The sequence below is a fragment of the Lelliottia sp. 489 genome (assembly GCF_050435885.1).
Classification (GTDB): Bacteria; Pseudomonadota; Gammaproteobacteria; order Enterobacterales; family Enterobacteriaceae; genus Enterobacter; species Enterobacter nimipressuralis.
Map to the genome: position 1 here is coordinate 461,372 of NZ_JBNDLC010000002.1, position 115,343 is coordinate 576,714.

106 protein-coding genes, 1 other RNA gene and 1 other annotated feature (2 of these 108 running past the window's edge) are annotated in these 115,343 nt (G+C 55.3%); of the genes, 43 read left to right on the forward strand and 64 right to left on the reverse strand.

Going from position 1 to position 115,343, the window contains the following annotated elements; genetic code table 11:
- From hemH to ABIE11_RS10230, 8 genes are all read right to left on the reverse strand, one after another.
- On the reverse strand, positions 1–56 hold the start of the coding sequence (hemH, locus tag ABIE11_RS10195; RefSeq protein WP_429184438.1) for a ferrochelatase. 907 nt of this gene lie to the left of the window's left edge; the window shows 56 of its 963 coding nt (coding positions 1–56); its start codon is at positions 54–56; its stop codon lies off the left edge, out of view.
- 154 nt (positions 57–210) lie between these two features.
- Positions 211–855 carry an adenylate kinase gene (adk, locus tag ABIE11_RS10200; RefSeq protein WP_100777364.1) on the reverse strand — a complete coding sequence of 215 codons (645 nt, stop codon included), beginning with the start codon at positions 853–855 and terminating at the stop codon, positions 211–213.
- A 193-nt stretch (positions 856–1,048) separates the two neighbouring features.
- Positions 1,049–2,923: a molecular chaperone HtpG gene (htpG, locus tag ABIE11_RS10205; RefSeq protein ID WP_102104268.1), complete on the reverse strand. Its 1,875-nt coding sequence runs from the start codon at positions 2,921–2,923 to the stop codon at positions 1,049–1,051.
- Between the two features lie 110 nt (positions 2,924–3,033).
- Positions 3,034–3,639, reverse strand: coding sequence for a recombination mediator RecR (recR, locus tag ABIE11_RS10210; protein WP_100777366.1), 606 nt, complete (start codon positions 3,637–3,639; stop codon positions 3,034–3,036).
- Positions 3,639–3,971, reverse strand: coding sequence for a YbaB/EbfC family nucleoid-associated protein (locus ABIE11_RS10215; protein WP_052283815.1), 333 nt, complete (start codon positions 3,969–3,971; stop codon positions 3,639–3,641). Before ABIE11_RS10215 ends, recR begins: the two co-directional genes overlap by 1 nt.
- 56 nt (positions 3,972–4,027) lie before the next feature.
- A complete protein-coding gene (dnaX, locus tag ABIE11_RS10220; RefSeq protein ID WP_429184439.1) occupies positions 4,028–5,956 on the reverse strand; it encodes a DNA polymerase III subunit gamma/tau in 1,929 nt (642 codons plus the stop codon).
- Positions 4,634–4,698 (reverse strand) — a sequence feature (DnaX frameshifting element). Its footprint overlaps the gene before it by 65 nt.
- 89 nt (positions 5,957–6,045) lie before the next feature.
- Positions 6,046–6,597 carry an adenine phosphoribosyltransferase gene (gene apt, locus ABIE11_RS10225; protein WP_429184440.1) on the reverse strand — a complete coding sequence of 184 codons (552 nt, stop codon included), beginning with the start codon at positions 6,595–6,597 and terminating at the stop codon, positions 6,046–6,048.
- Positions 6,598–6,751: 154 nt separating this feature from the next.
- Positions 6,752–7,129 (reverse strand): DUF454 family protein, encoded by a 378-nt coding sequence (locus ABIE11_RS10230; RefSeq protein WP_100777368.1) that lies wholly within the window; start codon positions 7,127–7,129, stop codon positions 6,752–6,754.
- Between the two features lie 50 nt (positions 7,130–7,179).
- On the opposite strand from ABIE11_RS10230, the gene priC reads away from it, so the two are divergent.
- Positions 7,180–7,707 carry a primosomal replication protein N'' gene (priC, locus tag ABIE11_RS10235; protein ID WP_429184441.1) on the forward strand — a complete coding sequence of 176 codons (528 nt, stop codon included), beginning with the start codon at positions 7,180–7,182 and terminating at the stop codon, positions 7,705–7,707.
- Positions 7,708–7,719: 12 nt separating this feature from the next.
- Positions 7,720–7,890: a pleiotropic regulatory protein RsmS gene (gene rsmS, locus ABIE11_RS10240; protein WP_429184442.1), complete on the forward strand. Its 171-nt coding sequence runs from the start codon at positions 7,720–7,722 to the stop codon at positions 7,888–7,890.
- Between the two features lie 16 nt (positions 7,891–7,906).
- On the opposite strand, the gene mscK is transcribed toward rsmS, so the two are convergent.
- Both mscK and acrR read right to left on the reverse strand, forming a co-directional pair.
- Entirely contained in the window at positions 7,907–11,260 is a 3,354-nt protein-coding gene (gene mscK, locus ABIE11_RS10245) for a mechanosensitive channel MscK (protein ID WP_181827919.1), read from the reverse strand.
- A gap of 107 nt (positions 11,261–11,367) precedes the next feature.
- Positions 11,368–12,021, reverse strand: a complete 654-nt coding sequence (acrR, locus tag ABIE11_RS10250; RefSeq protein WP_100777371.1) for a multidrug efflux transporter transcriptional repressor AcrR — start codon at positions 12,019–12,021, stop codon at positions 11,368–11,370.
- Between the two features lie 142 nt (positions 12,022–12,163).
- On the opposite strand from acrR, the gene acrA reads away from it, so the two are divergent.
- From acrA to ABIE11_RS10280, 6 genes are all read left to right on the forward strand, one after another.
- Positions 12,164–13,357: a multidrug efflux RND transporter periplasmic adaptor subunit AcrA gene (acrA, locus tag ABIE11_RS10255; protein ID WP_100777372.1), complete on the forward strand. Its 1,194-nt coding sequence runs from the start codon at positions 12,164–12,166 to the stop codon at positions 13,355–13,357.
- Positions 13,358–13,379: 22 nt separating this feature from the next.
- A complete protein-coding gene (gene acrB / locus ABIE11_RS10260; protein ID WP_100777373.1) occupies positions 13,380–16,526 on the forward strand; it encodes a multidrug efflux RND transporter permease subunit AcrB in 3,147 nt (1,048 codons plus the stop codon).
- Positions 16,527–17,037: 511 nt separating this feature from the next.
- On the forward strand, positions 17,038–17,412 hold the full coding sequence (gene tomB, locus ABIE11_RS10265; protein ID WP_100777374.1) for an Hha toxicity modulator TomB: 375 nt from the start codon (positions 17,038–17,040) through the stop codon (positions 17,410–17,412).
- 27 nt (positions 17,413–17,439) lie between these two features.
- On the forward strand, positions 17,440–17,658 hold the full coding sequence (locus ABIE11_RS10270) for an HHA domain-containing protein (RefSeq protein WP_012016344.1): 219 nt from the start codon (positions 17,440–17,442) through the stop codon (positions 17,656–17,658).
- A 171-nt stretch (positions 17,659–17,829) separates the two neighbouring features.
- Positions 17,830–18,381, forward strand: a complete 552-nt coding sequence (gene maa / locus ABIE11_RS10275; protein ID WP_429184443.1) for a maltose O-acetyltransferase — start codon at positions 17,830–17,832, stop codon at positions 18,379–18,381.
- 117 nt (positions 18,382–18,498) lie between these two features.
- Positions 18,499–18,966 (forward strand): YlaC family protein, encoded by a 468-nt coding sequence (locus ABIE11_RS10280; protein WP_100777376.1) that lies wholly within the window; start codon positions 18,499–18,501, stop codon positions 18,964–18,966.
- On the opposite strand, the gene ABIE11_RS10285 is transcribed toward ABIE11_RS10280, so the two are convergent.
- The gene (locus ABIE11_RS10285) at positions 18,938–20,395 is read right to left on the reverse strand and encodes a PLP-dependent aminotransferase family protein (protein ID WP_429184444.1); all 1,458 of its coding nucleotides are present in this window, start codon (positions 20,393–20,395) and stop codon (positions 18,938–18,940) included. The genes ABIE11_RS10280 and ABIE11_RS10285 overlap by 29 nt on opposite strands.
- 100 nt (positions 20,396–20,495) lie before the next feature.
- On the opposite strand from ABIE11_RS10285, the gene ABIE11_RS10290 reads away from it, so the two are divergent.
- A complete protein-coding gene (locus tag ABIE11_RS10290; RefSeq protein ID WP_429184445.1) occupies positions 20,496–21,206 on the forward strand; it encodes a GNAT family N-acetyltransferase in 711 nt (236 codons plus the stop codon).
- Here ABIE11_RS10290 and ykgO read toward each other — a convergent pair.
- From ykgO to ABIE11_RS10305, 3 genes are all read right to left on the reverse strand, one after another.
- Positions 21,203–21,343: a type B 50S ribosomal protein L36 gene (gene ykgO / locus ABIE11_RS10295; RefSeq protein WP_003859006.1), complete on the reverse strand. Its 141-nt coding sequence runs from the start codon at positions 21,341–21,343 to the stop codon at positions 21,203–21,205. The two genes, ABIE11_RS10290 and ykgO, sit on opposite strands and share 4 nt — an antisense overlap.
- A 2-nt stretch (positions 21,344–21,345) precedes the next feature.
- Positions 21,346–21,606, reverse strand: coding sequence for a type B 50S ribosomal protein L31 (locus ABIE11_RS10300; RefSeq protein ID WP_095281030.1), 261 nt, complete (start codon positions 21,604–21,606; stop codon positions 21,346–21,348).
- Positions 21,607–21,696: 90 nt separating this feature from the next.
- The gene (locus ABIE11_RS10305) at positions 21,697–23,073 is read right to left on the reverse strand and encodes a PTS transporter subunit EIIC (protein ID WP_123429360.1); all 1,377 of its coding nucleotides are present in this window, start codon (positions 23,071–23,073) and stop codon (positions 21,697–21,699) included.
- Between the two features lie 278 nt (positions 23,074–23,351).
- Here ABIE11_RS10305 and ABIE11_RS10310 point away from each other — a divergent pair, with 278 nt between their 5' ends.
- Positions 23,352–24,551 (forward strand): enolase C-terminal domain-like protein, encoded by a 1,200-nt coding sequence (locus ABIE11_RS10310; RefSeq protein WP_429184446.1) that lies wholly within the window; start codon positions 23,352–23,354, stop codon positions 24,549–24,551.
- On the opposite strand, the gene ABIE11_RS10315 is transcribed toward ABIE11_RS10310, so the two are convergent.
- Positions 24,539–25,258, reverse strand: coding sequence for a GntR family transcriptional regulator (locus ABIE11_RS10315; RefSeq protein WP_100777381.1), 720 nt, complete (start codon positions 25,256–25,258; stop codon positions 24,539–24,541). The two genes, ABIE11_RS10310 and ABIE11_RS10315, sit on opposite strands and share 13 nt — an antisense overlap.
- A 94-nt stretch (positions 25,259–25,352) precedes the next feature.
- On the opposite strand from ABIE11_RS10315, the gene ABIE11_RS10320 reads away from it, so the two are divergent.
- Complete coding sequence (locus tag ABIE11_RS10320) at positions 25,353–26,912, forward strand: EAL domain-containing protein (RefSeq protein ID WP_129034621.1); 1,560 nt, start codon at positions 25,353–25,355, stop codon at positions 26,910–26,912.
- Between the two features lie 29 nt (positions 26,913–26,941).
- Here ABIE11_RS10320 and ABIE11_RS10325 read toward each other — a convergent pair whose 3' ends face one another.
- The 4 genes from ABIE11_RS10325 to ABIE11_RS10340 form a co-directional block, all read right to left on the reverse strand.
- Positions 26,942–27,295: a DUF1428 domain-containing protein gene (locus tag ABIE11_RS10325; RefSeq protein WP_102104278.1), complete on the reverse strand. Its 354-nt coding sequence runs from the start codon at positions 27,293–27,295 to the stop codon at positions 26,942–26,944.
- A gap of 62 nt (positions 27,296–27,357) precedes the next feature.
- Positions 27,358–30,444 carry a beta-galactosidase gene (locus tag ABIE11_RS10330; protein WP_429184447.1) on the reverse strand — a complete coding sequence of 1,029 codons (3,087 nt, stop codon included), beginning with the start codon at positions 30,442–30,444 and terminating at the stop codon, positions 27,358–27,360.
- A gap of 105 nt (positions 30,445–30,549) precedes the next feature.
- Positions 30,550–31,617 carry a LacI family DNA-binding transcriptional regulator gene (locus ABIE11_RS10335; protein WP_429184448.1) on the reverse strand — a complete coding sequence of 356 codons (1,068 nt, stop codon included), beginning with the start codon at positions 31,615–31,617 and terminating at the stop codon, positions 30,550–30,552.
- A 75-nt stretch (positions 31,618–31,692) separates the two neighbouring features.
- On the reverse strand, positions 31,693–32,304 hold the full coding sequence (locus ABIE11_RS10340) for a YczE/YyaS/YitT family protein (protein ID WP_100777386.1): 612 nt from the start codon (positions 32,302–32,304) through the stop codon (positions 31,693–31,695).
- A gap of 84 nt (positions 32,305–32,388) precedes the next feature.
- On the opposite strand from ABIE11_RS10340, the gene ABIE11_RS10345 reads away from it, so the two are divergent.
- Positions 32,389–33,810 carry a PLP-dependent aminotransferase family protein gene (locus ABIE11_RS10345; RefSeq protein WP_429184449.1) on the forward strand — a complete coding sequence of 474 codons (1,422 nt, stop codon included), beginning with the start codon at positions 32,389–32,391 and terminating at the stop codon, positions 33,808–33,810.
- A gap of 63 nt (positions 33,811–33,873) precedes the next feature.
- Here the strand turns inward: ABIE11_RS10345 and ABIE11_RS10350 are convergent, their stop codons facing one another.
- The 3 genes from ABIE11_RS10350 to ffs all read right to left on the reverse strand — a co-directional run bounded on the left by ABIE11_RS10350 (position 33,874) and on the right by ffs (position 34,680).
- The gene (locus tag ABIE11_RS10350) at positions 33,874–34,089 is read right to left on the reverse strand and encodes a hypothetical protein (RefSeq protein ID WP_014069144.1); all 216 of its coding nucleotides are present in this window, start codon (positions 34,087–34,089) and stop codon (positions 33,874–33,876) included.
- Positions 34,086–34,337: a hypothetical protein gene (locus tag ABIE11_RS10355; RefSeq protein ID WP_100777388.1), complete on the reverse strand. Its 252-nt coding sequence runs from the start codon at positions 34,335–34,337 to the stop codon at positions 34,086–34,088. The genes ABIE11_RS10350 and ABIE11_RS10355 overlap by 4 nt, the downstream gene beginning before the upstream one ends.
- A gap of 246 nt (positions 34,338–34,583) precedes the next feature.
- Positions 34,584–34,680: signal recognition particle sRNA small type (gene ffs / locus ABIE11_RS10360), an RNA gene on the reverse strand.
- 217 nt (positions 34,681–34,897) lie between these two features.
- On the opposite strand from ffs, the gene ABIE11_RS10365 reads away from it, so the two are divergent.
- Positions 34,898–35,233: an MGMT family protein gene (locus ABIE11_RS10365; protein ID WP_429184450.1), complete on the forward strand. Its 336-nt coding sequence runs from the start codon at positions 34,898–34,900 to the stop codon at positions 35,231–35,233.
- A 36-nt stretch (positions 35,234–35,269) separates the two neighbouring features.
- Here the strand turns inward: ABIE11_RS10365 and ABIE11_RS10370 are convergent, their stop codons facing one another.
- The gene (locus ABIE11_RS10370; RefSeq protein WP_100777390.1) at positions 35,270–35,839 is read right to left on the reverse strand and encodes a YbaY family lipoprotein; all 570 of its coding nucleotides are present in this window, start codon (positions 35,837–35,839) and stop codon (positions 35,270–35,272) included.
- Positions 35,840–36,044: 205 nt separating this feature from the next.
- On the opposite strand from ABIE11_RS10370, the gene tesB reads away from it, so the two are divergent.
- The gene (gene tesB, locus ABIE11_RS10375; RefSeq protein ID WP_371974606.1) at positions 36,045–36,905 is read left to right on the forward strand and encodes an acyl-CoA thioesterase II; all 861 of its coding nucleotides are present in this window, start codon (positions 36,045–36,047) and stop codon (positions 36,903–36,905) included.
- A 104-nt stretch (positions 36,906–37,009) separates the two neighbouring features.
- Here the strand turns inward: tesB and amtB are convergent, their stop codons facing one another.
- The 5 genes from amtB to ABIE11_RS10400 all read right to left on the reverse strand — a co-directional run bounded on the left by amtB (position 37,010) and on the right by ABIE11_RS10400 (position 42,937).
- Complete coding sequence (gene amtB, locus ABIE11_RS10380) at positions 37,010–38,296, reverse strand: ammonium transporter AmtB (protein WP_100777392.1); 1,287 nt, start codon at positions 38,294–38,296, stop codon at positions 37,010–37,012.
- 35 nt (positions 38,297–38,331) lie between these two features.
- Complete coding sequence (gene glnK, locus ABIE11_RS10385) at positions 38,332–38,670, reverse strand: P-II family nitrogen regulator (RefSeq protein WP_012016323.1); 339 nt, start codon at positions 38,668–38,670, stop codon at positions 38,332–38,334.
- A gap of 219 nt (positions 38,671–38,889) precedes the next feature.
- Entirely contained in the window at positions 38,890–40,671 is a 1,782-nt protein-coding gene (locus ABIE11_RS10390) for a SmdB family multidrug efflux ABC transporter permease/ATP-binding protein (protein WP_102104283.1), read from the reverse strand.
- Positions 40,664–42,436: a SmdA family multidrug ABC transporter permease/ATP-binding protein gene (locus ABIE11_RS10395; protein WP_420171814.1), complete on the reverse strand. Its 1,773-nt coding sequence runs from the start codon at positions 42,434–42,436 to the stop codon at positions 40,664–40,666. Before ABIE11_RS10395 ends, ABIE11_RS10390 begins: the two co-directional genes overlap by 8 nt.
- A gap of 42 nt (positions 42,437–42,478) precedes the next feature.
- Positions 42,479–42,937 carry an Lrp/AsnC family transcriptional regulator gene (locus ABIE11_RS10400; RefSeq protein WP_429184451.1) on the reverse strand — a complete coding sequence of 153 codons (459 nt, stop codon included), beginning with the start codon at positions 42,935–42,937 and terminating at the stop codon, positions 42,479–42,481.
- A 116-nt stretch (positions 42,938–43,053) separates the two neighbouring features.
- Here ABIE11_RS10400 and ABIE11_RS10405 point away from each other — a divergent pair, with 116 nt between their 5' ends.
- Entirely contained in the window at positions 43,054–44,100 is a 1,047-nt protein-coding gene (locus ABIE11_RS10405; protein ID WP_100777395.1) for a PLP-dependent cysteine synthase family protein, read from the forward strand.
- 50 nt (positions 44,101–44,150) lie between these two features.
- Here ABIE11_RS10405 and cof read toward each other — a convergent pair whose 3' ends face one another.
- The 3 genes from cof to ABIE11_RS10420 all read right to left on the reverse strand — a co-directional run bounded on the left by cof (position 44,151) and on the right by ABIE11_RS10420 (position 47,510).
- Positions 44,151–44,969 (reverse strand): HMP-PP phosphatase, encoded by an 819-nt coding sequence (gene cof / locus ABIE11_RS10410; protein ID WP_102104287.1) that lies wholly within the window; start codon positions 44,967–44,969, stop codon positions 44,151–44,153.
- Between the two features lie 150 nt (positions 44,970–45,119).
- Positions 45,120–46,304: an amidohydrolase gene (locus tag ABIE11_RS10415; protein ID WP_429184452.1), complete on the reverse strand. Its 1,185-nt coding sequence runs from the start codon at positions 46,302–46,304 to the stop codon at positions 45,120–45,122.
- A 15-nt stretch (positions 46,305–46,319) separates the two neighbouring features.
- On the reverse strand, positions 46,320–47,510 hold the full coding sequence (locus ABIE11_RS10420; protein WP_429184453.1) for an MFS transporter: 1,191 nt from the start codon (positions 47,508–47,510) through the stop codon (positions 46,320–46,322).
- Between the two features lie 191 nt (positions 47,511–47,701).
- Between ABIE11_RS10420 and ABIE11_RS10425 the strand changes: the two genes are divergently transcribed.
- The 3 genes from ABIE11_RS10425 (at position 47,702) to queC (ending at position 51,097) form a co-directional block, all read left to right on the forward strand.
- Complete coding sequence (locus ABIE11_RS10425) at positions 47,702–48,613, forward strand: LysR substrate-binding domain-containing protein (RefSeq protein ID WP_429184454.1); 912 nt, start codon at positions 47,702–47,704, stop codon at positions 48,611–48,613.
- A gap of 20 nt (positions 48,614–48,633) precedes the next feature.
- Positions 48,634–50,334, forward strand: coding sequence for an SgrR family transcriptional regulator (locus ABIE11_RS10430; protein ID WP_429184455.1), 1,701 nt, complete (start codon positions 48,634–48,636; stop codon positions 50,332–50,334).
- Between the two features lie 67 nt (positions 50,335–50,401).
- Positions 50,402–51,097 carry a 7-cyano-7-deazaguanine synthase QueC gene (gene queC, locus ABIE11_RS10435; RefSeq protein WP_100777400.1) on the forward strand — a complete coding sequence of 232 codons (696 nt, stop codon included), beginning with the start codon at positions 50,402–50,404 and terminating at the stop codon, positions 51,095–51,097.
- A 43-nt stretch (positions 51,098–51,140) separates the two neighbouring features.
- Here queC and ABIE11_RS10440 read toward each other — a convergent pair whose 3' ends face one another.
- From ABIE11_RS10440 to bolA, 9 genes are all read right to left on the reverse strand, one after another.
- Positions 51,141–51,539, reverse strand: coding sequence for a YbgC/FadM family acyl-CoA thioesterase (locus ABIE11_RS10440; RefSeq protein ID WP_095281007.1), 399 nt, complete (start codon positions 51,537–51,539; stop codon positions 51,141–51,143).
- A 98-nt stretch (positions 51,540–51,637) separates the two neighbouring features.
- A complete protein-coding gene (locus ABIE11_RS10445; RefSeq protein ID WP_429184456.1) occupies positions 51,638–52,024 on the reverse strand; it encodes a helix-hairpin-helix domain-containing protein in 387 nt (128 codons plus the stop codon).
- A 148-nt stretch (positions 52,025–52,172) separates the two neighbouring features.
- A complete protein-coding gene (gene ppiD / locus ABIE11_RS10450; protein ID WP_429184457.1) occupies positions 52,173–54,047 on the reverse strand; it encodes a peptidylprolyl isomerase in 1,875 nt (624 codons plus the stop codon).
- Between the two features lie 211 nt (positions 54,048–54,258).
- Entirely contained in the window at positions 54,259–54,531 is a 273-nt protein-coding gene (hupB, locus tag ABIE11_RS10455) for a nucleoid-associated protein HU-beta (protein ID WP_010428111.1), read from the reverse strand.
- 210 nt (positions 54,532–54,741) lie between these two features.
- Positions 54,742–57,096, reverse strand: a complete 2,355-nt coding sequence (gene lon, locus ABIE11_RS10460) for an endopeptidase La (RefSeq protein WP_100777403.1) — start codon at positions 57,094–57,096, stop codon at positions 54,742–54,744.
- Between the two features lie 181 nt (positions 57,097–57,277).
- Positions 57,278–58,552 carry an ATP-dependent protease ATP-binding subunit ClpX gene (clpX, locus tag ABIE11_RS10465; protein ID WP_095281003.1) on the reverse strand — a complete coding sequence of 425 codons (1,275 nt, stop codon included), beginning with the start codon at positions 58,550–58,552 and terminating at the stop codon, positions 57,278–57,280.
- Between the two features lie 126 nt (positions 58,553–58,678).
- Positions 58,679–59,302, reverse strand: coding sequence for an ATP-dependent Clp endopeptidase proteolytic subunit ClpP (gene clpP, locus ABIE11_RS10470; RefSeq protein WP_003021624.1), 624 nt, complete (start codon positions 59,300–59,302; stop codon positions 58,679–58,681).
- Between the two features lie 260 nt (positions 59,303–59,562).
- Positions 59,563–60,861: a trigger factor gene (gene tig, locus ABIE11_RS10475; protein WP_100777404.1), complete on the reverse strand. Its 1,299-nt coding sequence runs from the start codon at positions 60,859–60,861 to the stop codon at positions 59,563–59,565.
- 333 nt (positions 60,862–61,194) lie between these two features.
- Positions 61,195–61,512, reverse strand: a complete 318-nt coding sequence (gene bolA, locus ABIE11_RS10480; RefSeq protein WP_100777405.1) for a transcriptional regulator BolA — start codon at positions 61,510–61,512, stop codon at positions 61,195–61,197.
- 305 nt (positions 61,513–61,817) lie between these two features.
- Here bolA and ABIE11_RS10485 point away from each other — a divergent pair, with 305 nt between their 5' ends.
- The 8 genes from ABIE11_RS10485 (at position 61,818) to ABIE11_RS10520 (ending at position 70,756) form a co-directional block, all read left to right on the forward strand.
- Positions 61,818–62,396 carry a lipoprotein gene (locus tag ABIE11_RS10485; protein WP_100777406.1) on the forward strand — a complete coding sequence of 193 codons (579 nt, stop codon included), beginning with the start codon at positions 61,818–61,820 and terminating at the stop codon, positions 62,394–62,396.
- Between the two features lie 46 nt (positions 62,397–62,442).
- Positions 62,443–63,918, forward strand: a complete 1,476-nt coding sequence (ampG, locus tag ABIE11_RS10490; RefSeq protein WP_102104295.1) for a muropeptide MFS transporter AmpG — start codon at positions 62,443–62,445, stop codon at positions 63,916–63,918.
- 479 nt (positions 63,919–64,397) lie between these two features.
- Positions 64,398–65,345: a cytochrome o ubiquinol oxidase subunit II gene (cyoA, locus tag ABIE11_RS10495; RefSeq protein WP_100777408.1), complete on the forward strand. Its 948-nt coding sequence runs from the start codon at positions 64,398–64,400 to the stop codon at positions 65,343–65,345.
- 16 nt (positions 65,346–65,361) lie between these two features.
- The gene (cyoB, locus tag ABIE11_RS10500) at positions 65,362–67,353 is read left to right on the forward strand and encodes a cytochrome o ubiquinol oxidase subunit I (protein ID WP_100777409.1); all 1,992 of its coding nucleotides are present in this window, start codon (positions 65,362–65,364) and stop codon (positions 67,351–67,353) included.
- Entirely contained in the window at positions 67,343–67,957 is a 615-nt protein-coding gene (locus tag ABIE11_RS10505) for a cytochrome o ubiquinol oxidase subunit III (RefSeq protein ID WP_095280996.1), read from the forward strand. The genes cyoB and ABIE11_RS10505 overlap by 11 nt, the downstream gene beginning before the upstream one ends.
- Positions 67,957–68,283, forward strand: a complete 327-nt coding sequence (locus ABIE11_RS10510) for a cytochrome o ubiquinol oxidase subunit IV (protein ID WP_100777410.1) — start codon at positions 67,957–67,959, stop codon at positions 68,281–68,283. Before ABIE11_RS10505 ends, ABIE11_RS10510 begins: the two co-directional genes overlap by 1 nt.
- A gap of 11 nt (positions 68,284–68,294) precedes the next feature.
- A complete protein-coding gene (gene cyoE, locus ABIE11_RS10515; protein ID WP_100777411.1) occupies positions 68,295–69,182 on the forward strand; it encodes a heme o synthase in 888 nt (295 codons plus the stop codon).
- Positions 69,183–69,394: 212 nt separating this feature from the next.
- Positions 69,395–70,756, forward strand: a complete 1,362-nt coding sequence (locus tag ABIE11_RS10520; protein WP_429184458.1) for an MFS transporter — start codon at positions 69,395–69,397, stop codon at positions 70,754–70,756.
- A gap of 32 nt (positions 70,757–70,788) precedes the next feature.
- Here ABIE11_RS10520 and ABIE11_RS10525 read toward each other — a convergent pair whose 3' ends face one another.
- Entirely contained in the window at positions 70,789–71,280 is a 492-nt protein-coding gene (locus tag ABIE11_RS10525) for a YajQ family cyclic di-GMP-binding protein (RefSeq protein WP_095280993.1), read from the reverse strand.
- 127 nt (positions 71,281–71,407) lie between these two features.
- Here ABIE11_RS10525 and panE point away from each other — a divergent pair, with 127 nt between their 5' ends.
- From panE to ABIE11_RS10550, 5 genes are all read left to right on the forward strand, one after another.
- On the forward strand, positions 71,408–72,319 hold the full coding sequence (panE, locus tag ABIE11_RS10530; RefSeq protein ID WP_429184459.1) for a 2-dehydropantoate 2-reductase: 912 nt from the start codon (positions 71,408–71,410) through the stop codon (positions 72,317–72,319).
- On the forward strand, positions 72,282–72,875 hold the full coding sequence (gene yajL / locus ABIE11_RS10535; protein WP_107704150.1) for a protein deglycase YajL: 594 nt from the start codon (positions 72,282–72,284) through the stop codon (positions 72,873–72,875). Before panE ends, yajL begins: the two co-directional genes overlap by 38 nt.
- Positions 72,876–73,187: 312 nt before the next feature.
- A complete protein-coding gene (locus tag ABIE11_RS10540) occupies positions 73,188–74,456 on the forward strand; it encodes a PTS sugar transporter subunit IIC (protein ID WP_429184460.1) in 1,269 nt (422 codons plus the stop codon).
- Between the two features lie 12 nt (positions 74,457–74,468).
- Entirely contained in the window at positions 74,469–75,782 is a 1,314-nt protein-coding gene (locus ABIE11_RS10545) for a 6-phospho-beta-glucosidase (protein WP_194512841.1), read from the forward strand.
- Between the two features lie 9 nt (positions 75,783–75,791).
- A complete protein-coding gene (locus ABIE11_RS10550) occupies positions 75,792–76,514 on the forward strand; it encodes a glucosamine-6-phosphate deaminase (protein WP_429184461.1) in 723 nt (240 codons plus the stop codon).
- Positions 76,515–76,541: 27 nt separating this feature from the next.
- On the opposite strand, the gene ABIE11_RS10555 is transcribed toward ABIE11_RS10550, so the two are convergent.
- Positions 76,542–77,267: a GntR family transcriptional regulator gene (locus ABIE11_RS10555; RefSeq protein WP_429184462.1), complete on the reverse strand. Its 726-nt coding sequence runs from the start codon at positions 77,265–77,267 to the stop codon at positions 76,542–76,544.
- Between the two features lie 125 nt (positions 77,268–77,392).
- Positions 77,393–78,841 carry a tRNA uracil 4-sulfurtransferase ThiI gene (gene thiI / locus ABIE11_RS10560; RefSeq protein WP_102104302.1) on the reverse strand — a complete coding sequence of 483 codons (1,449 nt, stop codon included), beginning with the start codon at positions 78,839–78,841 and terminating at the stop codon, positions 77,393–77,395.
- 193 nt (positions 78,842–79,034) lie between these two features.
- Here thiI and xseB point away from each other — a divergent pair, with 193 nt between their 5' ends.
- The 4 genes from xseB to ABIE11_RS10580 all read left to right on the forward strand — a co-directional run bounded on the left by xseB (position 79,035) and on the right by ABIE11_RS10580 (position 83,109).
- Positions 79,035–79,277 carry an exodeoxyribonuclease VII small subunit gene (xseB, locus tag ABIE11_RS10565; protein WP_100777420.1) on the forward strand — a complete coding sequence of 81 codons (243 nt, stop codon included), beginning with the start codon at positions 79,035–79,037 and terminating at the stop codon, positions 79,275–79,277.
- A complete protein-coding gene (ispA, locus tag ABIE11_RS10570) occupies positions 79,278–80,177 on the forward strand; it encodes a (2E,6E)-farnesyl diphosphate synthase (protein ID WP_102104303.1) in 900 nt (299 codons plus the stop codon). It abuts the gene before it with no gap.
- 26 nt (positions 80,178–80,203) lie between these two features.
- The gene (gene dxs, locus ABIE11_RS10575; protein WP_129035473.1) at positions 80,204–82,066 is read left to right on the forward strand and encodes a 1-deoxy-D-xylulose-5-phosphate synthase; all 1,863 of its coding nucleotides are present in this window, start codon (positions 80,204–80,206) and stop codon (positions 82,064–82,066) included.
- A gap of 68 nt (positions 82,067–82,134) precedes the next feature.
- Positions 82,135–83,109 carry an aldo/keto reductase gene (locus tag ABIE11_RS10580; protein ID WP_429184463.1) on the forward strand — a complete coding sequence of 325 codons (975 nt, stop codon included), beginning with the start codon at positions 82,135–82,137 and terminating at the stop codon, positions 83,107–83,109.
- A gap of 97 nt (positions 83,110–83,206) precedes the next feature.
- Here the strand turns inward: ABIE11_RS10580 and thiL are convergent, their stop codons facing one another.
- The 5 genes from thiL to nrdR form a co-directional block, all read right to left on the reverse strand.
- Positions 83,207–84,178: a thiamine-phosphate kinase gene (gene thiL / locus ABIE11_RS10585; protein ID WP_429184464.1), complete on the reverse strand. Its 972-nt coding sequence runs from the start codon at positions 84,176–84,178 to the stop codon at positions 83,207–83,209.
- Positions 84,179–84,256: 78 nt separating this feature from the next.
- Complete coding sequence (gene nusB, locus ABIE11_RS10590; protein ID WP_100777425.1) at positions 84,257–84,676, reverse strand: transcription antitermination factor NusB; 420 nt, start codon at positions 84,674–84,676, stop codon at positions 84,257–84,259.
- A 21-nt stretch (positions 84,677–84,697) separates the two neighbouring features.
- Positions 84,698–85,168: a 6,7-dimethyl-8-ribityllumazine synthase gene (gene ribH / locus ABIE11_RS10595; RefSeq protein WP_100777426.1), complete on the reverse strand. Its 471-nt coding sequence runs from the start codon at positions 85,166–85,168 to the stop codon at positions 84,698–84,700.
- 87 nt (positions 85,169–85,255) lie between these two features.
- Positions 85,256–86,359, reverse strand: coding sequence for a bifunctional diaminohydroxyphosphoribosylaminopyrimidine deaminase/5-amino-6-(5-phosphoribosylamino)uracil reductase RibD (gene ribD / locus ABIE11_RS10600; protein ID WP_429184465.1), 1,104 nt, complete (start codon positions 86,357–86,359; stop codon positions 85,256–85,258).
- A 4-nt stretch (positions 86,360–86,363) separates the two neighbouring features.
- Entirely contained in the window at positions 86,364–86,813 is a 450-nt protein-coding gene (nrdR, locus tag ABIE11_RS10605; RefSeq protein ID WP_064325018.1) for a transcriptional regulator NrdR, read from the reverse strand.
- Positions 86,814–86,965: 152 nt separating this feature from the next.
- Between nrdR and ABIE11_RS10610 the strand changes: the two genes are divergently transcribed.
- Positions 86,966–87,505, forward strand: a complete 540-nt coding sequence (locus ABIE11_RS10610) for a DUF3251 domain-containing protein (protein ID WP_429184466.1) — start codon at positions 86,966–86,968, stop codon at positions 87,503–87,505.
- A gap of 266 nt (positions 87,506–87,771) precedes the next feature.
- Entirely contained in the window at positions 87,772–88,656 is an 885-nt protein-coding gene (locus ABIE11_RS10615; RefSeq protein ID WP_123429442.1) for a nucleoside-specific channel-forming protein Tsx, read from the forward strand.
- A 69-nt stretch (positions 88,657–88,725) separates the two neighbouring features.
- Here the strand turns inward: ABIE11_RS10615 and ABIE11_RS10620 are convergent, their stop codons facing one another.
- The 6 genes from ABIE11_RS10620 to queA form a co-directional block, all read right to left on the reverse strand.
- Positions 88,726–90,111: a M24 family metallopeptidase gene (locus ABIE11_RS10620; protein ID WP_429184467.1), complete on the reverse strand. Its 1,386-nt coding sequence runs from the start codon at positions 90,109–90,111 to the stop codon at positions 88,726–88,728.
- Positions 90,112–90,221: 110 nt separating this feature from the next.
- Positions 90,222–91,193 carry a protein translocase subunit SecF gene (gene secF / locus ABIE11_RS10625; RefSeq protein WP_100777430.1) on the reverse strand — a complete coding sequence of 324 codons (972 nt, stop codon included), beginning with the start codon at positions 91,191–91,193 and terminating at the stop codon, positions 90,222–90,224.
- 10 nt (positions 91,194–91,203) lie between these two features.
- Positions 91,204–93,051, reverse strand: a complete 1,848-nt coding sequence (gene secD, locus ABIE11_RS10630; RefSeq protein WP_100777431.1) for a protein translocase subunit SecD — start codon at positions 93,049–93,051, stop codon at positions 91,204–91,206.
- 26 nt (positions 93,052–93,077) lie between these two features.
- Positions 93,078–93,410, reverse strand: a complete 333-nt coding sequence (gene yajC / locus ABIE11_RS10635) for a preprotein translocase subunit YajC (protein WP_064325012.1) — start codon at positions 93,408–93,410, stop codon at positions 93,078–93,080.
- A gap of 21 nt (positions 93,411–93,431) precedes the next feature.
- Positions 93,432–94,559: a tRNA guanosine(34) transglycosylase Tgt gene (gene tgt, locus ABIE11_RS10640; RefSeq protein ID WP_100777432.1), complete on the reverse strand. Its 1,128-nt coding sequence runs from the start codon at positions 94,557–94,559 to the stop codon at positions 93,432–93,434.
- Between the two features lie 53 nt (positions 94,560–94,612).
- On the reverse strand, positions 94,613–95,683 hold the full coding sequence (gene queA, locus ABIE11_RS10645; RefSeq protein ID WP_123429390.1) for a tRNA preQ1(34) S-adenosylmethionine ribosyltransferase-isomerase QueA: 1,071 nt from the start codon (positions 95,681–95,683) through the stop codon (positions 94,613–94,615).
- A gap of 91 nt (positions 95,684–95,774) precedes the next feature.
- Here queA and acpH point away from each other — a divergent pair, with 91 nt between their 5' ends.
- Complete coding sequence (gene acpH, locus ABIE11_RS10650; protein ID WP_429184468.1) at positions 95,775–96,356, forward strand: ACP phosphodiesterase; 582 nt, start codon at positions 95,775–95,777, stop codon at positions 96,354–96,356.
- Positions 96,357–96,483: 127 nt separating this feature from the next.
- Entirely contained in the window at positions 96,484–97,086 is a 603-nt protein-coding gene (locus ABIE11_RS10655; RefSeq protein WP_100777435.1) for a peroxiredoxin, read from the forward strand.
- Between the two features lie 101 nt (positions 97,087–97,187).
- Here ABIE11_RS10655 and ABIE11_RS10660 read toward each other — a convergent pair whose 3' ends face one another.
- From ABIE11_RS10660 to phoB, 8 genes are all read right to left on the reverse strand, one after another.
- Positions 97,188–99,056: an amidohydrolase gene (locus ABIE11_RS10660; protein ID WP_100777436.1), complete on the reverse strand. Its 1,869-nt coding sequence runs from the start codon at positions 99,054–99,056 to the stop codon at positions 97,188–97,190.
- 21 nt (positions 99,057–99,077) lie between these two features.
- Positions 99,078–99,623: an antibiotic biosynthesis monooxygenase gene (locus ABIE11_RS10665; RefSeq protein ID WP_429184469.1), complete on the reverse strand. Its 546-nt coding sequence runs from the start codon at positions 99,621–99,623 to the stop codon at positions 99,078–99,080.
- A 55-nt stretch (positions 99,624–99,678) separates the two neighbouring features.
- Positions 99,679–100,320 carry a hydrolase gene (locus tag ABIE11_RS10670; protein ID WP_100777438.1) on the reverse strand — a complete coding sequence of 214 codons (642 nt, stop codon included), beginning with the start codon at positions 100,318–100,320 and terminating at the stop codon, positions 99,679–99,681.
- A 200-nt stretch (positions 100,321–100,520) separates the two neighbouring features.
- Positions 100,521–102,338, reverse strand: coding sequence for a maltodextrin glucosidase (gene malZ / locus ABIE11_RS10675; protein WP_429184470.1), 1,818 nt, complete (start codon positions 102,336–102,338; stop codon positions 100,521–100,523).
- 160 nt (positions 102,339–102,498) lie between these two features.
- Positions 102,499–103,872 carry a proline-specific permease ProY gene (gene proY / locus ABIE11_RS10680; protein ID WP_100777440.1) on the reverse strand — a complete coding sequence of 458 codons (1,374 nt, stop codon included), beginning with the start codon at positions 103,870–103,872 and terminating at the stop codon, positions 102,499–102,501.
- A gap of 78 nt (positions 103,873–103,950) precedes the next feature.
- Positions 103,951–105,270 carry a branched-chain amino acid transporter carrier protein BrnQ gene (brnQ, locus tag ABIE11_RS10685; protein ID WP_429184471.1) on the reverse strand — a complete coding sequence of 440 codons (1,320 nt, stop codon included), beginning with the start codon at positions 105,268–105,270 and terminating at the stop codon, positions 103,951–103,953.
- Between the two features lie 409 nt (positions 105,271–105,679).
- The gene (phoR, locus tag ABIE11_RS10690) at positions 105,680–106,975 is read right to left on the reverse strand and encodes a phosphate regulon sensor histidine kinase PhoR (RefSeq protein WP_102104313.1); all 1,296 of its coding nucleotides are present in this window, start codon (positions 106,973–106,975) and stop codon (positions 105,680–105,682) included.
- A gap of 21 nt (positions 106,976–106,996) precedes the next feature.
- Complete coding sequence (gene phoB, locus ABIE11_RS10695) at positions 106,997–107,686, reverse strand: phosphate response regulator transcription factor PhoB (RefSeq protein ID WP_095280962.1); 690 nt, start codon at positions 107,684–107,686, stop codon at positions 106,997–106,999.
- 181 nt (positions 107,687–107,867) lie between these two features.
- Here phoB and sbcD point away from each other — a divergent pair, with 181 nt between their 5' ends.
- From sbcD to ABIE11_RS10710, 3 genes are all read left to right on the forward strand, one after another.
- On the forward strand, positions 107,868–109,073 hold the full coding sequence (gene sbcD / locus ABIE11_RS10700; RefSeq protein ID WP_129035479.1) for an exonuclease subunit SbcD: 1,206 nt from the start codon (positions 107,868–107,870) through the stop codon (positions 109,071–109,073).
- Positions 109,070–112,207, forward strand: coding sequence for an exonuclease subunit SbcC (gene sbcC / locus ABIE11_RS10705; protein ID WP_429184472.1), 3,138 nt, complete (start codon positions 109,070–109,072; stop codon positions 112,205–112,207). The genes sbcD and sbcC overlap by 4 nt, the downstream gene beginning before the upstream one ends.
- Before the next feature lie 180 nt (positions 112,208–112,387).
- Complete coding sequence (locus tag ABIE11_RS10710; protein ID WP_429184473.1) at positions 112,388–112,825, forward strand: hypothetical protein; 438 nt, start codon at positions 112,388–112,390, stop codon at positions 112,823–112,825.
- A 293-nt stretch (positions 112,826–113,118) separates the two neighbouring features.
- Here the strand turns inward: ABIE11_RS10710 and mak are convergent, their stop codons facing one another.
- Positions 113,119–114,024 carry a fructokinase gene (mak, locus tag ABIE11_RS10715; RefSeq protein ID WP_429184474.1) on the reverse strand — a complete coding sequence of 302 codons (906 nt, stop codon included), beginning with the start codon at positions 114,022–114,024 and terminating at the stop codon, positions 113,119–113,121.
- A gap of 123 nt (positions 114,025–114,147) precedes the next feature.
- On the opposite strand from mak, the gene rdgC reads away from it, so the two are divergent.
- Positions 114,148–115,062 (forward strand): recombination-associated protein RdgC, encoded by a 915-nt coding sequence (gene rdgC, locus ABIE11_RS10720; protein ID WP_100777446.1) that lies wholly within the window; start codon positions 114,148–114,150, stop codon positions 115,060–115,062.
- A gap of 54 nt (positions 115,063–115,116) precedes the next feature.
- Here the strand turns inward: rdgC and ppnP are convergent, their stop codons facing one another.
- A protein-coding gene (gene ppnP / locus ABIE11_RS10725) for a pyrimidine/purine nucleoside phosphorylase (RefSeq protein WP_100777447.1) crosses the window boundary here: on the reverse strand, positions 115,117–115,343 show its 3' portion. It continues 61 nt past the right edge of the window; the window shows 227 of its 288 coding nt (coding positions 62–288); its start codon lies off the right edge, out of view; it ends in the stop codon at positions 115,117–115,119.

Consider the following 115,343-nt stretch of genomic DNA (forward strand, 5'->3'; position numbering starts at 1 on the left):
GGTGCTTCTGGAGTGCCCAGATTGGCAAGCAGGATGCCGGTTTTCGCCTGACTCATTCACGCCTCTTAACCATTTGAATAGCTAATGATTGTAACTGAAAAGCGGGGAAACGGAACCCATTGCAGCAATAGGTGGAGCGGGGATTGTCGGAGGATGGCGTAAACGCCTATCCGGCCTACAGAATTCTAAGCAGGCCGGATAAATCGCACATTAGCCGAGGATTTTTTCCAGCTCTGCGCGCACGTCAGCCACGGCTTTGGTGCCGTCAACTTTCGCGTATTTGGTGTTACCGGACTGCGCTTCTTTCGAATAGTAGCCGATCAGTGGCGCGGTCATCTGATGGTATTCCACCAGGCGTTTACGCACGGTCTCTTCCTGATCGTCTTTACGCGTGGTCAGCTCTTCGCCGGTCACGTCGTCTTTGCCTTCCACTTTCGGTGGATTGAATTTGATGTGGTAAACGCGGCCGGAAGCAGCGTGAACGCGACGACCGATGATGCGGTCAACGATCAGTTCGTCAGGCACGTCGAATTCCAGAACGTAATCCACGTTGATGCCCGCTTCTTTCATGGCGTCAGCCTGCGGAATAGTACGCGGGAAGCCGTCCAGCAGGAAACCGTTGCGGCAATCTTCCTGAGTGATGCGTTCTTTTACCAGTGCGATAACCAGTTCATCAGTCACCAGTTTGCCCGCGTCCATAATGTCTTTCGCTTGTTTGCCCAGCTCGGAGCCAGATTTAACAGCGGCACGCAGCATGTCACCCGTAGAGATTTGCGGAATACCGTATTTCTCCATGATGAACTGAGCCTGAGTTCCTTTACCCGCGCCCGGAGCGCCAAGCAGAATAATACGCATTGCGAAAATCCCCTCAAAAGTTGGTTCAATATTTCAAAAAGCGCTAAACAATACCATCAGAACGGGTATCGCTCAAGGAAGGCGGGACGGCTGAAACGGTTAACGGGGGAGATTATTTAGGTTAGTGCGGTTTGGTGCCCTCACCCTGGCCCTTCCCTCGGGGAGAGGGAGAAGACCAGGGGAGGCCGGGTGATTACGCCATCAACAGCGCATTCACACGTTTGATGAACAGGTTTGGATCTTCCAGCGTGCCGCGCTCGGCCAGCAGGGATTGATCCAGCAGCAGCTCAACCCACTCTTTAAACTGCGTTTCGTCCTGGGTATCCGCCGCGCGTTTAACCAGCGGGTGATCCGGGTTCAGTTCAAAGATGTATTTCACTTCCGGGATCGCCTGGCCCGCAGCGGCGAACAGTTTCGCCATCTGGGTGCCCATTTCATCCGCATCGGTGGTCACAATCGCCGGAGTATCGGTCAGACGGTGAGTGAAACGTACCTCTTTCACGCGATCGCCCAGCAGGGTTTTCACACGCTCAACGAATGGCTCCAGCGCCTTTTCCGCCTCTTTCGCCGTTTCGTCCACTTCATCCGCCAGCTTGTCGATAGATTCGTCAGCTTTCGCCACGGACTGGAAGGATTTACCGTCGAACTCGGTCAGGTAGTTCATCATCCACTCATCGATGCGGTCGGAAAGCAGCAGGACTTCGATGCCTTTCTTACGCAGCAGTTCCAGATGCGGGCTGCTCTTCGCGGCGGCATAGCTGTCTGCGGTGATGTAGTAGATCTTCTCCTGCCCTTCTTTCATGCGGGACACATACTCTTCGAGAGAGACCGTCTGCTCGGAAGAGTCAGTGTGCGTAGAGGCGAAACGCAGCAGTTTGGCGATGGCTTCCACGTTCGACGAATCTTCCGCCGGGCCTTCTTTCAGCACCAGGCCGAACTGTTTCCAGAAGGTCTGGTATTTTTCAGCGTCGTCTTTCGCCAGTTTCTCAAGCATCTGCAGGGAGCGTTTGGTCAGAGCGTTACGCAGGTTACGCGTGACGGTGCTGTCCTGCAGGATTTCACGCGAGACGTTCAGCGGCAGATCGTTGGAATCTATCAGACCACGCACAAAGCGCAGGTAGTTCGGCATGAACTGCTCAGCGTCGTCCATGATGAACACGCGCTGCACGTACAGCTTCAGGCCGTGCTTGTGATCGCGGTTCCACATATCCCACGGCGCCTGGGCCGGGATGTACAGCAGGCTGGTGTACTCCTGCTTCCCTTCCACGCGGTTGTGGCTCCAGGTCAGCGGATCGGTAAAGTCGTGGGCGATGTGTTTGTAGAATTCGTTGTATTCGTCGTCTTTAATCTCAGACTTGTTACGCGTCCACAGCGCCTGGGCTTTGTTAATTTTTTCCCATGAAACAACGGTTTCGCCGTCGACTTCTTCGGTTTTTTCGATCTCTACCGGCAGCGCGATGTGGTCGGAGTATTTGCCGATAATAGAGCGCACGCGCCAGTCATTCAGGAAATCGTCTTCGCCTTCGCGCAGATGCAGGGTGATCTCGGTCCCGCGATCGGCTTTGGTGATGTCATCAACGGTGTATTCACCTTCACCGTGAGATTCCCAGAACACGCCGTTTTCGGCGCTATCGCCCGCTGCACGGGTGCGCACGGTCACTTTGTCGGCCACGATAAAGGCGGAGTAGAAGCCCACGCCGAACTGGCCGATCAGCTGGCTGTCTTTCGCCTGATCGGAGCCCATGGACTCAAGGAAGGATTTGGTGCCCGATTTCGCGATGGTCCCGAGATGATCGATCACCTCGTCGCGGTTCATACCAATACCGTTGTCGGCAATGGTCAGGGTGCGGTTTTCTTTGTCAAAAGAGACGCGCACGCGCAGCTCGCCGTCACCTTCATACAGATCCGGGTTGGACAGCGCGCGAAAACGCAGTTTGTCCGCCGCATCTGAGGCGTTCGAGATAAGCTCACGCAGGAAGATTTCTTTATTGGAATACAGGGAATGGATCATCAGGTGCAGAAGCTGTTTTACTTCTGACTGGAAACCACGGGTTTCTTGTCCTTTCATCTAGATCGACCTCAACAATGCCATTTAATGGGGTTTGAACACGTTGAGAGTGAGATGGGGATAGCGGGGAAGAATTTCAAGCGGAGGCCAGGGTTCCAGCCTCCGTTTGGTCAGAAAATAAGCTTGTGACGCCCAGCCAGAGAGTGAGACAGCGTGGTGCCGTCTACCATTTCCAGCTCACCGCCAACCGGCACGCCGTGGGCGATTCGACTGGCCTGCACGCCGTACTGCGCGCACAGTTCACCGATGTAGTTCGCGGTCGCTTCGCCTTCCACCGTCGGGTTGGTGGCGAGGATCACTTCGGTCAACGTCTCGGATTCCAGACGCTGCTCAAGGCGATCGAGACCGATATCGTCCGGACCAATGCCATCCAGTGGAGAGAGATGGCCCATCAGCACGAAATAGCGGCCCGAAAACTGCCCGGTTTGCTCAATGGCGTAGATGTCCGCCGGACTCTCCACCACGCAAATCAGGCCGTTTTCCTGACGACGCGGGTTCGAACAGATATTGCACACATCCTGCTCGGTGAAGGTACGGCAGTCCGCACAGTGACCGATTTCCGACATGGCGCGGGTGAGAGCCTGCGCCAGGCGCATCCCGCCGCTGCGGTCGCGCTGTAAAAGCGTAAACGCCATGCGTTGCGCTGATTTCGGGCCAACGCCCGGCAGGCAGCGCAACGCTTCCATTAACTGCGTGAGCAGCGGACTGGTTTGCATCAGAACGGCATCTTAAAGCCTGGCGGCAGCTGCATCCCGGAGGAGACAGAGGCCATTTTCTCTTTCTGGGTTTCGTCGATACGGCGTGCGGCATCGTTAAATGCGGCAGCGACCAGATCTTCCAGCATATCTTTGTCGTCTTCGAGCAGGCTTGGGTCAATTTCCACGCGACGGCAGTTATGCGCGCCGTTGATGGTCACTTTGACCAGACCTGCACCGGATTCGCCAGTGACTTCCAGCTGTGCGATCTCTTCCTGCATTTTCTGCATTTTGTCTTGCATCTGCTGGGCCTGTTTCATCAGGTTACCCAGACCGCCTTTACCACCAAACATAGGCTTCTCTCTTAAGTAGTCACGTTAAGGACAACGACCGGGAGTCTGACTCACGGTCAAATGGGACGGATACTCTCTTCATCCAGATCGGCGTCGAAGAAACGGCGCAGGGTCTGGATGTTGTTATCCGCAATAATCGACTCGCGCGCCTGCGCGAGCTTCTCTTCATAAATGGCCTGACGCCACTCCAGCGGCGTGCGCATCGCCGGATTATCATCTTCAATGATAGTCAATTCAACCGGCGCGCCCTGTAATGTGGAGAGCGCCTCAGCCAGCACCTGTTGTGCGCTGGCTGAATTAAGGTGACGCTGGCCCGGACGCAGATGCAGACAGATATGATTTCCGTCCTGCTCTTTCCAGGCGTTGAGCGCGACCTGCTCGACCAGTTTCGGCAGTTTTAACTGGCTGACCTCTGCGGCCCAGGCGTCACGCTCAAGGGATTCCGCCGCAAGCTTCGCGGAAAGCTCCGGCGTTTTATCATGCTCCAGCGCTTTCTTCAGCGCTTTTGGCGTGGCGACTTCTACCTTTACCTCTTCGGTGATGGTCGTCGCTTTCCAGCGGTAAGCCTCTTTCTTCGCCGGGGCTTTTTGTTCGAGCGCCGACGGTGACGGGCGCGACTGGACGCGCTCCGTTACCGATGCCAGTCGTTCGAGTGCGGCGTTGTTAACCGGCCGCGCTCTTCCTGGCGCTGCCGGTTCACTCTTTTTTGGTTTGGTTGCTCCCTGAGCACGCTGTAGCTGACTGCGCGCGGCGAGCACCGAACTGGTGGCATCCGGCAGCGGAACGTCCGGCCCAGGCGGTGGCGCTGTGTGCTGCGGCATCGGTGGCGGCGTCATCACCGCAGTCGGTGCGACGGGGGCGTAGGATTGACGCGGCACTTCAGGCTCGGGCAGCGGCATTCGCGGATGGAACGCCAGCGCACGCAGCAGCGTCATTTCGACGCCCATGCGGCGGTCTGGTGCGAACGGCAGCTCTTTGCGGCCAATCAGTAACGTCTGGTAGTAGAGCTGTACGTCAGCCGGTGGAACCGTGCGCGCAAGCTCTCGCATTCGCTGTTCAATCGTCGCCATGTCCGCGCCGATCGCCGACGGGGAAAGTTGCAGCATCGCCACGCGATGCAGCAGCGCCAGCATTTCGACCAGCAGTGCTTCCCACTCCACGCCGCGAGAGGCCGCGACGTTCACCAGAGACATGGCGCGTTCGCCGTTGGCTTCGATGATGGCTTCAATCAGCGACAGGGCCTGATCGTCGTCGAGGGTGCCGAGCATGGTGCTCACCGCCTCGGTCGAGAGCTGGCCATCGCCGCTGGCAATCGCCTGATCGGTCAGGCTTAATGCGTCACGCAGACTGCCATCCGCCGCGCGGGCCAGCAGTTGCAGCGCACGCGGTTCGTGAGTGATCTTCTCTTCATCGAGAATGTGCTCGAGCTGCGCGCGGATCTGATCGACGTCGAGCGCCTTCAGATGGAACTGCAGACAGCGCGACAGGATCGTGACCGGCAGTTTTTGTGGATCGGTCGTCGCCAGCAGGAATTTAACGTGCGATGGCGGCTCTTCCAGCGTTTTCAGCAGGGCGTTAAAACTGTGGCGCGACAGCATGTGGACTTCATCGATCAGATAGACCTTGAAGCGACCACGCGCGGGCGCGTACTGCACGTTATCCAGCAGATCGCGGGTATCTTCGACCTTGGTGCGCGACGCGGCATCGATTTCGATGAGATCGACAAAACGCCCCTGCTCGATCTCCCGGCAGTTATCACACACACCACAAGGTGTGGCGGTGATCCCGGTTTCGCAGTTGAGGCCTTTTGCCAGCAAACGGGCAATAGAGGTTTTACCGACGCCGCGCGTGCCGGAGAAAAGATACGCGTGATGGATGCGTCCTAGCGATAAACCGTTCGCCAGGGCGGTCAGCACATGTTCCTGGCCGACGACGTCAGCGAAGGTTTGGGGTCGCCACTTTCGGGCTAACACCTGATAACTCATGGGCAGGCTCTGCAACGCTGGAAGGTGGATATTCAGGGGGGTAATGCTAACACAACCTCACCCATTGGGCGAGGTTGCGGGATGAGGGATTAATGACCCGGGAAAGGGACCAGGCTGTAGCTGGTGATACCCTGTTTTTCCAGGCGCTGTTCGCCGCCGAGATCGAACAGATTGATGATGAAGGCCGCATCGGTCACTTCGCCACCCAGACGACGGATCAGCTTCACGGTCGCTTCGATCGTGCCGCCAGTGGCCAGCAGATCGTCCACCACCAGCACTTTGTCATCCGGCTTGATCGCATCCACGTGAATTTCCAGCTGATCGGTGCCGTACTCCAGCTCATAGCTCTCGGCAATGGTTTCACGCGGCAGTTTGCGCGGTTTACGAACCGGCACAAAGCCCACGCCCATCGCCAGCGCAACCGGTGCGCCGAACAGGAAGCCACGCGCTTCCGTCCCTACTACTTTGGTGATCCCGGCGTTTTTATAACGCTCAACCAGCAGTTCAATGCTGAGTGCGTACGCTTTCGGGTCTTCCAGCAAGCTGGTGACATCACGGAAAAGAATGCCAGGTTTTGGATAGTCCTGGATGCTTTTGATGCTGTTTTTCAGAAATTCAAGCTGCTGCGCAGTCGCGGTCATAAATGTATGCCTGGTTAAAAACGGTGTTACTCACGGCGCGCATAACATGATGGTCAAAGTAACAAGTGATTAACTTTTGACCAGGCGCACCTGTGCTCGAAAACGGTCGAATTTACTGGCTGCGCGGGATAATTGCAACAGCCATCATTGCACTTCAGTGCTTTTGTTGCTTTTCATCAACGACGGGGATTCGCCACATAAAGAAAAGCAGACAGGAGAGGATCACCAGCAGCAGGATTCGCACCCACATCATCTTCACCAGCCATAATGAAATGGCGAAGGTCACGAGGATCACCGCAATTGCGCGAGGCTTTGCGCCAGGCGGCATCGCCCGGTATTGTTGCCAGTGACGCAGATAGCCGCCAAACCACGAGCGATAGAGCAGCCACTGGTGAAAGCGCGGCGACGAGCGGGCAAAACACCAGGCCGCCAGCAGAATAAAGGGCGTCGTGGGCAGCAGCGGCAAAACCACGCCAAGCGTACCCAGCACTACCGCAAGCCAGCCAATGATGATTAAAATAGTACGCTTCATAATGCGAATCGTTATCAAACTGAACGGCTACTTTACCACTGGAGAGCGTATTGAAAACAGCCTTGCTTTTAGAGACGCTGCAAAATCAGCTGATTGCCCTGCGCGCGCAGGCATCACCGCTGCTGCAGCATGCGACGCTGAAACCACGCTTTGACCGGCAGCTGTTTCGTACACGCAGTACGTTGATACAAGATTATCTCGATGAAGCCCAACATAATCTTGATGAGCTGCGTCACGCCGTGGAGAGTCAGCAACGCGAGCAGGTGGCGTGGCTGGCTGACCATCTGGTGGAACAGATAACTGCCTTGCACCGGGAGATGACCGCGTGGCCGCTTCGCGCGTGGGACACGCCCTCGCCTGGCGCGGCAAAATGGCAGCGCAAGCGGCTGGAGCATCAGGATTTTGAACGTCGTCTCTATGCGATGAAAAACGAACGCGAACAGCAGCTGAAAGGGAGCGAAACCCTTGAAGAGCAGCAGCGTTTGATGCGGGAAATTTCCGCCCTGGAAGGACGACTCACCCGCTGCCGTCAGGCGCTGGATGAGATAGAGCGCGTAATTGCGCGTATGACCCGCTAAATGGAGCTGAACATGTCGCTTGAAAACGCCCCCGACGAAGTCAAACTGGCCGTCGATCTGATTATGCTGCTGGAAAATCATGATCTTTCGGCAGAGACGGTGCTGAAAGCGCTGGAGATTGTGCGGCGCGATTTCGAAGGGAAAGTGAGGGACGACCGCCCTCACCCTGACCCTCTTCCTTGAAAAAGAAGGCGTTCGATCAGGCTGGTGTTGGATCGTCGCCTTTGATCTCGCGCTTCACTTCCGTATGCTCGTCGCCCTTCTCGTTGCGCAGATGCACTTCAAGCTGGTTGAAGGCGATATTAATGTCGTTTTCACGGCACAGACGATCGATGGTGCGGTTCAGTTCGTCCACCGCATAGCTGCGATCGCGCAGCTCTCGCACGTATAAACGCAGCTCGTGATCCAGGGTGCTCGCCCCGAAGGTGGTAAAGAAGACGGACGGCGCGGGATCGTGCATCACTTTCGGATGTTCCGTTGCGGCCCGCAGCAGCACCTCTTTCACTTTATCCAGATCCGATCCGTACGCCACGCCGAGGCGGATCACCACGCGGGTGATGGTATCGGAGAGCGACCAGTTGATCAGACGTTCCGTGACGAAGGCTTTGTTCGGGATGATCACCTCTTTGCGATCGAAGTCGGTAATTGTCGTCGCGCGGATGCGGATCTTGCTGACCGTCCCGGAGAACGTGCCAATGGTGACCGTATCGCCGATACGCACCGGGCGTTCGAACAGAATGATCAGACCGGAGACGAAGTTACCGAAGATCTCCTGCAAACCAAAGCCCAGACCGACCGACAGAGCGGCGGCCAGCCACTGCAGTTTATCCCATGAGACGCCCAGCGAGCCGAAGACGGTCATCGCCCCGACCACCAGAATCACATAGTTGAGAATAGTGGTGATGGCGTAAGACGAACCCTGGCGCATGTTCAGGCGCGACAGCACCAGTACTTCCAGCAGCCCCGGTAAGTTGCGGATTAACGCCCAGGCCACCACCGATGAGACCAGCGCGAACAGCAGGCTGCCCATGGTCACGCTTTTCATCACCGCCGCACCGGCTTCGGTGCCGTTGTATTGCCACAGCGTAATACTGTCGAGATAGGCAAACACGGTGATTAAATCAGACCAGATCGCCCAGAATATGACGCCAAACAGGGCCACCATCACCAGCATGGTGATGCGTAGCGTCTGCTGGTTGACCTGCTCCAGCGCGATAGTCGGCTCTTCCTGTGGCTCCGCTCCTTCTGCGCCCTCCTTCACCATATTCTGACGACGCGCCAGCGCGCGACGATAGGCAATACGGCGCGCCGCGACGCTCAGCCCCCGCAGCACCGTCTGATAGAGCAGGTTCCAGAGGATCACCAGGTAGACGGTTTCAATCCAGCGGCCCGACAGGCGCAGTGTGGTATAGAAGTAGCCCGTTGCGGTGAGCACCATCAGCGCCAGCGGAATAATCGCCAGCACCGTGACGGTGATCAGGCGAATATTATGCGACTCTTTATCGCGCCAGCTGTCGCGGCACATTGGCCACATCAGCACGGCGATCAGCAGCAGGTTGAGGAAAATCGCCAGCTGACCCAGCACGTCATCCATCAGATGCAGCGGGGAAAGTTCAGCCACGACGGACCAGAAGTGCAGCGGCAGCAGCGCCAGACTCACGCGCACAATCTGGCGACGCCAGTGGCTGGTGAGCTGTTCCGGCATTGAGAAGTGACGCACCGCCACCCCGTCTTTTTCCAGCACTTTCCAGCACAGGCCAAACACCAGCCAGAACAGCGCCAGTTTTTTACTGAACGCCCACAGCAGATCGCTGATGTTGAGCTGCATCGTCAGCAGTATCAGCCCCGCCGCCAGAATAAACAGGCACACCGGCAGGGCGCGGATCAGATCGATGAGAATCGCTTTTGGCGTATGGAGCTGGCTGTCGTTGCGCAGTTGCCCGACTTCATGGGCGAGCTTCGCCTGGTATTTTTTGAGCCAGCCCAGACGCCAGCGGATCAGCCCCGCAATCAGCAGCAGCGGCAGCCCGGCCAGGAAGGCAATCATTACCGCAGGCCAGGCTTTCTCCCAGTTCACGGTAATTTTCATGCTCTTGATCTGGGATTTCAGCGCCTCCGGGAAGGACTTCAGCCAGTCCCAGTCCATCGGTTTGTTGCTGTTAACCCAGAAGATTTGCTGGGTGAGGATCTCTTTCAGGCTTTTCGACACGCTCACCAGCTGCTGCTGGTTGATTTGCAGGTTAATCGCCATCATCAGCTGGTTGCCCAACTGTTTGTTGAGCTGGTCGAGTAGCTCGCGGCGCATATCCACCACCTGCAACAGCGCGTCGTGCACTTCGTCGTTCACTTCGCTGGTGTGCCCCTCTTCCACTTTGGCGACAAACGCATCGCTCTGGAAAAGCGCATCACGCTGCTGGTTGATTTCAAACTGCTCCAGACGCAAATCCGCGATGCGGTTGGTCATGTCTTCCAGCTCGTCGGCGGAAGGCAGCGTCTGTTGTTGCTGATACAGAATGCGCGATAACAGCAGGCTGCCCTTGAGCACCGCGATCTGTTCTTTAATATTGCGTTCGGCCTGCAGGGCGCGATCCAGCCAGTTCTTCACTTTGATATTTTGCTGAACCAGCGAGTTACCGCTTTCGGTAGCCTGAATCAGGCGCTGGCTGAGCTGATGGTTCACATCCAGCTCCTGCTTCACCAGCGGGTTGTTCTGGATGCGGGTAGTTTCATCCGGCGAGACGGCTTCCTGCGCGGTTTTTTCGGTTAGCGTCAGGCGCTTACTGTTGACCGCTTCCTGCAGGAGCTGGAGCTGGTGTTCCAGACGATTAATATTGGCGGTGACATAATCCCGTTGCTTTTGCAGCGTATCCTGCAAAATGGTGTTGCCTTCAAGGCTTTTGCGCTGCTGGTCGATCTGCGCATTGAGCAGCGTCTGCTGGGCCAGCAGCAACGTTTGCTGAGTCGGGCGCAGCGCTCCCTCGCCGAGCGTGGTGCCATTCAGGCGGTTGCGGATCTGCTGGAGCTGCTGAGAGGCCGAGTACATGGCATTCTGCACGCGCTCCGGCTGGGTTTGCAGCGAGACCAGTTGGCTGTTGTAAGTGGCGAGATCGCTCTGCCCGGTCTGCAGGTCATCGAGCACCTGAGTCATGCGGGATTCAAGCTGGCGCAACGAGAGCGTGGCCAGGGTTTTGCGGGTTTCGTCGTCGTTATCGACGTCGCTCAGGGCATTCAGCGCGGCGGTCGCCTGCCGCATTTTTTCCGGCGCTTCAGCCACTTTCTGACGCAGCTGGGCGGTTTCGGTTTTAACACGCTCTATTTTATCAAGGGTTTCGAGCGTCTCGGTCAGATCGGCCTGAATCAGTTTTTCCTGCGGGGTCAGCTCTTTTTGTTTGTTCAGCGTATCCAGCTGAGACTGAACATCCGCACGCGTCGGCCCGTCGCTGTTATTCTCAGCGCGAGCGTAAACGGCAGAAGCCGTAGTGAAGAAAAAAAGCACGGCGAAGATCAGGACAAAAACAGGGTTTTGCGAGCGAGTGTAGTGCAGCATAGTGATGAATTTGATGTCAGAAATGACCGGGAATAGTCTGGTGCGAAGGATATCACGGCAGGTGAAAGCAGAATAGCGCGAAGGCAATCCTCCAGGAGAATTCCTGGTGCCGATCAGGCCGGCAGCGCGCCCGGCTCCATCCGCAGCGTCGGGCAGAACTGGCACATCTCCAGCAAAATGGCGACGTAGCTGCGTGCTTCTTTTTTCAGGTCAAAGGACTGCGGGGCAAACAGCCAGTTTTCCATCAGCCCGGAGATATAGCTGCGCATCAGGATGGCGGTGCGGCGGGTCAGTAAATTTTCCGGCAGCATATTCGCCTGAATGCATTGATTCAGAGTATATTCGATGCGATCGTAGCTCTCCAGACACAGGCTTCTCTGCGCCTGTTGCACTACGGCCATTTCACCGACAAACTCACATTTATGGAAGATGATTTCCATCATCAGGCGGCGTCTTTCTTCAATGACTGTCGCCTCAAGGACATGGACCAGAATTTCTCTCAGAACTGAGAGTGGATCGTCAGGGAATTTTGCCCGATACTCAGTCTCAAGATCGGTAATACTGGATTCTGATAACTCCCAAATTTCACTGAATAAATCTGACTTATTTTTGAAATGCCAGTAAATCGCTCCCCGTGTGACGCCAGCGGCCTGAGCAATCTGCGCCAGAGAGGTTGAAGAAACCCCCTGCTGCGAAAACAGACGTAATGCCACATCCAGGATGTGTTGACGTGTCTCAAGCGCTTGTTGTTTGGTTTTTCGTGCCATACGTCAATGAATTTACAGGAGTCAGATTTACATACATTTATGAATGTATGTACCATAGCACGACGATAATATAAACGCAGCAATGGGTTTGCGGACTTTTGATCCATTGATCAATTTGAAATCGGACACTCGAGGTTTACATATGAACAAAAACAGAGGGTTAACGCCTCTGGCGATCGTTCTGATGCTCTCAGGCGGCTTAGCGCTTACAGGATGTGATGAGAAACAGGCTCAACAAGGAGCACAGCAGATGCCAGAAGTAGGTGTCGTTACGCTGAAAACTGAACCTCTTCAAATCACCACAGAATTACCAGGCCGTACAAGCGCTTACCGCGTTGCGGAAGTTCGTCCTCAGGTTAGCGGCATTATCCTGAAACGTAACTTCACCGAGGGTAGTGATATCAAAGCGGGTGTTTCTCTGTATCAGATTGATCCGGCAACCTATCAGGCCTCGTACGACAGTGCGAAAGGTGACCTGGCGAAAGCCGAAGCGGCAGCCAAAATTTCTCAGGTGACCCTGAACCGTTATAAAAAGCTGCTCGGCACGCAGTACATCAGCCAACAGGATTACGACACGGCGCTGGCCGATTCTCAACAGGCTAACGCTGCGGTACTCGCTGCAAAAGCCGCTGTTGAAACGGCACGCATTAACCTGGCGTACACCAAAGTGACCTCCCCTATCAGCGGTCGCATTGGTAAATCAGCTGTCACCGAAGGTGCGCTGGTACAGAACGGTCAGGCCACTGCGTTGGCTACCGTGCAGCAGCTTGATCCGATCTATGTTGATGTTACGCAGTCCAGCAACGATTTCCTGCGTCTGAAACAAGAGCTGGCAAGCGGTGCGCTGAAGCAAGAAAACGGCAAAGCAAAAGTGGAGCTGGTGACCAGCGACGGCATCAAATTCCCACAGGCTGGCGCGCTGGAATTCTCTGACGTGACCGTCGATCAAACCACCGGTTCTATCACCTTACGCGCAATCTTCCCGAACCCTGACCACACGCTGTTGCCAGGTATGTTCGTGCGTGCCCGTCTTGAAGAAGGCACCAACCCAACCGCACTTCTGGTGCCACAGCAGGGCGTAACACGTACGCCACGCGGTGATGCCAGCGCGCTGGTTGTAGGTGCGGATGACAAAGTCGAAACGCGTCAAATCACTGCTACGCAGGCGATTGGCGACAAATGGCTGGTGACGGACGGTTTGAAAGATGGCGATCGCGTGATTGTCACTGGTTTGCAAAAAGTACGTCCTGGCGCGCAGGTGAAAGCGCAGGAAGTCAAATCTGACGATAAACAACAAGCCGCAGCCGGTGGCCAGTCAGAACAAACCAAGTCTTAACTTAAACAGGAGCCGTTAAGACATGCCTAATTTCTTTATCGATCGCCCCATATTTGCGTGGGTGATCGCCATCATCATCATGCTTGCAGGGGGACTGGCGATCCTGAAGCTGCCCGTAGCGCAATATCCAACGATTGCGCCGCCAGCAGTTTCGATCACCGCGACCTATCCTGGGGCTGATGCAAAAACGGTGCAGGACACCGTGACTCAGGTTATCGAACAGAACATGAACGGTATCGATAACCTGATGTACATGTCCTCCAACAGTGACTCAACCGGTACGGTTCAGATCACGCTGACCTTCGAGTCTGGTACAGATGCGGATATCGCGCAGGTTCAGGTGCAGAACAAACTGCAGCTGGCGATGCCGTTACTGCCGCAAGAAGTCCAGCAGCAGGGTGTGAGCGTGGAGAAATCCTCCAGTAGCTTCCTGATGGTTGTCGGCGTTATCAACACCAACGGCACCATGACGCAGGAGGATATTTCCGACTACGTGGGCGCAAACATGAAGGACGCCATCAGCCGTACTTCAGGTGTGGGTGACGTTCAGCTGTTTGGTTCCCAGTACGCGATGCGTATCTGGATGGACCCGAACAAACTGAACAACTTCCAGCTGACCCCTGTCGACGTGATTAGCGCGATTAAAGCGCAGAACGCCCAGGTCGCAGCCGGTCAGTTAGGTGGGACACCGCCGGTGAAAGGGCAGCAGTTGAACGCCTCTATCATCGCGCAGACCCGTCTGACCTCCGCCGATGAGTTCAGCAAAATTCTGCTGAAGGTCAATCAGGATGGTTCTCAGGTTCGCCTGCGCGACGTTGCGAAGGTTGAGCTGGGCGGTGAAAACTATGACATCGTGGCGAAGTTTAACGGCCAGCCGGCTTCCGGTCTGGGGATTAAACTGGCGACCGGTGCGAACGCCCTGGATACCGCGACCGCGATCCGTGCTGAACTGGCGAAAATGGAGCCGTTCTTCCCGTCAGGTTTGAAAATCGTTTACCCGTATGACACCACACCGTTCGTTAAAATCTCGATTCACGAAGTGGTGAAAACGCTGGTCGAAGCGATCATCCTGGTGTTCCTGGTTATGTACCTGTTCCTGCAAAACTTCCGCGCGACGCTGATTCCAACCATCGCCGTTCCGGTCGTACTGTTGGGGACCTTTGCAATACTGGCGATATTCGGCTTCTCGATCAACACCCTGACGATGTTCGGGATGGTGCTCGCCATCGGCTTGCTCGTGGATGACGCCATCGTGGTGGTCGAAAACGTCGAGCGTGTGATGGCCGAAGAGGGGCTGCCGCCGAAGGAAGCGACGCGTAAATCCATGGGCCAGATCCAGGGCGCGTTGGTCGGCATCGCGATGGTTCTGTCTGCGGTATTTATCCCGATGGCCTTCTTCGGTGGGTCAACCGGTGCGATTTACCGTCAGTTCTCCATCACCATTGTTTCGGCAATGGCGCTGTCGGTTCTCGTGGCGTTGATTCTGACCCCTGCCCTCTGTGCCACCATGCTGAAACCTGTTCAGAAAGGCGGCCACGGCGAGCATAAAGGCTTCTTCGGCTGGTTTAACCGCATGTTCGATAAGAGCACGCACCATTACACCGACAGCGTAGGCAACATTCTGCGCAGTACTGGTCGTTATCTGCTGCTCTATATCATTATCGTCGTGGGCATGGCATTCCTGTTCGTTCGTCTGCCAAGCTCCTTCCTGCCAGATGAAGACCAGGGCGTGTTCCTGACGATGGCACAGCTTCCGGCGGGTGCCTCGCAAGAACGTACCCAGAAAGTGCTGGATGAAGTGACCAACTACTACCTCACCAAAGAGAAAGCGAACGTTGAATCCGTGTTTGCGGTTAACGGCTTTGGCTTTGCGGGTCGTGGTCAGAACACCGGTATCGCCTTCGTTTCTCTGAAAGACTGGAGCGAGCGTCCAGGCGATGAGAACAAAGTCGAAGCGATCACCGGGCGTGCGATGGGAACCTTCTCGCAGATTAAAGATGCGATGGTATTCGCCTTTAACCTGCCAGCGATCGTCGAACTGGGTACGGCGACCGGCTTCGACTTCCAGCTGATCGACCAGGGCGGTTTGGGTCACGAGAAACTGACTCAGGCTCGTAACCAGCTGTTTGGCGAAGTGGCGAAACACCCTGATCTGCTGGTCGGCGTGCGTCCTAACGGCCTGGAAGATACCCCGCAGTACAAGATCGATATCGACCAGGAAAAAGCACAGGCGCTGGGCGTGTCTATCAGCGACATCAATACCACACTGGGCGCAGCCTGGGGCGGTAGCTACGTCAACGACTTCATCGACCGCGGTCGAGTGAAGAAAGTGTACGTGATGTCTGAAGCGCAGTACCGTATGTTGCCGAACGATATCAACAACTGGTATGTGCGTGGCAGCGAAGGTCAGATGGTTCCGTTCTCCGCCTTCTCTACTTCACGTTGGGAATACGGTTCACCGCGTCTGGAGCGTTACAACGGCTTACCATCGATGGAAATCCTTGGTCAGGCGGCACCAGGCAGAAGTACCGGTGAAGCGATGAACCTGATGGAAGAACTGGCGGCGAAACTGCCTTCCGGCATCGGCTACGACTGGACGGGGATGTCCTATCAGGAACGTCTGTCCGGCAACCAGGCCCCTGCCCTGTACGCCATCTCTCTGATTGTGGTGTTCTTGTGTCTGGCAGCATTGTACGAGAGCTGGTCGATTCCGTTCTCCGTCATGCTGGTGGTACCACTGGGTGTTATCGGTGCGCTGCTGGCCGCGACATTCCGTGGCCTGACCAACGACGTTTACTTCCAGGTGGGCCTGCTGACAACCATTGGCTTGTCGGCGAAGAACGCGATACTTATCGTCGAATTCGCCAAAGATCTGATGGATAAAGAGGGCAAAGGTCTCGTTGAGGCCACGCTGGAAGCGGTACGTATGCGTCTGCGTCCAATCCTGATGACCTCCCTGGCGTTTATCCTCGGGGTAATGCCGCTGGTTATCAGTACCGGTGCGGGTTCCGGCGCGCAGAACGCCGTGGGTACCGGCGTAATGGGCGGGATGATTACCGCAACCGTACTGGCTATCTTCTTCGTTCCGGTGTTCTTCGTGGTGGTACGCCGCCGCTTTAGCCGCAAGAATGAAGATGTGGAACACAGTCACTCAGTAGATCATCACTGATACCGGTTTCACATGCTAAAAAGGCCGCAAATTGCGGCCTTTTTCTTTATCTGACGAAAATCATAAATTACGCTTATTGTTCGTTTATTTATTTTATGTCACCGCATTGAACTTCTGTTGTTTAAAGTCATCGTTAATCCTTACGGCAATTATTTAATTATTTCGTTTGCCCTAAAGATATTAGGATTATTCCTGGCGGTTTTAGGTAATGAGGAAGATTTGGGATTCCACAATTCACGTGTAAGTTTTAGCTAACATGATGAATCCTAAGGTAGCCGACAAAATTTCAGCTATGATTTAGATAAAATTGGCACCGTGAATGAGGGAGATTCAGAGACGAACGGCAGCTGACGTTTTAATTGTAATTTTTCGTAATAGCGCGGTGAAATCTTGATCAGCATGGCTTATAGTTAAAGACATCAGGAAACAGCACCCGTTAAGGTAAGCTAGTTGTATCCATCCCGACAGCGTTGCTCGGGTGAGTAAAGAATCACTCAAAAGGGGATGCGCTATGGACGAATACTCGCCAAAAAGGCATGATATCGCGCAGTTGAAATTTCTCTGCGAATCCTTGTACCATGACTGCCTTGCCAATCTTGATGAAAGTAACCATGGCTGGGTTAATGATCCGACCTCCGCAATCAATTTGCAGCTAAATGAACTCATAGAGCATATAGCAACCTTCGCACTTAATTATAAAATTAAGTACAATGAAGATAATAAATTGATTGAGCAAATTGATGAATATCTGGACGACACCTTTATGTTGTTCAGCAGTTACGGCATTAACACACAAGATTTGCAAAAATGGCGTAAATCGGGAAACCGCCTATTCCGTTGTTTCATCAACGCGAGCAGAGCTAACCCGGTCAGTCATTCATGTTAAAATTATTACAATTACTAAGGTGAATTTATGTCTGATAAACCATTAACAAAGACAGATTATTTGATGCGCTTGCGACGCTGCCAGTCACTGGACACCCTGGAGCGTGTTATTGAAAAGAATAAATATGAACTTCCCGATCATGAACTGGCTGTATTTTATTCAGCAGCCGACCACCGCCTTGCAGAGTTAACGATGAATAAACTGTATGACAAAATCCCAGTATCTGTGTGGAAATTTGTCCGTTAATACGTAGTGCTTTGTTTTGAGGTTATATCATTACCTTCTTACGCTGAATTCACCTTTCGATATACGATCCCTGCGTGGCAAACAGACCCATCGTTTCAAACGTGCACGTCGGCAACAATGTTGTGATTATCATCACATCAGCTTAATGGGAACGTTCCCGTGAGGTTTCCCATGAGTGAAGAAAAACAGAAAATGATTGCCGGTGAGCTTTACCGCCCCTCTGATGACACATTGCGGGCAGAGCGTCTGCGCGCGCGCCATCTGGTTCATCGTTATAACCATACGGAACCCGATGCTAAAGTTGAGCGTCGGGCAATATTGACGGAGCTTCTCGGCCAGGCAGAAGATACCTATATCGAGCCAAGCTTTCGCTGCGATTACGGCTATAACATTTATCTCGGTAAATCGTTCTACGCCAATTTCGACTGCGTGATGCTGGATGTCTGCCCTATTCATATCGGTGATAACTGTATGCTGGCGCCAGGCGTGCACATCTACACGGCCACCCATCCCCTGGATGCCACAGAACGCAACAGCGGCGCTGAATTAGGCAAACCGGTGACCATCGGTGATAATGTGTGGATCGGTGGCCGCGCGGTAATAAACCCAGGCGTCACGATTGGCGATAACGTGGTGGTGGCTTCCGGTGCGGTGGTCACCAAAAACGTGCCGAATAACGTGGTGGTCGGGGGTAACCCGGCGAAGATCATCAAAACGCTTTAAGTCAGAAATTGGTAACTGTTATGGTTTTTATGCCCATAACTGTTACTTCTTTCCCCCCCACCGCTCCCCTAAAATGGGCAGATCCCCTGTATTTTGCAAAATTCATGAAGGTTATAAATGACAGAGATACAGCGCCTGCTTACTGAAACCATCGACGATCTGAATGCCCGCGAAAAGCGCGATAATCGCCCGCGCTTTAGCATCAGCTTTATCCGTAAACACCCTGGCCTGTTCCTGGCGATGTATGCCGCACTGCTGGCGACGCTGGTCGTTATGCTGCTGTCAGAAACGCTGATCGACTCGGTCTGGCTGCTGGTGGTGCTTTTCGTCGTCTTTAACGGCTTTTTCTTTTTCGACGTTAATCCCCGCTATCGCTATGAAGATATCGATGTACTCGATTTCCGCGTTTGCTATAACGGTGAGTGGTACAACACGCGCTATGTGCCGTCGGAGCTGATCAGCAATATTTTGCATTCACCAAAGGTTGAAGACGAGCAAAAGGCGAAACTGCAGAAAATGATCTCCACCAAAGGTGAACTGTCGTTCTACGACGTCTTTACCCTTTCTCGCCCTGCCACTGCGTAATCAGGGTCTGCAAGCGCCTGATCCCAGGCGCAAACTGCGACGCTGACGTATTCCCGTATCCCAGCACCAGCCCGGTTTGTCCCTGTTTTGTATCAAGGTAGTAACCGCTCAGGGCGGCCGGTGCGAGCTGAAAGGCTCTTGCCTGATGCACAATCGCTTTATCATCCACACCATCAATAGCAACCGTCAGATGCATACCGCCCTCACCGGCCAGCACCCGATGTGGAACGTGCAGTTCAGCGTCCAGCGCCTCGCGTAGCTGTCGGTAGCGCTTGCGATACAGTCTGCGCATCGCTGCAAGATGGCGCGCGTAGTGCCCCTCTTCGATAAACAACGCCAGGGTGCGCTGTTCGGCGCGATGCCCACCGCGCAGCAGCGAGCCGATGGCCGGGTGCGCAGCGCGGGCTAACGCCTTCGGGAGCACCATAAATCCGGTACGCAGCGACGGAAAGAGCGTTTTACTGAACGTCCCGAGATACACCACCGGCGCGTTCTCCTGCATCCCCATCATCGCCGGAACCAGTTCGCCGCTGTAGCGAAACTCGCTGTCGTAATCGTCTTCGATAATCCAGGCATTGTGCTGACGGGCAAAGTTCAGCAGCGCCAGCCGCCGGTTAATACTTAACACGCTCCCGTAGGGAAACTGGTGCGACGGCGAGGTGAATATCAGTTTGGGTGAGTGCGCATGGGTTTCCAGACGCATGCCCTCTTCATCGACGGGCAAACCTATCATCGTCAGGCCCGATTTAGCAAACACGCTTTTCGCCCCGGCGTACCCCGGATCCTCAATCCAGGCGATATCTCCCGTTTCACTCAACAGCTGGGTACAAAGACTGACGCCTTCCAGCGCCCCTTCGGTGATCACAATCTGGCTGGCGTCACACTGGATGCCACGCGAGAGCGCAAGATGACGGGCAATCGCCTCACGAAGTGTAAGCTCACCCGCCGGTGAACCATAGCCCAACAGCGCACTGCCCTCTTCGCGCAGAACCCGATCGTACAGACGCCGCCACAGAGGCAGCGGGAAATAGTTGATCGCAGGCGTACCCGGGGTAAATGCGGGCACCGGGGTACCACGCGGTGTCGGCGCAGGAAGATTCGCCACCCGGCGCGCAAGGGTGATGTCCAGGGCTTGCGATGACTGCCCGGCGTGACAGTGCGCGAGATGCGCCACCCGCGTGCCCTGTCGGTTGCGCAGCAGATAACCTTCCAGCGTCAGCTGTTCCAGTGCGCCGTTCACCGTATTACGCGAAATCGCTAACTGTTGGGCGATCAGACGGGAGCCGGGTAACCGGCTTTCGTGCTGCAATCTGCCGCTCAGGATCGCCTCACGCAATGCCCGATACAGCGTGCGCTGGAGTGTTTCTGCCCCACGGCGTTGCAGCGCGTGGGTGATGAGTGTGTAAAAGTCGTCGCCTGGAATGTTCATCTCGCCCTCCGTGGTACCACCATAACACACTCATGTGGACCTTTTTACAGAGCCACATTTTTCTTACTCTGAGGCTCTCTTTAAGCCAACGGGAATCAAGATGAATCAATTCAACCAGTTTGGTCAGCCAGTGGGCGATGAACTTATCGACTGGCAGCCGCGACCGCATCCAGAGCGCGTGGAGCTAAACGGACGCTATTGCACCTTAACGCCGCTACGCCCGGAACACGCCGCCGCGCTGTTCGCCGCTTATCAGCTGGAGGAAGATACCCGCAGCTGGACCTGGCTGTTGCGTGAACCGGATGCAAACGTAGAGGCGTTTACGGCATGGGTTGAGAGCGTCTGCACACTGTCCGATCCGATTCACTTCACGGTCATCGACAATCAGACTCAGGCTCCCGTCGGCACGCTGGCGCTGATGCGCATCGATCCGAAAAACGGCGTGGTAGAAGTGGGTCATGTCCATTTCTCCCCCCTGCTGAGCCGCACGCCGATGTCCACAGAAGCCCAGTATTTACTGATGCATTACGTGTTTGAGGTGCTGGGCTATCGTCGCGTTGAGTGGAAATGTAACAGCCTCAATGAGCCATCACGGCGCGCGGCGCTGCGCTTAGGATTTCAGTATGAAGGGCGTTTTCGTCAGGCGCTGGTGGCCAAAGGCCACAACCGCGATACGGACTGGTTTTCAATCATAGATAAAGAGTGGGAGACGCGGAATCGCGCCTTTCAGAACTGGCTTGCCGCCGACAATTTCAGCGCCGACGGCAAGCAGATAAAGTCCCTGGAAAATTGGCGAATGCTACAGAACTAACGTCTTTTCTTACGTCCCTGCACCGCTTTAAACCGCGGATTCGATTTGCAGATTACGTACAGGCGGCCTTTGCGTTTAACAATCTGACAGTCCGGATGGCGCTGTTTTGCACTGCGCAGCGAGTTAAGTACCTGCATGATTAACCTCGTTTCGCATTAATGAAACCGCCAAAACGCTGACGGAAACGGGCAGCGCTGCCTTCGGTCGAGAAGGTTTTCTGCTTACCGGTGTAATACGGGTGCGATTTCGATGACACCTCGATGGTGATGTACGGAAACGTCTCGCCGTCGAGTTCGATTTCGCGGTCGGTCTTAATGGTCGAGCCTACTTTAAAATATTCGTTCGCACTGGTGTCGTGGAAAACGACGGTGCGGTAGTACGGATGGATATCAGCTTTCATGGTCATCTCGTCATGTTTTGTTATAACATAACAAAATGGTATCCGAGTCGCGAACAAAAAACAACCCCCGCCGTCAGGCGAGGGTTTAGCTTACTTTTCTTCCGCCTGTTCTTTCCCCACCAGCATGGTCGTCAGGACAAACGACAGCACCAACGCTATCACCACGCCCGAGAGCGCAAAGATAAAGTAAGGCCCGATATAGGCCGGCAGGCTGAAAATGCTCGACAGAATGTAGCCGTAGAGACGAACGCCAAAGAACGCGATAAACGCTGAGGCCAGAGAGCTGGCGACGGTAGCGGCGATAAACGCTTTTTTGTAGCGCGTCAGCACCCCAAACAGCGCCGGTTCCGTAATCCCGAGCAGAGCGGAAATGGCAGCAGACAAGGTCACGGTGCGCTCCTGGCGATCGCGGCTTATACGCCAGATTGCAAAGGTCGCCCCGGCAATCGCCATGTTAGCCATAAACATCATTGGCATCAGCATGTCGTAGCCGCGATCGCTGAAGTTTTGCAGCGCGATAGGCGTCATTGCATGGTGCATGCCGGTGAGGATCGCCACCGGACGAATCGCGCCGACCACCAGCCCGGCGAAACTCGCCGACACGCCAAACAAGCCTTCGATAAACAGCGCCAGTCCTTTACCGAGCCAGATGCCAATCGGCCCGATCACTACCAGCGCGGCCAGTGCGCCGAGGAACAGCGTCAGCGTCGGGGTAAAGACCGTTTTCAGTACGTCGGGCATGATGCTGTCCACCCAGCGGTGGATGTAGCTCAAAGCCAGAATAGAGAAAATCACCGGGATCACGCTGGAGGCATAGTTAAAGACCGACACCGGGATCACATCCAGCAGCCAGATCGCGCTAACCGCCCCCTCCTGATGCGTGGCCAGCGCTTTCGCCGCCTCGATGAGCGACGGATACATCAGACAGGCCGCAACGGCCGCTGCCAGATATTCATTAGTCTTAAAGATTTTCGCCGCCGAAACGGCAAGGAAAAATGGCAGGAAGTAAAAAACGCCGCTGGCGATGAGATCGATCACCATCACCGTGTCGCTTTTCGCCGAAACAACTTTCAGGGCGATAAGCCCGGCCAGCAGACCTTTAATCATCCCTGCCCCGGCAATCGCCGGTACGATCGGGCCAAACACGCCCGACACCGTGTCCATAAACAGCGACACCAAGCTCTTACGCCCTTTTGTCGCCGCAGGCGTCGCGGTGTCGTTATTGCCCAGCACGCTGAGCATTTGCTCGTACCAGCTGTTCACCTTCGGTCCGATAATCACCTGAAACTGATCGCTTTGCAGCTGCGCACCCAGCACGCCTGGCAGTTTTTTAATCTCGTTTTGATCGACTTTATTATCGTCAATCAGATCAAAGCGTAAGCGCGTCATGCAGTGCCAGACTTTATTTATATTCCCCTGGCCGCCGACCAGACGAATAATATTATTGATGGCTTCTTGCGTCCCCATAAAGACTCCTGCCGGATGTTGTTGTCGTTTTAATGTTGCCATGAGGATAATTAAACCCTCACAACAAAACAAACCAATAAAATTTGATTTCGTTCACAATTAGCCACTACAAAAGCCTAAAAACCCTCATCAATCTAAAATTGGTCTGGTTTTTAATTACTTTACCGTTAAATAACTGACCAAAATAAATAGTCAAAAAAACGGTTTACCCGCCAACATTTTTAGGGTGATGATATTCCCCATAACCTATTCCCACAGAGCCCCCAAGGAGTTATTTCGTGACGCCTGTGATGATTAAAAATATCGAATGTTTTATTACCCGCCCGGATCGACATAATCTGGTGACGGTACGTGTCACCACCGACCAGGGGATCACCGGCCACGGCTGCGCCACCTTTCAGCAGCGTCCGCTGGCGGTCAAAACCCTGGTGGATGAGTACCTCAAACCGCTGCTCATTGGTCGCGATGCCAACAATATCGAAGATCTGTGGCAGATGATGAACGTCAACGCCTACTGGCGTAATGGCCCGGTGATGAACAATGCGATATCGGGTGTCGATATGGCGCTGTGGGACATCAAAGGCCAGCTGGCAGGCATGCCGCTCTATCAACTGCTGGGCGGCAAATCCCGCGATGCGATCCCCGCCTACAGCCACGCCAGCGGCGAAACGATGGAAGAACTGTTCGCCTCCGTGGATTCACTGCTGGCGCAGGGTTACCGGCATATTCGCTGTCAGCTTGGCTTTTACGGCGGCACGCCGTCGGCACTTCACGCCCCGGATAATCCAACGCCTGGCGCCTGGTTCGATCAGCAGGAGTACATGGCGAACACCGTCGAGATGTTCCGCGCGCTGCGGGAAAAATATGGCTGGAAGCTGCACATTTTACACGACGTCCACGAGCGACTGTTCCCGCAGCAGGCCGTTCAGCTGGCAAAACTGCTCGAACCGTTCCAGCCCTATTTTATTGAAGATATTTTACCGCCGCAGCAGAGCGCCTGGCTTGAACAGGTGCGCCAGCAAAGCTGCGTACCGCTGGCGATGGGGGAATTGTTCAACAACCCGGCAGAATGGCACGACCTGATCGTCAATCGTCGTATCGACTTCATCCGCTGTCACGTATCACAGATCGGCGGGATCACCCCGGCGATCAAACTGGCGCATCTGTGTCAGGCTTTTGGCGTGCGTTTAGCGTGGCACGGGCCGGGCGACATGACGCCTATCGGCGTAGCGGTGAATACCCATCTGAATATTCATCTGCATAATGCGGCGATTCAGGAGTTCATTCCCCGTTCGCAAACCACGGATGCGGTTTTCCCTGGCGCACCGGTGGCAAAAGAGGGATTTGTCTATCCGCCTGTCAACGCCGGAATCGGCGTGGGCTTCAACGAGGAGCTGGCCCTGGCGCATCCGGTTGTCTACCGCCCGCATGAGTGGACGCAGAGCCGCCTGCCCGATGGGGCGATTCATACACCCTGATTTTGCCGCCAGGTTAAGTTGTCGCGGTTGTAGGGGATGACGTAAGTACAGGTGTAGTTGATGTCGATAATATCGCTCACCTCGAACACGCGTCCTCCGTCGAGAATACCGCGATTATTAATATGCATCGCCGGGCTGCCCTTCTTGCAGCCCAGAATCACCGCCTGTTCGCGGCTGACGCTCACCGCGCGATAGGTGGTCAGCATGTGGGAAATGGTGAAACCTTTGCTCAGCACGTACTGCTGAATCGATCGCTCAATCGCCTGCTGGTTAAGGTCGGGAAAATCCGCCACCGGCATGCTGGAGATCTCCAGCTGTACCGGCGCATCATCGACGTAGCGCAGGCGGCAGAAGTGCCAGATAAAACTCTCCTCGTCTAGCCCAAAAATCTGCTGCGCGGCGCGGTCCGGGCGTGTTTTATGCAGGCTGATCATCCGATAACGGATCTGATCGAAGCGTTTCTCCGTGATCGAGTTATAGACCAGCGGGTTATTGCGCGCCTGCTCGTTGATCCAGATCCCCGAACCCTGCACAATCCGCACCACTCCGATGCTAACCAGCTTTTCCAGCGCCTGGCGAATAGTAAAACGCGACACGCCGTACTCCTCGGCGAGCTGTCTTTCCGGCGACAGCTTACGCGGTCCGGGCGTCGTATCCTGGTAAATTTTGCTCAGCAGATCTTGCGTCACAAACTCTTTTTTTTTCATAAGCCTTACCTGAATGAAATCAAACTCTGCCGCATACTATAAGATTATTATTTAGCGGTAATGTAAATCAGCGGCTCAGAAAGGAAACCCTAGCATGACAACTCGCCAACTGGTCAGTCTGGTGACTGGTGTTCTGATCTTTGCCGTGCTGATCCCCATTTGTCTGAGCGTCTGGATGGCGCACCGCCAGGCAGAAGAGAATTTCGTCGAAGCGCTGGACCGGTACTCCTCACGCGTCTTGCTCCGGGCAGATAAAGTCGTAAGCCAGGGAAAAACCGCCTTAAAACAACTCCAGCCCCTGCAAAGCACGCCCTGTAGTCACGAACATCTCCTCGACATGCGCCGCGTGGCGTTCTCCCTGCGTTACGTCCAGGAAGTGATGTACGTCGTCGACCAAAAGCCGATCTGCTCGTCGCTGGAACAGGTCAGCAACTCCGTACCTTTTCCTGCGCCTGTGCGCACCACCGCCGATGGCTATCGCGCCTGGCTAACGACGCAAAACGATCTGGACGTTAATCGTTTCATGCTGATGCTGGGAAAAGGCCACTACATGGTGGTGATTGACCCGTCATCCCTGATTGACGTTATTCCCTTTGGTTCCTGGCCGATTGATGCCGCGCTGGTCGGCGAGGACAGTAATCGAGTGTTCGCCAGCAGCAACCCGCTGGACCCGCTGATCTGGAAAAAGCTCCATACGCAGAATCTCACGCGCCTGCAGCATGATGGCTTCATGTATGTGGTCAAAGAGGTACCGGAATTACGCTATGCCGTGGTCGCCTGGGCCTCCCTGAAACCGTTAAAAGCGAGCTGGCATCAGCAGCTGCTTTTCTGGTTCCCGTTTGGTGCGCTCATCAGTTTACTGGCCGCCGCGTTTATCCTGCGCGTGTTGCGCCGTTTGCAGTCGCCACGCTATCGCCTGTTGGATGCGATCAACGCCCGCGAACTGGTGGTGCATTATCAGCCCATTGTGGCGCTGGATACGGGTAAGATTACCGGCGCAGAAGCCCTGGTCCGCTGGCCGCAGCCGGACGGCAGTATGCTGTCGCCGAACATCTTTATTCCGCTGGCCGAACAGACCGGATTAACCTCCAGACTTACCCGCCTGGTGTTCGAGAAAGTGTTTGAAGATATGGGCGAATGGCTGCGCCACAATCCGGATCAGCATATTTCGATCAACCTCTCTCCCGCCGATCTGTTTTGCACTGAATTGCCGCCTCTGCTTAGCCGCCTGCTGAACCACTGGCAGATCACACCGCAGCAGATTGCCCTTGAACTGACCGAGCGCGGATTTGCCGATCCGAAGGTGAGCGCGCCCGCGATTGCCAGCTTCCGCCGCTCAGGCCACCCGATTCATATCGACGATTTTGGCACCGGCTACTCCAGCCTCAGCTATCTGCAGGATCTGGACGTGGACATCCTGAAAATTGACAAGTCGTTCGTGGACGCACTGGAGTACAAAAACGTTACGCCGCACATTATCGAAATGGCTAAATCGCTGAAGTTGGCGATGGTGGCCGAAGGGATTGAAACAGAAGGACAGCTTGAGTGGCTGCGCCGCCACGGCGTGCAGTACGGGCAGGGCTGGTTGTACAGCAAGGCCTTGCCAAAAATTGAGTTCATACTGTGGGCAGAGAATAACCTCGATCCAGAGTAATGCCCGGCGAGCCTCGCCGGGCGCACGGATTACTCATCCAGCAGCGGCGCAAATCCGCCGTAGATCATCCTTTTACCGTCAAAGGGCATCGACTCGCCGAACTCTTTCATGCGCGGGTCGGCCATCATCTGCTGGTTAGCTTTATCGCGAACCTCTTTTGACGGATATTCAATCCAGCTAAAGACGACCTCTTCGCCCTCTTCCGCTTTCACCGCCATGCGAAAATCGGTGAGCTTTCCATCGGGAACATCGTCAGCCCAGCACTCCACGATCCGTGTCGCGCCAAATTCTTTAAACAGCGGGGCCGCTTTTGCTGCCATCTCGCGATAAGCCTCCTTATTTTCCGCGGGAACAGCGACCACAAAACCATCAACATACTTCATGAGTCAAACCTCCGAAGTGATCATGCGGCCACCTGGTGTGGCCGCCTCTGACGGATTTAAGTTTAGTCCTGTCGCCAACTAAACGCGTAACGCAGTGACCGTTCTGCGAGGATAAACTCCGGCGAAACGCTTGGGCTCCACGAGTCATCCCCGCCCACGCCCATATGGAATGCGTCGAGAGACAGCCAGCAGCCCGGCTCCTCGATCAGCAGATGATGATGCGTGGTGTCGCGCAGCTGCTGCTGACTGTAGCGGCTGAGCGCAAAGTGGAAATGGCCCTGCAGCTGGTGCGCGCCAAATGTCAGTTCGCGGGTATCGCAGCGCAGGCCGTTTTCCGTCGGGAAGATATAGGGCGTGTGCAGCGCCTCCAGCGGCAGCGTCCAGCGCCCCTGTCGCGCCGCCAGTTTTCGGTCCGGGTAGTTCTCATTCGGTCCGAGCCCCAGCCAGCTTGCGGACGCCGACGCCTCTGCCAGCTGGCAGCTCAGGCCAATGCGCGCCGGCTGTGGAATATCACTTGCCACCTGAATCTGCACATCACCTTGCAGCACACCGTGGATGTCAATGGTCCAGACTTTCCGGCTCATGAACAGCGTTTTGCCGTTAAACTCCCAGGCATGAAGCGTGGTAATCGCCACCTCTTGCGCACGCTGCTCGCCTTCGCACTGCAACACGCGCGGCACGAGGTTATACATTCCCGCCGCTTTCCAGCGTTCCACCCAGGCATTCGGATCGATGCGCGTCGCTTCGCTGACGCCAATATCGTTATCCAGCGGCGCGCGGGTAAAGTTGTCGATGAGCGGCGAGCGCATTGTTTGCGTACCGCGGTTCCACCACTGGACCAGATTTCCGCTGGCGCGATCGAAATGCCAGCGTTGATCCAGGTGGCTCACTTCCAGCACTTCGTCGTTAACCGTCAGCTGCGGTTTTACCTGTCCGGCAACCGGCACTGACACAGACAACGGCGCAGGCAGCGGGAATTGATCCCAGGCGCAGCGATGATTAGCGGGCGACCAGTGGGTTGCTGCCGTCTGGAATACGTCGAGATTCAGCCAGACTTCGCCCGGTGCAGCGGCCAGTTCAGGCAAAGCCATATCAATGCGCTGGGTGCCTTGCGGCGCAACGGACAGCGGCACTTCTCCGCTCGCCACCTCGTCGCCGTCACGCATGATGCACCAGCGCAGGGATTCGTTATCGCTGTGACGGAACAGATAATCGCTGTGCACGTCCACCACCAGCGGCGAAGTGCTCACCAGCGTGAAAGTGAAAAATTGCTGGGCGCGCTGAGCTTCAAACAGCGCCGGATGCGGCGTGCGATCCGGGAATACCAGCCCGTTCAGGCAAAACTGACGATCATTCGGCGTATCGCCAAAATCACCGCCGTAGGCCCAGAACGCCTGGCCATTTTCGTCTTTTTTGGTTAACGCCTGATCCACCCAGTCCCAGACGAACCCGCCCTGCAGGCGCGGATGGGTGCGGAATGCCTGCCAGTATTTGGCAAACCCGCCAAAGCTGTTGCCCATCGCGTGGGCGTACTCGCAGAGGATCAGCGGGCGCGTTTCATCCGGCATCCCGATCCACTTTTTAATCGACCATTTTGGCACCGCCGGGAACGGTTGATCCTGATCGACGCGGGCGTACATCGGGCAGACGATATCCGTCGCGGCGGTATTTGCCCCGCCGCCCTCATACTGGACCGGACGCGTCGGATCGGTGGTTTTGATCCAGCGATAGAGCGCATCGTGATTGGCGCCGTGGCCGGACTCATTGCCCAGCGACCAGAGGATGATCGACGGATGATTGCGGTCGCGCTGCACCATGCGCGTGACGCGCTCGCTCATGGCAGGCAGCCAGCGCGGATCGTCCGCCAGACGGCTCATCGGCACCATGCCGTGGGTTTCAATATTCGCTTCGTCCACCACATACAGGCCGTAGCGGTCGCACAGGCGATACCACAGCGGATGGTTAGGGTAGTGCGAGCAGCGCACGGCGTTAAAGTTATGCTGCTTCATCAGCTCGATATCGCGGCGCATGGTCGCTTCATCCATCACCTGGCCGTTTTCGGGATGGTGCTCGTGGCGGTTCACCCCACGGATCAGCAGCGGCTGACCGTTGACTTTCAGCAGGCCATTGCTGATCTCCACGCGACGGAAACCGACATCGCAGGCCTCCACTTCCAGCAGATTTCCCTGCCCGTCACGCAGAACGAGCGTCAGACGATAAAGCGCGGGCGTTTCGGCACTCCACAGCGCCGGGCGGTCCACCGGCAGAGTGATATGTAAACGCTCGGCCCAGTTGCCGCGCTCATCAACAATCGCAGAGCCAGGACGGGCAGTCGTCGTCGCGACCGGTTCATCATCCTGCCAGAGCGTTAGCACGACTTCGCTGTCGGCCACTGCCTCGCCGCCGAGGGCCACTTCCACCTGCAATTTTGCGCGATCGTAATCCGCATTCAGTTCGGTGACGTAGTGGTAATCGGCAATGTGAGTGGCCGGTTTATGCTGGAGCGACACGTCGCGGAAAATCCCGCTCATCCGCCACATATCCTGGTCTTCCAGATAACTCCCGTCGCACCAGCGCAACACCAGCACCGCCAGGCGATTACTGCCGGGTTTCAGCACAGGTGTAAGATCGAACTCCGCCGGCAGGCGGCTGTCCTGGGAATACCCCACCCACTCGCCGTTGCACCAGAGATAAAACGCCGAGTTCACACCGTCAAAAACGATGCGCGTTTGGCCGCTCTTAAGCCACTCTTCATCCACCTCAAATGTGAGCGAGTAACAACCTGTCGGGTTCTCGGCGGGCACAAACGGGGGATTGACGATGATCGGGTAGGTGACGTTGGTGTAGATCGGCGTATCAACGCCCTGCATCTGCCAGTTTGACGGCACCGGCGTGGTGATAGCCTCAGCACACTCTTCTGTTATCCAGTGTTCAGGAACCTGCTCTGGCGCCGTGAAAAAGTGGAACTGCCAGTCGCCGTTCAGTAACCGCTTGTGCGAAGGTGGCTGCTCATCGCGAGCCTGCATTTCATCGCGCCAGCTGTGAAACGGCGCGTGGGCATCCAGCCGATGCCATTGAGTAACGCCGGGGTTTTCCCAGTCGCGACGAGCTAAAACAGAATGAAGAGAGTGCGGGGATGCGACAGACATAATGACCTCTTTTGCGAAGCGCTCACAATTTTAAGTCACAATGCCCTGGTGAGAGGAGCCGGTAAAGGATCTGACCACGGCAAAGCGAGCCAGATCACAAAAGGATCAGTGCCGCGCCAGCTGCTCAGCCAATAGCGCCAGGGATTTCAGCTGCTGTGCCAGCGCTTCGCGATCGGCCTGATCGGGCGCGTGACGGGCGCTGGAGTGGCGCTCCACCAGCGTGACAGGAAGCTGCGTTTGCCAGAGTTCATCCGTCGAACCAGAAAGAAGCCACTCGACGCTGCGCTCTCCGGCCACGCGAAACGCCTGGCGAATGGTGGTCAGCGGCGGGGAGAACCAGGCGCTGTCAGCGGTATCATCAAATCCCACCACCGACATCTGTCCCGGTACGGCTATCCCTTTTTCAGCACAGGCGCGCATCACGCCGAGGGCCATCTGATCGTTCGCCACCAGAATGGCATCAGGAAGAGCGCTACCCGCCAATAGCTGATGACCTTTTTCATACCCTGACGCCGCGCTCCAGTCGCCATGGGCCATCGCACACGGAACCAGATTGTCCTGCGCCAGCCGCGCCTGCCAGCCCGCGAGACGCGCGCGCGAGGAGACGGAACTCTCTGGCCCGCTGAGCAAGGCAATGCGTCGGTGTCCAAGCGCCAGCAGGTGCTCTGCGCCAAGCTTAGCGCCCTGCTCCGCATCAAAGGCCAGGCGATGAACTTTCGCTTCAGGGGAGACGTCGAAGAATAACACTGGCACCGGTGCGGCAAGCTGGCGAATCTGTTCGGCGAGGGGATCGTCGAGGGGAACGTTGACCAGCAAGCCCTCCACGCGCTGGGCCAGTAACTCCTGGAGTGCCGCCTGGCACCGCTCAGGATGTTCCACCATCGAAATCAGCACGCTTGCGCCGCACTCACCCGCGCGGGATTTTACCGCAGAGGCGATTTGCGAGGGCGCATGCAGCGCCAGGTCGGTGGTAATCAGCCCCAGCGTGCGGGTGCGTTTTCCGGCCAGTTGCTGCGCACCGCGATTGGGGACGTAGTGCAGTTCAGCCATCGCCTGCTGCACCTTTTCACGGGTCCTTGCGGAGACGTGCTCCGCGTCGTTTATTACACGGGAGACCGTCTGATAGGAAACGCCCGCCAGGCGGGCAACGTCATAGAGAGTGATGGCTTTCATGCTTTTCGTATCGCAGCGGGAGATGCCGTTATTCTGGCACAGCGCGGCGGGTAAAGCATGTGAACGCTTCGCAGTTTAAACAATTCGTTCCGGCTCTGGCACCAGCGTCACCTGCGGCTTCTGACGAAACCACGGCAGGCAGATCTGGATCAGCGGGCCGATAGCCAGCGCGTACAGGACCGTGCCCACGCCAAAGGTTCCACCGAGCACGCAACCAATCAGCAACACCGACACTTCTATCGCCGTACGCACGCTGCGCACCGACCAGCCCGTGCGGGCGTTAATACCGGTCATCAGGCCGTCGCGCGGGCCGGAGCCAAACCCTGCGCCGATGTACATTCCGGTCGCCAGCGCATTGACCACCACGGCGGAGATGAGCAGCGCGCTGCGGGCCACCAGCGAACTCATCTCCGGGAGCAGCGACAGGGACGCATCGGCCGCCAGGCCAATCACAATGACGTTACTGATTGTGCCAAGGCCAGGGCGCTGGCGCAGTGGGATCCAGAACAGCAGCACCAGCGCACCGGTCAAAATCATCACCGTGCCGATGTCCATCGCCAGCAGACGGGCGACGCCCAGATGGAACACGTTCCACGGATCGGCACCGAGATCGGCGCGGACAAACATCGCCGTAGAAAGCCCGTAAAATCCCAGTCCGACGTAAAGTTGCAGTAAGCGACGCAGCATGATGGTTCTCCAGAAAGTTATGCTTTCATCCTGGCTGAAAATGGCTCTATGATTAATGTCCAGTTTTCAAATAGTGGACTGCTTATGTCATCTCGTCGCTTCGGTAGCCAGTCTCTGGTGCGCCTCTTAGGCCACTGGCAACAGCCCTCCTCCCGCACGTCTTTATGGCGACAACTGGCGGACGCCCTGCGCCTGTTGATTCTCGATGGCCGACTGGCCCTCGATACGCGCCTGCCCGGTGAACGCGAACTGGCTACGGTGCTCAACGTGAGCCGCACGACGATTGCCAGCGCGCTCGCACACCTGCGCGACGCCGGGTATCTGGAGAGCCGCCACGGCAGCGGCTCCCGCATTATTCTGCCGGACAGCCACGCCGTCCCGACGCGAGCGGCCATCAGCACTGCGCTGGATCTCTCAACCGCCGCGCTCAGCGCCGGGCCGGAAATTCACCAGGCTTATACCCACGCGCTCACCGCCATGACCCAACACCTCTCTCACACGGGTTATGACCAGCTGGGCTTACCGGAGCTGCGCGAAACCATCGCTGCACGTTATTCTTCGCGCGGGCTGCCGACGCGGGCAGACGAAATCATGGTGGTCAACGGTGCGGTCAGCGGTCTGGCGCTGGTGCTGCGCATGTTGACCGGGCCAGGCGATCGGGTGGTGGTGGATCATCCCACTTACCCGCTGGCGATTGCGGCAATCCAGGGCGCGTCCTGTCGTCCTGTTGGCGTGGCGCTGCCGGAATCGGGCTGGGATACGGACGGCTTTGCCGCGACGCTGGCGCAAACCGCACCACGACTGGCGTACCTGATGCCGGATTTCCATAATCCCACCGGGCGCTGCATGGACATCGCCACGCGCCAGACCATCACCGATATCGCTGCACAAACCCGCACCACGCTGGTGGTGGATGAGACCATGGTTGACCTGTGGTTTGATGCGCCTCCCCCGCCGCCGCTGGCGGCGTTTAACCCGCAGGCCAACGTCATTACCCTCGGTTCGGCGGGCAAAAGTTTCTGGGGGGGATTACGCCTGGGCTGGATCCGCGCCTCGTCGCGCACCATTGCCACGCTGGCCCAGACGCGCGATACGCTCGATCTTGGATCGCCGTTGCTGGAACAGCTAGCTACCTTGTGGCTGATTGAGCACGCCGCCACTTTCCTGCCCGCAAGACGGCAGATGCTGACAGAACGCCGCGATCGCTGCAGCACGTTAATGCGTGAGCATTTTCCGGAATGGCGTTTTCACGAGCCAGAGGGCGGGCTGTCGTATTGGGTGGAACTGCCTGGGATGGTCGCCACGCAGCTCGGCGCGCGGGCGGAGACGCTGGGAATTCATCTCGGCACCGGCACACGCTTTGGGCTTTCCGGGGCGTTTGACCGCTATCTGCGTATGCCTTTCTCAATGGATTCGGCGCAGCTGGAAAATGCGCTACTGCGAATTAAACCGTTGTGGAACTCGCTGAACAGAAGTGAAAGTTATTTAAAACGTGGCGTAATATAACCAGCGGGAAATAAAAACTGCTGGCTGCACTAGATGCAGTCAGCAGTTTTCACAGGTTTGTCATCAGTGCTGAGGAGGAATCGGAAAACCTTTCAGAGAAATAACGAAATTTTCTCCTTCTTTCTTTATTTTCGCGCCCGTATCACACCAGTCAGACGCAATGCGAAAGAACTCATCACTTCCTACATTCCAGCCAAGACGTACGTGTTTTACATAGCCTGAACGAAGCAGATCGCAGGCCTCTTTGTAGTCGTTGGCAGTAGACAGTTGTTGTTTCATTTTCTCTTCTTCAGAAGTTTGCGTAGAGCCTTGATTTCTTTAGGAGTAAAAGGAGTCACACTCTCTTCTTCCGTATGCTGATTATCAATATCCTCTTCCGTTACTCCCGCCTCTTCCACTGCCTCAAACGCCAGCAGCAGCAGTTTTTCTGTCGTCACGCTTAAATTCTCGTTATTCGCTTCGGCATAATGACGAAGTCTCTCTTTTAGCGCTTCATCAATTTTTACGTTTAAGACTGCAGTGCCCATGTTTGTCACTTCCCTTCGGAATAAGTTATTTAATTTAATACACGAAGTTACCGGGGCAATCCACTGATATATTTTTTGCTTATGACGGATTAAAAACACCCCGACATTAATTTGCCAGTCTATTATTACAGGTTTATGACAATATTATTTCATTGCAATGAAGGATATATTACATAACCCCTTTATATTCATGGGCAATATTTTTTAAGAGGGAGAAATTTTCAGGGAGGCAGAAATGGGTGGGGGCCCTGCCAGCTACATCCCGGCACACACGTCATCTGCCTTGGCTGCTTCCTTCCGGATCTGACCTGGTAAACAGAGTAGTGTTGCGGGAGAACCAACAGAGCCCCCATTGAGAGCGTTGTTACCCAACGCGCTGGCGCATTATCCCTGCACAGGATCGCAATTGCAAGTTAACCGCGACCGGATGATGGTTTATTGCGCAAACTGTGGAATTTATCCGAGATTATGCCCATCCCCGCATGAAATCTGCGCTGGACTGCGCGATTATGCCTGTCTACATTAGACCCGAACTTCCCGCCCTTTTTCCGGAAGAATCGATGACCTTACCAAAGGAGCGCCCCATGGATGAACATGACTCTTTCCCCCAACGGGTCTGGCAAATTGTGGCCTCGATTCCGGAAGGGTATGTCACCACCTATGGTGATATCGCAAGACTCGCCGGTTCCCCGCGCGCGGCGCGCCAGGTCGGCGGCGTGCTGAAACGTCTGCCGGAAGGCAGTACGCTGCCCTGGTATCGGGTGGTAAATCGACAGGGTGAAATTTCTCTGACCGGCCCGGATTTGCAGCGTCAGCGCCAGGCATTGCTGTCTGAAGGTGTGCAGGTGTCAGGAAAAGGGAAGATTGATATGCAGAAGTATCGCTGGGTGTATTAACTGCCCTCCCCGGGAAGGAGAGGGCAAAGGTCAGACTTAATACTGTGTCGGTGCAGGTACTGCAGAAGATGGGTTAACCTGCGTTGGCGACGTTGACGGAACCGTCGTCGCGGCACCACCACCCTGCTGTAACGGCACGGCAGTCTGCTGAACCGGAACCAGCGTCAGGTCAGCTTTGGTCCCGCCCTGGTTGATCACCGGCTGTACCGTATCGGTAATGAACACCAGTTTGTCGTTCACGGTAATCGCTGCGCTCAGCAGGATACGCGCGTTCGGCTGGATTTCCGCCGGGTTAAACGGCAGCACAAAGCTGAACGGTGACTGTTTCCCTTCGGTACGTACCGCTTTCTGCGACAGCACTTTAGACGGCGCATCGGCCAGAGAAGCATCCGACAGGGTCACCGTTAAGACGGCGTCCGGCGGCAGGGCCACTTTCTGGCGGATCCACACCGTACCGGAAACGTTAGGTTGCTGCATGGTTGGCTGTGTCGTCGCTCCAGCGGCATTTGGGTTTGGCGCTGGCGTCTGGATGTCGGCACTTTTATCCGCACAGGCAGACAGAGCAACCGCTACCGCTAAACCACTAAGCATGTGCACGAGTTTCATTGAGTTCTCCTTATCTTCAATGCACCAGCGGGATCGATCCCGCCAAGAGTCGTTAGCAAATACATAACGTGACTAAGTGTGGCACATATCACTTATATATGCCTGGTTTCAGCCGCTTATTCAGATTATTGCACCCATCGGACCACTCTCCTTTTTACGTTATAATCATCCTATCTTTCGCCACGGCGTTTTATTGAGGATGACTATGAGTCAAGCACTGAACAATCTGCTGACATTACTGAATCTGGAAAAAATTGAAGAAGGACTCTTTCGCGGGCAGAGCGAAGACCTTGGCTTACGCCAGGTTTTCGGCGGCCAGGTGGTGGGACAGGCGCTGTATGCCGCCAAAGAGACCGTGCCTGCAGACCGTCTGGTGCACTCGTTTCACAGCTATTTTTTACGTCCTGGCGACAGCGCAAAACCGATAATCTATGACGTCGAAGTGCTGCGTGACGGCAACAGTTTTAGCGCCCGCCGCGTCGCGGCCATCCAGAACGGCAAACCGATTTTTTATATGACGGCGTCATTCCAGGCACCGGAAAGCGGTTATGAGCATCAAAAAACGATGCCGCCTGCCCCGGCACCGGACGAACTGAAATCGGAAACGGACATTGCCCGGGCGCTGGCGCATCTGTTGCCGCCGCAGGTGAAAGAGAAATTCCTGTGCGATAAACCGCTGGAAATCCGTCCGGTCGAGTTCCACAACCCGATGAAGGGCCATATCGCCGAGCCAAAACGTCAGGTGTGGATCCGCGCCAACGGTGCAATGCCGCAGGATCTTCGCGTTCACCAGTATCTGCTGGGCTATGCGTCTGATTTCAACTTCCTGCCGGTGGCGCTGCAACCGCACGGCGTGGGCTTCCTCGAAAAAGGGATGCAGGTCGCAACCATCGACCACTCCATGTGGTTCCATCGTCCGTTCGATATGAACGAATGGCTGCTGTACAGCGTGGAAAGCACCTCGGCGTCGAGCGCGCGCGGGTTTGTTCGCGGTGAATTTTATACGCAGGATGGCGTCCTGGTTGCCTCTACGGTGCAGGAAGGGGTAATGCGAAACCGGGGATAATCTGTGCCCTCACCTCGCCCCTCTTCTCGTGACTGTCCGTGACTGAGGGAAAAAATAAAGCCTCCCATCGGGAGGCTTTTTGCTACAGGAGAAACTCAATCTGCTCAGGCGTTGTACGCATTCTCGCCATGGCTGTTCACATCCAGCCCTTCGCGCTCTTGCTCTTCCGGTACACGCAGGCCAACGGTCATGTCCGCCAGTTTGTAGCCGATGAAGGCCACAACACCCGACCAGACGATAGTGATGGCGATACTTTCCAGCTGAACCAGCAGCTGATGGCCCATGGTCACGCCTTCTGCGTAGCCTACGCCACCGAGGGAGGTCGCGGCGAAGATACCGGTCATGATGCAGCCAACGATACCGCATACGCCGTGCACACCGAACACATCACAAGGGTCATCGACACGCAGAACGCGTTTCAGCGCCGTTACGCCCCACAGACCCGCCAGACCGGCAACGATACCAATCAGCAGCGCGCCGCCGACACCGACATAACCACACGCCGGGGTGATGCCAACCAGACCGGCAATCGCACCGGAACAGGCGCCCAGCAGTGATGGTTTACCGCGTACCACCCACTCACCAAACACCCAGGAGAGGATTGCGCCTGCAGTTGCTACCACGGTGTTCACAAAGGCCAGCGCAGCGATTTCGTTTGCAGCACTTGCTGAACCGGCGTTGAAACCGAACCAGCCAAAATAGAGGATTGCCGTACCGGTGAAGACCATCGGCAGGTTGTGCGGTTTAAACGCCTCTTTGCCAAAGCCCACACGCTTGCCAATCAGGTATGCCCCGACCAGACCTGCAACCGCAGCGTTAATATGCACCACCGTGCCGCCTGCGAAGTCCAGCGCACCGTGAGACGCCAGCAGACCGCCGCCCCAGACCATGTGCGCAATCGGCACATAAGAGAGTGTCAGCCACACCACCACGAAGATCAGCACGGCGGAGAAACGAATACGTTCTGCCAGCGCGCCGACGATCAGGCCGACGGTGATACAGGCGAATGACCCCTGGAACGCCACGTGGATGTACTGATAGAAGCTCCCCATCAGGGCAGTCAGCTGGATATTTTTCAGCATCGCCCAGTTGAAGTTGCCGAAGAAGGCGTTGCCTTCGCCGAAGGCCAGCGAGTAGCCGTAGACCACCCACAGGACGCAGACCAGCGCGAAGGTCACTGCGACCTGCGTCAGCATGGACAGCACGTTCTTACCGCGGATCAGACCGCCGTAAAACAGCGCGATGCCCGGAATTGTCATGAACAGCACCAGCGCGGTGCAGATCATCATAAAGGCGTTATCCGCCTTGTCGGCTACCGCAGGAGCCGCCATCGCCAGGCCCGGCAGCAGTGCCAGAGACCCCAGAGCTGTTTTGATTGTTGCTTTCTTCATTTTCTCGATCCCTATCACTGTGTGCCAGGAGTTACTTACAGTGCAGCTTCGTCAGCTTCGCCCGTACGGATGCGAATGACGCGCTGCAATTCGGCAACGAAAATTTTGCCGTCGCCAATTTTTCCGGTGTAAGCCGCTTTGCTCACCACATCAATCACCTCATCGAGTTGATCGTCAGCGATAGCCACATCAATCTTCACTTTAGGCAGGAAGTTGACGCTGTATTCGGCTCCGCGATAAAGCTCCGCATGGCCCTTCTGACGACCAAAGCCTTTCACTTCGGTAACCGTCAGTCCCTGAATCCCCATTGAAGACAGTGCTTCACGAACGTCTTCGAGTTTGAATGGTTTGATGACAACCGTAACCAGCTTCATAGTTCCTCTCCAGTCAGAATTCGATAATGGCCGCGTTTTACAACAGAGGTATTGCAAGGGGTGTGCCAGAGTTTGAAAAGGCGAAGAAATCAGGCGGGAAAGGCAGGAAATGGCACTTCTGAAGAAATGGATAAAAAAAACGCACCATGACAGTGCAGGGTGCGTTTCATTTTTGCACCAACAGAAATCCCTGTTAGCGCAGTGCTTAATTTTGGTGCATCAGGCGCTCAGAGACTCCTCTTCGCGCGTGCTGGCGGCCAGCTCTTCTCCGGCCAGCTGCAGCTGGTACATTTGCCAGTAACGTCCTTTCGCTTCCAGCAGCTCGCGATGCGTGCCGCGCTCGACGGCTTGCCCGCGATGCAGCACCAGAATGGTGTCGGCATCAACAATCGTCGACAGACGGTGCGCAATCACCACCAGCGTGGTCTTCTCCCGCACTTCCGCCAGCGCCTGCTGAATGGCCTGCTCGGTGCCAGAATCAATGCTGGCTGTCGCTTCGTCGAGAATGAGCACCTGCGGCGTTTCAATCAAGACTCGCGCCAGCGCCAGCAGCTGCTTCTGCCCCACGGAGAGGTTATTGCCCTGCTCGCCCAGTTTGGTGTAGATCCCATCGCTCATGGTGCGTGCCAGCTCTGCCAGCTGGACTTTTTCCAGCACCGCCCAGACCTGTTCCTCGCTAAACGGACGGCCCAGAGTGACGTTGGCAAAGAAGGAGTCAGCCATCACCACCGGGTCCTGCTGCACCATCGCAATCCCCTTGCGCAGCACGTCGTGGCTCAGGGTGGAGAGCGGACGGCCATCAAGACGGATTTCACCGCTCGTGAGCGGGTAATACCCCATCAGCAGGCTGGCGAGGGTACTCTTACCGCTGCCCGTGTGACCCACCAGCGCGACAAAGCTGCGTGACGGGATATCGAGATGAATGTCCTGCAGCACCAGACGATCTTCGCGATAGGCAAAGGAGGCATGATCGATCTCGATCGTGCCGCTTTTCAGTTCGCGCTCGTCGTCGCCGTAGGTTTGTCGTGGACGATCCATCAGCTCGAAGACGCGTTCACCGGCGACCACCGCCTGCTGCAGAATGGATTGCTGTGTCGTCAGTTCGATCAGCGGCTCGTTCAGACGCCCGAGGTAGCTGATAAACGCGTACAGCACACCCACTTCAATCGTGCCGCCCGCGCCGAAACCAAACAGCATCAGCAGACCGCACAGCACCAGCGCCGAAAACAGGCTCAGCAGCGGACGCAAGAGGAAACCGTCCAGACGCAGGGTTTGCATGCGCGCCATATAGTGCGAGCGGCTCGCCTCACCCATGCGTTCGCCAAAACGTGCCTGCTGGCGGAACTGCTGAATCACGCTCATGCCGTTGATGACTTCGTTAAAACCGTCATTGATATCTGCCAGATAAGCGCGAACCCGGCGCACAATCGGCGTGCTGTAGCGCTGGTAAATCACCATGACGATCAGCACTGCCGGGAAGATGGTGATTGCCACCAGCGCCATACGCCAGTCGAGGCTGAACATTGCCACCAGCATGGCGCCGACGAGCGCGGCGCTACGCAGCACCGTGGCGACCACGGTCACGTACAGGTCGCGGATCACTTCCGTATCGTTGGTGACGCGGGAGATCACCTGGCCGACGGGCTGGGTATCAAACTCGCTCAAGGGCTGGCGCAGGGCCGCATCCATCACGTCGGTGCGCAGCTGTTGCACTACGCCGACCGCCGCCTGGTTAAACAGCAGCGACTGAGCATAGTGCAACGACGCCGCCAGCAGCTGAAGCCCGACGTAAGCCGCGCCCAGCCCGGCAACCAGGCCCAGCGGCAGATAGCTTTTGGCGACCATGTTGTCGATGAAATAGCTGATCAGCAGCGGGCCACTGACTTCGGCAATCGCCGCCACCCACAGCATCACCACCGCGATAGAGAGCGGTTTGCGCCACGGCGAACCGTAGGCCAGCAGGCGTTTCAGGGTCGGCCACAGCTGGGTAAACTTACGCATGGGTGGCCTCCTCGTTCAGATCTGGCGCATCGTCCAGGGCCGCCTCCAGCTGTTGATAGCGGTGCATATCGCGATACCACCCGGGCTGTTCCGCAAGCTGATCATGGTGCCCGCGCTGGGCAATATGCCCGTGCTGCATCACCAGAATTTCGTTCGCTTCCGTCAGGGCCGAGAGCCGGTGGGCGCTGATAATCACCGTCCGCCCTTCGCCCCACTGACGCAGGTTATGCAGGATCTGGTGTTCCGTGCGCCCGTCGACCGCAGAGAGCGCATCGTCGAGGATCAGAATTTCAGCGTTCAGCAGCAGCGCACGCGCAATGGAAATACGCTGTTTCTGCCCGCCCGACAGCATCACGCCGCGCTCGCCCACTTCGGTGGCATAACCCTGCGGCAGGCGCAGAATATCGTCGTGAACGCTGGCCAGGCGCGCTACGTGCTCAATCTCTTCCTGCGTCGCCGTGGGATGGCCCAGCGCAATGTTGTTGGCAACCGTATCCGAGAACAAAAACGGCGTTTGACTGACGACCGCCAGGCGGCTGCGCCAGGCGTCCAGCTGCAGGCGCGTCAAGGGAATATCGTGAAAACGAATGTCCCCCTGGGTGACATCAAAGTGACGCTGAATCAGCGACAGCACGGTGCTTTTCCCGGCACCGGTTGGGCCGCAGATCCCCAGCATCTGTCCTGGGCGCAGCGTAAAGCTGACGTTTTCCAGCGTCGGGCGTTCGGTTTGCGGATACGAAAACGCCGTAATCGCCACCTCCAGCACACCGCGCCCTTCCGGCACGGATTCGCTGCCGTCGTTCACCACCGGTGCTTCCGCCAGCATCGCGCGAATACGGCTGTACGCCGCGCTGCCGCGTTCGACGATATTAAACATCCACGCCAGCGCCAGCATCGGCCAGATCATCAGCCCGAGATACATGGCGAAGCTGGTCAGCTGACCAAGGGTCATGGAGCCGTTAACCACCATCCAGCTCCCGCCGCCGATTGCCAGCAGATTGGCGGTGCCAATGGCGATATAAATTGTCGGGTCAAAGCGCGCATCAATTCGCGCCACGCGCAGGTTTTTCGCGCCGGTGTCTGCGGCATCGGCGGCAAACTGCGCCGACTGGCGATCTTCAAGGCCAAAGGCTTTGATCATGCGGATGCTGGTCATGCTCTCCTGCGTTCTGTCGTTCAGAGAGGAGAACGCCGCCTGGGCCAGCTTGAAGCGCTCGTGCAACTGTTCGCCGAAGCGGTTGATGGCCAGCGCCATGAGGGGCATTGGCAGCAGCGCCAGCAGGGTGAGCTGCCAGCTGATTTGCGTCGACATTACGATCAGCACCGCGCAACCCATCACCAGCGAATCAACCAGGGTTAACACCCCTTCCCCGGCGGCAAACACCACGCGATCCACGTCGTTGGTGGCGCGTGCAATCAGATCGCCCGTACGGTGGCGCAGGTAGAATTCAGGATGCTGGCGGCTGAGCTGACGATAAAAATCTTCGCGCAGCTCCACGGCGAGCTGATACGACGCGCCGAAGAGCAGCACGCGCCAGACGTAGCGCAGCAGGTAGACAATCACCGCAGTCAGGACCAGCGTGCCGATCCACATCATCACCCGTGCGGTGGTGTAATGTTGTTCTGTGACGCCGTCCACCACATATCCCACCACTTTCGGCGGAATGAGCTGGAGAATGGCAATAATAATAAGCAGGGCCACTGCGCCGAGATAGCGTCGCCACTCCCGGCGGAAGTACCAGCTTAACTGAGCAAATAATCGCACGCGGTAAATTCCTGAAGGTATTGTTCCGGCAAGGCCAGGAAGTTATTCAATGGGTAAAGCGGTGGTGTATTTAATCTGTTCCATGGCGAAGCTTGAGGTGACATCCGACAAGCCCGGCACGCTGTTGACCAGCCGTTTGTAGAAGTCGTCATACCGTTTCATGTCCGCCACCTGCACGCGCATCAGATAGTCGTATTCCCCTGCCATGCGCCAGAAACCGAGCACTTCGGGCATCTCGGAGACTTCGGTGACAAACCGGCAGTACCAGTCGCTGCTGTGGTGCGGCGTTTTTATCAGAACAAACGCGGTCAATCCAAGCCCCAGTTTTTCGGGATCGAGCAGCGCCACGCGGCCCAGCAAAACGCCGTCGTCTTCCAGTCTTTTTAGGCGTTTCCAGCAGGGTGTGGTGGTCAGATTAACGGCATCAGCGAGCGCCTGCAAAGAGAGGGTGCAGTCCTTTTGCAGCAGAGAGAGCAGCTTACGGTCAATTTTATCTAACATACCCCGCCTCACAGAGAATAATTTTCTCCTGACATTCTATTTTAAAGGCCAGATAGCAACAATTTTTTCTGTGCTTTTCGCTATCCTAGGCACAAAATGACAAATGGATACACACGATGAATAGCACCTGGGTCAAACACGCAATCAGCGAAATCAATGCCGACTATCAGCGCTCGGCGGACACCCATCTTATCCGCCTCGCCCTGCCGGGGTTTTCCGGAATTCAGCTCTACCTGAAAGATGAAAGCACTCATCCAACCGGCAGCCTGAAGCATCGTCTGGCGCGTTCGCTTTTTCTGTATGGGCTGTGTAACGGCTGGATCAACGAGGGCACCACGATTATTGAGTCGTCGTCGGGTTCGACTGCCGTGTCCGAGGCCTATTTCGCTCGTCTGCTTGGCCTGCCGTTTATCGCCGTGATGCCCTCCTGCACCGCAAAACGCAAAATCGAGCAGATCGCGTTTTACGGCGGACGCTGTCATTTTGTTGAAAGCGCCTGCGAGATCTACGCCGCGTCAGAAATGCTGGCCCGCGAGCTGAACGGCCATTACATGGATCAATTTACCTTCGCCGAACGTGCAACCGACTGGCGCGGGAATAACAACATTGCCGACAGTATTTTCCGCCAGATGAAGAATGAACCGCATCCGGAACCGTCATACATCGTGATGAGCGCGGGCACCGGCGGGACCTCTGCCACCATTGGCCGCTATATTCGCTGCCAGGGTTACGATACAAAACTGATGGTGGTTGACCCGCAAAACTCCGTGTTCCTCGACTACTGGCAAAACCGTGACGCCAGTCTGCGCAGCCCGGTGGGCAGTAAAATCGAAGGTATCGGTCGCCCGCGCGTGGAGCCGTCGTTTATTCCTGATGTGGTCGATGAGATGCTGCGCGTGCCGGATGCGGCAAGCGTCGCCACCGCTCACTGGCTGGAAACGCAGCTGGGCCGTAAAGTGGGGGCTTCCACGGGGACTAACATGTGGGGCGCGCTACAGCTGGCCGTGCGGATGCGCGAAGAGGGCAAGAGCGGTTCTATCGTCACGCTGCTGTGCGACAGCGGAGAACGTTATCTGGACACCTACTACAACGCGGACTGGGTGAAAGCCAATATAGGCGACATCGAGCCGTGGAAAGCGCAAATTGCGCAGATGACAAAATAAAAAAAGCCAGACCGATAAACATCGACGTCTGGCTTGCTGGAAGGGTCTCACTATTCGGGGGAATACGGGAGGTTTGGTTTATCCAGCCAATGAGTCAAAAAATGGGACACCGCTTCGTTACGGCAATGTCCGATAACCGGGAGATGCGACAGCTCAGCAATCAGCTGAGGCATCGCATTTCCCATAATCACACCGCGACCTACGCTGCCCAGCATTTCGCGGTCGTTCATGGCATCGCCAAATGCCATACAATCCTGCATCGTTAAACCCAGGTGGTCGCTCAGGACCGCCAGCGCAGACCCTTTGTTGCATCCCACCGGCAGCACTTCGAGACACTCCACCGCCGAGAAGGTCAGGTGCGCACGGTCGCCTAACGCTTCGTTAAGCTGAATGCGCAGACGGCACAGATCGTCGTGATCGCCGCAGAAACAGATTTTCGTCACCGAGTGCGCAGGGATACGGCGCAGATCCGTCAGCTGGTAGCGAAAACCGCTGTAGACGTGCGCTTTCAGCAGTTCAGGGATCTCTTCGCCCGTCAGCCAGCCGGTGTCGTTAAACACGTGAATACTGGCCTGCGTATCCCAGGTGCTGTGCAGCACCAGATCCGCCACTTCCGGGTCCAGATCCTGACGATGCAACATTTCGCCTTCCACCGAGTGAATGCGCGTACCGTTGCCGGTGATGAGAAAAGCATCCATCGACAGTTTGCCGAGCAGGTGGCGCATCTCCAGAACATGACGGCCCGTGGCAAACGTCAGGGTGATATCACGCTCATGCAGCCGCTTCAGCGTGCTCAGGGTTTTCTCTCCTAAGCGGTGATCCGGCATTAAGAGCGTGCCGTCCATATCAAATGCTGCAAGCCGCGCCATGATGACTCCGAAAATGTGATGGGGTTAATCTGGGTATCAGTATTGCCCTCGATATACGGAAGTAATAGTGAATAGATGATTATTATTGTTCCGGGTTTTTACAGGCGTAAAAAAAACGCTGCGGTTGCAGCGTTTTGCTGGGGGAGAGAATCAGGCGTGATTAAGAAGCAGGTGCTGAATAAATCCAACATGCAGTCTGACGCCCGTCTGCAACGCCGCTTCATCCAGACGGAATCGCGGATTATGTACGCCGTAGGTCGCCCCGATGTGCTCATTGCCGCTGCCGATAAACAGGAAGCAGCCCGGTACTTTTTGCTGATAGGAAGAGAAATCTTCGCCACCGAACAGGGGATGCGCAATCTCCCGCAGCGCCTGATCGCCGAGCGTGGCGCTAATCACTTTGCGGGCAATCGCACAGGCCTCAGGATGGTTATTGCCGCTGGCGTAACCCCGCGTCCAGTTTAGGGTAAACTGCGCGCCGTGCGCGGCGGTAATGCCCGCAATAATTTGCGCCATCTGCTGTGGCACCTGCTGACGCACGCTGTCGTGATGGGTTCGCAACGTCCCCGCCAGTTTGATGCGCTCCGGGATGACGTTATAGCTTTCGCCGCTCTGGAAGGTGGCGATGGTCAGGACCGGTACCTGAAGCGGATCGGTGCGACGTGACACCACATTTTGCAGGGCCGTCACCACTTCCGCGCCAATCACCACCGGATCAATGCACAGATGCGGCATGGAGCCATGCCCGCCCTTGCCCACAATGGTGATATCAAAATTATCCGTTGAGGCGCAGAAGACGCCCTCTTTCAGCCCGACTTCCCCCGTCGGGAAATTCGGCATCACGTGCAGCCCGAAGATTTTTTCCACCCCGTCGAGCACCCCGAGATCAACCAGCTCCTGCGCGCCTCCCGGCGGCACCTCTTCGGCGTGCTGAAAGATAAAGCGCACCGAGCCGTGCAGCATCGACTGGCACTGTGTCAGCACTTTCGCCGCCCCGAGCAGCATGGCGGCATGCGCATCATGGCCGCAGGCATGCATCACGCCCGGCACCGTCGAACAAAAGGGTTCGTCGTTCTCTTCCTGGATGGGCAGCGCGTCAATATCGGCACGCAGCGCGTAGCATGGCCCATCATACGCCCCTTTCAGATCAGCAATAACGCTGTTGGGCGTCAGGCGCGTCAGCGTTAAACCGCCAAAACTGGCCAGCGCATCGGCAATATAGTCCGCCGTTTTATGCTCCTGAAATGAAAGCTCTGGATGAGCATGAATGTGTCTGCGCCAGCGCAAAACGTCCTCTTTCACTTCATCCAGCATCGCTTCAATCGTAAATGCCATCACATGTCTCCTCAGTTAAGCCACATCGCTCAAAGCGGGGCGCGTTTTCAGCGCCAGCGGCAACATGGCAAGCCCGGCAACCACCATTGCCAGCGCCAGAAAAACAAACGTCGAGAGGTAGTCGCGACTAACGGTAATCAAATACCCCATCGCAATCGGGGCGACAAAACCGCCCAGCGTCCCACCGGTGTTGATAATCCCCATCGCCGCGCCCATCACCTCCGGCGGCAATCGTTTCATGGGTAAGGTAAATACGGTCACGAAAGCGGCCATCAGGAAAACATAACCAAAGAACAGCAGCAGCCCGGCGGTGAACGCCGAAGTGGAGGTGTAGACCAGCCAGATGCAGACTGCGCTTAGCAACGCGCAGCAAAAAATCACTTTTGGCTCCCTCCCCTGCATATAGCGCCCCACCAGCCATCCCGTCGCCAGCGACGAGATCCAGATACCCAGCCCTCCAGCGGCCACCACCAGCCCGGAAATATCCAGCGACATTCCGCGCTGCTGCACCAGATATTTCGGCAGCCACGCCATCAGGCCGTAGGACGGAATGTTGATGCAGAAGATCGCGACAAACAGCAGCACCACGATGGGATTTTTCAGCAGCTCACGATAGCCAGTGACTGCGCCGGAGTGCGGTTTGACCGGCGTTGGATTCGGCACCCACAGCATAATGGCAACGGCAATCGCAAAGGCCAGCAGACCGAGGATCGAAAAAGAGCCGCGCCAGCCGAGGGAGTTCAGACTGTAGACCGCAATCAGCGGCCCGGCAGTCATGGCGAAGCCGGCCGAGGAGAGCAAAATCGACTGGGCGAAAGTTCTCTTCTCCAGTGAGAAGTTCGAGACCACCGCTTTGGCGCAGGAGCAGGGATAACCGGAATGGCCGATCCCGGATAAAAAACGAAAAGTGACCAGCAGCCCCAGGCCGAATCCAAGCATCCCAAAGCACAGGGCGAAGCCGCCGAGCAGACAGAGTGAGACACTCAGCACTTTCTTGTAGCCGAAGCGATCGTTCAGCCAGCCTGCGGGGATTTGAAACAGGGAATAGGCGAGAAAGAAGATCCCGGTGATATAACCCAACTGCTCAGGCCGAAGATCAAATTCACGTTCAATGGGCAACAGCGCAAAACCCATCACCGTCTTGTCGAGATACACCACCACATAACCGACAAAGAGCAGGAAGATCATCAGGAAACGATTTTTCATAGCCGATATCCCTTTTGTTATCACCCCGCCAGAGAGTTGTCGACAGGTGAAATTAAAATGCGACACGCATCACATAACAGACTGAACAACAACAGATTATGTGGATTCTTCCTCGACGTTAGCAGCTTTGCCACCCGGCCATAAGATACAATTTTTGTACAGGTGATACTTTTTACTGATAGGGGTACGGGTTGCGCTATCTGCCGAAATTACAGCAACTGAAGGTTTTCCAGCAGGTTATCCGCAGCGGCAGCATTCGCGGTGCGGCCAGGGCTTTAGGGCAATCTCAACCGGCGGTCAGCAGAACGCTGCGCGAACTGGAACAGACTCTGGAGACGCGGCTGATTGTGCGCGGGAATCAGGGGATGACGCTGACGGAAACCGGGCGGGCCTTTTCTCAGCGGATGCAGTTTATTCTGGAGGAGCTGGAGCGGGCGGCCAATGAAATTCGCCAGATCGATCAGTTTTCGCAGGGGGCGGTGGCGATGGGCATCTCCTCACTGCTGGCCCTGACAGTCTTTCCGGCACTAAACGACGCCTTCCGGACACAGCTTCCTCACTCCACGCTGCTGGTGAAAGAGGGGCAGCTTTCGATGCTGTTGCCCGCGCTGCGGGAGGGGCGACTGGATTTCGCTGTCGGGACGGCAGGCCCAGGCTTACCCCTGGACGATCTGGTGCGCGAGCCGCTGTTCAATGCCTCCTTCGGCATTATTGCCCGCAAAGGCCATCCTCTGGCGCAGGCCACCACTTTCGACGCATTACAGAATGCGCGCTGGGTGTTGCCGGAGACCGATATGGGGTATTACCAGCAGCTTCGGCTTTCAGCGAACGATTTTCTGCCACAGCTGGCGGAAACGCCCGTGCGCACGGACTCGATGATCTCAGGGCTGAGTCTGGTGTTACAGTCGGATTATCTGACGATAGTGGCGCGTGCGATGCAGGCTCCGTTCGGTTTACAGGATCAGCTCTGCCTGCTGAATATTGACGGCCTGCCGCAGGCCGAGTATCACGTGCTGTATTCGCAAAAATCGCCGCTGACGTTCGCGGCGCGCCGACTACTGGATCTGCTGCGTCACCATTGTCAGGCGTATGACTGGCACTAACTTTTCAACGGGCACCGAAGATGCGTCAACTCAACAGACTTAATCAGTTTCAACGCCTCTGGCAGCCCTCTGCCGGTGAGCCGCAGCAAATTACCGTCGCGGAGCTGGCGGAACGCTGCTTTTGCAGCGAGCGGCACGTGCGTACGCTTTTGCGCCAGGCGCAGGAGGCTGGCTGGCTAAGCTGGAAGGCACAGTCCGGGCGAGGCAAACGCGGCACATTAACCTTTCACGTCACCCCGGACCGCCTGCGCAATGAGATGATGGAGCAGGCGCTGATGCGCGGACAACAGCACGATGCGCTAGAGCTGGCGCAGCTGGCCGCACCGGAGCTGCGCGCCTTGCTGCACCCTTTCCTCGGCGGCCAGTGGCAAAACGATACGCCCACGTTGCGGATACCCTACTACCGCTCCCTTGATCCGCTCCATTCGGGCTTTTTGCCGGGACGCGCGGAACAGCACCTGGTCGGACAGGTCTTTTCCGGGCTGACGCGCTTTGACGACGACAGCCGCGAACCTGCCGGGGATCTTGCCCATCACTGGGAAGTGTCAGCCGATGGCTTACGCTGGCATTTTTACATCCGTTCGACGTTGCACTGGCACAACGGCGATAAGGTCGAAACCGCACAGCTGCGCGCGAGCCTGCTCGAACTCTTTGCCCTCCCCGCCCTGCGACGGTTGTTTAACAGCGTGCTGAACGTTGAGGTAACGCATCCCCAGTGCCTCACCTTTGAATTGCATCAGCCTGATTACTGGCTGGCGCATCGTCTGGCCAGTTATTGCAGCCGTCTCGCCCATCCGGAACGCCCCCTGACAGGCTGCGGCCCGTTCCGGTTGGCGGTGTTTGAACCCGATCTGGTGCGCCTGGAAAGCCATGAGCAATACCACCTCAGCCACCCGTTAATCAAAGCCATTGAATACTGGATCACTCCGCAACTGTTTGAGCAGGATTTAGGCACCAGCTGTCGTCATCCGGTACAAATCGCGATAGGGCAGCCGGACGAACTGGCTAATCTGCGTCTGGTCAGCAGCAGCACCAGTCTTGGCTTTTGCTATCTCACGCTGAAGCAGAGTGGCCGCCTGAGTAAAAGACAGGCGCAGCGGCTCATCACGATTATCCATCACACGACGCTTCTGCACACCCTGCCACTGGATGAAAACCTGATTACCCCCGCGCACGAATTGCTGCCGGGCTGGACCATTCCCGAATGGCCGCAGTTGCGGGATGTTCCTCTCCCCGACACGCTGACCCTGATTTACCATTTGCCCGTTGAATTGCACACCATGGCTGAACAGCTCAAACAGTATCTGGCAAAGCAGGGTTGTACGCTCAACGTCATTTTCCATGATGCTAAAACCTGGGACGGCTGCGGCAATCTGGCCGAAGCGGATCTGATAATGGGTGACAGACTGATCGGCGAAGCGCCGGGATATACGCTTGAGCAGTGGCTGCGCTGCGATACCCTGTGGCCGCATCTGCTCAGCGCGCCGCAGTATGCTCATCTTCAGGCAACACTGGATGCGGTACAGACGCAGGTCAGCGAGCACACGCGGCACAGCGGTTTGCAGTCGATTTTCACCCATCTGATGGAGAATGCGGTTTTAACGCCTCTCTTTAACTATCAGTATCAAATCAGCGCGCCGCCGGGAGTGAACGGTATTCGCCTTAATACCCGCGGTTGGTTTGATTTTTCACAGGCCTGGCTTCCGGCCCCGAACGCGTGAAGAAGCTGGTCGCCAGGCGTGCCAGACGTTACCATATTGTTTTTACCGATACTGTTGAGATCTATTTATGAAACGTGCCGTCGTCGTGTTCAGCGGAGGACAGGATTCCACTACCTGTCTGGTTCAGGCCCTGCATCAATATGATGAAGTGCATTGTGTGACGTTTGATTATGGTCAGCGCCATCGCGCTGAAATCGACGTGGCCCGCGAACTGGCGCTGAAACTGGGCGCACGTGCGCATAAAGTGCTGGACGTCACGCTGCTAAACGAACTGGCTGTCAGCAGCCTGACGCGCGACAGTATTCCTGTCCCTGACTATGAGCCTGATGCCAGCGGCATTCCCAATACCTTTGTACCGGGCCGCAATATCCTTTTCCTGACGCTCACCGCGATTTATGCCTACCAGGTAAAAGCGGAGGCGATCATCACCGGCGTGTGCGAAACCGATTTTTCCGGCTACCCGGATTGCCGCGACGAGTTCGTGAAAGCGCTTAATCACGCCGTGGATCTGGGTATGGCAAAAGAGATTCGCTTTGAAACGCCGTTGATGTGGCTCGATAAAGCCGAGACCTGGGCGTTAGCCGATTACTGGGGCAAACTGGATCTGGTGCGTAATGAAACGCTGACCTGCTACAACGGCATCAAAGGCGACGGCTGTGGGCAATGTGCCGCCTGTAACCTGCGCGCCAACGGTCTGAATCATTACCTGGCCGATAAGCCAGCAGTGATGGCGCTGATGAAGAAAAAAACCGGGCTGAAATAAGCCCTGGCGCGGCCGGGTGAAGGACATTCACCCGGTCGCAATATTATTCGATTAACAGATCGAGCTTCTCGCGTAACTCCCCTTCTAACGGCAGCGCTTTCTGCGTTTTTAAATCAATGCAGACAAAGGTAATCAGCGCATCAGCCACCACCTGCCCTTCGGGGTCCAGCGTCACGACCTGACTCAACACGCCGCTTTTACCGTTTAACTGCTGCAACTGGCTCGTCACCGTCAGGCGATCGCCCAGCACCGCAGGACGGCGGTAGTTGATATTGATATTGGCAACCACAAAAGCGATGTTGTGCGCCGTGAGCCACTGGAAGCTTTCGCTGTTTTCCAGCCCGTCCCAGCGAGCCTCTTCGAGGAATTCGAGATAACGAGCATTATTCACATGCTGGTAAACATCGAGATGGTAACCGCGTACTTTGATCTGAGTCTGCATAGCGCACTAGCCCTGAAATTGTTATAGGATGAGAGGTCATAACTGGTATGACCTCTTTATCCTGGCAAAATTTTGCCACTGTGCAAGTTATTGTGTGATTACAGTGTCAGGTGCGTGAGGTTGCGCTCAACCAGCGCGTTACCGATCCCCGGTACCTGCTTCAGATCTTCGACGGTTTTAAACGGACCGTATTCGTCACGATAGCCGACAATGGCCTGCGCTTTTTTCAGCCCAACGCCATTCATGACGCGCGCCAGATCCTCTGCCGAGGCAGAGTTGATGCTGACCCGGGTACCATCGTCGTCAGTCGCTTTAGTGCTGGCTGTCGCCTTAGGCTGGGAAGCTGCCGCGTCCGGCGTGGTGGCTTCAGCCGTCGTCGCAACGGTATGTGCCTTCGCCGCCGGTGTCGCCGCCAGTGCGCTAAAACTCATCCCCGTTGTGGCGATCGCAAGCGTCATTAAAAGTGCTTTGATTCCATGTTTCATGCTGTTTTCTCCTTGTTTGTTGACAGCGAAGCCACAATACCCGCCCTCAAAAACAACAACAAACAGCAGATTTCAGAAATGGAAAAGGCCGCGTAAGCGGCCTTTAAATATTGCATTGCGTTGCGAAAATCTGCGAGCAGCGCCGTAATTACTGCTGCTGCGTGATGATATCGCCCAGCTTGATTTTGGCGTCTTTGCGCAGGTTGCTCATCAGTGCTTCGAAAGCGATCTGGGCGTTGTTCTGGGTGATGCCCTGAACCATCGCTTTTTTCTGCTCTTCCGGCATGGTGCCTGCTTTCACTTCGTCAAGCGCCAGCAGAACGATGTTGCCCTGCATGTCAGACGCCGTACCAAAGCTCGGTTTGTCTTTCGCAGGCAGGCTCAGGCCAAACGCCGCCTGGCTCACCGGATCCTGACCTGTACGGCTCAGGGTTTTCGCCTCACCGAAGCTCAGACCCGCCGCTTTCAGCGCCGCATCACCTTTACCTGCTTTCAGCTCAGCCAGCAGTTTTTCTGCATCCAGCTTCGCCTGCTGTTCTGCTTTGTTGTGTTTGACCAGAGTAGCAATCTGATCTTTCACAGCATCCAGCGGTTTGATGGTTTCGGCTTTATGCTCCGCAATACGCAGAACAAACGCACGATCGCCGTCAACGGTGATGATGTCAGAGTTGCTGCCTGGCGTACCGTTCTCACCGACCAGACCACCGTTGAAGATGGCATCGGCAACCGGTTTGAAGTTCAGCTCTTCAGGCAGGTTGTCGTGACCGAACCAGCCCGTTTCTACGGCTTTCACGCCAGCAGCCTGCTCAGCACCCGCCAGAGATTCGTTGTCATTGCTCGCCGCGTCGCTCACTTTCTGCTGCAGCGCGTAGTACGCATCCAGCGCTTTCTCTTGCTTCACTTTCGCGGCGATATCATCGCGAACGTCAGCCAGCGGTTTGGTTTTAGCAGGCTGGACATCATCCAGACGCGCCACCAGGAAACCGACAGAGGATTTGATCACACCGGACAGCTGGCCTTTCTCTTTCAGGCCCGCGTTTTTCAGCTCGTCAGGCGTCGTAGCGTCTTCCAGCCAGCCCATATCACCGCCGTTTTTCGCAGAGATGATGTCGGTGGATTTCGTTTTGGCCAGTGTCGCAAAGTCGGCGCCTTTAGCCAGCTCGTCGACAATCGCCTTAGCATCGGCTTCAGTTTTGGTCTGAATGACGCTGTAACGGTTACGCTGCGCCTGAGTGAACTGATCCTGGTGCTGGTCGTAGTAAGACTGTACTTCGCTGTCAGACGCTGTTTCCGGCATCGCTGCGGCGTCCAGCTTGATGTAGCTCACGCGGAACTGCTCAGGTGCGGTGAAGTTGTTTTTGTTCTGCTCGTAGTAGGCTTTGATCTCGTCGTCGCTGACTGACTGTTTTGCCGCCAGTGCGTTGACATCAATCGTTGCGGTGCGAACGACACGCTGCTGAGCCACCAGGGCTGCCAGCTCGTCGGTTTCGCCCTTAAGCATGAAATCGGTACCGACTACCGCGTTAATCAGTTGCTGTGTGGTCAGCTGATTACGCAGCGCCTGAGCGTATTGATCCGGCGTCATCCCCATCTGATTGACGATGGCGGTGTAGCGGGAGTTATCGAATTTACCGTTAGACTGGAAAGCCTGGGTCGCGAAAATGGCCTTTTTGACCTGCTCATCGCTAATGCCCAGCCCCAGGTGTCGGGAATACTGATCGAGCAGCGCTTCGTCGATAAGACGATTCACGGTCTGCTGACGGAGGGTTTTCATGTAGCCTTCGTTCGCTGCAAGCTCAGAGAACTGTTCGCCGAGCTGTTGCTGCATGCGATTACGTTCCCCGGCAAAGGCATTTTCAAACTGCCCGCGGCTGATTTCCTGGCCATTCACTTTCGCGGCGTAGTTGCTACTACCGCCAATCAGGTATCCACTCACACCGGTCAAAATAAACGACACGATAATGATACCGAAAATAATCTTGAGCACGAGACTGTTAGCAGCCGTGCGTAAGTTGTCCATCATGGTGAAACCACACTCCGCTGTAGGTGACTGGTGACCTCACGCTGGGGAAAATCCTGTCCGCAGCGCGTAAGGTTGTATTGTGACAAGAAACCGGGGTAAATGTCAGCCCACAACGCGCATAAACTCGCATAAAGTCGCGCTGGACAAACAAAAAAGGCACATCAAATGATGCGCCCTTGTACTTTTCAACTTCCCTTGAACGAGAAAGCGATCAGTTTACTGCGTCTTTCAGTGCTTTACCTGCACGGAAACCTGGCACTTTAGCGGCAGCGATGGTGATCTCTTTACCGGTCTGAGGGTTGCGGCCAGTACGGGCAGCACGCTCTTTAACAGCAAAAGTACCAAAACCTACCAGCGCAACGTCATCCCCGGATTGCAGAGATTCAGTTACAGAGGCAATTAATGCATCTAACGCACGTCCAGCCGCAGCTTTAGAGATATCAGCACCCGCAGCAATTTTGTCAATCAGTTGAGATTTATTCACTGTTCTCTTCCTCTCTTTATAATTTATATCGCGCCTGAATCCTTCACGACGCGACCGCGCAGCAGTTATATCAGGCCTGCCATGACCTTACAACACCCGTTGTTGATGGCTAACCCAATCAGCAATCTAAATTAGCTATACAAAAAAAGGCTGGCAAGTGAGAAATCACCTGTCAGCCTTGTTTTTCTTAGCGCTCTTTGCGCGAGGTCACTATTTTGCGGTTACGACCTGCATTCCAGAGGGCTCATTCTGCAGCGCGAGGCTCAGAACTTCCTCAATGCGTTTCACCGGATGGATATCCAGATCGGCGATAACATTGTCAGGAATCTCTTCCAGATCACGTTTGTTCTCATGCGGGATCAATACGGTTTTAATACCACCGCGGTGAGCAGCCAGCAGTTTTTCTTTCAAACCACCGATCGGCAGCACCAGACCACGCAGCGTGATCTCACCCGTCATCGCCACATCAGCACGCACCGGGTTACCCGTCAGACAGGAGACCAGCGCGGTACACATCGCGATACCGGCACTTGGGCCGTCTTTCGGCGTAGCCCCTTCAGGAACGTGGACGTGAATGTCGCGTTTTTCGTAGAAGTCAGGATTAATACCCAGCTTCTCCGCGCGCGCGCGGACCACGGTCAGCGCTGCCTGAATGGACTCCTGCATGACTTCGCCCAGAGAACCGGTGTAAGTCAGCTTGCCTTTACCTGGCACACAGGCGGTTTCGATGGTCAGCAGATCGCCGCCCACTTCCGTCCATGCCAGACCGGTCACCTGGCCCACGCGGTTTTCGTTATCGGCACGGCCATAATCAAAGCGCTGTACGCCCAGATATTCGTGCAGATTGTCGCCGTTGATCTCGATGTGCTTCAGGGATTTATCCAGCAGAAGCTGTTTAACCGCCTTACGGCACAGTTTAGAGATTTCACGCTCAAGGCTACGCACGCCCGCTTCACGAGTGTAGTAACGAATAATGCTGATAATCGCACTGTCGTCGACCGTAATCTCGCTCTCTTTCAGCGCGTTACGCTCAATCTGTTTCGACAACAGATGGCGCTTGGCAATGTTCAGTTTTTCGTCTTCGGTGTAACCGGACAGACGGATCACTTCCATACGATCCAGCAGCGGAGCCGGAATGTTCATGGAGTTGGAGGTCGCTACAAACATCACATCGCTGAGATCGTAGTCCACTTCCAGATAGTGATCGCTGAACGCCACGTTCTGTTCTGGATCTAACACTTCAAGCAGAGCAGACGCCGGATCGCCACGCATGTCCGAAGACATTTTGTCGATCTCATCGAGCAGGAACAGCGGGTTTTTAACGCCCACTTTCGCCATTTTCTGAATCAGTTTACCCGGCATGGAGCCGATGTACGTGCGACGGTGACCGCGAATTTCCGCTTCATCACGCACGCCGCCAAGCGCCATACGGATGTATTTACGTCCGGTAGCTTTGGCGATGGACTGACCCAGAGAGGTTTTACCTACACCAGGAGGCCCTACCAGGCACAGAATCGGGCCTTTCAGCTTGTTCACACGGCTCTGAACCGCAAGATACTCAAGGATACGGTCTTTGACGCGCTCAAGGCCGTAGTGGTCGGTATCGAGGATCTCTTGCGCCTGACGCAGATCTTTTTTGACCTTGCTACGGGCATTCCACGGTACCTGTACCATCCATTCGATATAGCCGCGAACCACGGTCGCTTCGGCCGACATCGGAGACATCATTTTCAGCTTCTGCAGTTCTGCTTCAGCTTTCTCTTTTGCCTCTTTCGGCATTTTCGCCGCGTCGATCTTACGCTTCAGCGCTTCGTTTTCGTCTGGCGCGTCGTCCATCTCGCCGAGCTCTTTCTGAATGGCTTTCATTTGCTCGTTCAGATAGTACTCGCGCTGGGATTTCTCCATCTGCTTTTTGACGCGGTTGCGAATGCGTTTCTCAACCTGCAGCAGGTCGATTTCGGATTCCATCATCGCCATCAGATATTCCAGACGCTCGTTCACGTCGGACATCTCCAGCACGGACTGTTTATCAGCCAGCTTCAGCGGCATGTGTGCAGCGATGGTGTCCGCCAGACGCGCAGGATCGTCGATGCTATTGAGCGACGTCAGCACTTCTGGTGGGATTTTTTTGTTCAGCTTGATATAGCCTTCAAACTGGCTAATCGCCGTGCGCACCAGCACTTCCTGCTCGCGCTCGTCGAGCTGCGGCGACTCAAGGTACTCCGCTTTGGCAGAGAAGTGTTCGCCATCGTCAGAAAGCGTAGTGATACGCGCACGCTGCAAGCCCTCTACCAGCACCTTCACGGTGCCGTCAGGCAGCTTCAGCATTTGCAAAATAGAGGCCACGGTCCCGACGGTGAAAAGATCGTTTACACCCGGCTCATCCGTTGATGCTTCTTTCTGCGCCACCAGCATGATTTTCTTATCATGATCCATGGCGGCTTCAAGGCAACGGATAGATTTTTCCCGCCCTACAAATAAGGGTATGACCATGTGCGGATAAACCACCACATCGCGCAGCGGCAATACGGGGATTTCAATGCGTTCAGAACGCTCAGGATTCATAGAGCTCTCTCTTAGTTTAGTGTCCGCCAGGTAAGCAGGTCATGTCACTGTGTTACACAACCATAAACATGTAACCAGTATATGGGGATGTTTCCCACACATTCAACGCTATGAATAAGGAAAAATAAAAGGGGAGATAAAATCCCCCCTTTTTGATTAACTGCTTGTATGATTTGGCTAATTATTCGCCAGACGCCTGCTGGGCTTCCGGTTTGCCATACATCAGCATTGGTTTAGATTGGCCGCTGATAACGGATTCGTCGATCACCACTTTTTCGACATCTTCCATGGACGGTAAATCGTACATGGTGTCGAGCAGCGCCGCTTCAACGATTGAGCGCAAACCACGCGCACCCGTTTTACGGACCATCGCTTTCTTCGCGATAGCGACCAGCGCTTCGTCACGGAACTCCAGATCCACGCCTTCCAGATTGAACAATGCCTGATACTGCTTGGTCAGCGCATTTTTCGGCTCTTTCAGGATCTGAATCAGCGCATCTTCACTCAGCTCATTCAGCGTTGCCACTACCGGCAGACGACCGATGAATTCAGGAATCAGACCAAACTTGATCAAATCTTCTGGCTCAACCTGCGACAGCAGTTCGCCTTCGTTCGCTTTCTCGGACTTGGCTTTCACCGTCGCGCCAAAACCAATGCCGGAGCCGGTTTCAACACGGTTGGCGATCACTTTATCCAGCCCTGCGAACGCGCCACCGCAGATGAACAGGATCTTAGAGGTATCAACCTGCAAGAACTCCTGCTGCGGATGTTTGCGTCCACCCTGCGGTGGAACGGCGGCAACTGTACCTTCGATAAGCTTGAGCAGAGCCTGCTGCACGCCTTCGCCCGATACGTCACGGGTGATGGACGGGTTATCGGATTTACGAGAGATTTTGTCGATCTCATCGATATATACGATACCGCGCTGGGCTTTCTGCACGTCGTAGTCGCACTTCTGCAGCAGCTTCTGAATGATGTTTTCTACGTCTTCACCCACGTAACCGGCTTCGGTCAGCGTGGTAGCATCAGCCATGGTGAACGGAACATCCAGCAGACGTGCCAGCGTTTCGGCCAGCAGCGTTTTACCGGAACCCGTTGGGCCGATAAGCAAAATGTTACTTTTGCCAAGCTCAACGCCATTGCTGGTATCGCCGTTACGCAGACGTTTGTAGTGGTTGTACACTGCAACTGCCAGCACCTTTTTCGCCGGTTCCTGGCCGATGACGTAATCATCAAGATGATGACGGATCTCGTGCGGAGTCGGCAATGCGCTGCGCTCACGATGAGGCGCTACTTCTTTAATCTCTTCGCGGATAATGTCGTTACATAAATCGACACATTCGTCGCAGATATACACGGACGGCCCGGCAATCAGTTTTCGCACTTCATGCTGGCTTTTGCCGCAAAAAGAGCAGTACAGCAGTTTGCCCGAACCATCTTTGCGTTTATCTGTCATGAGTCCAAACCTCTTTTTAAGTTCTTTGTGCCGCACATGACGACGCAAATGCCATTCTCAGACGCAAGTTACTGTGAAGCAAAATGCCGCCTACCTTAGTATAGCGGCACACTCGCGCCGTGGGCATCAATTACGATGGGTCAAAATGGAGTCGACTAAGCCGTACTCAACTGCCTCTGATGCGGAGAGGAAGCGATCGCGCTCGGTATCACGCTCGATCTGCTCAAGTGATTGACCCGTGTGGTGCGCCATAAGTTCATTCATGCGCCCTTTCACTTTCAGAATTTCACGCGCATGAATTTCAATGTCTGTCGCCTGGCCCTGGTATCCGCCCAGTGGCTGGTGAATCATCACGCGGGAATTTGGCAGACAGAAACGTTTGCCTTTTGCCCCTGCGGTCAGCAGGAACGCACCCATCGATGCCGCCTGCCCCATACAAATGGTGCTGACGTCAGGCTTGATGAACTGCATGGTGTCATAAATGGACATCCCGGCAGTGATCACGCCGCCAGGGGAGTTAATATACAGGTAAATGTCTTTTTCCGGGTTTTCCGCTTCCAGGAACAGCATCTGCGCCACGATCAGGTTCGCCATATGGTCTTCCACCTGGCCGGTCAGAAAGATAACGCGTTCCTTGAGCAGACGGGAATAGATATCAAAAGAACGTTCACCGCGAGAGGTCTGTTCAATAACCATTGGCACCAGAGCCATATGGGGTGCAAAGTTATCTCGTTCGCCACTGTATGACATTTCCGTCTCCTGGATAAAAATTGGAAAATACCTGCTGTACTGATTGTAACCTTATGGACGGATTATCAGCCAGTCTCATTCATCGTGATTACACACTTATGGGGACGGCATCGCCATATTTCAAGCATAACAATCTTTTGTTGTAACGCTAACACTGAAAGGGCGTTTTAGCACTCTTCCTGGGCTATTACTGCGATAAAAAAAACCCGTTACCAAATGGCAACGGGTTTTTGTTCAAACTTTAAACCGTTGGGGCAGAATTACGCCTGCTGGTTCATCAGTTCGTTGAAAGAAGTGGCTTTTTCAGTCACTTTTGCTTTAGCCAGAACCGCTTCAACAGCCTGCTCTTCCAGGGCTACGTTGCGCATGTTGTCCATCAGCTCTTTGTTGCTGCCGTAGAACTCAACCACTTCACGCGGATCTTCGTAAGCAGAAGCCATCTCTTCGATCAGGCCTTTCACGCGATCTTCGTCAGCTTTCAGCTCGTGGGTACGAATCACTTCGCCCAGCAGCAGACCGACTACAACGCGGCGTTTAGCCTGCTCTTCGAACAGTTCGCGAGGCAGTTCCAGCGCTTGCTGCTGGTTGCCACCGAAGCGCTGTGCAGCCTGGCGACGCAGAACGTCGATTTCGCTGTCAATCAGTGCTGCAGGAACGTCGATTTCGTTCGCTTTCACCAGACCTTCGATAGCCTGAGATTTCACACGGTTACGCACGGCGCCGTTCAGCTCGCGCTCCATGTTTTTACGCACTTCTGCGCGCAGACCGGCTACGGAGCCATCTTCCACGCCGAAACGTTTGATGAACTCTTCAGTCAGTTCTGGCAGTTCGCGCTCTTCAACTTTCTTCAGGTTGATAACGAACTTCGCTGCTTTACCTTTCAGGTTTTCAGCGTGGTATTCTTCAGGGAAGGTCACGTCGATGGTGAACTCTTCGCCCGCTTTGTGGCCTTTGATACCGTCTTCGAAGCCTGGGATCATACGACCCTGGCCCATCGCCAGTACGAAGTCAGTCGCTTTGCCGCCTTCGAACTCTTCGCCGTCTACAGAGCCGGAGAAGTCGATGGTGACACGGTCTTCTGCTTCAACAGCGCCGTCTTTGTCTTTCCAGTTCGCCTGCTGCTTACGCAGAGTATCCAGCATGCCGTCAACGTCGGTGTCGGTCACTTCAACGATTGGTTTTTCAACTTCGATGGTGTCCAGACCTTTCAGCTCAACTTCTGGGTAAACTTCGAACTCTACGGAGTAGGTGAAGTCTTCGCCCAGTTTGTATTCGCCCGGAACGTAGTTCGGTGCGCCGGCTGGATTGATTTTTTCTTTGATGATGGCATCAATGAAGTTGCGGCTCATCAGGTCACCCAGCACGTCCTGGCGAACAGAAGCGCCATAACGCTGAGCAACGACATTCATCGGTACTTTACCCTTACGAAAGCCGTCAATACGTACTTTTTTTGCTACGTTGACCAGCTCGCTTTTCACAGCAGTTTCGATGCTGTCAGCAGCGATAGTAATCGTTACACGGCGGCCAAGGCCTTGAGTGGTTTCAACTGAAACTTGCATCTTGTTACCTCAAAAAAATCACAGTGCTCGGTCAACTCTGAATTTGTCTCGCAATACCGGGATGCTCACTATTTAGCAGATTCACATTCCCTGTCGCCAGAATCATCCCGAAGACATTCATTAAGACGCGGCATTATAGCGGCATCACTTGGGTGAGTCGAGAACGGTTGGGGCATCTAGCTGCGGCTTTTTTCACATTTTAAGGCTATTTTTGGCCTAAAATTCGCACCACACGTTCAAAACGCAGACAAAACAAAACGGCCCGCAGGCCGTCTTGACATCATTCTGTATGCAACATACTGGAAAAACTCCAGCGGTTGCAACCCGGATCGATTACGCGATGCTTCCCGCACCCCGACAAGGTGGTGAGGCGAAGATCGTATCCTGCAACCCTTCCCACTCCTTAATGGTGTAGGTATGAAGGGCCAGCGCATGCACTGTGGAGGAGAGTTCTTCCGTCAACGTTCCGTAGATCATACGGTGACGATTAAGGAAGCGTTCCCCTACGAAGCGGTCGCTAACCAGTACAACTTTGAAATGGCTTTCAGAACCGGCCGGCACGTTATGACGGTAGCTCTCATCGACAACTTCGAGGAACACGGGATTAAACGCTGTCCTTAGTTTTTCTTCGATCTGTTCACGTATCATCATGATATTACTCCTCTGACAACGCTGAGATGTCACCCATCCCTTTAAATGTTAGCCGCTTTTACCGCTTCCATTACATCAAGACAACAAATATTTAGCTTTCGTCTGATTTCCTCATTCAAATGGATGAAGTTCACTGTCTCCCTCATACGTTTTGTCCCTGGTGCAGTAAAGAAAATGTCAGTGGTGGTCAGATTTCAGACAAGACGATGAATTTACATGCGTTGACCACTTCCCCTTGCCGTTAGCGATGTTATGATGGCGGCAATTTTTCTCTGTATATGCTAACGATCCGTTGAGAACCTGAAATGTTAAAAAAACTCTTCTTTCCGCTGGTAGCTCTCTTCATGCTGGCTGGTTGCGCCACTCCGCCGACCACCATTGACGTTTCGCCAAAAATTACCCTGCCACAGCAGGACCCGAGCCTGATGGGCGTCACCGTGAGTATCAACGGTGCCGATCAGCGTCAGGATCAAGCGCTAGCGAAAGTGACTCGCGACAACCAGCAGGTAACGCTGACCGCTTCCCGCGACCTGCGCTTCCTGCTGCAGGAAGTGCTCGAAAAACAGATGACCGCTCGCGGTTACATGGTTGGCCCAAGCGGTGCCGTTGATCTGCAGATCATTGTCAACAATCTGTATGCCGACGTTTCTCAGGGCAACGTGCGTTACAATATCTCCACCAAAGCGGATATCGCCATCATCGCCACCGCGAAGAACGGCAACAAGATGAACAAAAACTATCGTGCAAGCTACTCGGTTGAAGGTGCCTTCCAGGCCTCCAACCAGAACATTGCTAACGCAGTGAATAGCGTGCTGACGGATACCATCGCCGATATGGCGCAGGACACCAGCATTCACGAATTCATCAAGCAGAACGCGCGTTAATCCCGCACACTGACCCGGCGCTTCGCCGGGTCAGTCATATAGAAACATGTCCAGTCATTACTTGCGCATTTTCCAGCAGCCAAAATCAGCGATATTGCTGATCCTTGGTTTCGCCTCCGGTTTACCTCTCGCCCTCACCTCCGGCACGCTTCAGGCCTGGATGACGGTCGAGAATATCGATCTCAAGACCATTGGTTTCTTCTCCCTTGTCGGCCAGGCCTATGTCTTTAAGTTTTTATGGTCGCCGGTGATGGACCGCTATACCCCGCCATTCCTCGGCAGACGCCGTGGCTGGCTGGTGATGACTCAGATTCTGCTGTTGCTGGCGATCGCCGCAATGGGGTTCCTGGAGCCATCAACACAATTACGCTGGATGGCCGCCCTGGCGGTGGTTATCGCCTTCTGTTCAGCCTCGCAGGATATCGTTTTTGATGCCTGGAAAACGGATGTACTACCGGCAGAAGAGCGCGGGACCGGCGCGGCGATTAGCGTTCTGGGCTACCGCCTGGGGATGCTGGTTTCCGGCGGGTTAGCCTTGTGGCTGGCCGACCGCTATCTCGGCTGGCAGGGGATGTACTGGCTGATGGCCGCCCTGCTTATCCCGTGCATTATTGCGACCTTTTTTGCCCCTGAACCGAGCGATGTTATCCCTGTTCCCCGTACGCTCGAGCAGGCCGTCGCTGAACCACTGCGGGACTTCTTTGGGCGCAACAATGCCTGGCTGATTTTACTGCTGATTGTCCTTTATAAGCTCGGCGACGCGTTTGCCATGAGCCTGACCACCACGTTCCTGATTCGCGGTGTGGGGTTTGATGCGGGTGAAGTCGGGGTGGTGAATAAAACGCTGGGTCTGTTCGCAACCATTTTAGGCGCGCTGTATGGCGGCGTGTTGATGCAGCGTCTGTCGCTGTTCCGCGCCCTGCTGATTTTCGGCATTTTGCAGGGCGTCTCCAACGCCGGTTACTGGCTGCTCTCTATTACCGATAAACAGATGTTCAGCATGGCTGCCGCCGTGTTCTTTGAAAACCTGTGCGGCGGGATGGGGACAGCGGCATTTGTCGCCCTGTTAATGACGCTCTGCAATAAGTCGTTTTCCGCGACACAGTTTGCGCTGCTCTCTGCCCTATCCGCTGTCGGTCGGGTGTATGTCGGGCCGATTGCAGGCTGGTTTGTCGAAGCGCACGGCTGGCCGACGTTTTATCTGTTCTCCGTTTTTGCCGCGGTTCCAGGAATATTATTGCTGCTGGTTTGCCGACAGACGCTGGAATATACCCAGAAGACGGATCACTTTATGCCTCGCACGGAATATCAGGGCGCTTATCGCTTTGCCCTGCGGCTGTTGCTGGTCGGCTGTGTGATGCTGGCGCTGTGGCTGATCCTGTTGATTATCAACGCCTCCACGGCGCTTGAATTGCCGTTTGAAGCGATCCTGCTGGACGTCGGCGGGTTACTTGCTGTCATCGGGATTGTCACCGGGGGTCTTCTCGATTTCATGGCACTGCGTAAAACGCGGCTGACCTGAAGCTAAAACCGAAAGGTTATTTACCGTGGTAATAACGATATGAAATTATAACGGAGAAATAACCGACCTCGGCTAGAAAAAATATTTGTTGTTTTGTGCTGGATAGGTTCCGGAAATTATTGGAACCTCCCCTGCTTCGCTATTTTTCGTTAAACGATTCAGCTTCTGGCAGATTAAATTTTCGTATTTCAATTGTCTTTTAATTGATACTTTTTTGTTAATTTATTGTTTATTTTTAACAATGGTTATACCAATTGCCCCGTTTGCGGTATCCTTGTAAACCCTTTCGTTATAACTCCCGTACCATCGGGCTTTTGTCTTAAAAATAGACATAATTTGCAACACATGTGACACGTGCGGCAGAACCCGGTAACACCTTCCTGACACAGGGCTAATGATGTTTACAGTAATGTAACCTTCCCGTAAAATGCCCCCACACTTTAAACGCCACCAGGTCCCCGTGGAATTGAGGTCGTTAAATGACACTTAGGAAATACAATAAAAGTTTGGGATGGTTGTCGTTATTTGCAGGCACTGTTTTACTCAGTGGCTGTGATTCTGCGCTTCTCGACCCCAAAGGACAGATTGGACTGGAACAACGTTCACTGATTCTGACGGCCTTCGGCCTGATGATGATTGTCGTTATTCCTGCCATTTTGATGGCAGTTGGTTTCGCCTGGAAGTACCGTGCGAGCAATAAAGATGCGAAGTATAGCCCTAACTGGTCACACTCCAATAAAGTGGAAGCTGTGGTCTGGACGGTGCCTATCCTGATCATCCTGTTCCTTGCCGTGCTGACATGGAAAACCACTCACGCGCTTGAGCCGAGCAAACCGCTGGTTCACGATGAAAAACCGATTACCATTGAAGTGGTCTCCATGGACTGGAAATGGTTCTTCATCTATCCGGAGCAGGGCATTGCTACCGTGAATGAAATCGCCTTCCCGGCGAACACTCCGGTGCAGTTCAAAGTCACTTCTAACTCCGTGATGAACTCCTTCTTTATTCCGCGTCTGGGCAGCCAGATCTACGCGATGGCCGGTATGCAGACAAACCTGCACCTGATCGCGAATGAAGCAGGCACCTACGATGGTATCTCCGCCAGCTATAGTGGCCCGGGCTTCTCAGGTATGAAGTTCAAAGCTATCGCGACGCCGGACCGTGCCGCTTTCGACCAGTGGGTCGCTAAAGCGAAACAGTCTACTAACACCATGTCTGACATGGCGGCATTCGAGAAAGTGGCAACACCTAGCGAATACAACAAGGTGGAGTACTTCTCTAACGTGAAACCTGATTTGTTTAAAGACGTTGTGAACAAATTTATGGACCACGGGAAGAGCATGAACATGACCCAGCCAGAAGGTGAGCACAGCTCGCACGAAGGTATGGAAGGCATGGACATGAGCCACGCGGAAACCTCTCACTAAGGGGCCGAGGAAGAAAATGTTCGGAAAATTGACACTGGATGCAGTGCCGTACCATGAACCGATTATCGTGGTTACGATTGCTGCAATTATCATTGGTGGCGCGGCCTTACTGGGCCTGATCACTTACTTCGGTAAGTGGAGCTACCTGTGGAATGAGTGGCTGACTTCGGTTGACCACAAAAAACTCGGTATCATGTACTGCATCGTCGGTATCGTCATGTTAATTCGTGGCTTTGCCGATGCAATCATGATGCGTAGCCAGCAGGCACTTGCTTCGGCAGGTGAGGCCGGCTTCCTGCCACCGCACCACTACGACCAGATCTTTACCGCGCACGGCGTGATTATGATCTTCTTCGTGGCGATGCCGCTGGTTATCGGTCTGATGAACGTGGTTGTGCCGCTGCAAATCGGCGCGCGCGACGTAGCGTTCCCGTTCCTGAACAACCTGAGCTTCTGGTTCACGGTTGTCGGCGTTATCCTGGTTAACCTGTCACTGGGTGTGGGCGAATTCGCACAGACCGGCTGGCTGGCTTACCCGCCGCTTTCGGGAATTGAATACAGTCCAGGCGTAGGCGTCGATTACTGGATTTGGGCGATTCAGCTCTCCGGTATCGGTACGACCCTGACCGGTATTAACTTCTTCGTGACCATTATCAAGATGCGTGCCCCAGGCATGACCATGTTCAAGATGCCGGTATTTACCTGGGCATCTCTGTGCGCCAACATCCTGATTATTGCCTCCTTCCCAATTCTGACGGTTACCGTCGCGTTGCTGACCCTGGATCGTTATCTGGGCACCCATTTCTTCACGAATGATATGGGCGGCAACATGATGATGTACATCAACCTGATTTGGGCATGGGGTCACCCGGAAGTGTACATCCTGGTTCTGCCGGTCTTCGGTGTGTTCTCCGAAATCGCCGCGACCTTCTCGCGTAAACGCCTGTTTGGTTACACCTCGCTTGTGTGGGCAACCGTGTGTATTACCGTCCTGTCGTTCATCGTTTGGCTGCACCACTTCTTCACCATGGGTGCGGGCGCGAACGTAAACGCCTTCTTCGGTATTACCACCATGATTATCGCCATCCCGACCGGGGTGAAGATCTTCAACTGGCTGTTCACCATGTATCAGGGCCGTATCGTGTTCCACTCAGCAATGCTGTGGACCATCGGCTTCATCGTCACCTTCTCTGTAGGTGGGATGACCGGCGTGCTGTTGGCAGTACCAGGTGCTGACTTCGTTCTGCACAACAGTCTGTTCCTGATTGCGCACTTCCATAACGTTATCATCGGCGGCGTCGTCTTCGGCTGCTTCGCTGGCGTAACCTACTGGTGGCCTAAAGCGTTTGGCTTCACGCTGAACGAAACCTGGGGCAAACGCGCATTCTGGCTCTGGATCGTTGGTTTCTTCGTGGCCTTCATGCCGCTGTACGTGCTCGGCTTCATGGGTATGACCCGTCGCCTGAGCCAGCAGATTGATCCACAGTTCCACCCAATGCTGGTTGTTGCAGCCTGTGGTGCGGTACTGATTGCAATGGGTATCGCATGCCAGCTGATTCAGTTCTACGTCTCTATTCGCGACCGCGAGCAGAACCGTGACCTGACCGGTGACCCATGGGGTGGCCGTACGCTGGAGTGGGCAACCTCTTCCCCGCCTCCGTTCTATAACTTTGCCATTGTGCCGCAGATCCATGAGCGCGACGCATTCTGGGAAATGAAAGAGAAAGGCGAAGCGTACAAGCAACCTGAGCATTACGAAGAGATCCACATGCCGAAAAACAGCGGTGCGGGCATTGTGATTGCCGCCTTCGCAACGGTATTTGGCTTCGCCATGATCTGGCACATCTGGTGGCTGGCGATCGCGAGCTTCGCTGGCGTGATCATTAGCTGGATTGTGAAGAGCTTTGACGAGGACGTGGACTACTACGTACCAGTCCGTGAAGTCGAAAAACTGGAAAACCAGCATTTCGATGAGATTTCTAAAGCGGGGCTGAAAAATGGCAACTGATACTTTGGCGCACCCAACTGCCCATGCGCATGACCACGCGCACCACGATACAGGGCCGATGAAAGTCTTCGGCTTCTGGATCTACCTGATGAGCGACTGTATTCTGTTCTGCTGTCTGTTCGCGACCTATGCCGTTCTGGTGAACGGCACAGCGGGCGGCCCGACTGGCAAGGACATTTTCGAGCTGCCGTTCGTTCTGGTTGAAACCGCTCTGCTGCTGTTCAGCTCCATCACCTACGGCATGGCGGCGATCGCCATGTATAAAAACAACAAAAGCCAGGTTGTCTCCTGGCTGGCGTTGACCTGGTTGTTTGGTGCTGGATTTATCGGGATGGAACTCTATGAATTCCATCACCTGATTGCTGAAGGCATGGGCCCGGATCGCAGTGGCTTCCTGTCAGCGTTCTTCGCGCTGGTAGGGACCCACGGTCTGCACGTAACATCAGGTCTGATCTGGATGGCGGTGCTGATGTTCCAGGTTTATCGTCGCGGCCTGACCAATACTAACCGCACCCGTATCATGTGCCTGAGTCTGTTCTGGCACTTCCTGGACGTGGTGTGGATCTGCGTGTTCTCGGTTGTCTATCTGATGGGGGCGATGTAATGAGTCATACTAACGATCATGGCGCTTCCCACGGTAGCGTGAAAACCTATATGACAGGTTTCATCCTGTCGATCATCCTGACGGCGCTCCCGTTCTGGATGGTGATGAGCGGAACGGCTTCTCACACGGTGATTCTGGGCACTGTCCTGATCTCCGCTGTGGTGCAGATTCTGGTGCATCTGGTTTGCTTCCTGCACATGAACACCAAATCCGATGAGGGCTGGAACATGACGGCCTTCATCTTTACCGTGATTATCATCGCTATCCTGGTAGTCGGTTCCATCTGGATTATGTGGAACCTGAACTACAACATGATGGTTCACTAAGAGCGGCGAGTATGTTTAAGCAATACCTGCAAGTAACGAAACCAGGCATCATCTTTGGCAACCTGATCTCCGTGATCGGAGGGTTCCTGTTGGCCTCTAAGGGCAGCATTGACTACACCCTCTTCGCATCCACGTTGATTGGCGTGTCACTGGTGGTTGCGTCCGGTTGTGTATTTAACAACTACATCGACATGGATATCGACAGGAAGATGGAAAGGACCAAGAATCGGGTGCTTGTCAAAGGCCTGATATCTCCTGCCGTCTCGCTGGTGTACGCCACCTTGCTGGGCTTTGCTGGCTTTATGCTGCTGTGGTTTGGTGCCAACCCTCTGGCCTGCTGGCTGGGGGTGATGGGTTTCGTGGTGTATGTGGGCGTCTACAGCCTGTATATGAAACGTCACTCCGTCTACGGTACGCTGATTGGTTCTCTCTCCGGCGCTGCGCCGCCGGTGATTGGCTACTGCGCCGTCACGAACGAGTTCGACAGCGGTGCGCTGATTCTGCTGGCTATCTTTAGCCTGTGGCAGATGCCGCATTCCTACGCCATTGCGATTTTCCGCTTCAAGGATTATCAGGCAGCGAACATCCCGGTTCTGCCGGTCGTGAAAGGTATTTCAGTCGCCAAGAATCACATCACGCTGTACATCATCGCCTTCGCCGTGGCGACGCTGATGCTCTCTCTCGGAGGCTACGCTGGATACAAATATCTGGTGGTGGCTGCTGCGGTGAGCGTCTGGTGGCTCGGTATGGCGCTGCGCGGGTACAAAGTGGAAGACGATAAAGTGTGGGCACGTAAGCTGTTTGTGTTCTCGATTGTCGCTATCACCTCCCTGTCCGTGATGATGTCCGTCGACTTTATGGTGCCTGATTCACACAATCTGCTGACTTACGTCTGGTAAGCACGCTGATTTGAACAAGCCGGGTGATGATAACCCGGCTTTTTTTTGCCCTGTCGCGCTCCGCTTGCACAGGCCTGCGCAACCGCCAGGCCGGGTAAAATGAAAGCCGCCACCGACAATGTTTAGCCCCCGTAATATCTCTTAAACAAACACCTATTTACCGCACTTAACACCCCGCCTACACTAGTGCCTGCTTTTGAACAGAGGTGGTAATGAACGATTATAAAATGACACCAGGCGAACTGCGCGCAACCTGGGGTTTAGGGACTGTTTTCTCGCTGCGCATGCTTGGCATGTTTATGGTCCTGCCTGTTCTGACTACCTATGGTATGGCACTTCAGGGCGCCAGCGAGGCGTTAATTGGTCTGGCAATTGGCATCTATGGCCTGGCCCAGGCCATATTTCAGATCCCCTTCGGGCTACTCTCCGATCGCGTTGGCCGTAAGCCACTTATTGTCGGCGGCCTGCTGATCTTTGTCCTCGGCAGTATCATTGCCGCGCTGTCACACTCCATTTGGGGCATTATTCTTGGCCGTGCGCTGCAAGGCTCAGGGGCGATTGCCGCCGCCGTAATGGCGCTGCTCTCGGATTTAACCCGCGAACAGAACCGAACCAAAGCGATGGCGTTTATTGGCGTGAGCTTTGGCGTCACCTTTGCTATTGCCATGGTGCTTGGCCCGATCATTACCCATAAGCTGGGCCTGAATGCCCTCTTCTGGATGATTGCCGTACTGGCGACGATTGGCATTGCGCTAACGATTTGGGTGGTGCCGGACAGTAAAAATCACGTTCTGAACCGTGAATCGGGCATGGTGAAAGGCTGCTTCAGCAAAGTCATCGTTGAACCACGTTTGCTGAAGCTCAACTTCGGCATCATGTGTCTGCACATCCTGTTAATGTCCACCTTCGTGGCCCTCCCCGGCCAGCTGGCGGCAGCCGGATTCCCGGCGGCGGAGCACTGGAAGATTTATCTGGTCACGATGCTGATCTCCTTCGTTTCCGTGGTGCCGTTTATCATCTACGCCGAAGTAAAACGCCGCATGAAGCGCGTTTTCCTTGGCTGTGTGGCGCTGCTATTAATCGCAGAAATTGTGCTGTGGGGATCCGGCCCGCACTTCTGGGAGCTGGTGCTGGGCGTGCAGCTGTTCTTCCTCGCCTTTAACCTGATGGAAGCCCTGCTGCCATCGTTAATCAGCAAAGAATCCCCAGCCGGATACAAAGGTACGGCGATGGGCATTTACTCCACCAGCCAGTTTTTGGGCGTCGCCATCGGCGGTTCGTTCGGCGGCTGGGTAGACGGATTATTTGATTCGCAGACCGTATTTCTTGCCGGCGCACTGCTGGCGATGGTCTGGCTGCTGGTTGCCAGCACCATGAAAGAGCCGCGCTACGTAAGCAGCCTGCGGGTGGAAATCCCGGACGGTATGGAGATAAGCGACGCGCTGAAACAGCGGCTGGAAACAACAGAAGGGGTCAGCGAAGTGCTGATCGTCCCAGAAGAGCGTAGCGCTTACGTCAAAATCGACAGTAAAGTCACCAATCGCTTCGAAGTGGAACAGGCTATCAAAGCCTGAAAAAATGCCCGGCTTGCCGGGCATTTTCGTTTTTAATCGCGGAAGTTCTTAAACTGGAACGGCTGTCCCAGGTCGCCGCCGCGCACCAGCGCCATCACGGCCTGCAGATCGTCGCGCGCTTTACCGGTGACACGAATCTCTTCGCCCTGAATTTGCGCCTGCACTTTCAGCTTACTGTCTTTGATGAGCTTAACGATTTTCTTCTGCATCGCGCTCTCAATACCCTGCTTAAGTTTGGCTTCAACAAACCAGGTTTTGCCGCTGTGCACGAACTCTTCCGGCACATCCAGAGACGTCCCTTCAATGCCGCGTTTTAACAGCTTGGCACGCAGAATATCCAGTAACTGATTGACCTGGAAATCGGACTCGCTCAGCACCTTGATGGTCTTATTCGCGTCGTTCAGCTCAAAACTCGCCTCTACACCACGAAAATCGAAACGTGACTCAACTTCACGGCTGGCGTTATCCACACCGTTGCGGACTTCCTGGATATCAACTTCTGAAACAATATCGAAAGATGGCATCTTTTCTTCTCCCTTTACTTTTGTTGCGTTGCATAATACCCGCAACGAGGCATAACTCAACAGAAGCTTAGCTGACGGCGCTATACTTAACCGACACGCCTGGCGCAGTTGCAGGTGAGGAGGAACAATGAAAATTACCGTGCTCGGATGCGGAGCCCTGGGCCAGCTTTGGCTCACCGCATTGTGCAAACATGGACACGAGGTACAAGGCTGGCTACGCGTCCCCCAGCCGTATTGCAGTGTAAACCTGATCGATGAAGATGGAAGTATCTTTAACGAATCGCTCACCGCCAACGATCCTGATTTCCTGGCGCAAAGCGACCTGCTGCTGGTTACCCTTAAGGCATGGCAGGTCTCGGATGCCGTCAGAGCGCTGGCGAACACCCTGCCCCGCACCACGCCCATTCTTCTGGTGCATAACGGCATGGGCACCCTCGAAGAGCTCAACAGCATCCCACAGCCGCTGCTGATGGCGATCACCACCCATGCGGCCCGTCGCGACGGTAATATCATCGTCCACGTGGCAAGCGGCGTCACCCATATGGGACCGGCGCGCGAGCAGGATGGCGATTACAGCTATCTCGCCGACGTGCTGCAACATGTGCTGCCCGACGTGGCCTGGCACAACAACATTCGCCCACAGCTGTGGCGCAAACTGGCGGTGAACTGCGTGATCAACCCGATGACGGCGCTCCTGGACTGCCCGAACGGTGAACTGAAAAACCATCCGCAGGAAGTGGCGGCCCTGTGCGCTGAAGTCGCGGCCGTGATTGAGCGTGAGGGCATCCACACCTCGGAAGACGATATCCGTTATTACGTCGAGCAGATTATCGACAGCACCGCTGAAAATATCTCATCGATGCTGCAGGATGTGCGCGCGCAGCGGCACACAGAAATCGACTACATCACCGGCTATCTGCTCAAACGAGCCCGCGCACATGGCATCAACGTGCCGGAAAATATCCGCCTGTATGACCTGGTTAAACGTAAGGAGAGTGAGTATGAGCGCGTCGGCCCTGGTATGCCTCGCCCCTGGTAGCGAAGAGACAGAAGCAGTCACGACCATTGATTTGCTGGTTCGCGGCGGGATAAACGTCACCACCGCCAGCGTCGCCAGCGATGGCAATCTGACTATCGTCTGCTCGCGCGGCGTGAAGCTGCTGGCCGATGCACCACTGGTTGAAGTGGCGGACGGCGATTTCGATGTGATTGTTCTGCCCGGCGGCCTGAAAGGAGCGGAGTGTTTTCGCGACAGCCCCCTTTTGGTCGAAACCGTGCGCCAGTTTCATCTCTCCGGGCGAATTGTCGCCACCCTCTGCGCTGCGGCAGCCACCGTACTGGTTCCCCATGACCTCTTCCCCATCGGCAACATGACCGGCTTCCCGGCGCTGAAAGACCGCATCCCCGAGGGACAGTGGGTCGATAAACGGGTGGTCTGGGATCCGCGCGTCAACCTGCTGACCAGCCAGGGGCCGGGAACTTCAATTGATTTCGCACTCAAGATTATCGATCTGCTTGTCGGGCGAGAAAAAGCCTATGAGGTCGCGTCCTCGCTGGTGATGGCCGCAGGGATTTATAACTACTACGAAGCGTAAATAGACGCTGTTTTCCCCCTCAGGCTGGCCATCGCGCCGGCCTTTATTTTCTCTGCTGATAATTGCGGCGGGAATCACAATTCTTATCTTTCCTACTGACACTGATTCTCATCACGCCCTTTCACCGTGACTAAAACTGCGTATTTTCATTGAGATACGGATTACTTTTGTCATTTCGCCCCTGTTTGACAGTCACAGGCTTCCGTGAAAAACTCACTTCAACTGGCATATACCAGTTAAACACTTCGCCCACTAAAGCGGTCTGGAAATGAAGAATGGCGAAGAACAGAAATCTCTTCTGGAGTAAGCAATGTGATTACATTTCTTGAGAACAGAGTCATTCCTGTCCTGATTCGCGTCGGTGAAAACAAAATCCTGGTGGCGGTGCGTAACGGCATTGCCCTGACGCTCCCCTTCACCATTACCGGCAGTCTGTTTCTGATCCTCGCGAATTTACCGATTCCAGGCTGGACCGACTGGCTTGGCCCTTACGCCGAGAAGCTCAGCGCACCGGTTGCCGTGACCTTCGGCGCCATCGGGCTGATTTCAGCCATCGGCATCAGCTACAACCTGGCGAAAGAGTACAGCCTCAACGCCCTGACCTGCGCCATCATCACCATGGTGGTCTTTTTACTGGCCCAGCTTAACGATAAGTACCAGCTCAATGTCGATAACCTGGGGGCTGCCGGGCTTTTCTCCGCCATTATTCTCTCGATTCTGACGGTGCAAATTGTCCGTTTCTTTATTCATCATAACGTGGTGATTAAACTCCCCGAGGGCGTTCCCCCTGCGGTCGCCCAATCTTTCGCAAGCCTGATCCCGGCGGCAGTGGCAATTACCTTAATCTGGTTCGTTAGGGTCATTCTTAACTTCGATATTAATAATTTCTTTACGCTTATTCTCAGCCCGCTGGTCACCGGCTTAGGATCGCTTCCCGGCATGCTGGTCTTAATCTTTTTGTTCTCACTGCTCTGGTGTTGCGGTATTCATGGCGACAACGTGCTCTCCGGCATCACCGCGCCGATCTTCCTGAAATACATCGCCGAAAATACCCAGGCCTATTTACACCATCAGCCTATTCCGCACATCACCGCCGACGGGTTTTATATCGTCTTTATGTGTCTCGGCGGCACCGGTGCGACGCTTGGGTTAGTCATGGCGATGATGCGCTCGCGTAGCAAGCTGTATAAATCGGTCGGCAAACTCTCTTTGCCCTCCGCAATATTTTGCATCAATGAGCCGGTGATATTTGGCTGCCCGATTGTCTTTAACCCGTTACTGATGATCCCCTTTACCTTAACCCCGATGATTCTCTGTACGTCGACTTACGCGCTGATGTATTTCGACATTATTGGCCGCCCGGTACTGCAGATCCCCTGGACTATGCCGCCTATTTTCGCGGCCTGGTTTGTCACCGGAGGCAATATTCCGGCCGTGATTTGGTCAGTCTGCACCATTGCCATTTCAGCCCTCGTCTGGCTGCCGTTTTTCAAACTTGCAGAACGTAAACAGTTAGAAACAGAAGCGGCGGAAGAACACTCGCGCCGTGAAGCTGAAAAACTCCCCGATCCCATCTTGTAAAAAGGATTCACGATGAAAAAGCTCAAAATTGTCACGATTGGTGGTGGCTCAAGCTATACGCCGGAATTGATCGATGGATTTATCAAACGCTACGACGAACTGCCGGTCACCGATTTCTACCTGCTGGACATTGAAGAAGGGAGAGAGAAGCTGGAGATCGTCGGCAAGCTCGCCCAGCGCATGGTGGCGCAAGCGGGTATTCCGATGAACATTCACCTGACGCTGGATCGGGAAACGGCTCTGAAAGATGCCGATTTCGTTACTACTCAACTGCGCGTCGGCTTCCTTGATGCGCGCATTAACGATGAGAAAATCCCGCTGAAATACGGCGTGCTCGGCCAGGAAACCACCGGGCCAGGCGGTTTTATGAAAGCCCAGCGCACTATTCCTGTGCTGCTGGATATCTGCAAAGCGATGGAAAAATGGTGTCCGAACGCGTGGCTTATTAACTTCACTAACCCGGCGGGCATTGTGACAGAAGCCATCACTCGTCACTCTGCGATTAAGACCATCGGGATTTGCAGCGGTGCAAACAGCATGATGATGGACATCGCCAAAGCCTACGATGTCCGCAAAGCGGATATCTACGCGCGTATCATCGGCCTCAACCACCTGATCTTTGCCGATAAAATTTACGTGAAAGGCGATGATTGTACCGATGATTTTATCGAAAAACTGGCCGTTGGCAGTGCCAATAACTCGCTGAAAAATATCCCGGATATCGGCTTTACCGCGCGCTTCGCCCGCGCGCTGCACATGTATCCGATCTCCTATCTCAAGTATTACTTCCTGACCCGCGAAATGACGGAAACGGCTATCCGCGATTGCGCAAATAAGGGCACACGCGGTGAGCAAACGCGTGAAATCGAGCGCAAACTGTTTGAGCTGTACCAGGACCCGAACCTGAACCACAAGCCGAAAGAGCTGGAACAGCGCGGCGGCGCGTGGTACTCCGACACGGCCTGCTCGATCATCAGCTCGATTTTCAACGACAAAAAAGAAGTGCACGTGGTCAATACAGTGAATAACGGCGCGACGCCAGACCTGCCGGATCACGTCACCCTGGAAACCAATGCCGTCATTGATAAAAACGGTGCCCATCCGCTGGCCTACGGCAGACTGCCGGTGAAAATTCGCGGGTTAATCCAGAGTGTCAAAGCCTACGAAGAGCTGACCGTCGAGGCCGCCGTCACCGGAGATTATGCCACCGCCCTGCTGGCGCTGAGCATCAACCCCATCGTGCCCTCCGCCGCCATTGCCGAGCAGATCCTCGATGAGTATCTGGAAGTGAACCACGCCTATTTACCGCAATACACGAAACGCTAAGGAACTGCGATGAACGTTGAAATTGTTGAAGATTACCGGGCGCTCAGCGCCACTGTGGCCCAGCGCGTGATCGACACCGTCACCCGCAAACCGGATGCCCTGATCTGCATTGCCGGGGGCGATACGCCGCTGGGGGTGTTTGATGTTCTGGTTCGTGCCAGCGAAGAGGGCAACGTCGATTTTTCCCGCGCGGCGTTTGTCGGCCTGGACGAGTGGCTGGGGCTGGGCAAAGCCGATAAGGGCAGCTGTCGCGAGATGGTCTGGGGGCATTTCTTCAGCCGTCTGACGTTACGTGATGAACAAATCTGCTTCTTTGACGGCTTAACGGCCGACCCTGCGCAGGAGTGCCGCCGCGTGGATCGTTTCATTGCGGGCCACGGGAGCATTGATATTATCGTGCTCGGCATCGGCATGAATGGTCATATCGGCTTTAATGAGCCCGGCGCGGCACAGGATACGGAGTGTCACGTTGTCGATCTGGATGAGGTCACCCAGTCGGTTTCCGTGAAGTATTTCGGCCAGGCGCGCGACGTGGAACAGGGAATTTCTCTGGGGATGAAAACGATTCTGGCGGCGAAGTCAGTGGTTGTGATGGCCAGCGGTGAGAAAAAGGCCGCTATCGTGGCGCAGACTCTGCGCTCAGATATCGACGCCAGTATTCCGGCGACCCTGCTAAAAGCCCATCCGCAGGTGCAAATGCTGGTAGATAAAGGCGCTGCGGCTCAGCTATAAACGCTCCGACAGGCGCGCTCGCGCCTGTCATCTTTCAATGCGTAGATTCTTAACCCGAAACAGATCCGCACGGTTATAGCTAATCGAATAGTTAAAGGCTTTTTTATCACTCAGGCGGGTGACTTCCGTAATTTTCAGCATCGCTTGCCCCGGTGTAATATCCAGAAGCGTAGCCAGCTCGCGGTCGAACAGCGCCGCTTCAATTAGCGAATCCGCATCGCTGATTTTTTTCCCGGTGTACTCTTCGATATAGCTATAAAGCGATCCTTTTTCGAGAACGGACTGTGGGATCACCGCGATGGTTTGCACTGGAATATTGGTGTCTTCGACCAGAACGGGCTGCCCATCCAGAAGACGCACGCGGCGGATAAACCAGACGTCGTCGCCAGGCTTAATCTCAAGGTGTTGTGCCAGCGAGGGATCGGCCTGAATAGTCGTGAAGGTAATTAAGCGGCTGCTGACCTTGACCCGCCCCTGGAATTCGCGTGAAAACCCCAGAATACTGTCGCTCTTTTCATTGTTAAGGATATAAATATTGCTGGCGGTATTTTTCAGCACAAACATGCCTTTACCATGAATGCGCTCGATATACCCTTCCTGAACCAGATTCGCCATCGCTTTTTGCACCGTCACCCGCGTCACGTGATACACGCTGGCGAGATCGCGCTCGGAGGGAATACTTTCTCCGATTCGATATTTCTGATCGAGAATATCCTTTTTTATCTTTTCTTTTATTTCCAGGTATTTATGCATACTACCCTCGCGGCGTCCTGACGGATCGTTACTTTACCATGGGCGCAAAATTTGGAAATAAAAAAGCCGGGTAGCGGCTTCGCCTTACCCGGCCTGTTCGTGCAGCGCGCCCCGAAGGGCATTGCTTACGGGCGATATACCTTCACATTGGTGAAGCCCTGCTCGCGCAGGTAGAGCGCCTGCAGGCGGCTCATCACGCCACGCTCGCACCACAGGAGATAGGTTTTATCCTTCTCCAGATCGCCAAACTTGGTGCTCAGCTTGTAGAACGGCAGAGAGACAACTTCAACGCCCTCCACGCTCAGCGGGCTGGCATCCTGCTCGTCGATAGCGCGGATATCCACGATCACGTCGTTGGCGCTGAATCCGCTTACGGTTTCTACTTCCACCACGTCCTGATCGGTCTGCTGCGCAATTTCACGGATATCAACGTTCGTTGCTTCAGCAACCACTTTTTCGAGGATCTCGAAATCGAAGTTTTGCTCTTCCGCTTCGATCTTCGCCTTCACCGCTTTCACGGTCGGGCTTTTCGAAATCACACCGCAGTATTCCGGCATGGTACGGGCAAAATCTTCCGTACCGATTTTGCGCGCCAGATCGATGATGTGCTCTTTGTCGTGGGAGATCAGCGGACGGAGGATCAGCGTATCCGAGACGTTATCGATCAGACGCAGGTTGGTGAGGGTCTGGCTGGAGACCTGGCCCAGGGCTTCGCCTGTTACCAGCGCCTGCACGCCGTAGCGCTCGGCCACTTTCGACGCCGCACGCATCATCATGCGTTTCAGCACCACACCCATCTGGCCGTCGTCCACTTTTTCAAGGATTTCGCCGACCACAGGCTCAAAGTTGATCGCCACAAAACGCACGCGGTGGGAACTGCCAAAACGGTTCCACAGATAATGCGCGACCTGACGAACGCCGATCTCGTGCGCCGCACCGCCCAGGTTAAAGAAGCAGTAATGCACGCGGCAGCCGCGACGCATCAGCATGTAGCTGGAGACGCCAGAATCGAAACCACCGGAAATCAGGGACAGCACATCTTCTTGCGTCCCAATCGGATACCCGCCAATCCCTTCGTAGCGGCCTTTGACCAGCAGCAGACGATCGTTTTCGATCTCCAGATTGACGGTCACTTCCGGGTTGGTCAGCTTCACACGCGCCGTTTCAACGTGCTGGTTCAGACCGCCGCCAACATAACGTTCGGCTTCGATCGAGCTGAATTCATGTTTACCACGACGCTTTACGCGCACGCAGAAGGTTTTGCCTTCGATCTGATCGCGGTACTGGGCCAGCGACAGTTCAAAAATATTGTGCAGTGAGGTAAAGGGAACGTCCTCAACTTCCAGAATATGGTGAATCCCGGGAATGCGGGTCAGCGCATCGCGAATATCCAGACGCTTGTTTTCGTCCTTGGCGCGCACTTCGACGTGATCCCAGTGACGAACCACGGCAAGGGTTTCGTCATAATTTTTTAAAACGTTACGAATGTTTCCGGTCAGAATTTTAATAAAGCGCAAACGCACAGATTGGCTTTTGATGGTGATTTCCGGGAACAATTTAATGATAAACTTCATGGCGGCAATGTTTCGTTGGCAAGCCCGTAAAGGCTTGTGATGGAAAAGAGTACAGCAGCCCACACCCGTGGCTGCATCCAGGCGCGGAAGTATACCACTATAGCGGTGCTCCTGTGCACATTGCGCGTTATTTGCTTATCCGCCCGAGTCCGCTACCATGACTGGGCTGAAAATATGAGAGTCTACATTCACTATGCCGAAGAAAAATGACGCACCAGCCAGTTTCGAAACTGCGCTGAGTGAGCTGGAGCAAATTGTGACTCGTCTGGAAAGTGGCGACCTGCCGCTGGAAGACGCGCTCAATGAATTCGAACGCGGCGTGCAGCTTGCGCGCCAGGGGCAGGTTAAATTGCAGCAGGCCGAACAGCGTGTGCAAATTCTGCTGTCCGATAGCGAAGACGCCGCCACAACCCCTTTTACACCGGACGCTGAGTAAATGGATTTCGCCAAAGCGCTTCAGGAATGTGTGGAACGTGCCAACGACGCGCTGCGTCGTTTTATTGAACCACAGCCTTTTCAGAACACTCCACTGGTTGAAGCCATGCACTATGGCGCACTCTTAGGTGGAAAGCGTCTGCGCCCGTTCCTCGTCTATGCTACGGGCAATATGTTCGGCATCAGCAATGATACGCTGGATGCACCAGCGGCCGCCGTTGAGTGCATTCATGCCTACTCGCTGATCCACGATGATTTACCGGCGATGGACGACGATGATTTACGTCGCGGCCAGCCGACCTGCCATATCAAGTTTGGCGAAGCCAATGCCATTCTGGCCGGTGATGCTCTGCAGACGCTGGCGTTCTCTATTCTGAGCGATGCGCCGATGGTTGAAGTGGCCGACCGTGACCGTCTGGCGATGGTTTCTGAGCTGGCGATGGCCAGCGGCATCGCTGGTATGTGCGGTGGTCAGGCGCTGGATCTGGAAGCGGAAGGTCGTCAGGTTAATCTGGAACAGCTTGAGCGCATCCACCGTCATAAAACAGGTGCGCTGATCCGTGCAGCCGTTCGTCTGGGCGCGCTGAGCGCGGGTGAACAGGGGCGTAAAGCCCTGCCCGTTCTGGACAGATACGCCGAAAGTATCGGTCTGGCTTTCCAGGTTCAGGATGACATTCTGGATGTGGTGGGCGATACTGCAATATTGGGAAAACGTCAGGGTGCAGACCAGCAGCTTGGCAAAAGTACCTACCCCGCCCTGCTGGGCCTTGAGCAAGCCCAACGTAAAGCCCGGGACCTGATCGATGATGCCCGCCAGTCGCTGAATCTGCTGGCCGCACAATCGCTTGATACCTCGGCACTGGAAGCGCTAGCGGACTATATAATCCAGCGTGATAAATAAACATACTAAATCTCGATGAGCCTTTGATGAGTTTTGATATTGCCAAATACCCGACACTGGCGTTGGTTGACTCCACCCAGGAGTTACGTCTGTTGCCGAAAGAGAGCCTGCCGAAGCTGAGCGACGAACTGCGTCGTTACCTGCTCGACAGCGTGAGTCGTTCCAGCGGACATTTCGCCTCCGGGCTTGGCACGGTGGAGCTGACCGTTGCGCTGCACTACGTCTACAACACCCCGTTTGACCAGCTGATCTGGGATGTCGGTCATCAGGCTTATCCGCACAAAATTCTCACTGGCCGTCGCGATAAAATTGGTACGATCCGCCAGAAAGGCGGGCTGCATCCGTTCCCCTGGCGCGGTGAGAGCGAGTACGACGTCTTAAGCGTCGGTCACTCCTCCACATCAATTTCTGCGGGTATCGGCATTGCCGTGGCGGCGGAAAAAGAGAACAAACAGCGCCGCACCGTCTGCGTGATTGGCGATGGCGCGATCACGGCGGGTATGGCGTTTGAGGCGATGAACCACGCGGGCGATATCATGCCCGATATGCTGGTGATCCTTAACGACAATGAAATGTCGATTTCAGAAAACGTCGGTGCGCTCAACAACCACCTGGCGCAACTGCTCTCCGGCAAACTCTACTCCACCCTGCGTGAAGGCGGTAAAAAAGTCTTCTCCGGCGTGCCACCGATCAAAGAGCTGCTGAAACGCACCGAAGAGCACATCAAAGGCATGGTGGTTCCCGGCACCCTGTTTGAAGAGCTGGGCTTTAACTACATTGGCCCGGTGGACGGACATGACGTGCTGGGTCTGGTCTCTACGCTCAAGAACATGCGCGACCTGAAAGGCCCGCAGTTCCTGCACATCATGACTAAAAAAGGGCGTGGCTACGAGCCCGCGGAAAAAGACCCGATCACCTTCCATGCCGTGCCTAAATTCGATCCGACCAGCGGCTGTCTGCCAAAAAGCAGCGGCGGGATGCCAAGCTATTCGAAAATTTTCGGCGACTGGCTGTGCGAAACAGCGGCCAAAGACAACAAGCTGATGGCCGTGACGCCTGCCATGCGTGAAGGCTCCGGCATGGTGGAGTTCTCCAAAAAATTCCCGGGCCAATATTTTGACGTGGCGATTGCCGAACAGCATGCGGTGACGTTCGCAGCCGGTCTGGCAATTGGCGGTTATAAACCGATTGTGGCTATCTACTCGACTTTCCTGCAGCGCGCCTACGATCAGGTGATCCACGACGTCGCTATTCAGAAGCTGCCGGTGCTGTTTGCTATCGATCGTGCAGGTATCGTCGGCGCCGACGGACAGACGCACCAGGGGGCGTTTGATCTCTCCTTCCTGCGCTGTATCCCGGATATGGTCGTGATGACGCCAAGCGACGAGAACGAATGCCGTCAGATGCTCTTTACCGGCTATCACTATCAGGACGGCCCAAGCGCAGTGCGCTATCCGCGTGGCAACGCCGTGGGCGTCGAGCTGGAACCGCTGGCGAAATTACCTATCGGGAAAGGCATCGTTAAACGTCACGGCGAAAAACTGGCGATCCTCAACTTCGGTACATTGATGCCTGAGGCGGCGAAAGTCGCGGAATCGCTCAATGCGACCCTGGTGGATATGCGCTTTGTCAAACCGCTGGATGAAACGTTAATTCTGGAGATGGCGGCGCGTCACGATTCGCTGGTCACCCTGGAAGAGAACGCCATTATGGGCGGCGCAGGCAGCGGCGTGAACGAAGTGCTGATGGCACATCGCAAGCCAGTTCCGGTGCTGAATCTCGGCCTGCCAGACTACTTTATTCCGCAAGGAACCCAGGACGAAGCCCGCGCGGCGATTGGCCTGGATGCTGCCGGAATTGAAGCTAAAATCCGCAGCTGGCTGGCGTAACATCTCCCCTCTTTTCCCTCCTGCTATGCTTAAAGATAGTATTTTAAGCAATCAGCAGGAGTGGAAGCATGCAATACAACACGTTAGGAAAAACAGATCTTAAGGTTTCCCGTCTTTGTCTGGGCTGTATGACATTTGGCGAACCTCAACGGGGAAACCATGCCTGGACGCTGCCGGAAGAGAGCAGCCGCCTGATCATCAAACACGCCCTCGACGGCGGCATTAACTTCTTCGATACGGCAAACAGCTATTCCGACGGCAGCAGCGAAGAAATTGTGGGCCGCGCGCTGCGGGATTTTACCCGTCGCGACGAAGTGGTGGTTGCCACCAAGGTTTACTATCCCTCAGGCGATTTAACTGAAGGGCTGTCCCGCGCGCAAATCCTGCGTTCGATTGATGCCAGCCTGAAGCGCCTGAACATGGATTATGTCGATCTGCTGCAAATCCACCGTTGGGACTACAATACCCCGATAGAAGAGACCCTTGAAGCGCTGGACGACGTGGTAAAAGCGGGTAAAGCGCGCTACATCGGTGCGTCGTCAATGCACGCCTCGCAGTTTGCCGAAGCGCTGGATCTTCAGAAGCAGCACGGCTGGGCGCGATTCGTCACTATGCAGGATCACTACAATCTGATCTATCGCGAAGAAGAGCGCGACATGCTGCCGCTGTGCTATCAGGAAGGCGTGGCGGTGATCCCCTGGAGTCCGCTGGCACGCGGTCGTTTAACCCGTCCATGGGGAGAAACCACCGCGCGCTCCGTTTCCGATGAAGTGGGTAAAAATCTGTATAACGATACCCAGGCGAGCGATGCGCTGATCGCCGAACGTCTGGCCGGTATCGCCGAGGAGACGGGCGCTACCCGCGCGCAGGTGGCGCTGGCGTGGCTTCTGAGCAAACGCGGAGTGGCGGCACCGATTATCGGCACGTCGCGGGAAGAACAGCTGGATGAGTTGTTAAATGCGGTCGATTTGACGCTGACGCCGGAGCAGATTGCCGAGCTGGAAATACCCTATCAGCAACATCCGATCGTCGGATTTAAATAAAAAAAGCCGGGCGGCGGCTTCGCCTTACCCGGCCTGCAATGCGTGTGATTTTATCAGCCGGGAAGCCCAGCGCGACCCGGCAGCAAACCGCTCGACATCACGCGAAGTGATCGTACCCTTTCCACTCAAGTGTCACAGGGGTGCCGTTTTGCACAAACTGCATCCCCTCGCTCTCAGGCAAAATCTGCCCGATACAGGTAAACGGCGCGCCGAGATTGCCCAGAGCAACATCCAACGTACCGCGGTTCAGCTCCGGGACGGTAAAGCAGAGTTCGTAATCTTCACCACCGGACAGCGCCCAGCGCAGCGCCTGCTCAGGCTCGACGTGTTTACGCATCTGCTCTGACAGCGGGAAGGTATCGAGATCGACTCGCGCCCCGACGCCACTTGCCTTAAGAATGTGTCCGAGATCGGAAATCAAACCGTCAGACAGATCGATCGCCGAGCTGGCACGCTCGCGCAGTGCCTGGCCGTGCAGAATGCGCGGCGTCGGGCGCAGGTGGCGTTTCACCAGATACGCGGCGTCATCGGCGTCGTTCACGGTTAAACGATCCTGCAAAATCGCCAGCCCCGCCGCGCTGTCGCCTGGCGTACCGGTGACATAAATCCAGTCGCCCGGCTTCGCGCCCGAGCGTTTCAGCGCGCGTCCGACTGGCACATAGCCGTGGATCGCCAGCGTCATCGACAGCGGACCGGCCGTGGTATCACCGCCAATCAGCTGCATATCGTAATAATTCAGTTGTTCAAACAGCGCGTCGCTGAAGGCTTCAAGCCAGGCTTCATCGACGCTCGGCAAGGTAAGAGCCAGCGTCAGCCACGCCGGATCGGCGCCCATTGCCGCCAGATCGCTTACGTTCACCGCCAGCGCTTTGTAGGCCAAATCGGCCGGATCGATATCCGTAAGGAAATGGCGCCCACACACTAAGGTGTCGGTGCTGATTGCCAGGGTCTGTTTTTCTGGAATATTGAGAAGTGCGCAGTCGTCGCCAATGCCCGTTTCAACATCAAGACGGGAGCTACGAACGCGGTCAAAATAACGGGCAATCAGGGAGAATTCGCCGCATGCCATACGTTATGCCTCAGCAAATAAAAATAAAAAAACCGGAGCCGCACAGCCAGGCGGCAGTGCGAAACTCCGGTTTGCGGATCACTTTTTGTGGGGACGGATCGCAGGTGCGGCTTTATCCAGCACGCCATTCACAAATTTGTGGCTGTCTTCAGCACCGAAGGTTTTTGCCAGTTCGATAGCTTCATTGATGGCCACTTTGTATGGCACATCCTGACGTTTAGACAGCTCAAACAGCGCAATGCGCAGCACTGCTTTCTCAACCTGGCCCAGCTCTTCAAGCAAACGGGACAGGTACGGCTTCATCAGACCGTCGAGATACGCGCTATTAGTCGCCACTCCCGACAGCAGTTCACGGAAGTACAGGACGTCAACGTCTTTGACGTCTTGTTCCGCCAGGAACTGGTATTCAACATCAGCGATGTCGTTCTGGGACAACTGCCAGGAGTAGAGCGCCTGGACGGCACACTCACGGGCGCGGCGACGAGCAGCAGGTTTCACGGAATTCCCCTTACAAAAAAATCAGGCCTTAATGGCTTTCAATACGTTGATCATTTCAAGCGCGGTCAGTGCAGCTTCTGCACCTTTGTTACCGGCTTTGGTGCCAGCGCGTTCGATGGCTTGTTCAATACTTTCAGTAGTCAGTACGCCGAATGCGACAGGAATTTCAGCATCCTGTGCCACGTGCGCCAGACCATTGCTTGCACCACCCGCAACGTATTCGAAGTGAGCAGTACCGCCACGAATCACCGTACCCAGCGCAATCACCGCGTCGTATTTACCGGTTTTCGCCAAAGCGCCCGCTGCCAACGGCAGTTCGTAGGCACCTGGAACCCAAACAACGGTAATATTGTCATCTTTAACCTGGCCAATACGTTTCAGGGCGTCAATCGCACCGTCCAGCAGGCTTTCGTTGATGAAGTTGTTGAAACGCGCAATAGTGATGGCGACGCGAGCGTCCGGGGTAGCAACAGCAGCTTCAATAATATTCATACTCTTCCTTTACGGGTTCATTTGGCCCCGCAGGGGGGCGGATTTTATCATAATACTTCGCGCACTGCTTCTCTATTTCAGAAAGCCTCACGCAGGGATTAAATGCAGGCACACGTCGGGGCCAACCTGCCGAATTTCGCTGAATTTGAGTTGCGGCGCATCGGCCAGTTTTTCAAGGCCGGGCAGTACAAACAGGCCACGCGCATCGGTACCTAACAGTTTAGGCGCAACGTAGACAATCAGTTCATCCACAAGCCCTGCCTGCAATAACGCACCGGCAAGCGTAGGTCCGGCTTCAACCCAGATGCTGTTCACCTGCTGTTTACCCAGCAGCATCATCAGCACCACTAAATCGATATGACCGTGATGCTCCGGCACCATAATGCTGCGGACCGCGTCCGGCCATTCACGACTGTCTTCTTGCGTACGTGCAATCCAGGTTTCACCCGGCTGCTGCACGATACGGTGTTCGGGCGTCAGGCGATTCTGACGATCCAGCACAATACGCAGAGGCTGGCGCAGATTTTCCTCGGGATAGAGCGCCCGGGTATCGGCATCAAGCTCTTCCCAGCGCACGGTCATCGCCGGATCGTCTGCCAGCACCGTCTCACTGCTGGTGAGAATAGCATGGCTTTGCGCGCGCAGACGTTGCACATCGCGCCTTGCCTGCGGGGAGGTGATCCACTGGCTTTCACCGCTGGCCATCGCCGTGCGACCGTCAAGAGAGGCGCCCAGCTTCAGCTGAATGTAGGGGAAGCCGGTCCGCATCCGCTTGAGAAACCCCTTATTCAGCGCTTCAGCATCGTTCATCATCAGCCCGTGGCTGACGTCGATGCCTTCCTGCTGCAGGCGATAAAGACCGCGCCCCGCCACCTTCGGGTTCGGGTCCTGCATGGAGGTCACCACGCGCGCCACGCCTGCGGCAATTAATGCTTCGCAGCACGGCGGCGTGCGGCCATGATGGCTGCAGGGTTCAAGAGTCACATAGGCCGTTGCGCCACAGGCCTTTTCGCCCGCCATGCGTAACGCATGCACTTCAGCATGCGGCTCACCGGCGCGATAATGAAAACCCTCGCCCACAACAACGCCGTCTTTGACAATCACGCAGCCCACGTTCGGATTGGGATGGGTGGTGAAGCGTCCGCGCTGAGCGAGTTTCATCGCTCGCGCCATGTAAATCTCATCCTGCATGGGTTTAATCCTGTAGGCGGGCGATCTCTTCGCCGAACTCTTTGATGTCTTCGAAGCTGCGATAGACGGAAGCAAAGCGGATGTAAGCCACTTTATCGAGCTTTTTGAGCTGCTCCATCACCAGGTTGCCGATCATCTTGCTCGGCACTTCGCGCTCGCCGGTGCCACGCAGATGCGATTTAATGTGATTAAGCGCCATTTCGACGTCATCTGCGCTGACTGGCCGTTTTTCCAGTGCTTTTAGCATCCCTCTGCGCAGTTTCTCTTCGTTAAATGGCTCACGTACATCGTTACTTTTCACCACGCGCGGCATCACCAGCTCTGCCACTTCGAAGGTGGTGAAACGTTCGTTGCAGACCAGACACTGCCGACGACGACGGACAGAGGAGCCTTCACCTACAAGACGGGAGTCGATTACTTTGGTATCCACAGCGGAACAGAATGGGCAATGCATACGGTGTCCTGGCTATCTGGTTAACTGAACTCTATTTTACCCTGAACTGGGCCGACAACAAAGGAAGAGCGCTTTTGAGACAAAGGATCTATACCTGACGGCGAGTTACTGGCTACCATTAGGACATCCGTTATTTCAAGGAATTAAACGCAATGACAAGACGTTACCTAAGAATTCTCGTGGTGGGAAGTCTCTTCACCCTTAGCGCCTGCGCACAGCAAAGCGAAGTTCGCCAGATGAAACAGAGCGTTAATACGCTCAACACGGCGATGACTAAGCTGAACCAGGAAACGGTTAAAATCACGCAGCAAAATGCCCTGAATGCGAAATCCAGTAGCGGCGTTTATCTGTTGCCGGGCGCCAACACGCCTGCACTGTTGAAAAGTCAAATTGGTACGCTGCGCATGTCGCTGGTCAATGTGGCACCTAACGCCAATGGCACACGCGCCACCCTGCGTATCCAGGGCCAGTCCAACGATCCGCTGCCAGCCTTTAGCGGCACGGTCGAATGGGGCCAGCTACAGGGAACGACCGAAAGCTATCAGGAAGTTAACGTGCAAAACCAGTTAATTACCTCTCCTGCCAGCGTGCTCGCACCGAGCGATGTCGATATCCCACTGCAGTTAAACGGCACCACGCCAGAGCAGTTAGGTTTCATCCGTATCCACGATATTCAGCCTGCCGCCCAGTAACACTCTTTAGCGGAACGTTTACCGCGTTCCGCTCTCTCTTACATTCCGAAACATTGGCAAGATAAATGATTGCCGTTACAATCCCCGCCGTTTAAAGTACGCAAACGTGAACGCAATCGATTACGCGCATGAGAGATATGTGAAACAACACATATTTTTGTGAGCAGGGATTCCTATAATAGGCTCCGCAGAAACACGAAATATTTAGAAACGCAATTCGCGCATCTTTCACATCCCGAAAGGGATTTTCAATCAGTGGCATGATTATGAAAAAAACATTACTAGCAGCCGGTGCAGTTCTGGCACTGTCTTCCGCTTTCGCTGTCAACGCAGCTGAAAATTCAAAACCTGAATATGTTTCCGACTGGTGGCATCAGAGCGTTAACGTGGTTGGTAGCTACCACACCCGCTTCGGACCTCAGATCCGCAACGATACTTATCTGGAGTACGAAGCTTTCGCCAAGAAAGACTGGTTTGATTTCTACGGTTACGCCGATGCACCGGTCTTCTTCGGTGGTAACACCGATGCGAAAGGTATCTGGAACCACGGTTCTCCGCTGTTCATGGAAATCGAACCGCGCTTCTCTATCGACAAGCTGACGGGCGCAGACCTGAGCTTTGGTCCGTTCAAAGAGTGGTATGTCGCGAACAACTACATCTACGACATGGGCCGCAACGCATCGGGCCGTCAGAGCACCTGGTACATGGGTCTGGGTACTGACATCGACACCGGTCTGCCGATGAGCCTGTCCATGAACGTGTATGCCAAATACCAGTGGCAGAACTACGGTGCCGCGAACGAAAACGAGTGGGATGGCTACCGTTTCAAAGTGAAATACTTTGTACCGATCACCCAGCTGTGGGGCGGTAACCTGAGCTATATCGGTTTCACCAACTTTGACTGGGGTTCAGACCTGGGCGACAACGACTTCCGTGACCTGAACGGTAAGAAAGCGCGTACCAACGACTCCATCGCCTCCAGCCACATCCTGGCGCTGAACTACGATCACTGGCACTACTCCGTGGTTGCTCGTTACTGGCACAACGGTGGCCAGTGGAACGACGACGCGAGCCTGAACTTCGGTAACGGTGATTTCAGCGTACGTTCTACCGGTTGGGGTGGTTACCTGGTTGTAGGTTACAACTTCTAATCCTGCCGCAGGCCGGATTAGCGAACCGCCATCCGGCATCAAAAAGCCAGCGCAATGCTGGCTTTTTTGTTATTTACAGACCAGCGCCCGGCCCTGATCCAGCAGCCACGGACGTAAATAGCCGACGGTGTTGGACATCGGCAGCACCTCATCCGGCAGCCTGATTCCGATGTGCTCGGCAATGTATGCCCGACGCGCCACAATGCGCTGCCAGAGCGCGGGGTAGTCACTTGCCAGCGTCTGACGCAGCATGACATTCGCCAGCGCAACGGTATCTTCAATGCTTGCCCCGGCGTATCCCGCTCTCGACGGAATGATGTCGATTTGCAGGAGCATTCCACTTTTCAAGGTCGCGGCCGAACCGGGACCAATGGGCGAACAGAGCCACTCTTCATCCGCCACCAGATGCCCCGGATTCAGGTGCCAGTGATACTCGGCTTTTGGTAATACCCGCTCGATTACGTCATACATCTCGCCGCCTTTCATCCCGATGTGCAGATGTTCAAGCCAGGCGACGACCGCGCAAAAATAGGGTTTCGCCACCACCTCGAGATAGTCTGCGACGTCGGGTGCAAGCTCCGACGAATTTGCCACGACATACGCCGCTCTGCTGGTCAGCCCGCCTTTGTAGCTGGTGGTGAGGGAAAATTTATCACCGCGCTGAATAACTTTGTCACCGGGATAAAGGTTAGCCCAGGCAAAGCGATCGCCCGTCGCAGCGATGGTGACGACATTATTCGGCTGGCCTTCTGCCGCCAGCAGCGATGCGATCTGTTTTTCGGTTTTACCGGGTGCGATGGCATTTAGCGCCGTGAGGATCGCCGTTGAGGCCAGATTCGCACCATATTCGTAGTGCGCCAGTTCGTTGGCGTTGTTGACCGTACGCGCGCCGCCGTCAGGATCGATAAAAATGCCCGTGGCATTGCGCAGCTGCGCCGTCCCCTCTCCCGCCAGGCGAATGGCATCGACAATAAAAGCGGGTAAATCAAACATCTGATGCGCATCGTCGCCCGAGCCGGTAAACAGCTTCCACCCCGCAAGCCCAAGCGTTTTACCTGCCGTTACGCCCGCTTCCTTCAGCAGTGCCGGCAGCGGTTTTTTGTTATCCATCGGCTGATTGGGTAGCGAAAACCAAGGAACATGAATCACCCGGTTTGTGAGCCGTGCATGGGCGGCCAGCTTCAGGTTTTCATTGCCCAGCACCAGCACCGCCTCCCCCGAAGCCTGCAGCACCAGTAGCGCCTCTTCAAAGCGGGGAATAAACCCGGTCAGATATTCGAAGTTACCGCCGTGCTCTTTATCCGCGTAGACAATCAGTGCGTCCAGCCCGTGCTGTTGCATCTTGCTCAGTACATTGGCTTTTCGCTGACGCAGGGTTTCGTCGCTCAACGTTACGGAAGGCACGCCATGCCAGACGGCAGGCTGGGGAATGGAAGAAAGGGTGACCATCGGCATTACTCCATGTCATTGCGATTCACAATGCGAGAGTAACCAAATTTGAGATAGCTGTAATAAAAAAATCCCGGCCTTGCGACCGGGATTCCGTTATCAGATTGCTGTTGCCGTTACGGCAGGATGGACGGCTGATCCGCCCCTTCCTTTTCAACTTTCTGCTGCAGCAGATGCTCACGCTTCATGCCCAGTTTCAACGCCAGCGCGGAGGCGACGTATATAGAAGACGCCGTACCGATGGAGACACCGATCAGCATGGTCAGCGAGAAGCCTTCCAGAATCGGGCCACCAAAGAGGAACAGCATCAGGATAACCATCAAGGTTGTCCCGGATGTGATCAACGTACGGTGCAGCGTTTGGGTCAGAGAAACGTTAAAGATTTCGTACGGCGTACCGCGACGGATCTTACGGAAGTTCTCACGAATACGGTCAGATACCACGATGCTGTCGTTCAGTGAGTAACCGATAACCGACATCAACGAGGCCACGATGGTCAGGTCAACCTCAATATGGAACAGAGACAACACACCCATGGTGATAACCACGTCGTGCGCCAGTGCGATAACCACACCGGCCGCCAGACGCCATTCGAAACGGAAACCAACGTACACCAGAATCGAGATCAGCGCGGCCAGCAGTGCCAGAGCACCATTCTGCGCCAGATCTGCCCCGACGCTTGGGCCGACAAATTCGATACGTTTAACCGTGGCATCCTGGCTGGTCGCTTCGTTAATCACGTTAACGACTTTGCTGCCCAGCTCCTGGCTGCCATTGGCATCGTGAACCGGAGGCATACGCACCATGATGTCGCGGCTGCTGCCGAAGTTCTGCAGCTGCGGCTCTTCGAAGCCCGCTTTCTGCAGCGCCAGACGCATCTGGTCCATATCAGCCGGTTTTTCGAGGGTAATTTCGATCACCGTACCACCGGTGAAATCGAGACCCCAGTTAAAACCACGGACACCGATAATGGCGATAGACACAATCAGGAGAAAACCTGAAATGCCGAAGGCCCAGTAGTCCCAGCGCATAAAGTCCCAGACTTTACGGCCATGGTTCAATTGTTCAACAGTATATTCCTGTGCCACAACGCACTCCTCAGATAGACAGCTTTTTGACGCGCTTGCCGCCATACAGCAGGTTCACGATGGCACGGGTGCCGACAATAGCGGTAAACATTGACGTTGCCACACCGATACCGGTGGTGATAGCAAAGCCTTTGATCGCGCCAGTACCCACTGCATACAGGATCAGAACCTTAATCAGTGTTGTCACGTTCGCATCGAAGATGGAGCTGAATGCGCCTTTATAGCCTTCATCGATCGCTTGTTGTACGGAGCGACCGTTGCTCAGTTCTTCTTTAATACGCTCGTTTATCAATACGTTGGCGTCAACCGCCACCGCAAGGGTTAGAACGATACCCGCAATACCCGGCATGGTCAGCGTCGCCCCTGGCAGCAAGGACATGATACCGATGATCAGCACCAGGTTTGCAATCAGCGCGGTAGTCGCAATCAGGCCAAACTTCTTATAGAAGAAGAGCATGAAGATGATTGAAACCGCCAGACCGGCCAGACAGGCTTCCAGACCCTGAGTGATGTTTTGCATACCCAGCGTTGGACCGATAGTACGCTCTTCAACAATCTGAATCGGCGCAATCAACGCACCGGCACGCAGCAGCAGAGAGAGCTGACGCGCTTCGTTCGGGTTGTTGATGCCCGTAATACGGAAGCTGTTGCCCAGGCGAGACTGGATGTTGGCGATGTTAATCACCTCTTCCTCTTTCACCAGAACCGCACGACCGTTGGCATCTTTCTTACCGCTGTCTTTATACTCCACGAACAGAGTCGCCATCGGTTTACCGATGTTATCTTTCGTGAAGTTGGACATGATGTTACCACCCGCGCTATCAAGCGAGATGTTAACCTGCGGCTGGTTGTATTCATCCTGGTTCGAAGTGGAATCGGTGATGTGATCACCGGTCAGAATCACGCGTTTGTACAGCACAACCGGCTGACCTTCACGTGTCTGTTTCACTTCGGAGTCACCCGGAACACGACCCGATGCCGCAGCGGATTGATCCACGTTGGTGTTCACCAGGCGGAATTCCAGTGTGGCTGTCGCACCCAAAATCTCTTTGGCGCGCGCGGTATCCTGGATACCTGGCAGCTCAACCACGATACGGTCAGCACCCTGACGCTGTACCAGTGGCTCAGCAACACCCAGCTGGTTCACACGGTTACGCAGGATATTGATGTTTTGCTGAACCGCGTATTCGCGCGCTTCGCTCAGACGCGTATCGGTCATGACGGCACGCAGCTGATTGCTACCCTGGCGTGAAATCACCAGATCGCGATGACGTGCAGCCAGATAATCGACCGCCTGATCGCGAGCCGTTGCGTCACGGAAGGTGATGCTCAGACCGTAGTTATCTTCCTTACGCACAGTGGTGTAAGGAATGCTTTTTTCACGCAGATCGCTGCGCAGGCTATCAATGTTCTGTTCCTGCAGCTTGCCGAGCGCGGTATCCATATCCACTTCCATCAGGAAGTGAACGCCGCCACGCAGATCAAGACCGAGTTTCATCGGCTCTGCATTGATGGAGGCTAACCAACGCGGGGTTGCAGGAGCAAGGTTTAACGCCACGACATATTTGTCACCCAGCACGCCCATCAGCGCTTCACGTGCGCGGAGCTGCGTGTCGGTGGTGTCGAAGCGAGCAAGAATTGCGCCCTCTTCCAGTGCCACAGACTTAGCGGTAATTTTTTCTTCTTGTAACGTTTTCTGGACCTGGATCAGCGTTTGCTCACTGGCGGCGACACCGCGCGCGCCAGTGATTTGAACGGCCGGATCCTCACCATACAGGTTGGGAAGTGCGTACAGCAGGCCGACGATAATCACGACGACCAGCATGATGTACTTCCACAAAGGATAACGGTTTAACACGGCAGTTCCCTTTGGGAAAAGTTGGATTACAGCGCCTTCATCGTGCCTTTCGGCAGTACGGCAGCAACGAAGTCACGTTTGATAACCACTTCAGTGGTGTCGTTCAGTGCGATAGAGATGTAGCCAGTTTCAGCCACTTTCGTCACACGACCCACCAGACCGCCATTGGTCAGCACTTCATCGCCTTTTGCGATGGAGTTCATCAGGTTTTTGTGTTCTTTGGTACGTTTCTGCTGTGGGCGCAGGATCATGAAGTAGAAGATCAGACCAAACACCACCAGCATCAGAATCAGAGACATCGGGCTGCCCTGCGACGGAGCGCCTGTTGCTGCTACCGCATCAGAAATAAAAAAGCTCATTCAAATTCCCTCATTATTAAATTAGTCAACGTTCAAAGGTGGAACATCACGACCCTGGCGTTGGTAAAAATCAGTCACGAAGCTCTCTAATTTACCCTCTTCGATAGCCTTACGTAAACCAGCCATTAAGCGCTGATAATAACGAAGGTTATGAATGGTATTGAGACGCGCGCCTAAAATCTCATTGCAACGATCAAGATGATACAAATATGCGCGAGAATAGTGACGACAGGTATAACAATCACACTCAGCATCCAGCGTGCTGGTGTCATTTTTATGCTTCGCGTTACGGATTTTCACCACACCGTCAGTAACAAACAGGTGTCCGTTACGCGCGTTGCGGGTTGGCATGACGCAGTCGAACATATCGATGCCGCGGCGCACACCTTCAACCAGATCTTCTGGTTTACCCACGCCCATCAGGTATCGCGGTTTATCCGCAGGGATTTGCGGGCAAACATGCTCCAGAATACGGTGCATGTCTTCCTTCGGCTCACCCACAGCCAAACCGCCGACAGCGTAGCCATCAAAACCTATCTCTACCAGACCTTTAACAGAGATATCGCGTAAATCTTCGTAAACGCTGCCCTGAATAATCCCGAACAGCGCATTTTTGTTTTCCAGCCCGTCAAAACGGTCACGGCTACGCTTCGCCCAACGCAGAGACATCTCCATTGAACGCTTCGCGTAATCCCAGTCTGCAGGGTATGGCGTGCATTCGTCGAAGATCATCACGATGTCAGAGCCGAGATCGTACTGAATTTCCATGGATTTTTCAGGATCGAGGAAGATCGGATCGCCGTTAATCGGGTTACGGAAGTGTACGCCTTGTTCGGTGATTTTACGGATATCACCCAGGCTGAACACCTGGAAACCGCCGGAGTCGGTCAGGATTGGACCTTTCCACTGCATGAAATCATGCAGATCGCCGTGCAGTTTCATTACTTCCTGGCCTGGGCGCAGCCACAGGTGGAAGGTGTTACCGAGGATAATCTGTGCGCCGGTCGCTTCAACTTCTTCCGGCGTCATCCCTTTTACGGTGCCGTAGGTGCCCACTGGCATAAAGGCTGGCGTTTCAACCACGCCGCGATCAAACACCAGGCGGCCACGGCGCGCGCGTCCGTCGGTGGTATCGAGTTCAAATTTCATTTTTTCTCCAGCGTCAGAAAAACAGTCCGACGTTTTCATACGGTGTCGCGGAATCAGTCCCCGACACGCTCATTCAAAGCCTGCGGATTGTACGTGATAAACATCGCGTCCCCGTAGCTAAAAAAGCGATAATTTTGTTCTACCGCAGCCTTATAGGCGTTCATTGTATGCTGATAACCGGCAAACGCCGACACCAGCATAATCAAAGTCGATTCAGGCAGATGGAAGTTCGTCACCAGCGCATCGATCACTTTGTATTGATAGCCTGGGTAAATAAAGATTTGCGTGTCGCCAAAGAATGGCTCAATCAGGTCGGTTTTGGCCGCCTGCGCCGCGCTTTCCAGCGAACGAACGGAGGTCGTGCCGACCGCAATCACGCGGTTGTTGCGCGCTTTGGCGGCGAGCACAGCGTCGACCACCTCTTGCGGCACTTCCGCGTATTCGGAGTGCATGATGTGGTCTTCGATAGAATCCACGCGCACCGGCTGGAACGTCCCCGCGCCGACGTGCAGCGTGACAAACGCCATCTCGATGCCTTTCTCGCGCAGTTTTTCCAACAGCGGTTCATCAAAATGCAAACCGGCAGTCGGTGCAGCAACGGCGCCGGGTTTTTCGCTGTAGACCGTCTGGTACAGCTCGCGGTCGGCGTCTTCGTCCGGGCGGTCGATGTACGGCGGCAGCGGCATGTGGCCGATGGCGTTCAGAATATCCAGCACCGGGCGTTCGTCGTTAAACTCGACTTCAAACAGCGCGCCGTGACGGGCCGTCATGGTGGCGTTGATGCTTTCGTCATCACCCAGCAGCAGCTCAGCGCCCGGCTTCGGCGCTTTGGAGGCGCGAATATGTGCCAGAATACGTTTGTCATCGAGCATACGTTCGACCAGCACTTCAATCTTGCCGCCGCTGGCTTTGCGGCCAAACAGACGCGCCGGGATCACGCGGGTATTGTTAAAAACCAGCAGATCGCCAGGGTTGAGCTTATCGAGCAGATCGGTGAAAGTACCGTGCGTCAGCGCGCCCGTTGGCCCGTCCAGCGACAGCAAGCGGCAACCACTGCGCTCCGGCTGCGGATAGTGGGCAATCAGGGATTCAGGTAATTCAAAGGAGAAATCGGCGACGCGCATGACTTATACTCGTGACTTAAAAACAGGCGGCTTAGTCTAGTGCTCACACCTCTTTGCTGCAACAACTAGCCGTATCCGGATACCAAAACGCATGAATTTTCTCGCACACCTGCACCTCGCCCACCTCGCCGACAGCTCACTTTCGGGCAATTTGCTGGCCGATTTTGTTCGCGGCAACCCGGCAGACGACTATTCCGAGGAGGTGGTGGAGGGTATTTTCATGCATCGTCGCATCGATGTGTTGACCGATAACCTGCCGGAAGTGACAGAGGCGAAGACGTGGTTTCGCCCAGAAACCCGCCGCGTGGCGCCGATTACGCTGGATGTGATGTGGGATCATTTTCTCTCGCGCCACTGGTCACAACTCTCACCCGAGCTGCCGCTGCCGGAATTTGTACGCTATGCCCATTCGCAGGTGGCGCTAATTCTGCCCGACTCGCCGCCGCGCTTTGTCAATCTGAACGACTATCTGTGGTCCGAACGCTGGCTTGAGCGTTACAGCGAGATGGAATTTATTCAGCGCGTGCTGAACGGTATGGCGAGCCGCCGTCCACGGCTGGATGCCCTGCGCGACTCCTGGCAGGATCTGGATACCCATTACGACGCGCTGGAGACCCGTTTCTGGCAGTTTTATCCGCGCATGATGGCGCAGGCGAAAAACAAACAACTTTAATAGAAGTGTGATTGATAGGTAAAAACTGGCTGAACGATTGTCAGCGCCTCTTTGTCTTAATGCTGAACACTCTCTATACTGGCCCGCGTTGCGTTCCAAATAACCTTAGTTACTACAGGAGAATCACATGGTTCTGGTCACTCGTCCGGCTCCGGATTTTACAGCTGCAGCCGTTCTCGGCAACGGTGAGATCGTTGAAAACTTCAATTTCAAACAGCACACCAACGGTAAACCTACCGTTCTGTTCTTCTGGCCAATGGACTTCACTTTCGTTTGCCCGTCTGAACTGATCGCATTCGACAAACGTTACGAAGAGTTCCAGAAACGTGGCGTTGAAGTTGTGGGTGTTTCCTTCGACTCCGAATTTGTACACAACGCATGGCGTAACACCCCTGTCGACAAAGGCGGCATCGGTGCAGTGAAATACGCAATGGTTGCGGACATCAAACGCGAAATCCAGCAGGCGTACGGTATCGAACATCCGGACGCTGGCGTTGCACTGCGCGGCTCCTTCCTGATCGACGCGAACGGCATCGTGCGTCACCAGGTAGTGAACGATCTGCCACTGGGTCGTAACATCGACGAAATGCTGCGTATGGTTGACGCGCTGCAGTTCCACGAAGAGCACGGCGAAGTGTGCCCGGCTCAGTGGGAAAAAGGTAAAGAAGGCATGAACGCGTCTCCAGACGGCGTGGCTAAATACCTGACTGAAAACGTCTCCAGCCTGTAATCGGCACGGATGATAAAAAAGGCTCGCTTAGGCGAGCCTTTTTGTTTTCTCTGCTACCTGCGCCGGGAGTGACCTTCGCCCTACCCGGCCTCATCATCAGGTTAAAACGCGAAACACGAGCAGCCCAGTACGCCCCAGAAAGCCTGGTCATCCGATACCGGAATACCCGACTGGCGTGCAATACCGTGCTGGTGCCCATGCACTCCGCAGCTGCCGATGCACTGATGCATCTGCACAACGGCTCCGACATTTGAGGCCACTGGCGGCGCTGAGCGGTAATGCCCCGGCACTTTCACCACTGGCGACCACTCCGGCAGAACCGGGATCGGCGGCGGCGACAGCGGACTAAACTGTCCGGCGGCGTACACCACTTTGCCATCCACTACCGTCAGAACCGACTCGATGCCTTTGATCTCCTCTTCCGGCACGCTGAAGTAGTCTTTCGACAGAACCACCAGATCCGCAAGCTGCCCTGCCACGATGCGGCCTTTCTTACCCTGCTCGCTGGAGAACCACGCGCTGCCTGCCGTCCACAATTCCAGTGCGATATCACGCGGCAGTCGGTTACTGTCGTCATACATCGACAGCCCGCCCACGGTGCGACCGGAGACCAGCCAGTACAGCGCCGTCCACGGGTTATAGCTCGCCACACGGGTGGCGTCGGTGCCTAAGCCCACAGGCACGTCCAGCTCCAGCATTTTCGCGACCGGCGGCGTGTGTTTCACCGCCTCTTTGCCGTAACGATCGACAAAATACTCGCCCTGGAACGCCATGCGATGCTGTACCGCAATCCCGCCGCCCAGCGCTTTTACGCGCTCGATGTTACGCTCGGTGATGGTTTCCGCGTGATCGAAGAACCAGTGCAGGCCGTTAAACGGTATGTCGCGGTTCACCTTTTCGAACACGTCCAGCATCCGGCTGATAGATTCGTCGTACGTGGCGTGAAGACGGAAAGGCCAGCGCTGCTCCACCAGATGACGCACCACGCGCTCCAGCTCGTCTTCCATCCCCTCAGGCAGATCCGGGCGCGGCTGCAGGAAATCTTCAAAATCCGCCGCCGAGAAGACCAGCATTTCCCCCGCCCCGTTGGCGCGATAGAAATCGGTGCCTTGTCCCGGTTTGAGCATATCGGTCCAGCGTTCGAAATCTTCCAGCTCCTGCTTTGGCCGCTGGGTAAAGAGGTTATAGGCGATGCGAATCGTCATCTGCTCTTTGGCGTGCAGCTCTTCGATGATTTCGTAATCTTCCGGGTAATTCTGGAAGCCGCCACCCGCATCAATCGCGCTGGTTAACCCTAAGCGGTTAAGCTCACGCATAAACTGGCGCGTCGAATTCACCTGCTGTTCCAGCGGCAGTTTTGGCCCTTTCGCCAGCGTGGAATAGAGGATCATCGCGTTCGGTTTGGCGATCAGCATCCCGGTGGGGTTGCCGTTATTATCACGGACGATTTCACCGCCCGGCGGGTTTGGCGTCTCTTTGGTGTAGCCGACCGCTTTAAGCGCTGCGCGGTTCAGCAGCGCGCGATCGTAGAGATGCAGCACAAACACCGGTGTGTCCGGTGCCGCGTCGTTCAGCTCCTGGATCGTCGGCATCCGCCGTTCGGCAAACTGGAATTCGCTCCAGCCGCCCACCACGCGCACCCACTGTGGCGTCGGGGTGCGATCGGCCTGCTCTTTCAGCATCCGCAGGGCATCGGCCAGCGACGGCACGCCTTCCCAGCGCAGCTCAAGGTTGTAGTTCAGCCCGCCGCGAATCAGGTGCAGGTGCGAATCGTTGAGACCGGGGATCACCGTGCTCCCTTTCAGATCGACAATTTGCGTCCCTTCGGTGGCGTAACTCATCACCCGGTCGTGATTGCCGGTGGCGAGGATCTTGCCGTTGGCAATGGCCACCGCCTCAGCGAGCGGATTTTCACGATCAAGGGTATGGATCTGACCTTTGGTTAAGATCAGTGTGGCAGTTTGAGACATAACGTACTCCTTTGAGCCGGATCAGGCTTTTTTCAGCCATCCGGCGAACAGGCGGGTCACCATGGGCATCCACAACCAGACCACCAGCGCGACCACACAAGCATCGTTAAGCAAATGCAGGAATAAAGACCCTTTCAGGCCTGGAAGCAGCGCGCCGGTCAATTGCGGTACGACGAGCGTGCTGGGGAAAATCACCATCAGCGTCATCAGAAACTGTTTCCACTGTTTCGGCTTGCGCACATGCGTCTCCGGCGGCGTAAACCAGAACGCGGCCTCGGTGCGCACTTCCGTTTTATCCCCTTCGGCCAGCAGCGGTTCAATCTCTTTGACCAGCACTGAACGGGTATCGGACTGCGTCCAGGCATAGAGGTGTTCGAGGGTGTCGAAGCGGATAATGACCGTCCACAGATCTTGCCCTTCCGTCGGGCGAATCACGTTCGCGCCGAGGTGTCCGGGAAATTCTGCGGCCACGGGCATGATTTTGCCCAGCCACTGTTCGTATCGCGCCGTCTGTCCGGCCAGCAGGGTATGGGTGATCACCAGCGTCACATGTGAATTTTGCGCCATGAGAGTATCCAGGTCTGATGAAAATGGCGGGTTCAATCAACCCGCCGGGAGGGATTTACGCTTTACGCTCAGGCGCGCCGTGAACCAGGGTATAGGCATAATCGACGCCCATCCCGTACGCTCCGCTGTGCTCACGCACCAGATCCATTACCGCGTCGTAAGTCTCTTTGCGAGACCAGTCGCGCTGGTACTCCAGCAGTACCTGCTGCCAGGTCACCGGAACGGCACCGGCCTGCACCATACGGTCGATAGCACGCTCATGAGCATCGACGGAAGTGCCGCCCGAGGTGTCAGTTACCACATAGACTTCGAAGCCCTCATCCAGCGCCATCAGCGCCGGGAAGGTCAGGCACACTTCGGTCCACAGGGCCGAGATGATGAGTTTTTTGCGGCCCGTTGCTTTGACTGCCGCAACAAACGCATCATCTTCCCAGGAGTTCATCGAGGTGCGTTCAATCGGTTTCACATCCGGGTGAACGGCCAGTAATTCCGGCCAGATATAACCGCTAAAACTTTTAGTTTCGACCGAGGTGTAGATAACCGGCACATCAAATATTTTGCCCGCTTTCGCCAGTGCAACCGTATTATTCTTAAGCAGTTGGCGGTCAATATTCGCCACACCAAACGACATTTGCGGCTGGTGATCAATAAAAATAAGCGTGGAGTTTGATGGGTCAATCAGTTCGCGGATAGACATAAATGTACCTTTTAATCAATACGTTAAAAGAAAACTAAATGTGTGCGATATGTGGTCGGGCCCTGACTGATAAAGCAAATTGAGTATAGCGAGAATTGATTGACGGGATATTAAAGATATTTGTCCGCTCTGTTTAATTTAACCGAACGACTTTGGGGAATATTCTGCAACGGGCAGCGTATGCCCGTTGCAGCAAGGGGCTAATTACCGAACCAGACCGTGGCAGAAATGGCAGGCAGAGACAACACGCCCTCCTGGATATCCCCTTTGCCCTCTTTCAGTAACCAGGTCTGGAGATTGAGCAACGGAGAGTCGTCCAGCACCACCTCACAGGCCTCCCCGCGGTTAATCGCCACCAGCACGCGCTGCTGGTTATAGACGCGGGCAAACACCACCACGTTGTCGTGGGCATAGACCACCTGACAGCCGCCGTAGCGCAGCGCCTGGCTGTGCTTACGCAGTTTCGCCAGGCGCTGATAGAGTGCCAGCAGGTTTTTGTCCTGTTTCTCACTCTCCCACGGGAAGGTTTTGCGGCAGAACGGATCGTTGTTGCCATCCAGACCCACTTCATCACCGTAGTAGATGCACGGTACACCCGGCCAGGTAAAGAGCCAGGTGACCGCCAGCGGCAGGCGCGCCACATCTTTACCTAACAGCGATTTAAAGCGCGCGGTATCGTGGCTGTCGAGCTGATTAAACATCCGCAACTGCTGCTGATGGGACAGACTTGCGCGATAGTTATTCATCCACGCCACGCAGGTCTGGGCATCGATGTGCTGCGGATCGTAAGAGATATCGGTATTGGCGAGGAATCCCCATACGGGGAAGGTAAATCCACGGTAGTTCATCGCCGCGTCTTCCGCATCGGCCTGTAGCCACTGGCGCGCATCGCCAAAATGCTCGCCAAACACAAAGGCCTCAGGCTGCGCGGCCTTGGCCGCCTGGGTAATGCCGGTTACGTGCTGAAGATTGTTCCGCGCGCCGCCCGCTTCACCAAGCATATGCACCACGTCCAGACGCCAGCCGTCCATGTTCCACGGCGCTTTCAGCCAGTGGCGCACGATGCTGTCTTCGCCGCCGTAGATTTCGTCAACCAGCGTTGGGGACTGAAAATCGAGTTTCGGCAGGCTCGGATAGCCCAGCCAGTCGAGCGCCCGTCCCTCTTCGTTAAAACTGTACCAGTCGCGCTGGGCAGATTCCGGATTGTGACAGGCGCCGCCCGTGGCGCGATTGTGGCGGTCAAACCAGGCGTGGGAATCCCCGCTGTGGTTAAACACGCCGTCGAGAATCAGGCGCATCCCTTCACGGTGCGTATTCTCCCGCAGGCGCAGCAGCGCTTCGTCGCCGCCAAACTGCTCGTCGACGTGGCGATAATCTTCCGTATCGTATTTATGCACGCTCGGGGCTTTAAACACCGGATTGAGGTATAGCGCCGTTACCCCCAGTTTTTTCAGGTACGGCAGTTTTTCGCTGATCCCGTCCAGATCGCCGCCGTAAAATGTCGATCCACCGGCCTGCGCCGTCAGCGGTTCATCCCAGCTTTTACGGATAATGTCGTGGCCCGCCGCATGGTGGAAATAGACCTGATCCTGATCGGCCGTTCGCTGCTGGCTGCGGGCAAAGCGGTCAGGGAAGATCTGGTAGAAGACCTGGTCGTACACCCACTGCGGGCCGTTGTCCGGGTAATCGACGGCAAACTGCTCCAGCCGTGCGGGTGGGAAACGGCTAAAGCCCTGCGGGGTAAACCACAGCTGGCGGTTATTCCACAGCAGCTTAAAGCTGTAGCGACGGCGCGGCTGGCCCTGGGACAGATCAATGGTGGCTCGCCAGGCGGTGGCGCCCGGCTGCGGCTGCGTGCGCTGTTTATGCATGGTCAGCGCCGTCTCTTCGTTATCCACTTCGGCGCGCAGCATGACGCGCTCCGGCTGATTTTCTCCCGTCAGCCACAGCGTAATCACTAAGTTGTCTTTGTTTTGCTTAACAAATGGGGCAACCGGAAGGTGCCAGGCGTTCAACATCACGTATCCCCTTTGATGAAATTGAGGCCACCTTGCCACAGCGTAATGGAGGATAACTCATCATGAAAAGGTTTATTGGGGGAGGAGGTGGAGGGAGGAGGCGTTTTACCACGAAAAGCGTGTTTGCCGGGTAAGCAGAGCGCCACCCGGCATTTTTATGTTACTGCGCTTCAGCCAGCTGGCGCTCGCGGCGGCGTTTAAACGCCCATCCCACCAGCAGCAGAACAATCCACGCAAAGCCCACGTACAGGGAGATACGGGTGTCCGGGTGATAGCCAATCAGCCCGATGATAAAGACCAGGAAAATCAGGCCAACGACCGTGGTCGCGACGCCGCCCGGCACTTTAAATTTCAGCGCTTTCACCTCTTCCGGCGGCAGACGGCGGCGGAACGCAATCTGCGAAATCAGAATCATGATCCACACCCAGACCGTCGCAAAGGTCGCCAGAGACGCAATCACCAGGAAGACGTTTTCCGGCATGATGTAGTTCAGATAGACCGAGAGCAGCAGCGCGACGGTCATCACCATCACCGTGACCCACGGCGTACCGCGACGAGAGGTTTTCGCAAACACTTTCGGCGCGTTACCCTGCTCTACCATGCCATGCAGCATACGCCCTACGCCGAAAACGTCGCTGTTAATGGCGGAGAACGACGCCGTGAGCACGACAAAGTTCAGGATACTGGCGGCAAACGCGATGCCCAGGTGCTGGAAGGTCAGCACAAACGGACTGCCGTTAGTCCCGACCTGATTCCATGGATAGATGGACATAATCACAAACAGCGTGCCCACGTAGAACACCAGAATACGCATCGGCACCGAGTTGATGGCGCGCGGAATGGATTTCTCCGGGTCTTTGGCCTCACCCGCGGTGATACCGATAATTTCGATACCGCCATAGGCAAACATCACCATCTGCAGCGACATCACCATCCCCAGCCAGCCGTTGCTGAAGAACCCGCCGTTACTCCACAGGTTGTGGATGCCGGTCGGTTGCCCGCCGTTGCCAATCCCCCAGATGATGATGCCAAAGCCCGCCACAATCATGATGATAATCGTCGCCACTTTGAAGAAGGAGAACCAGAACTCCAGCTCACCGAAGACCTTCACGCTCATCAGGTTGATGGCGCAGATGATCAGCACCACGCTCAGCACCCAGATCCAGTGCGGCACCAGCGGGAACCAGACGCCCATATAGATGCCGAACGCCGTCACGTCGGCTATCGCCACGATCAGGATTTCGAAACAGTAGGTCCAGCCGGTAATGTAGCCCGCCAGCGGGCCGAGGTTTTCCTGGGCATAGCGCGAGAAAGAGCTAGCTGACGGATTGTGTACCGACATTTCACCCAGCGCGCGCATGATGATATAGGCCGCGACGCCGCCGATAATGTACGCCAGCAGCACGCTGGGTCCGGCCATTTTGATGGCATCTGCCGAGCCATAAAAAAGGCCTGTCCCGATTGCCGAGCCAAGCGCCATGAAACGAATGTGGCGGGTACTTAGCCCACGTTTGAGTTTGTTCGTGCTTTCCATTTAAATCTTGCCATTCAACTCGAAAAAAACAAAAAACCACGGGGCCATAAGCCCCGTGGTTAAACAATTTGTCGTTGATTAATGCGCGCTGGAAGTCACCTGACGCCCTGCTGCACGGTCCCAGATAATAGCCAGAACCAGTGCGACAACGGTCGGCATTAACCAGGCCAGGCCTTGCTCTGACAGCGGCAGACGCTGTGTCCAGGCTGGCAGGATCCCACCGAATGCGGATGCTTTAATCCCGTCAAGGATACCAAAAAGCAGGCTGATAAACATCGTTGGGGCAATAATTCGCGAGGAATTGTTCCACCAGGGACGGGTAAAGCTCAGCACCACCAGCACGATACACGGCGGATAAATCGCGGTCAGCACAGGAATGGAGACCTGAATCAGGTGGCTCAGACCAAGGTTAGAAACCGCCATTGAGAAGCCGCCGAGGATGAACACCAGCGTGCGGTAGGACAGCGGAATATACTGGGCGAAGAACTCTGCACAGGCGCAGGTCAGGCCAACAGCCGTCACCAGACAGGCCAGGAAAATCAGTACCGCCAGCAGGAAGCTACCCGCTCCGCCGAAGGTGTGCTGAACGTAAGCATGGAGGATCGCCGCGCCGTTCGCGTTTTGATCGACCAGCGTCGCGCTATCAGAGCCCAGACGGAACAGCGCCAGATACAGCAGCGTCAGACCGACGCCCGCCATCAGGCCAGCCCAGATGGTGTAGCGGGTCAGCAGACGCGCTTCGGTTACACCGCGAGAGCGCGCGGCGTTAACGATGACGATACCAAAGACCATCGCGCCCATGGTGTCCATGGTCAGATAGCCGTTCACAAAGCCGTTCGAGAAGGCCGCGGTTTTGTAGACGTCCAGCGACTCGCTGATCGGGCCTGCTGGCCACATGATGGCCGCAACGGCCAGCACGATCAGCGCAAGAATTTTCATTGGCGCGAGGAAGTTACCCACGGTATCCAGCAGTTTGCCCGGATAGAGGGAGACCAGAATCACCAACGCGAAGTAGACCAGGCTGTAAATCAGCAGCGGCAGCGCGCCGTCACCGGTCAGGGGGGCAATCCCCACTTCGAAGGAGACTGTTGCGGTACGCGGGGTCGCAAACAGTGGGCCCACCGCCAGATAGCACACGGTTGCCAGCAGAACGCCCGCCACTTTACCGATCGGGGTGCTGAGGCTGTCCACGCCGCCGCCGACTTTCGCCAGCGCGATCACGGTCAGAACCGGAAGACCGACCGCAGTAATCAGGAAGCCAATCGCCGCTGTCCAGACGTGTTCACCCGCCTGCAGGCCAACCATAGGAGGAAAAATGATGTTACCTGCGCCGACGAACAGCGCAAAAGTCATAAAGCCCAGCGCGATGATGTCACGCGATTTTAAATGATGGGTCATAGAACCTTACTGCCTGTGGATGTGGTGTTGAAAACGTTGAGATTTTCGCCATCCCAAAGGGGACGATACAGCGGAAAATTTACTCAATTTCAGCGGGATATGCTCCCGTCATGCCGTGGCGAAGAATAGTTTTTCGATTTACCACGTAAATACAGTCGGTATGACAGTATATGGGGCGCAATTTAAACGCTTATAACGTTTAAAGGCAAGGAGGGATCTGAAAACCAGAACAATATGCCAGCATGAAAATTTAGACCAGAACAATCCTCTAAGGTTAAGAAAAACTCATGGCTAATCATGCGAACAAAAAAGCAACAGCCGTATAAAATTCATTCACGTTTCGCTTGACTGCAAAGCAAACAGGCCAGCATACGCTGGCCTGTGGAAAGGAGCGCTGACACACACGTCGTCAGGCACTTTTTTTGGCAATTAAACGTTCCGGGATAACAAAACTGAAGCGCGTGCCTTTGCCCGGCGTACTCTGAATATCGAGGCGGCTGTCGTGGTGATTCACGGCGTGCTTAACAATCGCCAGCCCCAGCCCGCTGCCGCCGGTCTGCCGCGAACGCGCTTTATCCACGCGATAGAAACGCTCGGTCAGACGCGGAATATGCTCCGGTCCAATCCCCGGCCCGTTGTCCTCGACGCTAAACTCCGCCCCCGTCGGGACGCGCTGCCAGCGCACAATAATTTGCGTGCCCTCTGGCGTATGGTTCACCGCGTTATAGACCAGGTTTGAAATCGCGCTGCGCAGTTCGTCCTCGCTGCCGAGCACCTTCAGACTGCTGTCCAGCTCGAAAGTGAACTGGTGCCTTTTGTGGCTCAGGGTCTGGGCTTCCCGCTCAACCACCCGCAGCATCATCGGCACGTCGATGGTTTCATTCATCGCCAGCGTCGGTGCCGCTTCAATTTTTGACAGGGTAAGCAGTTGCTTCACCAGCCCTTCCATGCGATGCGTTTGCTCGCGCATGGTGTGCAGCGCTTTCTCCCGCGGCGCCCCCTCCAGGGTCTGCTCCTGCATCATCTCCAGATACCCCTGCAGCACCGTCAGCGGCGTGCGCAGCTCGTGGCTGACGTTGGCAAAGAAGTTACGCCGCGCCCCTTCAAGCTGGTGCATCTGGGTCACATCGCGCGCCACCATCAGCCACTGCTGATCGCTGTACGGCATCACGCGAAACTCAAGATGACGGCCATTGTTCAGCACCAGATTATGCGGGCGGGTAAAGTCGCGTTTTTTCAGATAAAGGGTGAATTCAGGATAACGCAGGAGGTTAAGGATATTCTGGCCGTTATCGTCCGGCCAACGCAGCCCCAGCAGCTGTTGTGCCAGGCCATTACACCAGAACATCGTCCCTTCTTCGGTGGTCAGAATCACCGCATCCGGCAGCGATTCGGCGCCGCTGCGAAAGCGTTTGATCAGGCTTCCAAGCTCACGACGGCGCTTTTTATTTCGCATCTGCATCTGATGCAAGCCGTAAAGCAACGGCTCCCAGCTGCCGCTACCGGGCGGTGGCGTCATGCTGCGATCGACCCACAGCCACCAGGAGAGACGCAGTAAATTCCAGAAATGCCAGACCAGCAGGCCGGTCACTGCCGCCAGTAAAAACCACGGCAGATAACCAAAAATCGCCCCCAGAATGGCGGCGGGAATACAACATAAGATCAGTTCAAAAACGAGCCTTTTCCATGACAGACGTTCCAGCACGCGTCACACTCCTGTCATTGTTCAGAAACGGGTCGAAAAACGATAACCCGTACCGCGGACCGTCTGCACCATACGATCGTGGCCGCTGTGTTCCAGCGCTTTACGCAAGCGGCGAATGTGGACATCGACCGTCCTGTCTTCGACATAGACGTTAGTCCCCCAGACGTTATTCAGCAACTGTTCACGGCTGTAGACGCGTTCCGGGTGAGTCATAAAGAAGTGCAAAAGTTTGAATTCTGTCGGGCCCATATCCAGCGGGTTTTCGCCGGTCATCACGCGATGTGAGGTTGGGTCGAGGCTTAACCCCTGCATTTCGATCACCTCTTCCACCGCCATCGGCGAAATACGGCGCATGACGGCTTTGATACGCGCCACCAGCTCTTTCGGCGAGAACGGCTTGGTGATGTAATCATCCGCGCCGGTCTCAAGACCGCGCACGCGATCTTCCTCTTCACCGCGCGCCGTCAACATCACCACCGGGATATCGCGGGTCATCGCTTCGCGTTTAATGTGCTTGATAAATTGCAGGCCAGAACCGCCGGGCAACATCCAGTCAAGCAGAATCAAATCGGGCCAGGGTTCGTTGAGTTGATTCACCGCGCTGTCATAATCTTCCGCCTCAACCGGCTGGAAGCCATTTTGTTCGAGCACGAAGCACACCATTTCGCGAATCGGAGCTTCATCTTCTACGACCAGAATACGTCTCGCCATACTTTGCCCTGTCTTATTAAAGTATCAGTTTGTAATGCGGCGCCATTATGCGTCAGATTTATGACAGATTTATGAAAAACATTACCACCATGAATGGCAAACTGTTGTTTTATTACAGCGGTTATTTTCCAGCCCCTGAAAGCTTATAATCCCCTTCACCCTTTTTTGCCATGGAACTGTTATGCGCATACTCCACACCTCGGACTGGCATCTGGGGCAAAATTTTTACAGCAAAAGTCGCGCCGCCGAACATGAAGCGTTCCTGAACTGGCTGCTGGAGACGGCGCAGTCGCAGGAGGTGGATGCGATCATCGTTGCCGGGGACATTTTTGATACCGGCTCGCCGCCGAGCTATGCGCGTGAGCTGTATAACCGCTTCGTGGTCAATCTGCAGCAAACAGGCTGCCATCTGGTGATCGTCGCGGGCAACCACGATTCCGTCGCCACGCTCAACGAATCCCGCGATATTCTTGCGTTTCTGAATACCACTGTAGTGGCAAACGCCGGACATGCCCCGCAAATCCTCAAAAAACGCGACGGAACGCCAGGCGCCGTGCTTTGCCCGATTCCTTTTTTACGCCCGCGTGACATCGTTCAGAGCCAGGCAGGGCTTTCCGGCGGCGAAAAACAGCAGCATCTGCTGCAGGCCATCACGGACTATTATCACCAGCAGTACGCCGAGGCCTGTGCGCTGCGCGGTGATGCGCCGCTGCCGGTCATTGCCACCGGGCATCTGACCACCGTCGGTGCCAGCAAAAGTGACGCGGTGCGCGAGATTTATATTGGTACGCTGGATGCGTTCCCGGCACAGAATTTCCCGCCAGCGGATTACATCGCGCTCGGCCACATTCACCGCGCGCAGATCATTGGCGGCTGCGAGCATATCCGCTACTGCGGCTCACCGATCTCCCTCAGCTTTGATGAAACCGGAAAAGGCAAAAGCGTGCATCTGGTGAGTTTTGCCGAGGGCAAACTGAGCGCAGTCGAGACGTTAACCGTACCGGTGACACAACCGCTGGCGATGCTCAAAGGCGATCTGGCCGCCATTTCTGCGCAGCTTGAACAGTGGCGCGGCGTGGAACAGTCGCCTCCCGTCTGGCTGGATATTGAAATCAGCACCGATGAATATCTGCACGACATGCAGCGCAAAATCCAGACCCTGACCGACGATCTGCCTGTAGAGGTATTGCTGGTGCGCCGCAGCCGCGAACAGCGCGAGAAAATTCTCTTAAGCGCGCAGCGCGAAACCCTCAGCGAATTAAACGTGGAAGAGGTATTTGAGCGACGCCTGGCGCAGGAAGCGCTGGACGACGCACAGCGCACGCGCCTCAACGAACTCTTTACCCAGACCCTGCACGCGCTGCATGACGAGGAAAACAACGCATGAAAATTCTCAGCCTGCGTCTGAAAAACCTCAACTCCCTGAAGGGCGAGTGGAAAATCGACTTCACCGCCGAGCCGTTTGCCAGCAACGGCCTGTTTGCTATAACGGGCGCGACCGGTGCGGGTAAAACGACCCTGCTCGATGCCATCTGCCTGGCGCTGTACCACGAGACGCCGCGTCTGAACACGGTGTCGCAATCGCAAAACGATCTCATGACCCGCGACACGGCGGAGTGCCTCGCCGAAGTGGAGTTCGAAGTGAAAGGCGTGGCCTATCGCGCATTCTGGAGCCAGAACCGCGCCCGTAACCAGCCGGACGGAAACTTACAGGCACCGCGCGTGGAGCTTGCCCGGTGCGAAGACGGCAAAATTCTCGCCGATAAGGTGAAAGATAAACTCGATCTGACCGCCTCCCTGACCGGGCTGGATTATGGCCGTTTCACCCGTTCGATGCTCCTGTCCCAGGGGCAGTTCGCGGCGTTTTTAAATGCCAAACCCAAAGAGCGCGCCGAGCTGCTGGAAGAGCTGACCGGCACCGAGATCTACGGCCAAATCTCCGCCATGGTGTTTGAAAAACACAAAACGGCAAGAACCGAGCTGGAGATGCGCGAAGCGCAGGCGGCAGGCGTGGTGCTGCTGAGCGAAGAACAGCAACAGCAGCTCCATCAGGGTTTGCAAGCACTGACTGACGAAGAAAAAACGCTGCTCAGTGAACAGCAAAACCGCCAGGCACAACATCAGTGGCTGGTGCGCAGCGAAGAGCTGGCGCGTGAACAGCTACGTGCGCAATCGGCGCATCAACAGGCGTTACAGGCACAGGCCGACGCCCAACCGGAACTGCTTAAACTGCAGCAGGCGCAACCTGCGCTGGCGCTGCGCCCGCTCTGGGACCGTCAGCAAGAGCAGGCGTCAACGCTCACCCGCACGCAGCAGCAGATTGCCGAAGTAAATACTCGCTTACTTTCACGCAAGGGCCAGCGGGCGCGGATCCGTAACGGTGCAATGCGTGAGGCAGAGCGGCTCCAGTCACAGCACAAATCGCTCGCCAGCTGGATCGACGAAAACAGCCACTTCGGTCTGTTGAGCCAGCACATTGGCGGCTGGCGCGCGCTATTTACCCAGCAGCAGCGGGATAAATCTCAGGCTGCGGCGCTGGGTAAGCGTCTGACTGAACTGCAACAAAAACTGGCCGCGCTGCCACTCACTCCCCTGACGCTATCCGCAGAAGAGACCGCCCAGGCGTTAGAGCATCAGGTGCAGTATCGCCCGACGCGTCAGCGTCTCGCCACTCTGCATGCCCGCTATCAGCCGCTGCAAAAAAGGCTGTTACAGATGCGGGCAACGCAGGAAAAAGACCTGGCCGCGCAGGCCACGCTTGATCAAACCCTGGCTGCGCGGCGCCAGCAGTACAAAGAGAAAAACCAGCACTATCTGGATCTGAAAACCCTGTGCGAACAGGAAGCGCTGATCAAGGGTCTGGAGGCGCACCGCGCCAGCCTCGAGGCGGGTAAACCCTGCCCGCTGTGCGGTGCAACCGAACATCCCGCCGTGGCGCAGTATCAGGCGCTGGAGGTTAGCGCTAACCAACGTCGCCGCGATGAACTGCACGCCGAAGTGAAACGGCTTGAAGAAGAGGGACTCTTGCTGCGCGGACAGCTAAAAGCGCTGGTAGACCAGCGTGAGCGCGAAATCGCAGAAACCCTGACGCTCACTCAGGAGGAGCAAGCGCTCACACAGGAGTGGCAGTCGGTGTGCGCATCACTGAAGGCGAGCCTGAACATTCAGGAAGATATTGCCCCCTGGCTGGAGGAGCAGGAACAGTACGAGCGCCAGCTATATCAGCTCAGCCAACGTCTGGCCTTGCAGAATCAGCTCAACGAACTGGAACAGCAGATTCACCAGATTCAGCAGCAGGTTGATACCCAGCGCCAGACCTTGCTGAGCGCATTAATGCCGCTCGCTCTCACCGCGCCGCAAGAGGGCGAAGAGAGCGCGTGGCTGGCACTGCGTGAAACCGAATCGAATGAGTGGCAGGAAAAACAGAAGCAGCTCACGGCCCTTCAGGAACAAATGAACGCCCTGATGCCGCTTCTCGACACGCTGCCCGCATCCGAAGATGAAACGGCGGACGAGCCGGTCCCCGACAACTGGCGCGAAATTCACAACGACTGCATCTCCCTGCAAAGCCAGCTCGCCACCCTGCAACAGCAGGAGCAGAGCGATCGCGAGCGTCTGGCACAGCTGCAAACCCAGTTTGCTACTGCGCTCCAGGAGAGCAGTTTTGCCAGTGAAGCCGCGTTCCTTGCCGCACTGCTTGATGTCGATACCGTGCGCAAGCTGGAACAGCTGAAACATACGCTGGAACAACAGCTCCAGCAATCTTCTGCGCTGGCCTTACAGGCGGATCAGCAGCGTCTGGAGCATATGGAAAAGCAACCGGAAGCGCTGCCGGAGGATTTGGACGTACCGGCATTGCAGGCGCAATTACAGCAACTGGCACAGCAGCTGCGCGAAAATACGACGCGTCAGGGCGAGATCCGCCAGCAGCTGAAGCAGGATAGCGATAACCGTCTTCATCAGCAGGGCTTGATGCAGCAGATTGAAGAAGCCGCGCGTCTTGCGGATGACTGGGGATATCTGAACGCGCTGATCGGTTCCAGCACCGGCGACCGGTTCCGTAAATTTGCTCAGGGGCTGACCCTCGACAATCTGGTGTGGCTGGCCAACCAGCAGCTTAACCGCCTGCACGGGCGCTATCTGCTGCAACGCAAGGCCAGCGATGCGCTGGAGCTGGAAGTGGTCGATACCTGGCAGGCCGACGCCGTGCGCGATACGCGCACCCTCTCCGGCGGGGAGAGTTTCCTGGTGAGTCTTGCGCTGGCGCTGGCGCTGTCAGATCTGGTGAGCCATAAAACGCGAATAGATTCCCTGTTCCTTGATGAGGGCTTTGGGACGCTGGACAGCGAAACGCTGGATACGGCGCTGGATGCGCTCGATGCCCTGAACGCCACGGGCAAAACCATCGGCGTCATCAGCCATGTCGAGGCGATGAAAGAGCGCATACCGGTGCAGATCAAAGTGAAGAAAATTAACGGGCTGGGGTACAGCAAGTTAGACAGAGCCTTTGCGGTGGAGTAAGCGCGATCACTGGGGGCTTTCCGGCCCCCATTCTTTTATGTCAGGGGATGACAAATCGCAAAAAGTGTGACGGCGATCAAAAAGCCATTTTCAATATTACTTACCCTATGGCGACGTTTTTCGCTCCCATAAGATATTTCTAACTCGCATATTACCCACCGTTCCGTTGTGGTTGATTTCTTGTTTCTTATTATCTGGCTTATTCAGGTCAGTGGATATTATTTCACTGGTCGGGAGCAACATTTGACTGAGGGCTTTATGCGCTATTTGCTTCCTGTGTTATTACCAATTGCTCTGGCTGGTTGTGCAACGGTATCCACCACTAAAACTATTCAGGTCACACCACAACCCGGCGCCGATCATATTGTTGTAGATACTAATGCCACCGCACGCTGCAAAGATATTCTGTTTATTATCACCTGCAAAGTGAATCTAGACATGACGCCGGTTGGGGTGAGGGAAAATGCGCCCGCAACGGCATCCGTTGCAGCGCCAGCACCTGCCGCCAACGAAACCGTGGCAACCCGACTGGAAGAACTGGATAAGTTAAAGTCTCAGAAACTTATTAGTACCAAAGAATACCAGGCAAAACGTACTGAGATTTTGAGAGGCTTATAATGAAAAAAACAGGTTATATTTCGTTGGTGATTGCCGCTTTCTTATTACAAGGCTGTGTCAATATCGGCACGTCAAAATCCGTTTCTATTCCGGTTAATCCATCGCAGAAAAGCATGCTAGTGACCAGCACCGCGACCGTTCACTGCAAAGATTATTTCATCTTCTTTAAATGCAATATCGATGTAAACACACAGTCCATGTAAACCTATTTATCAGCAACGCTTATCATTCCTGATAAAATAAAAAGCCTGACGTTTACATCAGGCTTTTTCACAGCCGAATACTATGGACGATCAGTTAGGCCACAACCACGCCGCGCCGCGCACGCCGCTGGAATCACCGTGCACCGCTTTGCGGATCGGCGTTTCGCATTCACCGCCGAAGACCCACTGCTTCACCAGCTGCGGAACCGTGGTGTAGATACGGTCGACGTTGCTCATCCCGCCGCCCAGCACGATCACATCCGGATCGAGAATGTTCACCACGTGCGCCAGAGATTTTGCCAGGCGCATTTCATAGCGGCTCAGCGCCAGTTCGGCCACCGCATCCTGCTCTTCTACCAGACGCATAATTTCGTTGCCCTTGAGCGGTTGTCCGCTCAGGCGACGGTAGTCGGTGGCAAATCCGGTCCCGGAGATGTAGGTTTCGATACACCCCTGTTTGCCGCAATAGCATGGCACTTCGGCGCGGTATTTCAGTTCGTCTTCGTCCATCCACGGCAGCGGATTGTGCCCCCACTCGCCCGCCGTCCCGTTGCCGCCGATATGGGCGCGACCGTTGAAGGCCACGCCTGCACCGCAGCCGGTGCCGATAATGACCGCAAACACGGTCTGTGCGCCCGCCGCCGCGCCGTCAATCGCTTCGGAGACAGCAAGACAGTTGGCGTCATTTGCCAGCCGCACTTCGCGGTTCAGGCGCGCGCTCAGATCTTTATCAAACGGCTGACCGTTGAGCCATGTGGAGTTCGCGTTTTTTACCACGCCAGTGTATGGCGAAATCGAGCCTGGAATCCCCATCCCAACCGAGCCGGTCTGCCCTGTGGCTTTTTCCGCCATTTCCACCAGCTGTGCGATGGTTTCGATAGTCTGCTGGTAGTCGTCACGCGGCGTCGGAAGACGATGTCTAAAGAGTTGCTCGCCACGATCGCTCAGCGCAATGACTTCTGTTTTGGTGCCGCCCAAATCAATACCAATACGCACAGGACTCTCCTCATTATTTTGATTATCAACAGAGTAGAAGCAGGCTACCCGATTAGCAATGCAAGCACTGCCACAATTCGTTATCATGCCCGCTGATTTAACGACAAGGCCGTGGAAATTATCATGCTGTGGTTCAAAAATTTGATGGTTTACCGTCTCAGCCGCGACGTTTCGCTGCGTGCGGAAGAGATGGAAAAACAGTTAGCCGCTTACACCTTTACCCCATGCGGTAGCCAGGATATGGCAAAAACCGGTTGGGTTTCTCCGATGGGTTCTCAAAGCGATGCGCTGACCCACTCGACAACCAATGGTCAAATCATTCTTTGCGCGCGTCAGGAACAGAAAATCCTGCCGTCACCGGTGGTGAAGCAGGCGCTGGAAGCGAAGATCTTCAAGCTGGAGGCTGAACAGGGCCGCAAGCTGAAAAAAACGGAAAAAGATTCCCTGAAGGATGAAGTGCTGCACTCTCTGCTGCCTCGCGCCTTTAGTCGATTCAGCCAGACCATGATGTGGATCGACACCGTGAACGGTCTGATCATGGTGGACTGCGCCAGCGCCAAGAAAGCAGAAGATACGCTGGCTCTGCTGCGTAAGAGCCTGGGCTCGCTGCCGGTGGTTCCGCTGGCGATGGAAAATCCGATTGAACTGACCCTCACCGAATGGGTTCGCAGCGGCAGCGCGGCGCAAGGTTTCCAGCTGCTGGACGAAGCCGAGCTAAAAGCGATCCTCGAAGATGGCGGTGTGATCCGCGCGAAGAAGCAGGATCTGGTCTGCGACGAAATCGCAGTCCATATCGAAGCCGGCAAACTGGTGACCAAGCTGGCACTCGACTGGCAGCAGCGCATTCAGTTCGTGATGTGCGACGATGGCTCGATTAAGCGTCTGAAGTTCTGCGATGAGTTGCGCGATCAAAACGAAGATATCGATCGTGAAGATTTCGCCCAGCGTTTTGATGCGGACTTCATCCTGATGACGGGTGAGCTGGCGGCATTGATTCAGAATCTGGTGGAAGGTTTAGGCGGCGAAGCGCAGCGCTAAATTCTCAAATCAGAGAAGCAGGCCGGGTCAGCGTCAACGCTACCCGGCCTTTTTTTATTTCAGATAACGGCACAGATAAGAGGTTGGCTCTGCAACCTGCAGGTTGAACTCGCTGTGGCCAGGGACGTTGAAGACTTCTCCGGCGGTGTACGCCTTCCATTCGGTTTCGCCAGGCAACAGCACGTTCAGCGCGCCGCTAATCACCGTCATCTCTTCAGGCTCTGCGGTACCAAAGGTATATTCCCCTTCAGCCATAACGCCCACACTGGCACGGCCAGTAC

Coding starts and splice junctions, on each gene's coding strand:
- queC (WP_100777400.1), top strand. CDS start 50,402: ATGAAACGTGCCGTCGTCGTGTTCAGCGGAGGACAGGATTCCACTACC.
- ABIE11_RS10520 (WP_429184458.1), top strand. CDS start 69,395: ATGAACGATTATAAAATGACACCAGGCGAACTGCGCGCAACCTGGGGT.
- ABIE11_RS10415 (WP_429184452.1), bottom strand. CDS start 46,304: ATGGCATTTACGATTGAAGCGATGCTGGATGAAGTGAAAGAGGACGTT.
- ABIE11_RS10315 (WP_100777381.1), bottom strand. CDS start 25,258: ATGAAAAAAAAAGAGTTTGTGACGCAAGATCTGCTGAGCAAAATTTAC.
- ABIE11_RS10430 (WP_429184455.1), top strand. CDS start 48,634: ATGCGTCAACTCAACAGACTTAATCAGTTTCAACGCCTCTGGCAGCCC.
- sbcD (WP_129035479.1), top strand. CDS start 107,868: ATGCGCATACTCCACACCTCGGACTGGCATCTGGGGCAAAATTTTTAC.
- ABIE11_RS10510 (WP_100777410.1), top strand. CDS start 67,957: ATGAGTCATACTAACGATCATGGCGCTTCCCACGGTAGCGTGAAAACC.
- ABIE11_RS10305 (WP_123429360.1), bottom strand. CDS start 23,073: ATGGGGACGCAAGAAGCCATCAATAATATTATTCGTCTGGTCGGCGGC.
- ABIE11_RS10440 (WP_095281007.1), bottom strand. CDS start 51,539: ATGCAGACTCAGATCAAAGTACGCGGTTACCATCTCGATGTTTACCAG.
- panE (WP_429184459.1), top strand. CDS start 71,408: ATGAAAATTACCGTGCTCGGATGCGGAGCCCTGGGCCAGCTTTGGCTC.
- thiI (WP_102104302.1), bottom strand. CDS start 78,841: ATGAAGTTTATCATTAAATTGTTCCCGGAAATCACCATCAAAAGCCAA.
- yajL (WP_107704150.1), top strand. CDS start 72,282: ATGAGCGCGTCGGCCCTGGTATGCCTCGCCCCTGGTAGCGAAGAGACA.
- acrA (WP_100777372.1), top strand. CDS start 12,164: ATGAACAAAAACAGAGGGTTAACGCCTCTGGCGATCGTTCTGATGCTC.
- dxs (WP_129035473.1), top strand. CDS start 80,204: ATGAGTTTTGATATTGCCAAATACCCGACACTGGCGTTGGTTGACTCC.
- ABIE11_RS10580 (WP_429184463.1), top strand. CDS start 82,135: ATGCAATACAACACGTTAGGAAAAACAGATCTTAAGGTTTCCCGTCTT.
- sbcC (WP_429184472.1), top strand. CDS start 109,070: ATGAAAATTCTCAGCCTGCGTCTGAAAAACCTCAACTCCCTGAAGGGC.
- tig (WP_100777404.1), bottom strand. CDS start 60,861: ATGCAAGTTTCAGTTGAAACCACTCAAGGCCTTGGCCGCCGTGTAACG.
- yajC (WP_064325012.1), bottom strand. CDS start 93,410: ATGAGCTTTTTTATTTCTGATGCGGTAGCAGCAACAGGCGCTCCGTCG.
- ribD (WP_429184465.1), bottom strand. CDS start 86,359: ATGCAGGATGAGATTTACATGGCGCGAGCGATGAAACTCGCTCAGCGC.
- dnaX (WP_429184439.1), bottom strand. CDS start 5,956: ATGAGTTATCAGGTGTTAGCCCGAAAGTGGCGACCCCAAACCTTCGCT.
- apt (WP_429184440.1), bottom strand. CDS start 6,597: ATGACCGCGACTGCGCAGCAGCTTGAATTTCTGAAAAACAGCATCAAA.
- ABIE11_RS10665 (WP_429184469.1), bottom strand. CDS start 99,623: ATGGCGCAAAATTCACATGTGACGCTGGTGATCACCCATACCCTGCTG.
- ABIE11_RS10355 (WP_100777388.1), bottom strand. CDS start 34,337: ATGGGCACTGCAGTCTTAAACGTAAAAATTGATGAAGCGCTAAAAGAG.
- ABIE11_RS10670 (WP_100777438.1), bottom strand. CDS start 100,320: ATGTCTATCCGCGAACTGATTGACCCATCAAACTCCACGCTTATTTTT.
- ABIE11_RS10555 (WP_429184462.1), bottom strand. CDS start 77,267: ATGCATAAATACCTGGAAATAAAAGAAAAGATAAAAAAGGATATTCTC.
- ABIE11_RS10390 (WP_102104283.1), bottom strand. CDS start 40,671: ATGCGTAAGTTTACCCAGCTGTGGCCGACCCTGAAACGCCTGCTGGCC.
- acrR (WP_100777371.1), bottom strand. CDS start 12,021: ATGGCACGAAAAACCAAACAACAAGCGCTTGAGACACGTCAACACATC.
- ppiD (WP_429184457.1), bottom strand. CDS start 54,047: ATGATGGACAACTTACGCACGGCTGCTAACAGTCTCGTGCTCAAGATT.
- ABIE11_RS10620 (WP_429184467.1), bottom strand. CDS start 90,111: ATGCCGATGGTCACCCTTTCTTCCATTCCCCAGCCTGCCGTCTGGCAT.
- ABIE11_RS10550 (WP_429184461.1), top strand. CDS start 75,792: ATGAACGTTGAAATTGTTGAAGATTACCGGGCGCTCAGCGCCACTGTG.
- rsmS (WP_429184442.1), top strand. CDS start 7,720: ATGTCGCTTGAAAACGCCCCCGACGAAGTCAAACTGGCCGTCGATCTG.
- ABIE11_RS10545 (WP_194512841.1), top strand. CDS start 74,469: ATGAAAAAGCTCAAAATTGTCACGATTGGTGGTGGCTCAAGCTATACG.
- ABIE11_RS10405 (WP_100777395.1), top strand. CDS start 43,054: ATGAATAGCACCTGGGTCAAACACGCAATCAGCGAAATCAATGCCGAC.
- thiL (WP_429184464.1), bottom strand. CDS start 84,178: ATGGCATGCGGCGAATTCTCCCTGATTGCCCGTTATTTTGACCGCGTT.
- tgt (WP_100777432.1), bottom strand. CDS start 94,559: ATGAAATTTGAACTCGATACCACCGACGGACGCGCGCGCCGTGGCCGC.
- ABIE11_RS10285 (WP_429184444.1), bottom strand. CDS start 20,395: ATGAACATTCCAGGCGACGACTTTTACACACTCATCACCCACGCGCTG.
- cyoB (WP_100777409.1), top strand. CDS start 65,362: ATGTTCGGAAAATTGACACTGGATGCAGTGCCGTACCATGAACCGATT.
- ABIE11_RS10365 (WP_429184450.1), top strand. CDS start 34,898: ATGACCTTACCAAAGGAGCGCCCCATGGATGAACATGACTCTTTCCCC.
- ABIE11_RS10370 (WP_100777390.1), bottom strand. CDS start 35,839: ATGAAACTCGTGCACATGCTTAGTGGTTTAGCGGTAGCGGTTGCTCTG.
- maa (WP_429184443.1), top strand. CDS start 17,830: ATGAGTGAAGAAAAACAGAAAATGATTGCCGGTGAGCTTTACCGCCCC.
- ABIE11_RS10280 (WP_100777376.1), top strand. CDS start 18,499: ATGACAGAGATACAGCGCCTGCTTACTGAAACCATCGACGATCTGAAT.
- rdgC (WP_100777446.1), top strand. CDS start 114,148: ATGCTGTGGTTCAAAAATTTGATGGTTTACCGTCTCAGCCGCGACGTT.
- ampG (WP_102104295.1), top strand. CDS start 62,443: ATGTCCAGTCATTACTTGCGCATTTTCCAGCAGCCAAAATCAGCGATA.
- ABIE11_RS10330 (WP_429184447.1), bottom strand. CDS start 30,444: ATGTCTGTCGCATCCCCGCACTCTCTTCATTCTGTTTTAGCTCGTCGC.
- queA (WP_123429390.1), bottom strand. CDS start 95,683: ATGCGCGTCGCCGATTTCTCCTTTGAATTACCTGAATCCCTGATTGCC.
- ribH (WP_100777426.1), bottom strand. CDS start 85,168: ATGAATATTATTGAAGCTGCTGTTGCTACCCCGGACGCTCGCGTCGCC.
- cof (WP_102104287.1), bottom strand. CDS start 44,969: ATGGCGCGGCTTGCAGCATTTGATATGGACGGCACGCTCTTAATGCCG.
- lon (WP_100777403.1), bottom strand. CDS start 57,096: ATGAATCCTGAGCGTTCTGAACGCATTGAAATCCCCGTATTGCCGCTG.
- xseB (WP_100777420.1), top strand. CDS start 79,035: ATGCCGAAGAAAAATGACGCACCAGCCAGTTTCGAAACTGCGCTGAGT.
- ykgO (WP_003859006.1), bottom strand. CDS start 21,343: ATGCAGGTACTTAACTCGCTGCGCAGTGCAAAACAGCGCCATCCGGAC.
- bolA (WP_100777405.1), bottom strand. CDS start 61,512: ATGATGATACGTGAACAGATCGAAGAAAAACTAAGGACAGCGTTTAAT.
- ABIE11_RS10400 (WP_429184451.1), bottom strand. CDS start 42,937: ATGTTAGATAAAATTGACCGTAAGCTGCTCTCTCTGCTGCAAAAGGAC.
- clpX (WP_095281003.1), bottom strand. CDS start 58,552: ATGACAGATAAACGCAAAGATGGTTCGGGCAAACTGCTGTACTGCTCT.
- ABIE11_RS10445 (WP_429184456.1), bottom strand. CDS start 52,024: ATGAAACATGGAATCAAAGCACTTTTAATGACGCTTGCGATCGCCACA.
- ABIE11_RS10270 (WP_012016344.1), top strand. CDS start 17,440: ATGTCTGATAAACCATTAACAAAGACAGATTATTTGATGCGCTTGCGA.
- ABIE11_RS10345 (WP_429184449.1), top strand. CDS start 32,389: ATGTCATCTCGTCGCTTCGGTAGCCAGTCTCTGGTGCGCCTCTTAGGC.
- tesB (WP_371974606.1), top strand. CDS start 36,045: ATGAGTCAAGCACTGAACAATCTGCTGACATTACTGAATCTGGAAAAA.
- ABIE11_RS10525 (WP_095280993.1), bottom strand. CDS start 71,280: ATGCCATCTTTCGATATTGTTTCAGAAGTTGATATCCAGGAAGTCCGC.
- clpP (WP_003021624.1), bottom strand. CDS start 59,302: ATGTCATACAGTGGCGAACGAGATAACTTTGCACCCCATATGGCTCTG.
- htpG (WP_102104268.1), bottom strand. CDS start 2,923: ATGAAAGGACAAGAAACCCGTGGTTTCCAGTCAGAAGTAAAACAGCTT.
- cyoE (WP_100777411.1), top strand. CDS start 68,295: ATGTTTAAGCAATACCTGCAAGTAACGAAACCAGGCATCATCTTTGGC.
- tomB (WP_100777374.1), top strand. CDS start 17,038: ATGGACGAATACTCGCCAAAAAGGCATGATATCGCGCAGTTGAAATTT.
- ABIE11_RS10660 (WP_100777436.1), bottom strand. CDS start 99,056: ATGTCTCAAACTGCCACACTGATCTTAACCAAAGGTCAGATCCATACC.
- adk (WP_100777364.1), bottom strand. CDS start 855: ATGCGTATTATTCTGCTTGGCGCTCCGGGCGCGGGTAAAGGAACTCAG.
- ABIE11_RS10320 (WP_129034621.1), top strand. CDS start 25,353: ATGACAACTCGCCAACTGGTCAGTCTGGTGACTGGTGTTCTGATCTTT.
- ABIE11_RS10505 (WP_095280996.1), top strand. CDS start 67,343: ATGGCAACTGATACTTTGGCGCACCCAACTGCCCATGCGCATGACCAC.
- ABIE11_RS10230 (WP_100777368.1), bottom strand. CDS start 7,129: ATGAAGCGTACTATTTTAATCATCATTGGCTGGCTTGCGGTAGTGCTG.
- glnK (WP_012016323.1), bottom strand. CDS start 38,670: ATGAAGCTGGTTACGGTTGTCATCAAACCATTCAAACTCGAAGACGTT.
- proY (WP_100777440.1), bottom strand. CDS start 103,872: ATGGAAAGCACGAACAAACTCAAACGTGGGCTAAGTACCCGCCACATT.
- ABIE11_RS10290 (WP_429184445.1), top strand. CDS start 20,496: ATGAATCAATTCAACCAGTTTGGTCAGCCAGTGGGCGATGAACTTATC.
- acpH (WP_429184468.1), top strand. CDS start 95,775: ATGAATTTTCTCGCACACCTGCACCTCGCCCACCTCGCCGACAGCTCA.
- ABIE11_RS10655 (WP_100777435.1), top strand. CDS start 96,484: ATGGTTCTGGTCACTCGTCCGGCTCCGGATTTTACAGCTGCAGCCGTT.
- phoB (WP_095280962.1), bottom strand. CDS start 107,686: ATGGCGAGACGTATTCTGGTCGTAGAAGATGAAGCTCCGATTCGCGAA.
- ABIE11_RS10615 (WP_123429442.1), top strand. CDS start 87,772: ATGAAAAAAACATTACTAGCAGCCGGTGCAGTTCTGGCACTGTCTTCC.
- ABIE11_RS10485 (WP_100777406.1), top strand. CDS start 61,818: ATGTTAAAAAAACTCTTCTTTCCGCTGGTAGCTCTCTTCATGCTGGCT.
- ABIE11_RS10300 (WP_095281030.1), bottom strand. CDS start 21,606: ATGAAAGCTGATATCCATCCGTACTACCGCACCGTCGTTTTCCACGAC.
- cyoA (WP_100777408.1), top strand. CDS start 64,398: ATGACACTTAGGAAATACAATAAAAGTTTGGGATGGTTGTCGTTATTT.
- ABIE11_RS10420 (WP_429184453.1), bottom strand. CDS start 47,510: ATGAAAAATCGTTTCCTGATGATCTTCCTGCTCTTTGTCGGTTATGTG.
- acrB (WP_100777373.1), top strand. CDS start 13,380: ATGCCTAATTTCTTTATCGATCGCCCCATATTTGCGTGGGTGATCGCC.
- amtB (WP_100777392.1), bottom strand. CDS start 38,296: ATGAAGAAAGCAACAATCAAAACAGCTCTGGGGTCTCTGGCACTGCTG.
- brnQ (WP_429184471.1), bottom strand. CDS start 105,270: ATGACCCATCATTTAAAATCGCGTGACATCATCGCGCTGGGCTTTATG.
- ABIE11_RS10340 (WP_100777386.1), bottom strand. CDS start 32,304: ATGCTGCGTCGCTTACTGCAACTTTACGTCGGACTGGGATTTTACGGG.
- ABIE11_RS10215 (WP_052283815.1), bottom strand. CDS start 3,971: ATGTTTGGTGGTAAAGGCGGTCTGGGTAACCTGATGAAACAGGCCCAG.
- ABIE11_RS10325 (WP_102104278.1), bottom strand. CDS start 27,295: ATGAAGTATGTTGATGGTTTTGTGGTCGCTGTTCCCGCGGAAAATAAG.
- ABIE11_RS10350 (WP_014069144.1), bottom strand. CDS start 34,089: ATGAAACAACAACTGTCTACTGCCAACGACTACAAAGAGGCCTGCGAT.
- ispA (WP_102104303.1), top strand. CDS start 79,278: ATGGATTTCGCCAAAGCGCTTCAGGAATGTGTGGAACGTGCCAACGAC.
- ABIE11_RS10610 (WP_429184466.1), top strand. CDS start 86,966: ATGACAAGACGTTACCTAAGAATTCTCGTGGTGGGAAGTCTCTTCACC.
- nrdR (WP_064325018.1), bottom strand. CDS start 86,813: ATGCATTGCCCATTCTGTTCCGCTGTGGATACCAAAGTAATCGACTCC.
- ABIE11_RS10335 (WP_429184448.1), bottom strand. CDS start 31,617: ATGAAAGCCATCACTCTCTATGACGTTGCCCGCCTGGCGGGCGTTTCC.
- malZ (WP_429184470.1), bottom strand. CDS start 102,338: ATGTTGAACGCCTGGCACCTTCCGGTTGCCCCATTTGTTAAGCAAAAC.
- recR (WP_100777366.1), bottom strand. CDS start 3,639: ATGCAAACCAGTCCGCTGCTCACGCAGTTAATGGAAGCGTTGCGCTGC.